This is a genomic window from Paenibacillus sp. LRG-1, assembly GCF_057220305.1.
The window spans coordinates 964,045-1,079,387 of the sequence record NZ_CM170126.1; the positions used below are offsets into that span (position 1 = coordinate 964,045).

Annotated in this window: 97 protein-coding genes, 1 pseudogene and 2 riboswitches (2 of these 100 only partly in view); of the genes and pseudogenes, 77 read left to right on the plus strand and 21 right to left on the minus strand. The window is 45.7% G+C overall.

Annotated elements, in window-relative coordinates:
• Positions 1-838: the start of a GH-E family nuclease gene (locus tag ACUUJN_RS04325; protein WP_484669301.1), read on the minus strand. The gene continues 2,111 nt to the left of window position 1, outside the view; 838 of the gene's 2,949 nt are visible here — the first part of the coding sequence; it begins with the start codon at positions 836-838; its stop codon lies beyond the left edge, outside the window.
• A 401-nt stretch (positions 839-1,239) separates the two neighbouring features.
• Between ACUUJN_RS04325 and ACUUJN_RS04330 the strand changes: the two are divergent.
• From ACUUJN_RS04330 to ACUUJN_RS04355, 6 genes and pseudogenes are all read left to right on the plus strand, one after another.
• Positions 1,240-1,533 (plus strand): annotated as a pseudogene (locus ACUUJN_RS04330) (N-6 DNA methylase); the annotation flags it as partial.
• 360 nt (positions 1,534-1,893) lie between these two features.
• A complete protein-coding gene (locus ACUUJN_RS04335) occupies positions 1,894-2,883 on the plus strand; it encodes a tRNA dihydrouridine synthase (protein WP_484669302.1) in 990 nt (329 codons plus the stop codon).
• 53 nt (positions 2,884-2,936) lie between these two features.
• The gene (locus ACUUJN_RS04340) at positions 2,937-3,506 is read left to right on the plus strand and encodes an SF0329 family protein (protein WP_484669303.1); all 570 of its coding nucleotides are present in this window, start codon (positions 2,937-2,939) and stop codon (positions 3,504-3,506) included.
• A 284-nt stretch (positions 3,507-3,790) separates the two neighbouring features.
• A complete protein-coding gene (locus tag ACUUJN_RS04345; protein ID WP_235322368.1) occupies positions 3,791-4,378 on the plus strand; it encodes a TetR/AcrR family transcriptional regulator in 588 nt (195 codons plus the stop codon).
• A 136-nt stretch (positions 4,379-4,514) separates the two neighbouring features.
• Positions 4,515-5,159, plus strand: coding sequence for an amidohydrolase family protein (locus tag ACUUJN_RS04350; RefSeq protein ID WP_254664395.1), 645 nt, complete (start codon positions 4,515-4,517; stop codon positions 5,157-5,159).
• 96 nt (positions 5,160-5,255) lie between these two features.
• Entirely contained in the window at positions 5,256-5,825 is a 570-nt protein-coding gene (locus ACUUJN_RS04355) for an amidohydrolase family protein (protein ID WP_484669304.1), read from the plus strand.
• 2 nt (positions 5,826-5,827) lie between these two features.
• Here ACUUJN_RS04355 and ACUUJN_RS04360 read toward each other — a convergent pair whose 3' ends face one another.
• On the minus strand, positions 5,828-6,769 hold the full coding sequence (locus ACUUJN_RS04360) for a helix-turn-helix domain-containing protein (protein ID WP_068938557.1): 942 nt from the start codon (positions 6,767-6,769) through the stop codon (positions 5,828-5,830).
• A 317-nt stretch (positions 6,770-7,086) separates the two neighbouring features.
• Here ACUUJN_RS04360 and ACUUJN_RS04365 point away from each other — a divergent pair, with 317 nt between their 5' ends.
• From ACUUJN_RS04365 to ACUUJN_RS04375, 3 genes are all read left to right on the plus strand, one after another.
• Positions 7,087-8,106, plus strand: coding sequence for a glycoside hydrolase family 88/105 protein (locus ACUUJN_RS04365; protein ID WP_338533254.1), 1,020 nt, complete (start codon positions 7,087-7,089; stop codon positions 8,104-8,106).
• A 12-nt stretch (positions 8,107-8,118) separates the two neighbouring features.
• Complete coding sequence (gnpA, locus tag ACUUJN_RS04370) at positions 8,119-10,293, plus strand: 1,3-beta-galactosyl-N-acetylhexosamine phosphorylase (protein ID WP_484669305.1); 2,175 nt, start codon at positions 8,119-8,121, stop codon at positions 10,291-10,293.
• Positions 10,294-10,452: 159 nt separating this feature from the next.
• A complete protein-coding gene (locus ACUUJN_RS04375) occupies positions 10,453-10,824 on the plus strand; it encodes a hypothetical protein (protein WP_226887842.1) in 372 nt (123 codons plus the stop codon).
• 132 nt (positions 10,825-10,956) lie between these two features.
• On the opposite strand, the gene ACUUJN_RS04380 is transcribed toward ACUUJN_RS04375, so the two are convergent.
• Positions 10,957-11,895 (minus strand): helix-turn-helix transcriptional regulator, encoded by a 939-nt coding sequence (locus tag ACUUJN_RS04380; RefSeq protein ID WP_484669306.1) that lies wholly within the window; start codon positions 11,893-11,895, stop codon positions 10,957-10,959.
• A gap of 112 nt (positions 11,896-12,007) precedes the next feature.
• Between ACUUJN_RS04380 and ACUUJN_RS04385 the strand changes: the two genes are divergently transcribed.
• Entirely contained in the window at positions 12,008-12,454 is a 447-nt protein-coding gene (locus ACUUJN_RS04385; RefSeq protein WP_484669307.1) for a VOC family protein, read from the plus strand.
• A 119-nt stretch (positions 12,455-12,573) separates the two neighbouring features.
• On the plus strand, positions 12,574-14,052 hold the full coding sequence (locus ACUUJN_RS04390; protein ID WP_484669308.1) for a protein adenylyltransferase SelO: 1,479 nt from the start codon (positions 12,574-12,576) through the stop codon (positions 14,050-14,052).
• A 104-nt stretch (positions 14,053-14,156) separates the two neighbouring features.
• Here the strand turns inward: ACUUJN_RS04390 and ACUUJN_RS04395 are convergent, their stop codons facing one another.
• From ACUUJN_RS04395 to ACUUJN_RS04420, 6 genes are all read right to left on the minus strand, one after another.
• Positions 14,157-14,573: a DUF4280 domain-containing protein gene (locus tag ACUUJN_RS04395; RefSeq protein ID WP_013308879.1), complete on the minus strand. Its 417-nt coding sequence runs from the start codon at positions 14,571-14,573 to the stop codon at positions 14,157-14,159.
• 5 nt (positions 14,574-14,578) lie between these two features.
• Positions 14,579-15,109 carry a hypothetical protein gene (locus tag ACUUJN_RS04400; RefSeq protein WP_028542019.1) on the minus strand — a complete coding sequence of 177 codons (531 nt, stop codon included), beginning with the start codon at positions 15,107-15,109 and terminating at the stop codon, positions 14,579-14,581.
• The gene (locus ACUUJN_RS04405; RefSeq protein WP_484669309.1) at positions 15,106-16,368 is read right to left on the minus strand and encodes a pentapeptide repeat-containing protein; all 1,263 of its coding nucleotides are present in this window, start codon (positions 16,366-16,368) and stop codon (positions 15,106-15,108) included. Before ACUUJN_RS04405 ends, ACUUJN_RS04400 begins: the two co-directional genes overlap by 4 nt.
• A 12-nt stretch (positions 16,369-16,380) precedes the next feature.
• Positions 16,381-17,796 (minus strand): phage baseplate assembly protein V, encoded by a 1,416-nt coding sequence (locus ACUUJN_RS04410; protein ID WP_484669310.1) that lies wholly within the window; start codon positions 17,794-17,796, stop codon positions 16,381-16,383.
• Entirely contained in the window at positions 17,793-18,473 is a 681-nt protein-coding gene (locus ACUUJN_RS04415; RefSeq protein ID WP_484669311.1) for a hypothetical protein, read from the minus strand. The genes ACUUJN_RS04410 and ACUUJN_RS04415 overlap by 4 nt, the downstream gene beginning before the upstream one ends.
• A gap of 166 nt (positions 18,474-18,639) precedes the next feature.
• On the minus strand, positions 18,640-19,515 hold the full coding sequence (locus ACUUJN_RS04420) for an SDR family NAD(P)-dependent oxidoreductase (protein WP_484669312.1): 876 nt from the start codon (positions 19,513-19,515) through the stop codon (positions 18,640-18,642).
• A gap of 197 nt (positions 19,516-19,712) precedes the next feature.
• On the opposite strand from ACUUJN_RS04420, the gene ACUUJN_RS04425 reads away from it, so the two are divergent.
• From ACUUJN_RS04425 to ACUUJN_RS04435, 3 genes are all read left to right on the plus strand, one after another.
• The gene (locus ACUUJN_RS04425; protein ID WP_023987112.1) at positions 19,713-20,180 is read left to right on the plus strand and encodes a MarR family winged helix-turn-helix transcriptional regulator; all 468 of its coding nucleotides are present in this window, start codon (positions 19,713-19,715) and stop codon (positions 20,178-20,180) included.
• 49 nt (positions 20,181-20,229) lie between these two features.
• On the plus strand, positions 20,230-20,676 hold the full coding sequence (locus ACUUJN_RS04430) for a GNAT family N-acetyltransferase (RefSeq protein WP_071559262.1): 447 nt from the start codon (positions 20,230-20,232) through the stop codon (positions 20,674-20,676).
• Between the two features lie 516 nt (positions 20,677-21,192).
• Complete coding sequence (locus ACUUJN_RS04435) at positions 21,193-22,572, plus strand: amino acid permease (RefSeq protein ID WP_028542026.1); 1,380 nt, start codon at positions 21,193-21,195, stop codon at positions 22,570-22,572.
• Positions 22,573-22,697: 125 nt separating this feature from the next.
• Here the strand turns inward: ACUUJN_RS04435 and ACUUJN_RS04440 are convergent, their stop codons facing one another.
• Complete coding sequence (locus ACUUJN_RS04440; protein ID WP_049828455.1) at positions 22,698-22,961, minus strand: DUF3953 domain-containing protein; 264 nt, start codon at positions 22,959-22,961, stop codon at positions 22,698-22,700.
• A gap of 193 nt (positions 22,962-23,154) precedes the next feature.
• Entirely contained in the window at positions 23,155-24,195 is a 1,041-nt protein-coding gene (locus ACUUJN_RS04445; protein ID WP_023987116.1) for an NAD(P)-dependent alcohol dehydrogenase, read from the minus strand.
• A 356-nt stretch (positions 24,196-24,551) separates the two neighbouring features.
• On the opposite strand from ACUUJN_RS04445, the gene ACUUJN_RS04450 reads away from it, so the two are divergent.
• The 4 genes from ACUUJN_RS04450 to ACUUJN_RS04465 all read left to right on the plus strand — a co-directional run bounded on the left by ACUUJN_RS04450 (position 24,552) and on the right by ACUUJN_RS04465 (position 30,615).
• Positions 24,552-24,968 (plus strand): MerR family transcriptional regulator, encoded by a 417-nt coding sequence (locus tag ACUUJN_RS04450; protein WP_023987117.1) that lies wholly within the window; start codon positions 24,552-24,554, stop codon positions 24,966-24,968.
• 389 nt (positions 24,969-25,357) lie between these two features.
• Positions 25,358-26,299 carry a hypothetical protein gene (locus ACUUJN_RS04455; RefSeq protein ID WP_484669313.1) on the plus strand — a complete coding sequence of 314 codons (942 nt, stop codon included), beginning with the start codon at positions 25,358-25,360 and terminating at the stop codon, positions 26,297-26,299.
• Positions 26,300-26,598: 299 nt separating this feature from the next.
• Entirely contained in the window at positions 26,599-27,321 is a 723-nt protein-coding gene (locus tag ACUUJN_RS04460) for a hypothetical protein (RefSeq protein WP_053324685.1), read from the plus strand.
• 381 nt (positions 27,322-27,702) lie between these two features.
• Positions 27,703-30,615: an S-layer homology domain-containing protein gene (locus ACUUJN_RS04465; protein ID WP_484669314.1), complete on the plus strand. Its 2,913-nt coding sequence runs from the start codon at positions 27,703-27,705 to the stop codon at positions 30,613-30,615.
• Positions 30,616-30,722: 107 nt separating this feature from the next.
• Here the strand turns inward: ACUUJN_RS04465 and ACUUJN_RS04470 are convergent, their stop codons facing one another.
• Positions 30,723-31,397, minus strand: a complete 675-nt coding sequence (locus tag ACUUJN_RS04470; protein ID WP_484669315.1) for an NAD(P)H-dependent oxidoreductase — start codon at positions 31,395-31,397, stop codon at positions 30,723-30,725.
• Between the two features lie 144 nt (positions 31,398-31,541).
• On the opposite strand from ACUUJN_RS04470, the gene ACUUJN_RS04475 reads away from it, so the two are divergent.
• Both ACUUJN_RS04475 and ACUUJN_RS04480 read left to right on the plus strand, forming a co-directional pair.
• On the plus strand, positions 31,542-31,934 hold the full coding sequence (locus tag ACUUJN_RS04475) for a winged helix-turn-helix transcriptional regulator (RefSeq protein WP_068938572.1): 393 nt from the start codon (positions 31,542-31,544) through the stop codon (positions 31,932-31,934).
• 192 nt (positions 31,935-32,126) lie between these two features.
• Complete coding sequence (locus ACUUJN_RS04480; protein ID WP_081326333.1) at positions 32,127-33,119, plus strand: ABC transporter substrate-binding protein; 993 nt, start codon at positions 32,127-32,129, stop codon at positions 33,117-33,119.
• 219 nt (positions 33,120-33,338) lie between these two features.
• Here ACUUJN_RS04480 and ACUUJN_RS04485 read toward each other — a convergent pair whose 3' ends face one another.
• A complete protein-coding gene (locus ACUUJN_RS04485) occupies positions 33,339-33,974 on the minus strand; it encodes a cyclodeaminase/cyclohydrolase family protein (RefSeq protein WP_484669316.1) in 636 nt (211 codons plus the stop codon).
• Positions 33,971-34,837 carry a bifunctional 5,10-methylenetetrahydrofolate dehydrogenase/5,10-methenyltetrahydrofolate cyclohydrolase gene (locus tag ACUUJN_RS04490; protein WP_023987125.1) on the minus strand — a complete coding sequence of 289 codons (867 nt, stop codon included), beginning with the start codon at positions 34,835-34,837 and terminating at the stop codon, positions 33,971-33,973. The genes ACUUJN_RS04485 and ACUUJN_RS04490 overlap by 4 nt, the downstream gene beginning before the upstream one ends.
• A gap of 111 nt (positions 34,838-34,948) precedes the next feature.
• Positions 34,949-35,033: riboswitch (ZMP/ZTP riboswitch) on the minus strand.
• Between the two features lie 213 nt (positions 35,034-35,246).
• Here ACUUJN_RS04490 and desA point away from each other — a divergent pair.
• From desA to ACUUJN_RS04565, 15 genes are all read left to right on the plus strand, one after another.
• Positions 35,247-36,308, plus strand: a complete 1,062-nt coding sequence (gene desA / locus ACUUJN_RS04495) for a Delta(5) desaturase DesA (protein ID WP_076295785.1) — start codon at positions 35,247-35,249, stop codon at positions 36,306-36,308.
• A gap of 284 nt (positions 36,309-36,592) precedes the next feature.
• On the plus strand, positions 36,593-37,138 hold the full coding sequence (locus tag ACUUJN_RS04500; protein ID WP_341057975.1) for a PadR family transcriptional regulator: 546 nt from the start codon (positions 36,593-36,595) through the stop codon (positions 37,136-37,138).
• Positions 37,116-37,613, plus strand: a complete 498-nt coding sequence (locus ACUUJN_RS04505; protein ID WP_028542035.1) for a hypothetical protein — start codon at positions 37,116-37,118, stop codon at positions 37,611-37,613. Before ACUUJN_RS04500 ends, ACUUJN_RS04505 begins: the two co-directional genes overlap by 23 nt.
• Before the next feature lie 3 nt (positions 37,614-37,616).
• Entirely contained in the window at positions 37,617-37,739 is a 123-nt protein-coding gene (locus ACUUJN_RS04510) for a hypothetical protein (protein WP_256026584.1), read from the plus strand.
• Positions 37,740-37,858: 119 nt separating this feature from the next.
• Complete coding sequence (locus ACUUJN_RS04515) at positions 37,859-38,992, plus strand: sensor histidine kinase (RefSeq protein ID WP_023987129.1); 1,134 nt, start codon at positions 37,859-37,861, stop codon at positions 38,990-38,992.
• Entirely contained in the window at positions 38,989-39,588 is a 600-nt protein-coding gene (locus ACUUJN_RS04520) for a response regulator transcription factor (protein ID WP_013308918.1), read from the plus strand. Before ACUUJN_RS04515 ends, ACUUJN_RS04520 begins: the two co-directional genes overlap by 4 nt.
• A gap of 146 nt (positions 39,589-39,734) precedes the next feature.
• Positions 39,735-40,355, plus strand: a complete 621-nt coding sequence (locus tag ACUUJN_RS04525) for a deoxynucleoside kinase (protein WP_023987130.1) — start codon at positions 39,735-39,737, stop codon at positions 40,353-40,355.
• Complete coding sequence (locus tag ACUUJN_RS04530) at positions 40,355-40,996, plus strand: deoxynucleoside kinase (protein WP_013308920.1); 642 nt, start codon at positions 40,355-40,357, stop codon at positions 40,994-40,996. Before ACUUJN_RS04525 ends, ACUUJN_RS04530 begins: the two co-directional genes overlap by 1 nt.
• Before the next feature lie 197 nt (positions 40,997-41,193).
• Positions 41,194-42,195, plus strand: coding sequence for a Gfo/Idh/MocA family protein (locus ACUUJN_RS04535; RefSeq protein WP_028542036.1), 1,002 nt, complete (start codon positions 41,194-41,196; stop codon positions 42,193-42,195).
• 324 nt (positions 42,196-42,519) lie between these two features.
• Entirely contained in the window at positions 42,520-43,545 is a 1,026-nt protein-coding gene (locus ACUUJN_RS04540) for a methionine ABC transporter ATP-binding protein (protein WP_310169076.1), read from the plus strand.
• Positions 43,535-44,197, plus strand: coding sequence for a methionine ABC transporter permease (locus tag ACUUJN_RS04545; RefSeq protein WP_023987133.1), 663 nt, complete (start codon positions 43,535-43,537; stop codon positions 44,195-44,197). The genes ACUUJN_RS04540 and ACUUJN_RS04545 overlap by 11 nt, the downstream gene beginning before the upstream one ends.
• 43 nt (positions 44,198-44,240) lie before the next feature.
• Positions 44,241-45,128, plus strand: a complete 888-nt coding sequence (locus ACUUJN_RS04550) for a MetQ/NlpA family ABC transporter substrate-binding protein (protein ID WP_023987134.1) — start codon at positions 44,241-44,243, stop codon at positions 45,126-45,128.
• A 64-nt stretch (positions 45,129-45,192) separates the two neighbouring features.
• The gene (locus ACUUJN_RS04555) at positions 45,193-46,401 is read left to right on the plus strand and encodes a M20 family metallopeptidase (RefSeq protein WP_484669317.1); all 1,209 of its coding nucleotides are present in this window, start codon (positions 45,193-45,195) and stop codon (positions 46,399-46,401) included.
• A 255-nt stretch (positions 46,402-46,656) separates the two neighbouring features.
• Positions 46,657-48,090 (plus strand): purple acid phosphatase family protein, encoded by a 1,434-nt coding sequence (locus tag ACUUJN_RS04560; RefSeq protein WP_279835207.1) that lies wholly within the window; start codon positions 46,657-46,659, stop codon positions 48,088-48,090.
• 211 nt (positions 48,091-48,301) lie between these two features.
• Positions 48,302-49,528 carry an RtcB family protein gene (locus ACUUJN_RS04565; protein ID WP_310169080.1) on the plus strand — a complete coding sequence of 409 codons (1,227 nt, stop codon included), beginning with the start codon at positions 48,302-48,304 and terminating at the stop codon, positions 49,526-49,528.
• Positions 49,529-49,644: 116 nt separating this feature from the next.
• On the opposite strand, the gene ACUUJN_RS04570 is transcribed toward ACUUJN_RS04565, so the two are convergent.
• Both ACUUJN_RS04570 and ACUUJN_RS04575 read right to left on the minus strand, forming a co-directional pair.
• Positions 49,645-50,535 carry a shikimate dehydrogenase gene (locus tag ACUUJN_RS04570; RefSeq protein WP_023987138.1) on the minus strand — a complete coding sequence of 297 codons (891 nt, stop codon included), beginning with the start codon at positions 50,533-50,535 and terminating at the stop codon, positions 49,645-49,647.
• 29 nt (positions 50,536-50,564) lie between these two features.
• Positions 50,565-51,755, minus strand: a complete 1,191-nt coding sequence (locus ACUUJN_RS04575) for an MFS transporter (protein ID WP_076160067.1) — start codon at positions 51,753-51,755, stop codon at positions 50,565-50,567.
• A 216-nt stretch (positions 51,756-51,971) separates the two neighbouring features.
• Here ACUUJN_RS04575 and ACUUJN_RS04580 point away from each other — a divergent pair, with 216 nt between their 5' ends.
• The 3 genes from ACUUJN_RS04580 (at position 51,972) to aroD (ending at position 55,144) form a co-directional block, all read left to right on the plus strand.
• Positions 51,972-52,883 carry a LysR family transcriptional regulator gene (locus ACUUJN_RS04580; protein ID WP_484669318.1) on the plus strand — a complete coding sequence of 304 codons (912 nt, stop codon included), beginning with the start codon at positions 51,972-51,974 and terminating at the stop codon, positions 52,881-52,883.
• 130 nt (positions 52,884-53,013) lie between these two features.
• Positions 53,014-54,276: an MFS transporter gene (locus tag ACUUJN_RS04585; RefSeq protein ID WP_484669319.1), complete on the plus strand. Its 1,263-nt coding sequence runs from the start codon at positions 53,014-53,016 to the stop codon at positions 54,274-54,276.
• Between the two features lie 103 nt (positions 54,277-54,379).
• A complete protein-coding gene (gene aroD / locus ACUUJN_RS04590) occupies positions 54,380-55,144 on the plus strand; it encodes a type I 3-dehydroquinate dehydratase (protein WP_484669320.1) in 765 nt (254 codons plus the stop codon).
• A 103-nt stretch (positions 55,145-55,247) separates the two neighbouring features.
• On the opposite strand, the gene ACUUJN_RS04595 is transcribed toward aroD, so the two are convergent.
• On the minus strand, positions 55,248-55,820 hold the full coding sequence (locus tag ACUUJN_RS04595; RefSeq protein ID WP_023987143.1) for a shikimate kinase: 573 nt from the start codon (positions 55,818-55,820) through the stop codon (positions 55,248-55,250).
• A 554-nt stretch (positions 55,821-56,374) separates the two neighbouring features.
• On the opposite strand from ACUUJN_RS04595, the gene ACUUJN_RS04600 reads away from it, so the two are divergent.
• From ACUUJN_RS04600 to ACUUJN_RS04610, 3 genes are all read left to right on the plus strand, one after another.
• Positions 56,375-57,067: a pectate lyase gene (locus ACUUJN_RS04600; protein ID WP_023987144.1), complete on the plus strand. Its 693-nt coding sequence runs from the start codon at positions 56,375-56,377 to the stop codon at positions 57,065-57,067.
• A gap of 136 nt (positions 57,068-57,203) precedes the next feature.
• Positions 57,204-58,241, plus strand: a complete 1,038-nt coding sequence (locus tag ACUUJN_RS04605) for an aminoglycoside phosphotransferase family protein (protein ID WP_484669321.1) — start codon at positions 57,204-57,206, stop codon at positions 58,239-58,241.
• A gap of 55 nt (positions 58,242-58,296) precedes the next feature.
• Positions 58,297-59,295 carry a glycosyltransferase gene (locus ACUUJN_RS04610; protein ID WP_484669322.1) on the plus strand — a complete coding sequence of 333 codons (999 nt, stop codon included), beginning with the start codon at positions 58,297-58,299 and terminating at the stop codon, positions 59,293-59,295.
• A gap of 120 nt (positions 59,296-59,415) precedes the next feature.
• Here the strand turns inward: ACUUJN_RS04610 and ACUUJN_RS04615 are convergent, their stop codons facing one another.
• Positions 59,416-59,901 carry a DUF1036 domain-containing protein gene (locus ACUUJN_RS04615; protein WP_158451748.1) on the minus strand — a complete coding sequence of 162 codons (486 nt, stop codon included), beginning with the start codon at positions 59,899-59,901 and terminating at the stop codon, positions 59,416-59,418.
• A 192-nt stretch (positions 59,902-60,093) separates the two neighbouring features.
• Positions 60,094-61,302, minus strand: a complete 1,209-nt coding sequence (locus tag ACUUJN_RS04620) for an MFS transporter (protein ID WP_023987147.1) — start codon at positions 61,300-61,302, stop codon at positions 60,094-60,096.
• 217 nt (positions 61,303-61,519) lie between these two features.
• On the opposite strand from ACUUJN_RS04620, the gene cysK reads away from it, so the two are divergent.
• Together cysK and ACUUJN_RS04630 are read left to right on the plus strand one after the other, a co-directional pair.
• Positions 61,520-62,443 carry a cysteine synthase A gene (gene cysK, locus ACUUJN_RS04625; protein ID WP_023987148.1) on the plus strand — a complete coding sequence of 308 codons (924 nt, stop codon included), beginning with the start codon at positions 61,520-61,522 and terminating at the stop codon, positions 62,441-62,443.
• Positions 62,444-62,575: 132 nt separating this feature from the next.
• Positions 62,576-63,553 (plus strand): aldo/keto reductase, encoded by a 978-nt coding sequence (locus tag ACUUJN_RS04630; protein ID WP_076295779.1) that lies wholly within the window; start codon positions 62,576-62,578, stop codon positions 63,551-63,553.
• Positions 63,554-63,710: 157 nt separating this feature from the next.
• On the opposite strand, the gene ACUUJN_RS04635 is transcribed toward ACUUJN_RS04630, so the two are convergent.
• Together ACUUJN_RS04635 and ACUUJN_RS04640 are read right to left on the minus strand one after the other, a co-directional pair.
• On the minus strand, positions 63,711-64,511 hold the full coding sequence (locus ACUUJN_RS04635; RefSeq protein ID WP_076295778.1) for a WYL domain-containing protein: 801 nt from the start codon (positions 64,509-64,511) through the stop codon (positions 63,711-63,713).
• The gene (locus ACUUJN_RS04640; RefSeq protein WP_076295777.1) at positions 64,486-65,811 is read right to left on the minus strand and encodes a helix-turn-helix transcriptional regulator; all 1,326 of its coding nucleotides are present in this window, start codon (positions 65,809-65,811) and stop codon (positions 64,486-64,488) included. Before ACUUJN_RS04640 ends, ACUUJN_RS04635 begins: the two co-directional genes overlap by 26 nt.
• A gap of 199 nt (positions 65,812-66,010) precedes the next feature.
• Here ACUUJN_RS04640 and ACUUJN_RS04645 point away from each other — a divergent pair, with 199 nt between their 5' ends.
• From ACUUJN_RS04645 to ACUUJN_RS04810, 34 genes are all read left to right on the plus strand, one after another.
• Entirely contained in the window at positions 66,011-66,421 is a 411-nt protein-coding gene (locus ACUUJN_RS04645; protein ID WP_484669323.1) for a hypothetical protein, read from the plus strand.
• A complete protein-coding gene (locus tag ACUUJN_RS04650; RefSeq protein WP_484669324.1) occupies positions 66,393-67,580 on the plus strand; it encodes a limonene hydroxylase in 1,188 nt (395 codons plus the stop codon). The genes ACUUJN_RS04645 and ACUUJN_RS04650 overlap by 29 nt, the downstream gene beginning before the upstream one ends.
• A 19-nt stretch (positions 67,581-67,599) precedes the next feature.
• Positions 67,600-68,418, plus strand: a complete 819-nt coding sequence (locus ACUUJN_RS04655) for a nucleotidyltransferase domain-containing protein (protein WP_076295775.1) — start codon at positions 67,600-67,602, stop codon at positions 68,416-68,418.
• Positions 68,419-68,439: 21 nt separating this feature from the next.
• Complete coding sequence (locus ACUUJN_RS04660) at positions 68,440-69,903, plus strand: 3' terminal RNA ribose 2'-O-methyltransferase Hen1 (RefSeq protein WP_076295774.1); 1,464 nt, start codon at positions 68,440-68,442, stop codon at positions 69,901-69,903.
• Positions 69,900-72,509: a polynucleotide kinase-phosphatase gene (locus ACUUJN_RS04665; RefSeq protein ID WP_076160082.1), complete on the plus strand. Its 2,610-nt coding sequence runs from the start codon at positions 69,900-69,902 to the stop codon at positions 72,507-72,509. The genes ACUUJN_RS04660 and ACUUJN_RS04665 overlap by 4 nt, the downstream gene beginning before the upstream one ends.
• 20 nt (positions 72,510-72,529) lie before the next feature.
• The gene (locus ACUUJN_RS04670) at positions 72,530-73,327 is read left to right on the plus strand and encodes a TatD family hydrolase (protein WP_076160086.1); all 798 of its coding nucleotides are present in this window, start codon (positions 72,530-72,532) and stop codon (positions 73,325-73,327) included.
• A gap of 44 nt (positions 73,328-73,371) precedes the next feature.
• Positions 73,372-73,481: riboswitch (TPP riboswitch) on the plus strand.
• Between the two features lie 249 nt (positions 73,482-73,730).
• A complete protein-coding gene (locus tag ACUUJN_RS04675; RefSeq protein WP_023987157.1) occupies positions 73,731-74,327 on the plus strand; it encodes an ECF transporter S component in 597 nt (198 codons plus the stop codon).
• Positions 74,327-75,790: an ABC transporter ATP-binding protein gene (locus tag ACUUJN_RS04680; protein ID WP_484669325.1), complete on the plus strand. Its 1,464-nt coding sequence runs from the start codon at positions 74,327-74,329 to the stop codon at positions 75,788-75,790. Before ACUUJN_RS04675 ends, ACUUJN_RS04680 begins: the two co-directional genes overlap by 1 nt.
• Positions 75,765-76,556, plus strand: coding sequence for an energy-coupling factor transporter transmembrane component T family protein (locus ACUUJN_RS04685; RefSeq protein WP_023987159.1), 792 nt, complete (start codon positions 75,765-75,767; stop codon positions 76,554-76,556). Before ACUUJN_RS04680 ends, ACUUJN_RS04685 begins: the two co-directional genes overlap by 26 nt.
• Positions 76,557-76,695: 139 nt before the next feature.
• On the plus strand, positions 76,696-77,421 hold the full coding sequence (locus tag ACUUJN_RS04690; protein ID WP_069081291.1) for a methionine ABC transporter ATP-binding protein: 726 nt from the start codon (positions 76,696-76,698) through the stop codon (positions 77,419-77,421).
• Positions 77,414-78,085 (plus strand): methionine ABC transporter permease, encoded by a 672-nt coding sequence (locus ACUUJN_RS04695; RefSeq protein WP_028542051.1) that lies wholly within the window; start codon positions 77,414-77,416, stop codon positions 78,083-78,085. The genes ACUUJN_RS04690 and ACUUJN_RS04695 overlap by 8 nt, the downstream gene beginning before the upstream one ends.
• 277 nt (positions 78,086-78,362) lie before the next feature.
• Positions 78,363-79,220, plus strand: a complete 858-nt coding sequence (locus tag ACUUJN_RS04700; protein ID WP_068938591.1) for a MetQ/NlpA family ABC transporter substrate-binding protein — start codon at positions 78,363-78,365, stop codon at positions 79,218-79,220.
• Positions 79,221-79,687: 467 nt separating this feature from the next.
• Positions 79,688-80,107 carry a hypothetical protein gene (locus ACUUJN_RS04705; RefSeq protein ID WP_028542053.1) on the plus strand — a complete coding sequence of 140 codons (420 nt, stop codon included), beginning with the start codon at positions 79,688-79,690 and terminating at the stop codon, positions 80,105-80,107.
• Positions 80,108-80,122: 15 nt separating this feature from the next.
• Positions 80,123-85,090 (plus strand): DUF5724 domain-containing protein, encoded by a 4,968-nt coding sequence (locus ACUUJN_RS04710; RefSeq protein ID WP_484669326.1) that lies wholly within the window; start codon positions 80,123-80,125, stop codon positions 85,088-85,090.
• Between the two features lie 230 nt (positions 85,091-85,320).
• A complete protein-coding gene (locus ACUUJN_RS04715) occupies positions 85,321-85,815 on the plus strand; it encodes a GNAT family N-acetyltransferase (RefSeq protein ID WP_484669327.1) in 495 nt (164 codons plus the stop codon).
• A 141-nt stretch (positions 85,816-85,956) separates the two neighbouring features.
• Positions 85,957-86,940, plus strand: coding sequence for a Gfo/Idh/MocA family protein (locus tag ACUUJN_RS04720; RefSeq protein WP_071559239.1), 984 nt, complete (start codon positions 85,957-85,959; stop codon positions 86,938-86,940).
• Between the two features lie 611 nt (positions 86,941-87,551).
• On the plus strand, positions 87,552-90,281 hold the full coding sequence (locus tag ACUUJN_RS04725) for a glycoside hydrolase family 3 C-terminal domain-containing protein (RefSeq protein ID WP_484669328.1): 2,730 nt from the start codon (positions 87,552-87,554) through the stop codon (positions 90,279-90,281).
• Positions 90,282-90,456: 175 nt separating this feature from the next.
• Positions 90,457-91,974: a glycoside hydrolase family 30 protein gene (locus tag ACUUJN_RS04730; protein ID WP_484669329.1), complete on the plus strand. Its 1,518-nt coding sequence runs from the start codon at positions 90,457-90,459 to the stop codon at positions 91,972-91,974.
• A gap of 195 nt (positions 91,975-92,169) precedes the next feature.
• Complete coding sequence (locus ACUUJN_RS04735; protein ID WP_484669330.1) at positions 92,170-95,088, plus strand: S-layer homology domain-containing protein; 2,919 nt, start codon at positions 92,170-92,172, stop codon at positions 95,086-95,088.
• 63 nt (positions 95,089-95,151) lie between these two features.
• The gene (locus ACUUJN_RS04740) at positions 95,152-99,204 is read left to right on the plus strand and encodes an S-layer homology domain-containing protein (protein ID WP_484669331.1); all 4,053 of its coding nucleotides are present in this window, start codon (positions 95,152-95,154) and stop codon (positions 99,202-99,204) included.
• A gap of 136 nt (positions 99,205-99,340) precedes the next feature.
• Positions 99,341-99,829, plus strand: coding sequence for a hypothetical protein (locus ACUUJN_RS04745; protein WP_023987171.1), 489 nt, complete (start codon positions 99,341-99,343; stop codon positions 99,827-99,829).
• A gap of 281 nt (positions 99,830-100,110) precedes the next feature.
• On the plus strand, positions 100,111-101,112 hold the full coding sequence (locus tag ACUUJN_RS04750) for an ABC transporter substrate-binding protein (RefSeq protein WP_028542061.1): 1,002 nt from the start codon (positions 100,111-100,113) through the stop codon (positions 101,110-101,112).
• A gap of 92 nt (positions 101,113-101,204) precedes the next feature.
• Positions 101,205-102,218, plus strand: coding sequence for a FecCD family ABC transporter permease (locus ACUUJN_RS04755; protein WP_023987173.1), 1,014 nt, complete (start codon positions 101,205-101,207; stop codon positions 102,216-102,218).
• Positions 102,215-103,258: a FecCD family ABC transporter permease gene (locus tag ACUUJN_RS04760; RefSeq protein WP_023987174.1), complete on the plus strand. Its 1,044-nt coding sequence runs from the start codon at positions 102,215-102,217 to the stop codon at positions 103,256-103,258. Before ACUUJN_RS04755 ends, ACUUJN_RS04760 begins: the two co-directional genes overlap by 4 nt.
• A 13-nt stretch (positions 103,259-103,271) precedes the next feature.
• Positions 103,272-104,093: an ABC transporter ATP-binding protein gene (locus tag ACUUJN_RS04765; RefSeq protein ID WP_484669332.1), complete on the plus strand. Its 822-nt coding sequence runs from the start codon at positions 103,272-103,274 to the stop codon at positions 104,091-104,093.
• The gene (locus ACUUJN_RS04770) at positions 104,062-104,844 is read left to right on the plus strand and encodes an IucA/IucC family C-terminal-domain containing protein (RefSeq protein ID WP_484669333.1); all 783 of its coding nucleotides are present in this window, start codon (positions 104,062-104,064) and stop codon (positions 104,842-104,844) included. Before ACUUJN_RS04765 ends, ACUUJN_RS04770 begins: the two co-directional genes overlap by 32 nt.
• A gap of 332 nt (positions 104,845-105,176) precedes the next feature.
• On the plus strand, positions 105,177-106,202 hold the full coding sequence (locus ACUUJN_RS04775) for an ATP-grasp domain-containing protein (RefSeq protein ID WP_484669334.1): 1,026 nt from the start codon (positions 105,177-105,179) through the stop codon (positions 106,200-106,202).
• A gap of 320 nt (positions 106,203-106,522) precedes the next feature.
• Positions 106,523-108,238 carry an IucA/IucC family protein gene (locus tag ACUUJN_RS04780; RefSeq protein ID WP_484669734.1) on the plus strand — a complete coding sequence of 572 codons (1,716 nt, stop codon included), beginning with the start codon at positions 106,523-106,525 and terminating at the stop codon, positions 108,236-108,238.
• Positions 108,226-110,010, plus strand: coding sequence for an IucA/IucC family protein (locus ACUUJN_RS04785; protein WP_068938601.1), 1,785 nt, complete (start codon positions 108,226-108,228; stop codon positions 110,008-110,010). Before ACUUJN_RS04780 ends, ACUUJN_RS04785 begins: the two co-directional genes overlap by 13 nt.
• Positions 110,007-110,783 (plus strand): HpcH/HpaI aldolase family protein, encoded by a 777-nt coding sequence (locus tag ACUUJN_RS04790; protein ID WP_068938602.1) that lies wholly within the window; start codon positions 110,007-110,009, stop codon positions 110,781-110,783. Before ACUUJN_RS04785 ends, ACUUJN_RS04790 begins: the two co-directional genes overlap by 4 nt.
• A complete protein-coding gene (locus ACUUJN_RS04795) occupies positions 110,780-112,033 on the plus strand; it encodes a type III PLP-dependent enzyme (protein ID WP_068938603.1) in 1,254 nt (417 codons plus the stop codon). The genes ACUUJN_RS04790 and ACUUJN_RS04795 overlap by 4 nt, the downstream gene beginning before the upstream one ends.
• On the plus strand, positions 111,993-113,915 hold the full coding sequence (locus ACUUJN_RS04800; protein WP_484669335.1) for an IucA/IucC family protein: 1,923 nt from the start codon (positions 111,993-111,995) through the stop codon (positions 113,913-113,915). Before ACUUJN_RS04795 ends, ACUUJN_RS04800 begins: the two co-directional genes overlap by 41 nt.
• 217 nt (positions 113,916-114,132) lie before the next feature.
• Positions 114,133-114,474, plus strand: coding sequence for an iron-sulfur cluster biosynthesis family protein (locus ACUUJN_RS04805; RefSeq protein WP_028542067.1), 342 nt, complete (start codon positions 114,133-114,135; stop codon positions 114,472-114,474).
• A 416-nt stretch (positions 114,475-114,890) separates the two neighbouring features.
• Positions 114,891-115,343 carry the 5' portion of an SLOG family protein gene (locus ACUUJN_RS04810; RefSeq protein ID WP_023987185.1) on the plus strand. It continues 105 nt past the right edge of the window, so the window shows 453 of its 558 coding nt (coding positions 1-453); its start codon is at positions 114,891-114,893; its stop codon lies beyond the right edge, outside the window.

Genomic DNA, 115,343 nt, shown 5'->3' on the forward strand with positions numbered 1-115,343 from the left:
GGATATCCTGTTCGGCTTGAAGATCGTAACGGGTGCGCAGTAGGCCATCCGCTAGCGTAGTCACTGCATGAACCACGACCAGTTCTTTGCCTTGTCCAATAGGTAACGTGATGAGGTCGCCCAGTGCATAAAATTGCAGGCTTTCGATCATATAGGTGACATACGAGCCAGCACGTTCTCCTGGCTTTTCCGCATCCAGCTCATGAAACGTTTTTCGTACTCGATAAAATACATCCCGCTCCACCTTATGCTGCTTGCCTTCGGGCATCCCGAAGAAAACCTTGGGCGAGGCTGCGGTTACCTCTGGCACAAGTACGGAACCAAAGCGAGAAGCGAGACGTTTTAAAAACGCCCAATCGGTCTCCTCATTTTGTAAAACAAATGTCTCTAGTTTGGCATAGTGGCTCACCGTATCAATGGCATCTCCGTACTGATATTTTCGAACCATTGCAGTGACCAGATCATCATAGGTACGGTGAAAATCTTGATAGGAGCGCCTTTTACGCTTAATATCCATCTGGTACGAATGGGAAGCGGCCTCTAGTTCAAACGTATACACGCCTCGCACGCAGTGTACGGACATACGTGTAACAATCCCATGGAACAGCCTTCTCAACGATTGTCCCTGATCATTTAACTGACGAATCACAATGGGCTCTTGCTCCATATCCTGTCCGATGCATACAGCTCCTTGTTCTTCGGAGAGCATGCCACTGATATGTAAAAAGGCATGATCATTAAAGGTGCGTGTTATTTGAAGTTGTTCGATGTGTAGTGGCTGAAAGGGACCATAAAAGCGTAGGCTTTCATATCCGATCCCATCTGATAATACGCTCAAGTGAGTTCATAACTCCTTTCTAGTTGCGATGGGTATTTCCAAGTGAAGCACGTCATCTTGAATGCGCTTCTGATTAAAGAAGCCGCAGATGGGTGTATCTGTCAGTCAAGATAGATATGTATTACAAGGTTTGTACGTTATAAAGGGACGAGAGGTGATATTTAATAAACAACCCAGCATATGTATTTATCGGTTAAAAGAGAGATTTAGTTTACAGAATGACCCATTGGTTGGGGGATTTACTATGTGTATTTTTGGAAGTAGGTGATATGAGAGAGGAATGTAAATTATAAAAAGCATATAATTAGAAGGTAAGAGGAAATATATCCTATCCATCGTCTCGACACATGTGGAGTGTTGTTCACTATTGGTCAGAAAAGATTAATAGTTGAGGTGTATTGGCGTTTGAAAAAGGTAAAAATCAAAACAAACTTACTGATAAAAACATCAATAAGATTATCGAAACGTACCGAAATCGTATAGATGTTGATAAATATGCTCACGTGGCATCACTTGAAGAAATCAAAGAAAATGAGTTTAACTTAAATATTCCTCGCTACGTGGATACGTTTGAAGAAGAGCAAGTTATTGACCTTGATGAAGTAAATAAGCTACTAGAGCAAGATAAACAAGAAATCGCTGAACTTGAAGCTAAGATCAATGAACAGTTGAAAATTTTGGGTATTCATGTGTAGAAATTGACGAAAAGGGTCAAGGATATTATTCCTCGGCTCTTTTTTTAAGCCATTCGCATGGGAACGACGTAGGCTGGGGGAAGTTATGCCGTGCAGTATTTCTATGAACTGCGACGCAGTACGTTATAGAAGATGGCAAGGAGGGGCGGCACTCTTCCTTTTTTTGCGAGTCTTTTGGGGAGTCTGCTCCTCTCTTGGGTATGATATACTCATTTAGATGTCTATGCTTAACATATACTGCCGTTTGAACTACGTTGCTTAAACATGTTATATGTGAAGAAGAAGCAAGGACATGAACAGGTTAGCTTTACCATTTTGGGACCAAAGATTTGTCCTGGTATTTATAGAGGAGTTTTTGATATGACGAATAATTTTTGGCGTGATTTGCCACGACCTTTTTTTATACTGGCACCGATGGAAGATGTGACGGATGTTGTGTTTCGCCATGTCGTAAGTGAAGCAGCCAGACCGGATGTGTTTTTTACGGAGTTTGCGAATACAGAGAGTTATTGTCACCCGGAGGGGAACAAAAGTGTACGCGGGCGTTTGACTTTTACAGAGGATGAACAGCCCATGGTGGCCCATATCTGGGGAGATAAGCCGGAATATTTCCGTGAAATGAGCATCGGTATGGCGAAAGAAGGCTTCAAAGGCATCGATATTAATATGGGATGTCCCGTAGCGAATGTAGCCCAGAATGGGAAGGGAAGCGGCCTGATCTGCCGTCCCGAAATCGCAGCGGATATCATTCAGGCCGCCAAAGCCGGGGGACTGCCCGTCAGTGTAAAAACAAGGCTCGGTTTCACTACCGTAGACGAATGGCGCGACTGGTTGACCCATATTTTGAAACAAGACATTGTGAATTTGTCCATTCATCTGCGGACAAGAGAGGAAATGAGCAAAGTAGACGCTCACTGGGAACTGATTCCGGAGATTAAGAAACTTCGTGATGAGGTGGCACCAGACACACTGCTGACCATTAACGGAGATATTCCGGACCGTCAGACCGGCTTGAAGCTCGCTGAGCAATATGGAGTGGATGGCATTATGATTGGGCGTGGTATTTTCCAGAATCCATTTGCGTTTGAGAAGGAGCCGAAGGAACACAGCAGTGAGGAATTGCTTGAACTGCTGCGGCTTCATCTAGATCTCCATGATCATTATTCAGCGCAGGAGCCACGTTCGTTCAGCCCTCTCGCTCGCTTCTTCAAAATATATGTCCGTGGATTCCGAGGGGCAAGTGAACTCAGAAACAGCTTAATGAACGCCAAATCAACAAGTGAAGTGCGTACATTGCTTGATGAGTTTGGAAGCAAGGATCATGATGAGGTAGAGGAACGCGGAAATTAAATTACCAAGTTGGGGATGGGCTGTTAGTAGACATTGAAAACATAGGAGGATATATGTCCTGGAGTAAATTGAAGCAACAACTGGAGAGCTTCCTCTGTCCTGCGTTAGACGGAAGGGTCGAATACCGAGCGACCAGTTACCGTTATTTGCTTGATAAACCTGGAATTTGTTATATAACTGTAGATAAGAAGAACATACTCAATATGAATGATATCATTAGTCCAATCAAATGGTATCAGTCGGAGCAGGAAATTAAGAATGATCCAGATATCCAAGTTCATATCAGCAATGAAGAAATTGAAGCGGTCAGAAAAGATACTAATGGGAATGTTCCGGAGGCTCGTCTACAAGTAATTGCAAGAGGTAGAAAAATATCAGAGCATGCAAAGGAGCTTTTGTCAGCACAGGCCTCATTAAGCAAGTCTAATTTTAATGTTGTAGCTAATAAGTTTTTAACTACTTCTATAGAGGAAAGCTTAGAGAGTAATGATATCTTATTGAATATTCTAGCTTTAGTGGACAGACGAGTAGGAAAAAAGCGAATTTTAAACATGACCGGGAAGATGAAGTTAAAGCATCCCATTGTGCAGTATTTTTATGAACTACGGCGTAGCACTCTATGAAAATAAATAACTTTCATTGATGGGGGCACGTCATATCAGGGTTGTCCTCACTGAAGCCATGATAGAGACTTGAAAAAAATCGGGGAAAAGGTTGAATGGAGAACGGGGCAAACCCGCTTCCGTCATGTCTTTTCCCTGTTTTTTTATATCGTCTATATTTTGAAAATAATAATGTCGTTGTTTTGCTCGGGTTTGACAAATCAAAACCACTAAACTACACTAAAAATGAATGGTTTATTCATTATTGATCGAGGGTGTTTATTATACAGGCGAAAAAAGATGAAGTGAAAAAAGAAATTGAATCAGCCGCTTTAAAGGTGTTTTTTCGAAAAGGCTTTGTAGATGCCAAAATGAGCGATATTGCGGATGAAATCCAAATTTCAGTCGGAAATATTTATACTTATTTTAAAAATAAAAAGGAGTTATTTTATTCGGTTGTTCCGCCGTCTTTAGTGGAATATTTGAAGAATGTGTTAGTGGAAAGCATTCATATCGATAACCAAACTTTTTTTGAAGAAACCAATAACGAAAAAAAATCTGCCATTGTTCAGGAACAAATCAACCTATTAACTCAATATAGCATGCAGATCGTCATTATTTTCGAAAAAAATAAAGGGACGATTTACAGCGATGCAAAAAAAGAACTGATCGATCTGATGATCGAAACCAAGAAGCCTTATTTGAAAAAAAATTATAAAAGATATGAAATCGGAACTGATGAAAATATGATTTTGCTGAACATCATTGCCAATAATGTCATCCATATGACTTTGGATTTATTGAAGAGGGATATGAGCGCCGATAGCCGGAAACGGGTTTTTGAGGCACTTAGCCTATACAGGCTGCATGGACTAAAAAGCTTGAATGAATAATGTCGACAAGTAGGCGGATATTTGCGGGACGGTCCATCATTTTTCTGGCATCAAGACAGTCCCTATATTTTTTTATCCCAAAAATGAATAGATAATTCATTATTAAACACCATGAGCGCAGCAGGAGGGAGAAACGATGGGAACAGGTTATACATTTAAGAACTGCAATGTGATTTATGGAGACGCAAAAAAAGACGTTGAAAAAATGATGACGATTTTAATTCACGAAGACGGGCTGATTCAGGAGATCGGGAAGACAAGCGATTTGGTTATTCCCAGCCATTATCAAACGATCGATGTAGCGGGGAAATATGTGATGCCTGGCCTCATTAATGCGCACGTCCATCTTTTTGCAGATGGAAAGCCATTTACGCTGTCTGCAAGCGAAGGGCTGCTGAATTTTACATTCCGTCATATTTTGGATACGAGGCTGGGCCGAAGCGTGTTAAAAAAACGGGTCAAGAAAAATGCTCTAACGGCACTGCATTCCGGTGTAACCACGATGCGCAGCGTCGGTGAATTTTTTTATACTGATGTACAGCTTCGAGATGAAATTAATGCAAACCGGTTTGTTGGCCCCAATCTTTTGGTGTCCGGGTATTTCCTGAGCGTAACGGGTGGTCATGGGGCACCCTATTTGGCTTTGATCGGCGATTCGCCATGGGAAGCGAGAAAAAATGTAAGACTCAATGTGAAAAACGGAGTAGATCTAATCAAAATATGCGTGACTGGCGGGGTACCGATGCCAACATGGTCGGCGAAGCAGGCCGCTTGCAAATGACGGAGGAAGAGGTAGCCGCCATCTGCGAGGAAGCCCATAAAATCGGTATGCGTGTAGCGGCCCATGTGGAAAGTACCGAAGGCGTAAAAGGGTGGGGTGGATACCATTGAACACGGTGCGGAGATGGATGAGGAGATCATAAGTCTGTACAAAAACAATCCTAGGGCATTAAAGGGCTATACCGCCTTGATTCCTACGATGCAGGCTGCGTATCCCACTGCAAAATTGGACACGGGCCTAACGAAGGTGAATGAAACGGTTAAGGAAAATTCCCAGCTTGTGTACGACTCGATGTTGAAGGGACTGCGACAGGCAATGGAACATCATATCAAAATTGGGGTTGGAACGGATGCCGCAATGTCCTACGTCACCCACTATGATATTTGGCGGGAACTGGACCACTTTATGAGACAAACGAAACTGAACGCGAGTCAGGTCATCGAACGGGTAACAAAATCTAATGCGGAAATCTTAGGCATTGATCACCTTACAGGGAGCATTGATATCGGAAAACAGGCGGATTTAATCGTGATGGAGCAAAACCCTTTGGACAACATAAAAGCTTTGTCGGATGTAGCTATGGTCCTGGTCAAAGGCAATCTTATACAAACACCATCGGTGACCAGAATTCGAGAAGTGGACGAGCTGCTTGATTCCGTTTGGTAAAATCAAATCCACCCCGTAAACTCCAGTATAGACGCTTTCGCGGATTGCGCTTCGGATTGCGCCCCTTTACGCCATTCTTTGGGCGGCTTTCCCATAAGCCTGGAGAAGCAACGGTTGAAGCTGGAAATGGAGTGAAAACCGACTTGTTCAGAGATCGAAAGAATAGAATCCTCCGTGCTTTTTAACTGCTTGCAGGCCTCTTCGATTCGAGTGCTGTTTAGGAAATCGAGAGGCGACGTCCCCATAATTTCATGGAATTTTCTTCGAAAATGAGTTGTACTTAAATGGCACAGGTCGGCCAAAAAATCCATAGTAATGGGGTTCATATAGTTTTTCGTGATGTACTCCAGAACCGGAGAAATGACAAAATCGCTTTTCAGACTATGCTCTGTTTCTTGATCTGCCAACAGTTCATTCCTGGAATGAATTCTAAGGAGTTCTATATAAAGGGATAGCAATAAGCCGTAGGCACTTTCCTGATAGTAAGGATTCTGCTGTTTTAATTCCTCTACGATTGAAGTCGCAAGTGTATAAACCTTGGGATGTTGCTCCTTATTCAATATACAGTTCATACCCTTCACTACCCACAAATTCGGCTCGAAGTTGCTATAAGCACTTTTAAATGAATGTTGAAAGAGGTCCTCTGGCGAAAAAAAGATATAAGACCAAAGACTGGCTGTATTTGGCGAACTGTACGTGGTATGAGGAAGATACCTGGGGATGAAGGTCACATCACCGGCTTTGAAGGGGACAGATTCTCCTTTGATCTCCATGAAGCCGCCATCCGAATAGCAAATACCAATCTCCAAATGGTTATGGAAATGGAGATGCTCACTTTTAATATCTGAAATTTTCCAACGCTCACCGCTTAATAGCAAGACAGGGAAATTTATAGGCAAGCTGTAGTGCCGATATTCTATAACGGGCTTCTTTTTTCTGGGCATATTCAATACCCCCATGACTTTGATTTTAACCAGCCTATATACATCAGGATTTTGCAAAATTCGATTCCAATCGCTCCAAGGTGCAATATATAGACGAACTAGACCATTTCGATCTATATACTGTTTATTGGAAGTCGCTTATTGGATTTTTGCAAAATCATCACATAAATGATTGGAATTGCACAGTTTTGTTGCGAATATGCTTAGATGGAGACTATTTTACTGCGTACAATGGAATAAGTAAAGCGTTTTCAAAATGGCGACAAACAGCTCTCAAGCGCCTTTGGGGGCGTGTGCGCTAGGAGAGGGGAATAAAGATGCTTCAATTGAATTGTGACAAGGAAGAGATATTAAAAGTTATCGACAAAGTCGTCAGAAAAACAATGGCGATGGATTTGACGTGGGACTGGCCTTGCGGTGTGGCTTATTATGGTGTATCCACGGCCTATACAAAAACAGGAAATAAAGACTATTTGAATATGCTTAAGCAGTGGGCGGATGAATATATCGAGCTGGGTCTGCCGCACTGGACGGTAAACACATGTGCTATGGGCCATATGCTGATCACATTGTATGAAGAAACAGGGGACCAGAAATATTGGGATATTGTGATGAGCAAGGTGGATTATATTCGGAACCATGCTCTCAGGTTCGGAGACCATGTTTTGCAGCATACGGTATCCGTTGCTAATGATTTTCCAGAACAGGCATGGGCGGATACGTTGTTTATGGCGGCATTTTTTCTGCTCCGTGTAGGAACCAAATTAAAGGATGAGGAAATGATCCAGGACGCCTTAAACCAATATTACTGGCATATCAAATACCTGCAAGACCCTAGTAGCGGTTTCTGGTACCATGGCTACAATAATGTCAAGCAGGACCATATGTCCGGATTTTTCTGGGGGAGAGCGAATGCTTGGGGAGCCTATACCATGTCGCAAGTTAAAATTCATTTGAAGGACTGGTATTTATATCCGCAGTGCATGGACGTGGAGTGTTCGCTTCGGGATCAACTGGCGGCACTAAAGGGTGTTCAAACGGAGAACGGCCTATGGCGGACGGTACTGGATGACGAGGAGTCCTACGAGGAGGTGTCTGCATCTTGCGGAATCGCGGCAGCCATGATCAATAACGGCAATCCGCTGCATACCAAATACGTGCAAAAGGCATTGGACGGCATCTTGAACCATATTAGCGAGGACGGACGGGTACTAGGTGTGTCGGGCGGCACAGCGGTTATGAAAGATCGGGATGGGTATCGCAATATTCCAAAAGACTGGATTCAGGGCTGGGGACAAGGCTTGGCGTTGGCTTTTCTATCCGATATGTTGAATTAGGAGGGATCGAAGTTGTCTAAACAAACAACGGGGGCCTTTACACTACCGGGAGAATCTGGTTATGAGGCGCTGACCCTAAAATTAGCTGAACGGTGGGGTGCCGATGTCATTCGTGATAGTGACGGCACGCAATTGTCCGACGAGATTATTAACGCTGGGTACGGCATATATTCGACAATCTGTATCATCAGAGATCATAACGAGTGGGCGTCCCACAATCTTGACAAGCTGCAGCAGTGTTTTTTAATTACAAATCCGAAGGTAGCTGTACAAGATTATATATCCATCTATCTGATGGAGGATTTTTTTGCTGAACAATTCAGAGTTAATGATTCCAAAGAGGCGTTTAACTATTGGCAGGTTTTTGACAGAACGACTGGGGAGGAAGTTCCAAGAGAACAGTGGAATTATGAAAGGGAATCTGGAAATGTGGTGATTACCGGAATTGTTCCTTGGCATAAATACACCGTAAGCTTCATGGCCTACCGGATCTGGGAAGAGATTTCCATGTACAATCACACAACGAATCATTGGGACAAAGAGCATTTGATGCAGATAGATCCTATCTATGTAGAAACGCAAAAGTATCTGCTGGATTGGATGGAGGATTGGTGTCTCCAGCATAAGGAAACCACGGTTGTTCGGTTTACCTCCTTATTTTATAATTTCGCCTGGATTTGGGGCAGCAATGAGCGCAATCGCCATCTGTTCTCTGACTGGGGATCATACGATTTTACGGTAAGCTCAAGAGCGCTTGATCTGTTTGCCAAGAAATACGGGTATTCGATGACTGCCGAGGATTTTGTGAATGGCGGGAAATACCGCGTCAGTCATATCCCGGCTGAGCAGCGCAAGCTGGATTGGATGGCATTTATCAATGATTTTGTAATCGAATTTGGCAAGAAATTAATTGACATTGTGCATAGGCACGACAAGCTGGCCTATGTTTTCTATGATGACAGTTGGGTTGGTATGGAGCCTTACAATGACCGTTTTCAAGAGTTTGGATTTGACGGGTTGATTAAATGTGTGTTCTCAGGTTACGAGGCGAGACTTTGCTCAGGTGTAAAAGTGAATACACATGAGATTCGGCTGCATCCATACTTATTTCCGGTTGGTTTAGGCGGGCTTCCTACCTTTATGGAAGGGGGGAACCCCACGCTGGATGCCAAAAAGTATTGGATTAATATTCGGCGCGCCTTGCTGCGGGAGCCTATTGACCGAATTGGACTGGGCGGATATTTGCACCTTGTAGAGCCTTACCCGGATTTTTGCGATTACATCGAAAAGATTGCCAATGAGTTCAGAGAAATTAAGGAACTGCACCATGAAGGCAAGCCCTATCACATGAAGACGAAGGTAGCTATTCTGCATAGTTGGGGAAAATTGAGATCGTGGACATTGTCCGGACATTTCCATGAAACGTATATGCATGATTTGATTCATGTCAATGAGGCTTTATCCGGATTGCCGATTGAAGTGCAATTCATTGATTTTGAAGATATCCGTCAGGGAATTCTACAGGATTGTGATGTAGTGATCAATGCCGGCTCTGCTGGTTCAGCATGGAGTGGTGGGGAGTACTGGAATGACAACAAGTGTGTGGACTTACTGACGAAATGGGTCTATGAGGGTGGTACCTTTATTGGCATCAACCAGCCTTCTGCGGTTGAAGGTCACGACAGCTTTTTCAGAATGGCACATGTTCTTGGACTGGATGAGGATACAGGCTCCAGAGTAGGTCATGGAAGATGGACTTATGAGGTTAGGGATGAGCATGGATTGGTGCCTGAAGGAGCCAGTATAGCGCCAAAGAATAGCATTTATCTTACTGATGGGTCAGCTGCGGTAGTGGAAGAAACGAGTGGTATGATAACACTGTCTACTCATGCCTTTGGTAAAGGAAAGGGGATATACCTTCCTTCTTTCGAATTCAGCTGGGAAAACACAAGGTTGCTGCTGAATTTGATTCGCTTTGCAGGCAATGAGTTACATGAAACGAAGTACATTACGGATAACCTATATACAGAGTGTGCTTATTATCCAGAAAGTAAAATATTGGTTGTTATTAACAATAGCGATCAACTTCAAAGAACGACGATTGATACGGAATATGGCAAACAAACCATGGAATTAGAACCGTATGACACCATGATCACCCATATCGGCTTAACAAAATCGGTATAGGAACGGAAAATATGAGAAGTAGCAGTATCAAGCCCTCCTTTATTTTAAGGAAGGGCTTTTTGTTTCCGCACCTCCAGAAAATCAAGCCAATTTACCGGGGATTTTGTCCATTCAAAAGTATCTACTCCATCATTAACTATAAGTAAAACAATTAAGGAGATGATTTCTTTGAGAAAGGCAACCTTAATGAAAATTAAAAAAACAGAAGCAAAGTTGGGAAAAAAACTGAAAAAAAATAGTCACGTGATTATGAATCTTAAAAAAGCCATTCGTGTAACTCAACTTGGAGATGGGTTCGCACGATTCACTTTCGCACCGATCACTATTTCTCCTAATAGCTTTAGAAGCACTACGATTAACGGTAACGCCTACAATCTGATTAGCGGTGCATGGACTTTCTCTGGAAATGAACAAGGGTTTCTTCTCAATAATTATTCCGCGGCCGAAGACAGATGGGTATTTACTGCATGGAATCCAACTGGATTCACAAGAACGGTATCCTATGCTGTTATTGCCAAACGGAAGCCATGATTCAAATGTCATAGCTAGTAAAGAAAAGGAGCTTGCAGGTTCCTTTTCTTTACTAGAATGTAAATGAAATAGACCAAAGATCTCCTAAAGGGTGTGAAGTTTTCTGGATTCTGCCTTAAAAGCCTTTTTACCTTATAATTTTTGATAGTGATGTAAGAGATTCTCTACTTTATCTTGGATCATTTGTCTTAAAGATTCAGGCTTCACTGATCGTACATAATGACCATATCTCATCAAATAATGAGCTATAAACTCCTCTTCTCCAGGATTATAAAATCCCTTAATGACTGTCTTATCACCATTTTCTATTTTCATAGAAGGATAATGTTCTTTATAAAAAATATCCTTGGCTTGTTCTACAATCTCTACTTCAAAGTCAATGCTCTTCTCAGCTTGATACATTTCTAATGAACGACTAAGAAGTTCATCTATAGAAAAGCGAGAATTGCTCTCCTCTTCTTCTATAAAGGTTATTCGATCGCATCTGAAAACTCTATATTTATTCGTATGTAACTCTATTCCAGTAGCATACCATTGACCAAACTTAGCGGAAATTTTGAAAAATTGAATATAGTAACTTTTTTTCTGATTATTTTTTACATATTTAACTTTACAGGTACTCTCATTAAGAATACTTGTTAGAATTTTATCTAAATAACGACTAACATGATTATGCTGATATATTTCAAATTGTAGAACCTTTTTCATTTTATGAATCTGGTTTATTTGTATTTTAGAAAGACAGTGTTCAAACTTTTCATTGAGTTGATTAACACTTAAGTGAAAGGGGGTGGATTGATAAGCTTCTAACGTCAACATTGCAAAGTACAGAGCATATACCTCATCCATTGTAAAAATAATGGGGGATAACAATCTATTTTTTAAGATACCATATCGTCCATGTCTGCCATGTTCCGAAAAAATAGGCATACCTAATTGTTCTAATGAATTAATATCACGTAGAGCTGTACTTTTTGAAATATGGTATTTATCCATTAGGTCATTTAAATTAAAAAACTCTCGACTGTTTAAGTATCTGATCATGTCATTTAATCTTTCCGATTTCTTCATCTAAATCTCCTTATAAAGGTGTCATGTTTTGATACCTTTTTATATGATAATAAGTTCAAGGGAATATATCAAATTCATAAGATATCTACACATATAAAAGGAGATTGATACCATGAGTACAACACTGGAAGTAGCTATTTTCTTATCCATGAACGGAAAGGCAAAAGAAGCTATACATTTTTACAAAAAACACTTCAACGCAAAGGAATTGTTTCTGGTTACCTATCAAGACATGGCCGAACGTGACAGCTCCATACAGCTTACGGATGAAAATAAAAATTATATTTCTCATTCAGTCTTAGCAATCGGAAAAACAAAGGTAATGATAGCAGAAGATACTATGAATCCCAGTGAAAAATATACAGTTGGTAATAACACTTCATTATGTATTCAAAGTGCTGACTTAGAAGAAATTAAACGTTTTTATGATAGCTTAATTACAGATGATCGAGTGAAAATTATTGTACCTTTATCTAATAATGTGTTTAGCCAAGCCTACGGTATTATTGAAGACCCGTTTAGTATTCAAATACAATTAATGTTTGATAATCGATTATAATAAAAAAGCATGTTAAAAGCTGAAAGGCACAATAGCATGGTGAAAAGTGGATAATAAATGGGCAGAAGTAAAAACTAAAATGGGAAAATCCAAGATACCGCAGCAGAAAAGGAGACAGTATGACGGAGAAAAAAGAAATAGCAGATAAAATAGGGTGGAACTTCGACAACAGTTACTCTCGTTTGCCGGAATCATTGTTTACAAAGCTCAACCTAACTCCTGTCCGCTCACCAAAGCTGATCATTCTTAATCATCCGTTGGCAGCATCACTGGGGTTGAACGGCACGGCGCTGCAAGGGAATGATGGCGTAGCGGAGCTGGCCGGTAACCAGGTTCCTGAAGGGGCTATGCCTCTTGCTCAAGCTTACGCAGGGCATCAATTCGGGCATTTTAACATGTTAGGAGACGGACGTGCTCTGCTGCTTGGCGAACAGATCAATCCCTTGGGTGAACGGGTTGATATTCAGCTCAAGGGCTCAGGCAGAACGCCATACTCCCGTGGTGGTGACGGCCGTGCGGCACTTGGTCCGATGCTTCGCGAATACATCATCAGTGAGGCGATGCATGCGCTGGATATTGCTACGACCCGCAGCTTGGCGGTGGTATCCACGGGTGAGTCGATCATCCGGGAAACCGAGCAGCTCGGAGCCATTCTGACCCGTGTGGCTGGCAGTCATCTTCGCGTCGGCACCTTTCAATACGTCTCAGCATGGGGCACGTCCCAAGATCTCCGTGCTCTGGCTGATTATACATTGGAAAGACACTACCCGGAAGTTGCCAATGACGAAAACCGTTACCTTTCACTGCTTCAGGAAGTGATTAAGCGTCAGGCCGAGCTGATTGCCAAATGGCAGCTGGTTGGTTTTATTCATGGGGTGATGAACACCGACAATATGACCCTTAGCGGAGAAACCATTGATTATGGTCCTTGCGCCTTCATGGATACCTATAATCCTGAGACGGTGTTCAGTTCCATCGATAGGCAGGGCCGCTATGCTTATGCCAATCAGCCGCATATTGCTGCGTGGAATCTCGCGAGATTTGCTGAGACGCTCTTGCCACTGCTGCATGACAACAGGGAGCAGGCTGTCACACTGGCTGAGGATGCAATTTCAGATTTTGTAAAAATGTTTCACCATCATTGGCTTGCAGGAATGCGGGCGAAGCTAGGGATCTTTAACGAAGAGCAGGAGGATGAATCTCTTATTGAGGAGCTTCTGAGTATCATGCAGAAGCATCGTGCCGACTACACCAATACCTTCCGTGCCCTAACTTTGAACAAGCTGGAGGATACGGTTCTGTTCAGCACTGCGGAATTCACCCAGTGGCACGAGCAGTGGCAGGCGAGGCTGGGCAGACAGCAGGAATCACAAGCCTCCTCGTATCAGCTGATGCGCAGCAGCAATCCTGCAATCATTCCACGCAACCACCGGGTAGAAGAAGCACTGGAAGCTGCGGTGGAACGAGAAGACTACCGTGTGATGGAGAAGCTTCTTGAAGTTCTTTCGAACCCTTATGCCTACTCTACCGAACAGGAAATTTACTCTACATTGCCTGAGGAATCCACCTGTCCTTACCGAACCTTTTGCGGTACCTGATGTGGAGCGAACTATTTGAAGATAACCTATATTATGCGTTGGTGGAGAAGATAGCCAATCTCTCACCAACGCATTTTGTTTTTATAGTGGTAGGTTGCGACTGATTAATCCAGTTCCTGACCGTCATTTTCGATCTGTATGTGTCCGCAATAAAGACATTGATGCGTACAGTTCTGCGTAAGAGCAGGCTGGCCTTCGATGCGCATGTCGCTTTTTCCGTTCAGCCAAGGCATCGTAAGGACAGGAATACACGGTGCCTTTTTCACCCCATAAATATCGACCATCTCACTGGCTTGCACAGCCGGATTCAGCGGACTGGAGCAATTCCCAAAAGATTTTATGTTCACTCCGGGCACATAATCTCCAATATTCATCTGAGCTTTATTTTTGACATACACCCCATGGCTAAAAGGGCGCTTCAAACGCGTGGGCTGTGTACCGTAACTACAGCTTAAAATCGCACCTGCCACGACATAGCTTTTTTTCGCACCTGTTCCAGGCTGCACACTTGCTTCTTCCATACGGATTATTCCTCCTTTGTGGCCATCTCTACTTTTTGCACACGAACACCTGTAAATGGACGACGCAGCAGACTTTCCGCTACCGCGAGATTGATATAGATACGTGCTTCCAACAAGCCGGCAATCCGAAATATAGAGGATTCGATTTTCCCGTGTTTAAGTACCAATTGCTTCAAGGTGTGGTCGGGATACCACTCGGTTTGTGAGGAAAGACAATCCACCACAGGTGGACGCAGTACCCAGTACACATCCTGCCTGGCTTTCTGAAAATCGGTAAGTATAGCGGCCTTCCATTCCAGCTCCGGCATATATTTTTCCAACAGGGCTTTCATGGAGTCTGAAACCAGTGGCAAAGGGAACTCCAGAAAATCCGGATATACGGTTCGTGGATCTGTATGTACTGCTAGAAACAGGGGAGTATCCTCCGCCTGAAGGGTATGACCCGAAAGGATATCCTCCACCTGCAAGGGAGACAGGGGCGCAGTCTCCACCCGATGCTTTACGCGCTCGTCCACCATGAGTCGGTAATACCTCATGACATCCACTCCCCTTTACTCACTGCATCTGTTATCTGTGTAGCCAGGGGCGCTTCTATAGCAGCAAGGCCAATGGCTTCGCTTAGTTGGTCATCTGTAAAGCTTACCCGGTGTAGTTTTGCTCCTGTAAAATTAGCGTTTACTAAACATGCACCTATAAACGAAGCGTCAGTAACATCGGCTCCTACAAAGCAGGCACCTGTTAGATCCGCGCTGTTAAATAAAGCTCTTTGCAGCGCGGCATCTTGGAAAGTAGCTCCTTGAAGCTGTGCATGTTGAAAACTAGCTCCCTGTAAATTAGCTCTTGTAAAATTCACTCCATCCAATCCTAACGGTTCCCAATCCAGCCAAGCATCCGATCCATATTCGCTATTGCTTATTACTTCGTCCAGTACAGCCTCTTGCAGGGAACAGCCACTGAAATCGGCTCCGTGAAGCAGGCTGTGTGAAAGGTCGGTTCCATCTAGCTGAGCTTCTTGCCATACCGTGCCTACGAGGATACAGTGATGCAATCGACTTTGTTGCATCCCGATCTGGCGAAAGACTGTATAGCGAAAATCCAAGGAACTGTAATCTCCATCCGACAGTTGAACTTGAGACAGTGCTTGGTAGCTGTAGGCCGATTCTTCTTTTTCCTCCAGCCAAGACTTTATTATGTTTGCATCCATGGGTCTCCGATCTTCCCGATACACGGAGACACTATGATCCATATACTCTCCGACGCGAATCTCAAAAGCTTCTTCACGATCCAACGCCTCAAACTCTGGTAGGTGGACTGCTTGCTTCATAGCCTGACGAACTAGACTAACGATCATCGTATGAAGATATCCCGCTGCTTCCAGCATGATCTGTTCCAATTCAAGTTCGGAAAGGGAGACTTGTTGCTTCAAAGTTTCAGCCCCAAGTTGTTCACGTAATTGAGTCCAATAGAGAAAAATCCAACTTGCATCGTACTCCAACTGAACGGGCTCAGCATCAAGCATCCATAAGGCATCCGTAGCTTCAACAAGATAAACGGGCTTCTGTTCAAGCCATGTGGTGCGCAGCATAGAGTAGGTGATGTAACCGATATGACCTTTACGGCCTGTAAATTGTTTTTGCCGAACCAGCTCACAAAAGGCGCGAAAATGTTCTACTATATGCTGTAATCTTTGTGTTTGTGTTGATTTACATGTCAACGCCCATTCTTTGCGAATGAAAGACCAAGCCTGATGAAGAGCCGCTTGTTGTTGATCTAACACATCTGTTTGCTTTTCCATGTCTAATCATCCTTAATTCGACTTCACTTCGCTGCCTTTCATATCCGCCGATCCGCTTAATTCAATATGACTACCATTACAATCCATACGGAGCTGACTACCTGCGGACAGACTCATCGTCTTTCCCGCAGACAGGCTGAGATTGCCTCCCGCCGTAATATTCACCTGTTTGCTGCTCGCAATATGAATGCCTTCTTTATCGTCCAGTTTGATATAAATAGCGCCGTCCTTACCTGTAACGACCAGTTCATCCGGTCCCAGTCGAATTTCCTTGCCATGCGGGGTACGCCATATTTTCATTTGCGGATTGGAAAAATGGTTATGCGTACTCTTGCGATCTGCCCTTCTCACGGCACTACCTGCAACGCCGTCTTCTTCCCGACTACCGGGGAAATAGAGGGAAACTGAATCGCCTTTTTCTGGCATGACGTACCAGCCGGTATGGCCACCGCCACTGTACACAGTAGAATAGTTGAACCAGTGTGCTTGGTTTGTGTCCTGTTGTTCATCACAATCCAGATGAATGCGCACCTGATCCTGACGTACGTCCAGCACAATACCGCTTAATGAGGCCCCTGCCAGCTTATCCTGGTAGTAGCTTTTTTGCCGAAATCCTTGGTAAGAACCCAGCACATACTGATGCCGCAGCAGTCCTTGACTCATGGCGGTGTAGGCTTCCATCACATACAGGTTATGCCCCTGAAAATTCAACTGAGCGCCCAAGTCGAGTACCTCATCCGTTTCCACCTCATAAAAAATAAAATCGTGTTCACTCAGTTGGGTTTGCTCATTCTCCTGAAAATAACGAAAAGGAAGCAATTGCTTACGTACGGTATAACGGGTATGATCCAGTATCGCCTGTGCAGGGCTGTCCTCAATACCAAAATAAAATTTGGGACTGTCAAAACGGGCTACAGGCATCAGACTCGTATGATAACGGGAGGCTATGCGTCTTAAAAACGCCCAGTCTGTCTCTTGATACTGAATGGCAAGCCGTCCGATGGCTTCTCCGCCGGTAGCCCCGTCGATCACATCCAGTCCTTCATAGTCCTTACCTATGTGCTCCAGCATTTGAGGAATCGTCATTTTCGTATACTGAAAAGAACGAGTACGCTGCTTCATGTCCATCCGGTACGTATGGGAAATGGCTTCCACCTCCAGATAGTACACACCTCGCACGACTTTTACCTCGACCGAGAGGGCAATCCCACTAAATAGCGGCTTGCTTGCTCCAGATTCATCTTGTTGACTGACTTCAATGATGGTATTTTTTTCTGTCGTTTCTACGTAACTGTCTTGCAAGTCATCGGGGATAATACCTGTAAAATAAAGCCGAGTATGCTCGTTAATTTTTTTCGTTAAGGTAAGCTCCTCCAGATCAATTTGTTCATAAGGGTGAATTTGAATTTGATCGTATCCCAGACTCATGGTGTAGTCATTCCTTTCTCATTTGTAGAATAGATGGAGGGTGGAAGGACAGAAAGGGATTGAACCCAGTATTCTGCTACAGGTAACCATACTTCGAGATCTACCTCCAGACAGCTAAAGGAACCTATGACAACTCGTCCATTGTGGATGAAGAGCAGCATTTCGTTGTATAGATTACCGTCGATCCCCGCCGCCACAAAACGAATCTGCCCAACTGAAAGTCCAGAACAGTTGGTGACCATTTCGGTACCTAACCAGTTGCGAATCGGTTGTACAGACCGTAAAATATCCGCCATTTGCTCTACAAAATCGGGCAACTCTTCCGCTTCCAGAGCGGTATCTGTAGGATTAAAAGTGATATTGATGGTCTCCTCAAATGAGGTATAAATAACCTTTGGTCGATGCTCTGAAGGATATTTGATTATAGCTTGCTCCATTGGCATAGGAGTAAAGGACTTGGGGATGTAGAAACCAATCTCTCCGTCTAGTATTGTAATGGGCTCCAATGTGAGATAATCATTTTCAATATGAAGTAGCTTTGTTTCTTCAAACATGGAACCGTCCAGTTCCGATTTCTGGGTTTGAGCTGGGATGGATTTCACATTATCGTTATTAGCTGTCTTCTGATCCACCATTTTAGCTTTGAGGCTAAGTATATGCTCGTCTAGATAGTTCATAGAAAGCCCCCTTTTAGGAAAAATACACGTTTGTACTTGAATATGTAAAGATGGGAGGAGATATTTAAGTACAGAACCAACATATGTATTTATCGGTTAAAAGAGAGATTTAGTTTACAAAATGAACCATTCGTTGGGGGGACATTGTTCGATTTTAGATTCTATTTCATTCCATAACGCCTTTTTGCCGTAATAATTCGGTTGTAGTACTCCAAAGTAGGCGTTGCATCTTGATATCCCCACCAGGATATGCCGGCACAATCAGCTTACCAGTACCAACATTAAAATATCCGCCTGTCACTTCTTGATATTGGGATTCTGTTGCTAAACGAATAATAATTTCTGCTCCTCTCCGTGGGTCTCCGATATGCAAAGCGTTCAATATTTTTGCAAGTACCGAAGAAAATCCTAACTCACGGCCAAGGCCAGTAACGTTAAATCCTGGATTAAGTGCGTTAACTGTGATCCCAGTTCCATCCAACTGACGTCCAAGTTCTTCTGTAAACATGATATTAAGAAGTTTAGTCTTTCCGTATATCTTAGATGAACCTCTTGCGGTAAATGCAGATGTATCTATTAAATCCTCCGGTAATTTTAATTCACCATGGTTGCGTGACGCTTCAGAAGCTACATTGACGATCCTAGCATTTGTGGATTCCATTAGTGAATTGAGTAGTGTATGCGTTAACAGCCACGGGGCAAGATAGTTTACTGCTATCATTTCTGCCAAACCCTCTGAGGTTATTCGCTGTTCAAATCCATGTAATCCAGCATTGTTCACTAATACATCAATCTTTGGATAATTAGCTTTAATTTCATCCCCAATACGTTTGACATCTTTCATAAGAGACAGGTCCCCGAAAAAAAAGTCTACCTTTGTACTTGGCGCCAAGTCTCTCAGAATATTTCTAGTCGTTTCAGCACGCTTTTCATTTCTGGCTGTTAAGACTAGATGTGCTCCGCGTTGGGCTAATTCAATTGCTACCCATTGTCCAAGACCGTTAGTAGCACCAGTGATTACAATAATCGGGTATGTCGACATATACATCATCCTCCAAATTCTCGATCTAATTACATTCTTATTCATGTCTACGCTTTACGGTTGTGGATGCTTTATACTGTAGATCTTCTGCTTGACACTTACCAAAGTTGAAAATATGATTGACATATATCAAGTATATGTATTTTGATTGATATATGTCAAATATATTCATACTAATTTAAATAAGGTGGAGACATATGGATAATAAAACTCAACATCCAAATTCTACAAGAGAGAAATTAGAACTGAATCTTGGTGAACAACTTAATGCACTTATAAGCGCGTCACATGCACTCAATGTAAAAACTGCGGCACTTTTCGATCCATCATTACAACCTGCGGCTTTTCTGATCGTACGCTGTCTTCTTTCGTACGGTCCGGCAAGCGCTACATTTTTGGCAGAATCCACCGCTATGGATCGAAGCTCTGTCAGCCGTCTTGTTACTCAGCTTAAGCAATTGGAATATGTAAAAAGTGAAACTCATCCTGAGGATCGCCGGGGGGTGTTGATATCCCTGACAGCTAATGGTCGTGGAAAAGCCTTGGAAGCTTTAAAAGAAAAAGAAAATGAGTTTTATCAACGTATTTCAACATGGGAGGATTCCAAACTTGAAGCATTTATTGGGATGCTGAATTGTTTTAACGGTCAAGATTGCGAGGATTAATGAGTTTAGACATAAAGCATCGTATGATGAAAATAGGGGGTATTCAAAAGTGAAAGAAAAAAATGTTAGGGAAATTAGGGTATCTGATTATCATGACATTTATTTGTTGAACCAAGATTTTAACCCCAATCTATATCTATTTCCTGAAGAAAAAGTAAAAGAGAAGATTGAATTGATTACAAAGGAATCAAAAGATATGATCTTTGTTTATGAAGAAAATAACGAGGTATTAGGATATATTCATGGAAGCCCATATGAATTACTTTTTTCCGAATCTTTGGTAAATATATTAGGATTTGTCGTTAAAGAAAAGTATAGAAATCAAGGTGTAGGTAGCATGTTGATTGAGCGTCTTGAACAGTGGGGAAAGTCCCATGGATTTTCTGGGATCAAACTATTATCTCACCCAAGTCGGATACAGGCTCACAGGTTCTATGAACGACGTGGCTATATGTTTACCAAGGATCAGAAAAATTTTATAAAAAATCTCAAATAAATACATATTCATTCATCATTGAATAAGTGGGTTCAAAAGCCTGATCTTTAGCTAGGCTTTGAACCCTTCAATTTTATAGATGAGATCCGCCACTTGCATCAATCCATTGACCAGTTATATCTTCATCTCGGATTTCAAATAGACTTAATATCGTGATATTTATCATTGAAGAAATATGTTTGTTTAGCACTCTAATGCATTACATTAAATTGACCATTGTTCAGAAAATATGAATAGCCTTCCTTTCCATTTCATGCATAAAAATGTCTGCTAATTAGCAGTTGTATTTAGGCGTTTTTTGTCATACAATGCATCTAATGCTACGGACTCGGTCTTAGAAACAGTAAGGTTTGGACGGTAAATAGGACGTGGTTTTCTGGTATATTTACGAATCGTGGAACTACTTTGTTGTCGTTCACTCACGACCACGTCAGTCTGAAAAGTTAATAATGTTTGGGGACAGTTTTCCGGATCATTAGCGTTTGATGATGAACATATACGAAGGGGAGCGTTCTTTTGGAATCGAAACAATTAACGAGAGGGCTAAAGCCACGGCACGTTGAGTTGATTGCGCTTGGAGGTACGATTGGCGTCGGTTTGTTTATGGGATCGGCAAGTACGATAAAATGGGCAGGTCCCTCAGTGCTGCTGGCTTATCTCTTAGCTGGGATTATTATGTTTTTTGTCATGCGGATCATGGGGGAAATGCTGATTCTTGAACCGGTGACAGGCTCATTCGCTACATTTGCTCATAAATATATCAGCCCTTTAGCCGGTTTCTTGACCGCCTGGAGCTATTGGTTTTTATGGGTTACCGTAGGGATGGCGGAAGTTACTGCGATTGGGGTATATGTGGGCTACTGGTTTCCAGATATCCCGCAATGGTTGCCGGCTTTGGCAGGTGTAATTATTATTGCATTGGCCAATTTGGCGGCTGTGAAATTTTATGGGGAATTTGAGTTTTGGTTTGCGATGATTAAAATTGTCGCCATTATCTTCATGTTAGTAGTTGGTACGGGGATGATCTTCTTTGGACTCGGTAACGGTGGACAACCGATAGGTCTATCCAATCTGTACAGCCAGGGAGGCTTCTTTGCAGGTGGTTTGAAAGGGTTTCTGTTTGCACTCTGTATTGTAACAGCGGCTTACCAAGGGATAGAGATGGTAGGTATTACGGCAGGTGAAGCTGAAAATCCGAAGATGACACTGCGAAAAGCCATTAAAAACATCATCTGGCGTATTCTGATTTTCTACGTGGGTGCAATCTTTGTCATTGTTACGATTTATCCTTGGAACCAAATAGGCGAGATCGGTAGCCCATTTGTTCTGACTTTTGCCAAGGTAGGAATTGTGGCTGCTGCGGGTATCATTAACTTTGTTGTACTTACAGCTGCGATGTCTGGTTGTAACAGTGGTATTTACAGTGCGGGAAGAATGTTATACACGTTGGCTAAGAACGGACAAGCTCCCAAGTTTTTCGGGAAAGTTTCTCCAAGCGGCGTCCCTAGAAATAGTATAATAACGACCATTTCCTTGCTGCTGGTAGGGGTGTTATTTAACTATTTAATGCCTGATTCCAAACTGTTTCTGTATATTTACAGCGCCAGTGTTCTTCCAGGCATGGTACCGTGGTTTGCATTAGCCATCAGTCAATTTAAATTCAGGAAAAAGTGGAAAGACGAAATGAAGGATCACACCTTTAAATCTCGTTTTTTTCCGATCAGTAATTACATTACCATTATCTTTTTGTTGCTTGTGATCGTTGGAATGTGGTTTAATCCAGACACACGCTTGTCGTTGATTGTCGGGGCATCATTCATGGCGATCGTCATTGTTGGATATTTTGTCTTTGGCATAGGAAAGCGGCAGAGAATTGAAGAATTAGAGGAAAACTAAAAGATTGCTAAATACGTAACATTTGCCGAGCGCAATTCAGATGATCCTGAGTTCGCTCGGCTTTTCTTTTACATGACGAGGGAGGAGCTACGGAAGGGTTGTTACTGAGGTATAGAACCGTGTGGTTATCCTGTTCGCACTACAAGTGTAAATATAGAGACAAAAAAAGTGAGAAGGGAAACTGAGAAGTTGATAATTGCAATACTCTTACGGTTAGCCTTAAACTCTGTAATTCCAGAAAATAAAAATATAAACCCTAGAAAAAATTGCGCGATTTTGTATGAGTCCCTATAGGTGTCTGGGTATGCGAGTGATAAAGAGGAAGAGATCATAACAACTACAGCAAATATTAAAGTGAGGATTCTGTAAATATCCATTTTCTTGAACATAGATAAGTTCCCCCTTCCTATTTATTCCTAATGTATTATATTCTAAGGGTAGAATCTTTGAATTACAAATAAATACAAAAAAGAGGAAATAGACAATAGGATGGTACACAGAATAAAGTGAAGGTGTCCCAAGTAATACTTTGGGGACACCTTCAAAATTAAAATTACTTGTACAACTTATGATTTACATAGCTTACATTGTGCTAATGTCAATCACGAATCTATACTTCACATCAGAAGCTAACACTCGTTTGTAGGCTTCGTCAATCTGGTCGGCCGATATCACTTCAATTTTAGGAACAATATTGTGTTTTGCACAAAAATCCAACATTTCCTGTGTCTCACGGATGCCTCCTATCATTGAACCAGCAAATGAACGGCGATGTCCGATAAGGGACATCACATTTAGTGACAACGGCTCCCCAGGGGCACCGACATTCACCAAAGTTCCATCTAGATTGAGTAGTGCAAAATAAGCATCCATATCGATGGCAGCACTTACCGTGTTAATAATCAAATCAAAGTGCCCAGCAAGCTTTTCAAATGTTTCTGGTTCGCTTGTAGCATAATAGTGATCCGCACCAAATTGCAAGCCATCATCCTTTTTCTTTAATGTTTGTGATAGAACGGTTACCTCAGCACCCATAGCATGTGCAATCTTGATAGCCATATGGCCAAGGCCTCCCATTCCCACAACGGCCACTTTCTTATCTGGACCAGCACCCCAGCGGTTCAACGGCGAATAAGTCGTAATACCTGCACAAAGTAATGGAGCAGCTACGTCAAGCTCAATGTTATCTGGAATTTTCACTACAAAATCCTCAGTTACGACAATGTGGGTAGAATATCCGCCTTGTGTAGGCTCGCCGTATTTGTCAACACCAGCATAGGTAGGGACATTTCCTTTAAGGCAGTATTGTTCCTCTCCTTTACGACAGTTCTCACATTCGCCACAGGAATCAACCATACAGCCAACCCCTACCCGGTCACCAACTCTGTACTTTGTAACCTTAGATCCTACCTCCGTGACAATCCCTGCAATTTCATGTCCAGGTACGAGAGGGTAGTTCACTGGTCCCCATTCACCGTGAGCAGTGTGGATGTCAGAATGGCATATTCCGGCATATTTAATTTCAATCAGAACATCGTATGAATCAAGATCCCGTCGTTTAATTTCAGCCGATCGAAACGGTTTGTCTGGGCCATCGACAGCGCGTGCTTTAGCAGTTATCATAAATAGCCTCCTATTATTTGTATTTTTCAAGAGAATGCAGTTATATCGGTATAAATTGAAAACTAGCTGAAGTCGGTTGAAGTTACCCTTCATTCATTTCCATTTATACTTTTTCTCTTGCAAATCAATGTTAATCCTTATAGTTAACTCTAAGTCAAGCGCAAGTTTATATTCCTTTTGGGAATTTCTGCTCGTACAGGTTCAGGTTCATTACAGCTAATTATATTTCGTTAGATAGCATCTGATTCTACTTTTCCTATAAGGGGACTTTGACATTCTACAAATAACTTGATAGAATCCCCCTTATATCATAGAGTTAACTCGAAGTCTATGTCATTAAGAATAGGAGATACATGATGAAGACATATTCTATCAGCGAAGTTGCAAAAGAATTGAATCTTACAGCATACGCTTTGCGTTACTACGACAAGGAGGGACTTATGCCTTTTGTAGAACGGACATCTAGCGGAACAAGATTATTTAAAGAATCCGATATCGACGCTTTAAAAATAATTGAATGTCTAAAATCCACCGGGATGCCGATCAAAGAAATTAAAAATTTCATTGATTGGTGTTCTGGTGGGGATTCCACACTACAACAAAGATATGACATGTTTATGGAACGAAAAGCTACTGTAGAAGCACAAATGGAAGAACTTAAAAAAACAATGGAAGTTATTGAACATAAATGCTCATATTACAAAACTGCATTGGAAGCCGGAACGGAAAATATTCATAAAAATAATAAAATAGGGAGTCTCATTACTAACTAATAGAAAAGCACCTGTAATTCATCCATTTCTATATGAATTACAGGTGCTTTCGTTTGTAATATTCGATTTACACAACCTACTGATTTAAAACAGCACGATCTGCTTTAGAAAACTAGGAACCAACTATAATGTAACTTGAACAGGCAGGAGTAGTACCGAGGATCAAGTATTCCGAAAGTCAACGGGCAATTTGCCCATTATATAGGTTGAGAGCCACGACTTTAGTTCAGAAAACAACGAATTACTATAGAATCATCGAAGATAATCAGGAGTATGGTCCAGTATTCCCTCATTTTTATTTTTGATAAGATTAATTCCATATTATTGAAGGCTACAATCAGACCGCAAAGGTATAAAGAATGATACATAAGGAAATGAGGAAGGTACTAATGAAGGCAAAAGCGTATATTATTTTGTTGACTGCTGTAATAAGTTTAGCTGCTTTGCTGACTGCATGCGGTGACTCCAAGAAGCAAATTGAAGGTGAATCTACGACTGGAGCAGCAACGGCAACGACTACGACTACACAGAATGCCAAGGTGGACAATGCGGAACAGGCTGGTGTGGATGGTGTTGTGAGCAATACTACAGACCAAGCTACAAAAGGTAATGGGAAGACGTATTCCGACGTGGCTAAAGAAGCAACGAAGCCCGATCGGCCAGCAGGACAAATAGGGTTAAATACGACGCAGGAGCAGCTTCTTACCTTTGCAGATCGTTATGGGCTGGTACGAGTACAGGATCATCCGATTCGGCGGGTTTCCGATCCAACCGGGAAACAGGTAAACATTGCAAATTACAGTGATTCTGTCGTGAATTTATATACAGAAGAGCCCATCCACCTGAATACAGATGAATTTATTCATGAAGCTTATAATTTTTTTACAGAGGGAGTTGCTCCAGGTAAATCCTACAAGAAGTGGGAGGAAACCTCTAATACAGAAAGAGGACTCGTCAAAATGCTTTATTTGTCACGCGAGGGACTTCATATTTTAGAAGAAGCGATGAGGACGCATGATTATTCTAGTCCATCGGTCCAAAATACGCTGGGATTTTTTAAGGTTGCCTCGAAATTTGAGTCTATGATGCCTGTTGCCCAGACACCTACAGACATCAGCTTGTACGATATGTACGATCAACGCGTTAAGCCCGAGTGGAAGAAACTAAGTGACATTAAAAACCCTGCCGCGAATGAAAAAGTCTTCACTGCTGCCTATCGAAAAGCAAGAGATGAGACAAATAATCTCATGGGTCTGTTAAACATTATGGTGTCTACGGAAAAGGAAAAACGTCTCAAAGCAGCAACCGATCAGCAGAATACAGGGAAATAGCTTATTCAATGCATGTTTTAACTTGATACCAATACGTATAAATTTCCGAAAATCCTAGCTTGGAAGAAAGCCGTTATAGACCCCAGTATTCTCTCTCCATAATGCCTTTATTATGTTCTGCTACCCATCCATCATAAAGTAAAGTGGACAGGGGCTGCCAGTTGTTCAAGGAAATTTTGTAGCTCATAGGTGACAAAAATCATCCACACTTTTTTCTAATATTTAACTGTTAATAGAACTGTTGAAAAGCTATAATGCTAATAATGATTTGAGTGTACTTTGAGAAAGAGGTTGAGGGTATGGTGTTGAAAAAATGGCCATTATTATTGATGATAGGTATTCTCATGGTGGCATCTGTGAGCTGGAACAGTGGAGTATCTTATGCAGCTACAGAATATACTTGGGATAAGTACAAGGGCACTGAGGTCAAGACATATAGATTGACTGCGGTACCTGGAAGAGTCGAATATATGGATCAGGAAAGGTTTTTTGCAGCTTTAAGTCAAACCCCAAATGTGTATGGAGATTTCAGTGGCTATAAAACAGGGAAAACAACTGGAGTTGTAACCGAGAGTATAACGGATGATGTGTACAAATTTACAGTTACTGATTTTCTTCGCGATCAAGAGCCTGAGGTTGTAGAGTATATAAATCCCAGAGGCGGAATTCCTCATAGATGGAATGGAACTAGTGATATTCAAATTTTTATGAGAGGGTCAGAAGCGGCTTCTTTGTCTGAGCTGTTTTATGAGGGGACACCCAGTGAAGGACGCTTTCAATTTAATGCTAACGATATATATTTAGTTACATTCTGGTCCAGTACCGTAAGACTTATCAGTGGGATGTCTGCTGAGGCGCTAATAGAGGAAGGTCCTCACACGTTTAACAATCAGGAGCTTGTAGGTCAAGTAACCAGCGAAGATCCTGCAGCTTATCCGCAAGATGGGATTTCAGAAGGTTATTATTATGTTTTTAAGGGTGCTGGCAACAAAGAGTCAACAGCTGATGGAGATAGCCAATAAAAACAAAAGAAGAGATAACATTGTGTATGGTGCTTTATACATGATGTTATCTTTTTTATTGTGATGCTCGCATTAGAAAATTTAGTAATGAAAAAATGCTGGAAATTTAATTCCCAATGAAAACCATTTTAAAAGATCGGGATATATGCCTTTAAAATAATGACAATTTTACGGATGGAACCGTAATCTATAACTACTTTTTTTGCTGTCTTTATTCAATCCTAGGGATATTATTCCGATAATTCAAGTATATACAGTTTGGTGTTAATTGAAATGAAATCCGTTTGAAAACAAAAGAGATAATTTTCAGAGTTGAAACAGAAGTGCAGGTGGAAGTGACCTGATGCTATATCGTAAAGGAGGTGCAAGGATCCAAATAATATGAAATGTGAAAAAAAGTTAAAACAAATTAGGCAGTACATCGCTGCTTTACTGGCTGTTTGGTTGTTCTGTATACATACTGTGCCTGTTTTTGCAGACAGGGTCTTTAACGATATCGAACATTCCTACGCAGCTGATGCAATTGAAGCCATGGCTGCTCAAGGGTATGTTACGGGTTATCAGGATGGTAGTTTTCGACCTGTGCATTTTATTTCGAGGCAGGAATGGGCGAGCATTTTCGTTAAAACCTTAAAACGAACTTCGGTTAACAAAAGCGTTGCTTCTTTTAGTGATGTGTCACCGTGGGCTCTACCCTATGTGCAGACCTTGCAAGCAGAGAACATTACCAAGGGAATTAGTGATCAGTTATTCGGTGCAAAGCATAATATGACCCGTCAGGATATGGCGGTGTGGTATGCCAGGTATTTCGGCGTTCCTGAAGATACCCGCGCTTCCGATAGATCTAGTTTTGTGGATCAGACTGATATATCAGACTATGCACAAACGAGCGTATGGCTGATGGAACGGTTGGAGCTGATCGAGGGAGATACGAATCATTATTTCCATCCCAAAGAGTCTGTGAGACGGCAGGATGCTACACTGGTAGCATATCGGATATGGCTAGGCGGTGACGGTCTGAGAGAACGTGCTAAGCGTTTGCTGGAATCATTAGGAAATGGAACTGCAATGACGAATCAGCCAGCCAGTCCAACGGAATCGAGGAAGATCGTGGTCGACCTGGCGCCGGAAATCAGTCACCAGCGTGCGAATCCGGAGATCGAAGAGCCTAAAAGCCATAGTCCAAGACCCGATCCACCGGTATCTCCGGTAACACCAACAGAGCCGAAGCCGGAACCGCCAATTATACGACCAGAACCTAGTCCCAAACCACCGGTGATACCACCAGTGACACCGCCAGTGATACCACCAATCATACCGCCAGTGACTCCGTCAGAACCACCGGATCATTCGTCGGATTTCGTGGTGGATGAGGTAGTAATCAAGGCGCCCGAGTTGGTCAATCAACCGGAAACGTATCCTTCGTATCAGCTGTCCTTTGATCTCTACAATAAAGGGCACTTGGTAAGCATTCCCGCTGTTAGCGTCACAAGTGTCACCTACACATTTAGTGATACATTAGGTGTATTTGATGAACATGGGAAAATTGCGCATTCCGAAAATATACCTGCTGCTGATGGTTATATTCCTGTAGAGATGGAAGTCACCATTGCTAAACCTTATCGGGTACTTAAAGCACAGACCAAGCTGATTGTGAGAGGGAAGACTCCTCCGGTAGAGGACCCGACTGTAATCAGGTCCGTATACTTGGCGACGTACACCATTTCACAGGCCACTACTCTAGACCCTACAGCCTGGAGCATGCCCTATGTATTTCAAAATGCAAAGGGAGAGGTCATACCGTCCGGTCTATTGCCGTCAGACTTGAAGCTTCGTATAGAGGATTCCAGAGGGATATTTGACGAGGATGGACATATTGCCAACCTGCATCTGATTCCTGCATTGAACTCTGTCATTCCATTCAAGATTGAGGTTGAATCACCCTCTCAGGGAATTCACTTCATATCCGATGCCGAGTTAACTGTAGTACCAGGAGCACGCAAAAAGCAATATTTTGCTATCTCCATGATGCTACAGGGAAAAGATGCGGGCAGTACGACCACGGTAGAGCAAATTGAGCAGTCGCGTCAATTGCTGATGGATCACTTTGGTACCAACTTAAAAGTGACGTGGGCCATGGAAAATAGATTTATTTTTGTGGAATCAAATCGTCCGCAGCTTAAAAAGGTTTTGGAATACGTGGATCAGTATGGCGATGAAGTCGGGATTTTGGATGGGTATCCGAATAATCTGTTTGATCTTCCTGAATGGGAAGCACAGATGAACGAGTGGTTGTATATGTATCGTTATAATGCCCTCAATGAGCTGCACCAATCTGGTTCGTTGGGATCACCTTCGGTGTTTGAAAGTATGGATACAGACCAATATCGGAAGTATCTGCCTAAATCATTGACCGGCTTTACGGTGAATCCTGAGCAGGCCCAATGGCTTAAGGATCATTTTAAGATTACCTCAGCGATGGGGTGGTCGGCTACACAGTATAATGTGAACAACATGTATGGTGAGGGTTCACCTTTGATGCCTTACTGGTCCCATAAGGATAATCCGATTGTTCCGGCACAGGGGCTTACAAATAATAGCGGTATCGTATTTATGAATTCGATTTCGATTGATCCCATCGGGTCGCGTTATACCAAAGATTCTTCACGCTGGACTCTCCATCCAGGTGATCCATATGTGACGGAAACGGATGCGGCACCACAACTGTATATAGCACAGCAATATTTAGATAACCCGTATCAACGTTTGAATACAGTAAACTACATGTCCATTATTTTGGATGTCAACTGGCTTGCCAAAAACCATAACATGTCTCAAATATGGGAAAACTTTGTGAAGCACTTCCCTGTTGACCGTGAGGTTGAGATTGTGGGCGTGGACGGGCTGAAACAGATTTATGAATCGATAGCTGGATTGAGTAATGATCATACGGAGTTTTCACTCATGTTTAGAGGCTCAGGTTTTAAGGCGGTTATGGACTCCAATAATTCACCAGCCAATCTGCGTTACTTGTGGACTGAAAACGCCTCACAGCGGATTATTTTATCCAAGGAGGATGGAGATGCGGCATGGTCCATTATTGACTTTACTGACTATACCCGAAATCCGGTTCCGAAGATGGCCTACAATCTGGGTAAGAACACAGATGTAAGCTATGTCACTGGAAGGAACTTTAAGCTGCATCCTACAGCTCCGTTAACAGCAGATGAAATTCAGCGCGTAAAGGATCGTTTAAAGGAAATCTATTTCGCGGAAGAAGTAACTTATAAGTAAGGGTTTGGAATGACAGAATTTTTAAGACTTGAGGTTTTATGAAAAGGGGGTGTCCCAACAGCCATGGAAATGGTTGTGGGACGCCCCTTTGTTTTAGAAAAAAGGTTTTACACCCATTCAATAACCTGATCTACAGATCGCCGAGTTTTGCCACGCGGTTCGTTGAGACGGTATCCAAATGCCACCATACAAGAAATACCGAAATGCTCGGCATCCATAATGCCTTCCTCGGAGAGGATGCGTTCGATTTCCTGTTTATTAAAACCTTCGATAGGGCAGGAATCAATGCCGATTTGAGCTGCGGCAGTCATCATGTTGCCCAGTGCGATGTAGGTTTGTCGGCAGCCCCACTCGAACAAGGCTCTTTTATTTTCCTCCAGCGCAAAATCTGATTTAAGGAAGGCATCATATACTTTCTCTTTGCCTTGCATCACTTCAGCGGGTAATTGCTGCACGTTCTCCATCATACTCTTGATATAATCGGAGGAGGCTACCATATCTTCAGGAAGTCTAGAGAGGATGAGTACAAAATGGCTGGCTGTTGGCAGTTGTTTTTGGGCCCCCCAAGAGTAAGGCAGCAGCTTCTCACGCATAGCGTTACTCTGAACGACAACAAATTTCCAGGGTTCAAAGCCAAACGAACTCGGGGATAAACGGCCTGTTTCAAGAATAAAATCGAAGTCAGAATCGCTAATTTTCTTATGGCTATCAAATTCCTTCGTTGCATGTCTGAACTCGTATGCAGATAAGATTTGATCTTTAGTAGTAGTTAAGGTTTCCATCGTTATTCCACTCCTTATGGATGTTGATTAAAATTGACGCTTACCAAGTGACATGCTTAATATTAGAATATACATGACCGTTTTTGAAGTACGCACATTAATGTGCTGTAGTATATAAAATGATACTAAGGAGGAGAAAAGCCTATGCGTAATCGGAAAGGCGGCTTTGGGGAATGTACCGCTGGAAATGATCAGGCGTGTCCAGTTGAGTTCACGCTGGACGTGATTGGGGGCAAATGGAAAGGGATTATTTTATATCATCTCATGTATGGGACTAAGCGATTTAGTGATTTTCGGCGGATCTGTCCGGGAATTACTCAGCGTATGCTGACACTCCAATTGCGTGAGCTGGAAGAGGACGGAGTCGTTCACCGTGAAGTCTACCAACAGGTTCCTCCTAAGGTCGAATACTCTCTCACCGAATTCGGAAAAACGCTCATCCCGATTATTAACCTGATGAAGGATTGGGGAGAAGAATATAAAACAAAACAGCGATCACCAGAAAGCAGCCTTCAGCAACCTAGCCCCAATGTGTAGGTTTTGAGACGGCTCCACAAAGAAGACCTGGCCATCATTTTGGCAGGTCTTTTCATTTTTAAAGTGAAATGATGCAAAGTTCGTTTTTCAGTTGACAGTAAGGACGACGCTTGATATATTTCTTACGATATTGATAATCATTATCATGTGTATCGGGAAGATCATCTTCACAATATATAGGGGGCTAATCAGTTGAAAAGAAAATCGTATTTTATGATGACAGCTATGTTACTTGTATTGTCTGTACTCATCAGCGCTTGCGGCGGAAATAATAATGGAAGTAATCCGGCTTCATCTTCAGGAGATAAGCAAGAGTCGGCTACTACTGGAGAGACTAGAAGCTTTAAAACGGTTAAGGGGGATATTCAAATTCCTGCTAAGCCCCAGCGTATTGTAACGGATTTTTACGGCGGAGAATTGCTGTCCGTGGGTGCTAACGTGGTGGGTGTAGAGCCGACTGCGTTTCAAAATCCTTTTCTGACCGATTTGCTGAAGGAAAAAAGAACCAAAGAGGTGGGTGATCCGACCAATTTGGAAAAGACGCTGGAACTCAAACCTGATCTGATCGTGGTTATGAAGGATACGAATTATGAGGCTTTGTCTAAAATCGCACCTACCCTGTACATTCCGTACGGCACGACGACTAATATCTATGACACGGTCAAGCTGTTCGGCGATATCACCGGGGAAAAGGAGAAGGCTGAGCAATTTATTGCTGCATTTGATAAAAAGGCCGCTGAAGGTCGCGCACGTCTTAAAGGTGTGATTGACGAAAAGGCAACTTTCGGTTTGTATGAGCTGACGGACAAGCACGCACTTTGGATCTTTGGCGACAATGCGGGTCGCGGCGGCCAAGCTGTATACAATGCGCTTAAACTGAACATGCCAAAGAAAACAGTGAACTCCAAGGAACAAACGGTGCAGCTTTCGATGGAGGTATTGCCACAGTATGACGCAGATTATATGTTCCTGACTACGTATGACCCCGAGAAAAAGGGTGACGCGCTCAAGCAACTAAAGTCGTCCGCTGTGTGGGGGAATCTTCCTGCGGTGAAGAACAATAGAGTGTTCTTTAACGATTTTGATACGTATTATCGCTATGATCCAATCGCTATTACCGGGCAAATTGATATGATCGTAGATATGCTGGTCGAAAGAGAAAAAGAGAATAAAGCTAAACAATAGGTGTGAGATTCTGCGTTGTAATGAATTGCCCAAAACGACTAAGAGATCGCATAATACACGCAGTATCTAGCAATAAAAACCAGTCCAACATGAATCATGTTTGGACTGGTTTTTTATTTACTATTTCGTCGTAATTTCGATAGTATCTTCTTTTTGTATCCAATCAGTTATTTTTTTGAAGAAATGTTTTAGAACAGGTTAAACACGGTTATGAGCAGACTAATTCGCTATTCGACTGCGTACCATCAACAAGGTTTGTTCTTTGATTTGTCCGATTTCACGGATGAGTGCGGCTGTCTTGGTCTCATAGGAGTATTTGACATCCAAGTCTTTCAGCGAAGCAAGGTTAATGTCGATGGTAAGCAGGGCAGATTGAGCTGCTGCTTCGAACAGGATCGCGCCGATGCCAAGATCTGAAATCACATTTTTATTGGACATTTCCACAATGTTGTAGGCTTGCGACAATCCGTCCCGGCATACTTCCAGCAGGCGCATGGGTACCTCAATGGCAGCGATCACCGCTGTCTGTAGGGAATGGGTACGATAGCGCTTTTCTTCGTCTGTTTCCTTGGGCAAACGCAGCGCGGTCATGTACTGTTCAAAGGATTGGATGTCTGCGACCATTAGTTCCTCACAATGTGTAGACAATCTTTCCATGCTACTAATGACATCCGTGATTTGTTCATGGATGTGCGCATATTTTTCTCCTTGTGAAAGGTTGGCGGTCATGGAGGTCATAGCCGCGCCTAGTGCCGCAGCCAATGCGGATACACTTCCTCCGCCGGGGGTAGGCGCTGCACTTGCAGCCTCTTTCAGAAAATGTCCGATGGAATTGTTCCACGACAGTTCACTCATGAATAGACCACCTCTCTGGAGTAGTGTTGCAGATGTATCGCTTTGAGCAGATTTTTGTACAAAATCGCAGTCGTTAAGGTGCCAACACCGCCGGGAACCGGAGAAATGGCATGTACCTTTTCACCCACGTTTGAAGCAGCGTCACCCACGATTTTTCCTTCCAGTGTCTCGTTAATTCCTGCATCCACGAGAATCAGACCGGGATGGACCATATCCTGCGTAATCACATCAGGGCATCCGACTGCGACGAAGGCAATGTCTGCATGGCTCAGATGCTCTGCAATATCACGCGTACCTGCATGACAGGCGGTAACGGTGGCATTTTCTCTTTGCAACATGTGGAAAAGGGGAAGTCCCACTGTCTGCCCGATGCCCACGAGCGTGACATTTTTGCCTGCCAAGGTGTGACCGTAATGCTTGAGCAGCTCGATACAGGCTTGAGGTGTTGCGGGATATAGTCCGGCGTCACCTGTTACGGTAGCCAGCTTGTTATCAGGTGTTATTCCATCAATATCCTTGTAGGGGGCGATGGATTGTTTAATAACGGAGGCAGAAAGATGTTGGGGAAGCGGCAGTTCCAGCATAATGCCATGTACATGGGATGCATCGTTCAGACTGCCGATCAGGTGCAGTAGCTCGGCTTCGCTAACATGACGGTCAAAAGTATGGAGATGAAATGAGATTCCCAGCTTCTCCGCTATTTTTTGCTTGGTCCGTGCATAGTATGCAGATGCCGGATCGCCTTCTACCAATAGGGTCGCCAGATGGGGACGGTGTCCTTGCTGCTTCATTTTTTCTACCTGTGAACGGATCGTTGCATATACTTGCTCAGCTGCTTCTTTGGATTTCATGATTATAGCCATAGTCCGTGCCTCCTCTGAATTTATCGCATGATTTATCAACAGGGTGTCATGGTCTTAAAACGAAAAAAAAGTATTTGCACAAGGTCGTCAAGACAGACGAATCCTCTGCAAATACTTCTCCCAGGCGAACGGTACGCTTTTTTTGTATGCTCCCTCGTGGTTCATTCCACTGACTTCGCCAGTCACATACAGCGTTATTATACCTTATATTTTAACAAATAATCATCAGAAAAGAAACCCGCGAACATTTGGAAAACGGGTTGTGTTACTTGTCTATATGACAAATGTCATATACCCGAGCTGACGTTTATGACTACAGCGCCTAGAGGCTTTACCTTATACTGAGATTAGATCAACATGTACGCCTAACAGGATCAAGGTATAGGCGTCATTTTAAAGGAGGATCATAATGAGTATGACACAACTCCCATTAGCCCAATTGAAAAAAAATATGGCTCCCTACGAGAAAATAAACACAAAATCCAGCGTTCTGCAACTCATCAATACCTTGGGTCCACTGATCCTATTGTGGTATGCTGCTTATCTTAGTCTGTCGGTTTCGTACTGGCTGACACTTCCAATTGCCATTGTTGCATCGGGGTTTGTGGTACGGACATTTATTATTTTTCATGATTGTGGTCATCAATCCTTCTTCAAAAGCCGCAAGCTGAACGACATTGTGGGAACGATTACAGGTATTATTACGCTCTGTCCTTATCACCAATGGAAAAATAGTCACGCAATCCACCATGCAACCAGCAGTAATCTGGATAAAAGAGGCACAGGTGACATGTGGGTGCTTACGGTAGAAGAGTACACAGAGGCTTCCACATGGACACGGCTGGCCTATCGCATATATCGAAATCCTTGGGTTATGTTTGGACTAGGTCCGATCTATACTTTTTTGATTTCCTATCGGTTTAATATCAAGACAGCCAAACGCAAGGAAAAAATGAACACCTATGTGACGAATATATCCATCGTTGTATTGTACGCACTGTTGTCATGGGCTATTGGATGGCAGGCCTTCCTTCTGGTACAGGCACCTATCTTTTTTGTATCTGGTATGTTGGGAATCTGGCTGTTCTATGTACAACACCAATTTGAGGATTCGTATTTTGAGCACGATGAAGAGTGGAGCTATATTAATGCGGCCGTAGAAGGCAGTTCTTACTACAAGCTTCCTAAAGTATTGCAATGGATTACGGGCAATATCGGATTTCATCACGTTCATCACTTGAGTCCTAAAGTGCCAAATTACAATTTGGAGAAAGCACATGAAGCGACACCGTTACTTCAAAAGGCGACCACGATCACAGTAAGTAGCAGTCTGCAATCTTTGAAGTTCCGACTTTGGGATGAAAATACGAAAACCTTTTTGACCTTTAAACAAGTGAGGCCGCTCCTCAGCAAACGTGTTGCAGTTACGAAACCCATCCCTACACCTGTTGTAAGCACAGAAAGAAAATAACTTTGTACAAAACTTTTCTGAAGAGATGTTGAAAAATTGCAGTTTACTTTGAGAAATCTAAAGGGATAACATCCTTTTAGATTTTTTTGTTTATATTGAAAATGCAGTACTTTCATTCTTTGTTTTAGCAAGCGCTATTGACAAATCGATCGTCAACCTTTACATTCTATATATCGAAACGATATATATCGATTGTATATAAATTAGCTACATGTAAACAGAGATAAGTTCCCTTTGATTTCAGAAGGATAATTCACTATGCCAGGAAAGAAGGAATAGATTTTATGTTGATTTATGTAATACTTGGGTTCCTCTGCGAAAAGGATATGACAGGATATGAAATCAAGCAGAAGATGACGATAAGCACTTCCAACTTTATTGATGCCAGCTTCGGAAGCATATATCCTATGCTGAAAAAAATGGAAAAGGGGGAGCTTATCAAGTATGAAGAAGTGGTAGAGGAAGGCAGATTCAAAAAATCATATGGTATTACGGAAAAAGGGAAGAGTGAATTTATAGAATGGTTAAAAACACCATGTACTTTTTCCCCTTTTAATTATGAGTATTTGAGTAAGCTTTTCTTCTATAAATATCTTGACGACATTGAGGTTGTTCGTTTGATTGCCAGCTTTCAAACTACTGTCGCCAGTGAATATAACAAGCTTGCCTTGATAGAAGAGAAGCACGTTCATGAGATGGGCGTATATGAGCACGCGACGTTGATGTTTGGCAAAGAATATTTTCAAATGATTATGAATTGGCACGATGAACTCACAAGAAAAATTACAGGAAAGAAGGATAATGAAGATGAGAATGACAAAGAAATTTAAATTGCAGATTGCAGCTAAAAATGTGGATTTGTACAAATGGGTAACTGAGATGACTCCAGCTGAATATGAATCATTTTCAAAAGCTCACAAGGCAATGGGCAGTTATTTTGAAGATGGTGAATTCTATATGGTTAATGTGGAAAATATGGGGAATGAGATGATTGTTCAGCACTATCAATTAAAAGAGCACACAAAGGATCATTTGCGTTTCTACTCTGACAAGACAGAAGCATATATATGGCGATGGATACCCGCCATCGTTGGAGTTCCATGGGAAATGAAGATCACGCCTGTTGATAACAACTCTTGCGAATTTAGTTGTACGATTGGAGCGGACTTTCCATCTCGGCTACTGGCTTTTGCAGCATGGATAAATGGTTTTGGTGGATTCTTTATGAGAAAACATTTAGCCGATGAGGGCGGAAAATTTGCTAAAGATATAGAAAAGAAATTTAATAACGTTAGGTATGTATAATTCATGAACGAGCTGATCAGAAATATAGACCAGTCCCATTTCAAAGCACGATCTGGTGCAGTGGGTGGAGTGTACAGCGAATGGCTTAAGTTTGAGATCAGTTCCCGCAAAATGGACGGCTTCTAATCAAAGTGTTCATTTGCGGTTCACAGGAAAGGCTTTACCTTTGGTGCTTTCGAGCAGACGAAACAGTGGTATGATAAGATAAGGGATATAAGTCATGTGAAGTAGAAGAGGGTGGCAGAATGCAAAAGTGGTATCAGATTTTCCAAAGAAATACAGGGCTTAGTCCTTATGTGTGGGTCGTCTTTTATATCCTGCCCTTTTACTACTTTAGCTCTTCATCTACAAGTCATATTATTCTGGGTACTGCTATTATTTTGGTATTCTTTGCATGTTATGTACTGGCTTTTGTCTCAAAAGGCTGGCTCATATACTTTTGGACCAGTGTACAGATTGCCATATCGATTACCATGACACTGCTGTTTAGCTATATGTATTTTTCCATATTTATCGCCTATCTGATCGGTAATATTAAAAGTAAGGCGGCATTTACGACGCTGTATATCATTTTAATGGTTATTACGATTGGATTGATCAATTACGGTTTTGTATCTCAGAATCCCGTTTTTATTAAACAGATTCCTTTTATCCTGCTCAATCTGATCGGTGTGATTCTCCTTCCGATTACGAATTTTAATCGCAACAAAAGCGATCGGCTCCAAGTCCAATTAGAGGATGCCAATAAGAAAATATCGGAATTGATTAAGCTGGAGGAACGGCAAAGAATTGCGCGCGACCTGCACGATACCTTAGGTCAGAAGCTGTCACTCATCGGGCTGAAGAGCGATTTGGCGGGCAAACTGATGGATCAGTACCCGGAGCGTGCTCATGCTGAAATTAACGATGTTCGTCTCACGGCGAGAAGCGCGTTAAAAGAGGTGCGGGAAATGGTTACTCAAATGCGAGGTATGCGACTAGAGGATGAGCTGTTACGTATTCGGCAGATCTTAAAGGCTGCTCACATTGAATTGACCTTGGAGGGCGACCCGAAGCTGGAGCATACATCATTAATGAATGAAAATGTACTTAGTATGTGTATGAAGGAAGCAGTGACAAATGTGGTTAAGCACAGTGGAGCCACCGCTTGCTCCATCACTATTGAGCCGTCTCGTAAGGAACTAACTCTTCGGATTCAGGATAATGGAGTCGGTGCTACGAGAGAAAATGGAACCCTTCGTGGAAATGGCCTGCAAGGAATGAAGGAAAGGCTCGAATTCGTGAACGGATGTATGGAGCTGCGCTCAGATCAGGGAACGACCTTGGTCATTAAAGTGCCCAATATCCCTGAAAAGCCGAATGAGGAGGTGGGGCCATGATTCGAATTGTTATTGCAGAAGACCAGCGTATGCTGCTGGGTGCTCTAGCCTCCCTGCTAGACTTGGAAGAGGACATGAAAGTAGTCGGAAAAGCAAGCAACGGGGAAGAAGCTATAGAACTGGTGAAGCTGCACCAGCCGGATATATGCATTATGGACATCGAAATGCCGATTAAGAGCGGATTGGATGCGGCTGAGGAACTCAAAGCCTTGAACTGCAAGGTACTGATTTTAACTACGTTTGCTCGCCCCGGGTATTTTGAACGAGCGATCAAGGCGGGGACACACGGTTATCTGCTCAAGGACAGTCCCAGTGAAGAGCTGGCTTCCTCCATTCGAAGTATTATGGCAGGTCGACGTATTTACGCTCCAGAACTGGTCGATGATGCTTATGCCGAAGTCAACCCGCTAACAGAGCGTGAAAAGACCGTTTTGGCGCTTATTGCTGACGGAAAGAATACAAAAGAGATTGCTGGTGAACTGTATTTAACGACAGGGACGGTGCGCAATTATATTTCAGTCATTCTCGATAAGCTGGGTGTCAGTAACCGGATCGAGGCGATTACACGTTTTAATGAAAAAGGTTGGTTTAAGTGAGAAACAGGGACGCTATGAAGCAAAATGTAGCGCTCTGTTTTTTTTGTTTTATCCATAGATTTGGTATGCCTTTAGCGTACTACCTTGTGATACAATAGGATAGTTGTCCACAGGATGGACTGGAGTACAAGGAGGAGCAGAACTGCATGAAACAAGCCCCATTTATAGCCGTTGAAGGGCCAATCGGAGCAGGTAAAACGACGTTGGCTTCGATGCTTTCAACCGAGCTACATTTGCCGATAATCAAAGAGATTGTCGAGGAGAACCCATTTCTCGATAAATTTTATCAAAATATAGATGAGTGGAGTTTTCAGCTGGAAATGTTCTTTCTCTGCAATCGGTATAAGCAGCTGGAGGATACTGGTCTGCAATATATCGAGAAAGCTCAGCCCGTTATTTCTGATTATCATATCTACAAGAATTTGATTTTTGCTGAACGTACGCTTAAGGGTGTGAAGCTCGAAAAATATCGTCAAATCTATCATCTGCTCACGGATGATATGCCTAAGCCAGACATTATCATTTATATTAAAGCAGATTTGGATACCTTGCTGGGGAGAATTCGCAAGCGTGCACGCTCTTTTGAACAGGAGATGGACCCCGCTTATCTGGAGCAATTAATAATAGATTATGATAAAGGCATTCAGTTTCTCGCTGAACAGTCCCCTTCCCCTCGTATATTGACCGTGAACGGGAATGAAATTGATTTTGTAGAAAACCAGGCACAATTTAAACAAATTGTTTCCGATGTAAAGGAGCTTATATAGTGAATAATTACAACATTCCTGCGAATGCCCTGATTACGGTAGCGGGTACAGTGGGTGTAGGTAAATCCACGCTGACTGGTGCTTTGGCCGGACGCCTTGGTTTTAAAACCTCTTTGGAGCAGGTCGATCATAATCCCTATCTGGAGAAATTTTATCACGATTTCGAAAGATGGAGCTTTCATTTGCAAATTTATTTTCTCGCGGAACGCTTCAAGGAACAAAAGAATATTTTCTTGTCTGGTGGAGGTTTTGTGCAGGATCGTTCTATTTATGAGGACACAGGCATTTTTGCGAAAATGCATGCCGATCAGGGAACGATGAACCCTACCGATTATGAAACGTATACTAGCCTGTTTGAGGCGATGGTGATGACACCGTTTTTCCCGCACCCTGATGTGTTGATCTATTTGGAAGGCAGCTTGCCCTCCATACTGAGTCGGATTGAGGAGCGCGGTCGCGAGATGGAGATCCAGACCGAGCGTTCTTATTGGGAGCAAATGCATCGCAGATATTCCAATTGGATCAACGAATTTGATGCCTGTCCTGTACTGCGTCTGAACATTGATGAATATGATGTACACGACCCAGCTTCCATGGATGCCATTTTGGAAGAAGTAGGAAAAGTAATATCAAAAAAATAGAGATATAACCCCAAATAAATAACAGGGACTGTGGTACAATCAGTATAAATTATGCTGATAGACTACAGTCTTTTTTTGTCGAATGAACATGTTAAAGCATGAGATATGACTAACGGTATAGTGGACAAGTTTAGGCTGGAATGCGAGAATAGGTACATATGAATTGTAATGACTCACGGGAAGGATGGGATACTGTGATGCGTTTTGGTATTGTTGGAACCAACTGGATAACAGAGAGGTTTATTCAAGCTGCGATGGAGACGGACGAATTTTCCCTGACGGCGGTGTACTCACGCACAGAGGATAAGGGCAAAGCTTTTGCTGACAAATATAACAGCCAGCCGGAGGTTTTTACAGACCTGGCGCAAATGGCCGCAAGTGATCAGGTCGATGCCGTATATATTGCCAGCCCCAATTCCTTACATGCGGAGCAGGCGATCTTATGTATGAATCACGGAAAGCACGTGTTGTGTGAGAAACCTTTTGCGTCTAATACAGCAGAGGTGAAGAGCATGATCGAAGCCGCGCGCAACAACGATGTTCTGCTGATGGAGGCCGTTAAATCCACACTTATGCCTAACTTTAAAATAATAAAGGATCATATGTATAAAATAGGCCGGGTTCGGCGTTATTTTGCAAGCTACTGTCAATACTCCTCACGCTTTGATGCTTTTAAGCAAGGTAAGGTATTGAATGCGTTTAATCCGGCCTTTTCCAATGGTTCCTTGATGGACCTTGGAGTGTATTGTTTGTATCCTATGGTGACTTTGTTCGGCAAACCTGAGGAGGTTCGGGCGGTTGGTGTACTTTTATCCTCTGGTGTCGATGGCGAGGGCAGTATCGTGATGAAGTATCCTGATATGGATGCTACGGTCATGTATTCCAAAATTACAGATTCCTATCTGCCTGCTGAAATTCAGGGTGAGAATGGAACGATGGTGATCGACAAAATCAGTCAGCCCTATGAGGTGAAAATTCATTATCGGGACGGCACGATTGAAGATCTGACCAAAGCTCAGACGCGTGAGCCAATGTATTATGAAATTCAGGAATTTATTGATTTGATCAAGAGTGGTGAACGCAACAGTTCCATTAACTCCTTGGAGTGTTCACTTACAGTCGCTGAAGTGATGGAGGAGGCAAGACAACAATTCGGCCTTCGTTATGAAGCAGATTTGAAAAATACTTCTACACATTAGTCAGTGGAATGATCGAGATTACAATGCACAAAGGGCTGCCGATTTTGCAAACTTTGCAAATATACGGTTAGCCTTATTTGGCTTTGTAGCCCTAAAAGTGTAAGCAATTGTGATGACAGGAGTCAGAAGGCTATATTCATTTTTTATTGACAGATTCTCCTTCTTGTCTTAAGGTGTTAACAATGCAATATACAGTTAAATAATCCCACCTTCGTTCAAACGAAGATTAGGGAATTTTTTTAGGGTGTAAATCCGATTAAATCCACCGGATTACTAAAATAGGATGGAGGAATACATACATTGTAGACGTAAGGAGGAAGCAGTTTGATAAAGTTTGAACAAGTTAGCAAAATATTTACCTTACCCAATCGTAAGGTAAATGCACTCGAAAAGGTTTCGTTATCGGTTAAAAAAGGAGAAATTTTCGGCGTGATTGGCTTTAGCGGTGCAGGTAAAAGTACGCTACTGCGGCTTGTCAATCTACTGGAACGCCCCTCAGAGGGACGAATTGTCGTTAATGATCAGGATGTTACTCAGATACGTCCTAAGGAACTAAGGAATTTAAGAAGACGGATCGGGATGGTATTCCAAACCTTTAATTTGTTTAACTCTCGTACTGTATATGGGAATCTGGCTTATCCTCTAAAACTGGCTAAACTGCCCAAGGCACAGATAGATGCTCGTGTTAAGGAACTGCTGCAATTTGTTGGATTGGAGGATAAAGCGGATTCCTATCCGGAGCAGTTATCTGGCGGGCAAAAGCAACGGGTCGGCATTGCCAGAGCACTGGCGAATTCGCCCGATATTCTCATCTGTGATGAAGCGACCTCGGCCCTCGATCCGGAAACGACAGAAGATATATTGAGGCTGCTGAAAAAAGTAAATGAAGAGTACCAGATTACGATCTTGCTCATTACCCATGAAATGAATGTGATTCGCAGTATTTGTGATCGTGTGGCGGTGATGGAGAATGGTAGGGTGATTGAGCAGGGCAGTGTGTTCGATGTATTTGCCAATCCACAGACGAAGACGACGAAAAATTTTATTCGCTCTGTACTGAATGATCAGCTTTCACCCAAACTGCTGAGCAAGATTCGGGAGCATCACGCTGGCCGATTGTACAGACTTGTTTTTCGGGGTGGGGCGACCAGTGAACCGGTGCTTTCTAGAGCGACACGGAAGCATAATCTGGATTATAACATTGTATATGGAAGTATTAATGAGCTACAGGGAGCGCTGTTCGGAAGCTTAATTGTCGAGTTAATCGGTGCAGACGATGAAGTTAACAAGGTCGTGGAGGAACTACGAACGACGGTGGAAGTCAGGGAGGTCGTCGATCATGAGAGTTAATTGGGATACATTTTGGCTCAAGGTAGTGGAGGCTACAGGGGAAACGCTTTTGATGGTTGTTGTCACGCTGATTTTTGCCAGTATTCTGGGGCTTATGATTGGTTTAGTACTGTATGTGACACGTAAAGGGAGCTTGTTTGAAAACAAATTTGTGTTTATGTTTCTGAATTTGCTGATTAATATCATTCGCCCGATTCCGTTTATCATTTTTTTAGTGGCGATTAGCCCGTTTACGCGTTTAATCATGGGAACCACGATTGGAACCTCGGCGGCTATTTTCCCAATGACTATTGTAGCGGCCTTTGCTGTAGCGAGAATTGTGGAAAATAATCTGGTCTCCATTGATCCGGGCATGATAGAAGCAGCCAAGGCACTGGGTGCGACTCCATTTCAGATCATCACGGGTGTGTTGATTCGGGAAGCGCTGGGACCTTTGATTCTAGGGTTGACGTTTATTACCGTGGCCTTGATTGATTTCTCTGCCATGGCTGGTACGGTGGGCGGAGGAGGCCTTGGGAACCTGGCAATGACCTATGGTTATCAACGATTCGATACTTCGGTCATGATTGTCACGATTGTTTTGCTGATCCTTTTTGTACAGGTCGCCCAATATGCAGGGAACTACTTGTCTCGTAAATTTCTACGGCGCTGATGGGAACAGAGTATTATACATAACGATTAAAGGGGAAATGAAAATGAAAAAAATATTTCGCTTGGGTTTACTGGCTATTCTTAGTGTAGCGGTTCTATCTGCTTGCTCAGCTAACGGTTCGGGCTCAAATGCAAATGAAAAAGTACATGTTAAAATCGGGGTTTCAGGATCTGAGGACACGTATTGGGATGTGCTCAAGAAGAAAGCAGAGGCCAAAAATATTGAAATTGAGCTGATCAGTTTCTCGGATTATACATTACCCAATAAGGCGCTCGCCAATAAAGAGGTAGATTTGAACTCCTTTCAACATTTGGCCTTTCTCAGTCAGTTTAATGTAGAAAATGATGTGAATATCGTCCCTATTGGTGCAACGATTATCGCTCCGATGGCACTGTACTCTGAAAAATTCAAAAACGTATCGGATATTCCTGACGGCTCCAAAATTGCTATACCGGATGATCCCTCCAATCAGGGACGGGCTTTAAAACTTCTCCAGTCTGCAGGGCTGATTAAGTTGAAGCAGGATGCGGGCCTGTATCCGACCACGGATGAAATCGAAGGGAATCCTAAAAAGCTGGAGATTGTCCCAGTTGTCGCCCAGCAGACGCCGCGCGTCTTGTCTGATGTAGCCGCTTCAGCTGTGAACAGCGGTGTTGCTACAGATGCCGGGCTCAAGCTGGATGGAGCCATCTACAAGGATGATGCAAGCAGCGAAGAAGCGAAGCCATATGTGAACGTGTTTGCTGCCCGTGCGGAGGATAAGGATAATGCGACTTACAAAACGATTGTGGATTTGTACCATGATGCTGATGTAGCCGAGGCGGTAAAACAGGATTCCAAAGGAGCTAACGTCGTGGTAGACCAGTCTGCCGAAGAGCTACAGGCCACATTGGATAAGCTGGTAGCAGATGTTAAAGCGCAAAAGAAATAAGAATGTTGAACAGAAGTAGGGTTGGAAGCATACTAATCTATTTTCGAAACGAGGAGAGATTGCGATGAGTACAACGAACACGGTCGATACACATAGACAGCGGATTATTGAGGAAATTGAGGATTCTCGTCAGCTTTACACGGAAACGAGCCGGTTTATTCATGCTAATCCCGAAATCGGCAATCAAGAATTTCAGGCTTCCCAGGCACTGACGGGCATTTTGGAGCAAGCGGGGTTTGAGGTAACTCGGAATGTAGCGGGACACGAAACCGGATTTGTTGCCCGTAAGGCTTCTGCTAGACCAGGTCCGAAAATCGGATACTTGGCTGAATATGATGCATTGCCCGGTCTGGGCCATGCTTGTGGCCACAATATTATCGGAACCGCAAGCACGGCAGCAGCCATCGCCTTGGCGCAGGTGATCGACGAAACGGGAGGTGAGGTGTATGTGTTCGGTACACCAGCGGAAGAAGGCGGTCCTAATGGCAGTGCAAAAGGCAGCTTCGTGAAGCACGGGCTGTTCGAAGGGATTGATGCTGCACTGATGGTTCATCCATCTGGTGTGACCCGGCTGACCTCACCAAGTCTGGCAGTTGATCCGCTAGATTTTCATTTTTACGGCAAAGCGGCTCACGCCGCAGGATCACCAGAGCAGGGAATCAATGCGCTCGATGCGGTGCTGCAGTTGTTCAGCGGTATCAATGCTTTGCGTCAGCAACTGCCGACCGATGTGCGTATTCATGGCATCATTACGCATGGAGGAGACGCGCCCAATATCATTCCGGACTATGCGTCGGCACGCTTTTTCATTCGGGCAAGTACTTGGCAGCGCACAGAGGAGGTTTCCACGAAAGTTCGCCATATCGCAGATGCTGCTGCTTTGGCAACAGGAGCCACTGTGAAAATCGAACGTTTTCAAAATGAAGTGCGTGATTTCATTCTGAACGATACCCTGGATGAGGTAGTAGGTCGTGAACTGGAAGCGCTGGGAGAACAGCTGGATCGTGGCCCTCGTGCCGGACTGGGTTCGACGGATGCGGGAAATGTAAGCCATGTTATCCCGACTGTACATGCTTACATTAAGATCGGTCCGGATGATCTCATCGCTCATACGGTAGAATTCAGGGAAGCGGCTGGCTCTGAGAAGGGTGAGGAAGCCTTAGTGATTGGAGCCAAGGCGTTAGCCTTGTCAGGCTTGGAGCTACTGGTGAATGAAACACTGCTGGTTGCGGTGAAGGAAGATTTTAAGCGTACGCATTCAGCGGCACAGTAAGCCAAGTCCACACATGGCATAGCAGAGCCGTCTAATATGAGTGTTATAGTTGAAGAGGATATCCTACAGTCTGTTTGGCTGCATGGATATCCTTTTTCATTTTCTTATAAGCTGCTATCATTGCTCCTCAATCGCTAGGTCACTTATAACCTCATTTTTACAAAGTACTATATTTCCAAAAACAACGTATTAACATTTGATTGTTATGATTATAGTTATAACTTTTACATATTAACTGCAAAGAGGAGTGTACACATGTTTAAGAAGTTTCAAAAGTGGTCAGCAACATCTATGTCTGTTGCTCTTGCACTAGGTTTGATTACTGGCATGTCAGCCTTACCTGTCTATGCTGAGTCACCAGGGAGCACAGATCAAGGGATTAGTAAAGTTACAGCTACATTTTATGGAGACACAAAAGTCTCCAAAGGATTTACTTGGTATACTTCAAAACTTTTCACGAAGAGCACTGTTCAAGTAATCAAGAAAACGGCTTCTGAAGCTGATTTTACGAGTGCTCTTACATTTGAAGGCACTTCCTCTCCATCGACCAATTCTGCAGAAGAGCTTGTCCATAAAGCTGTAGCTACAGGTCTTCAAGCGGACACAGCTTATTATTATCGTGTGGGTGATGCAGCGCGCGGGATATGGAGCGAAACAGGTACGTTTCAAACGGCTCCTAAGAGCGGTGAATTTACCTTCATTGATCTAGCTGATACACAAGCAAAAAGCGAAGATGAAGCCATATTGTCTTCACAGACGCTCGAAAAAGCACTTCAAACTGTAGGTAATGCTCAGTTTGTAGTCCACAACGGAGATATCGTAGATACGGGTACCAAAGAAGAGCAGTGGAACTGGCTGCTGGGGCATTCACAAAAAAGCCTTTTGAATACAACCATTGTTCCTTCAGCAGGTAATCACGAGGATGAGAACTACGCTTTTTATGATCACTTTAATATTAACGAACCTTCTGGTTCCGCTACTAAAACAGGAGCGTACTACTCTTATGATTACAGCAATGCTCACTTTATCGTACTGAACTCCAATGAGGACTCAGAGAAATATGCCAATTTTTCTGAAGCTCAAGTCGAATGGTTAAAGAAAGATGCTGCGGTAGCCAAAAGGGCAGGTGCAAAGTGGATCATTGTTAACATTCATAAAGGTCCTTACACTACCTCTAATCATGCAACAGATTCTGACATCATGGATAAGAATGGAGTTCGTAACCAAATCGCTCCACTAATGGCCGAACTTGATATCGACTTTGTCGTGCAAGGGCACGATCATATTTACGCTCGTACGAAACCAATCAACCAAGAGGGTAAAGCAACAACGCCAACAAAATTAAAAGATACATTAAATGATAAGACGATTGAATATAGTGTGAATCCAGATGGAAGTATCTATGTCATCCCAGCAACCGCTGGCCCCAAAGTCTACTACAAAAACCCAAGTGAAAAACTTGGAGATAAGTACTATAATCTCTTTGAACTAGCTGAAGAGAATCATGCGGCAGTATATGGCCCAGATCCGAGTGACAATCGTAGACCTACACGAGGACAGGTACAGAATTTTGTTGGCATCACCATAGACGGAAACAAACTTACAGCCGTAACGTATGAAATTGATCAAAACAAAAATGATGCCAAGCCTTTTATTGTGGATCAATTCGGAATCATCAAAAAAGATTAGTATAATTGATTTAATAGTTTCTAAATGATCATAAAAGGATATCCTACAGTCTGGTTGGCTGCATGGGTATCCTTTTTCATTTTCTTAGGGGATATCTACTATTGTACTTGTAATACTTACGCCCTGTTCGGAAGCTGGTAAAACGTACATAATGCAATTAACGACTTTACAAGTTTAAACATGGAGTGACTTACAGGAGGATGAAACGACGATGGCTTATCAAGAAATCAATGGAGTACGAGTATGGGGATCACCTGATCCAGGGGCATTATCTCAAGCTCGTACATGTGCCGAAAACGGTAATGTAATTCAAGCGCTGCTGATGGCAGATCATCATAAAGGCTACAGTCAGCCGATTGGAGGTGTGATGGTGTATGACGGACAAATTTCGCCTTCAGGTGTCGGGTATGATATTGGTTGCGGAAATAAGGCGGTAAGAACCAAGCTGTTTGCAGCAGATATTATGCCGCGTATTTCAGCCGTGATGGATGAGGTTGCATGTCATATTTCGTTTGGCGTAGGTCGTGTGAATGCAATTCAGATAGACCATGAGCTGTTCGATGACCCGGATTGGGCAGTATATGCGGCGATTGGGAAACAAGAACATGACAAACTGAAGTCCTTGGCGAGAGAACAGCTGGGTACAGTAGGGAGTGGTAATCATTTTGTTGATGTATTCGTCGAGGAAGCGACAGGACAGGTCTGGATTGCCAATCATTTCGGCAGCCGGGGCTTTGGACACAAAACAGCAAGTGGGTTTCTAAATTTGGCCGCTGGACGAGAGTTTCTCGGAAAGGCGCCGGGAGAGCATATGGATCAGCCGCCTGTGTTGCTGGATATGAACAGTGAGTTGGGGGATATGTACTACCGTGCGATGCGTCTTGCCGGACGCTATGCGTATGCGGGACGTGACTATGTGATTGAACAAGTGCTTGGTATTATGGGGACCGAAGCGGACTTTACTGTGCATAACCACCATAATTACGCATGGAAAGAACAGCATGATGGGCGTGACACCATTGTGGTCCGTAAAGGCGCTACTCCCTCGGCACCTGGCCAGATGGGCTTTATTGGAGGAAGCATGGGCGATATTTCGGTGATTGTACGCGGAAAAGATTCGGTAGAAAATCGGGATTCCTACTATAGTACAGTTCATGGGGCAGGTCGTATTATGAGTCGTACCCAGGCAGCTGGTAAAATGAATTGGAAAACCCGCACACGGAGTGGTGGACAAATCACGGACGTACAGATGAAGGAGGCCGTTCGGAACTATAGTGTCGAGCTGCGCGGAGCCGGTACAGATGAAAGCCCGTTCGTCTACCGTAAACTGCGCGAGGTACTGGATGCTCATTCCGAGACCGTGGAAGTTATGCATGAACTGAAGCCCATTGGGGTATGCATGGCTGGGGCTAATGAATTTGACCCTTATAAGGATTAATAAAAAGACTATGCCAGGCAGAAGTGTTCATTCGCCGAGCATAGTCTTTTGAGTACATAAATGAGTATATAATAGAAGGAATTCATTGCTTGATGCGTTTGTTAGTAGCTCTATGTTTACAGCTTGTCAGCAAAAAGCTGTTCTTTAATATAAGCGACTGGCATTTCTTGGCCTGTCCACAGTTCGAACGCCAATGCACCCTGCCACAGCATCATGCCCAGACCGTTAATGGCAGTTGCACCTACGGATTCGGCTTGTTCCATCAGCTTGGATTTAGCTGGGCTGTACACTACATCGGTTACGATCAGATCGGAACGAAGCATGGACACATCTTCAATCACACTTTTGCCTTCTAACGGTTTCATACCAACCCCTGTACCGTTAGCGAGAATATGACTTGTGCGGATCTCTTCACGTAGCTGTTCTTGATTTTCCAATGGATAGATATTCGCCTTAACTTGGGTGTGTTTCATATCTTCATTAATAATACGGACATTCTCTTCTGCACGAGCAAAGAACTGATCGTTACGGGCAAAGATTGAAATTTCAGCCAGACCTGCTTGAGCCGCTTCAATAGCAATCGGTGTAGCTGCGCCGCCAGAGCCCACAAGTGTCATTTTCTTGCCTTTCAGGTCAATGCCGTGTTCACGCAAGTTACGAACATAACCAGATCCATCTGTACTGTAGCCTTTCAGTTTACCATCTGTGTTCACGACGGTGTTGACGGCACCTGTAAATTTAGCGCTGTCGTCCAGCTCGTCAAGATACTGTAGAATAGCTGTTTTATTAGGCATAGACACGTTATAACCGCGTATGTTCAGAGCGCGCATCCCCCGTACCACTTCTTCAAGTTGTTCATTTCCTACTTCAAAGGCCATATACGCATTATTCAGGCCCAGCTTTTCAAACGCAAGATTATGCATAGCCGGGGACAAAGAGTGTCCGATTGGTGTAGCAAGCAGTCCGATTAGTTGTGTTCTTCCGTCAATACGTCCAGCATTTTTCATGATATAAGCCTCCAAGTAATCTGTGTAGTTTAATGAAATACTTTTTTATATCGATAAGCAACAAACACGGCCAGCAAAATACTGACTACAGCAATCGCAATATCCAGAATGAATACCGAGGTAATTCCCAAACTTTTGGACATGCCCCCGGTAGCCAAAGGCATCAGGATGAACGAAAGACTGGCTGCTATGTTCACGAGAGAAGTCGTAGTGCCTTTGTTCTTGCGGAAAAATTCCGTCATAACCGTGAGGGCAATTTGGAATATGCCTGCGGTAGACAAGCCGATCAAGAATGAACTGATCAAAGTAGCGACAGGATTGTGCCATGTAATTAAAGCCAACAAAGAAAGTAGGGCAATAAGCGGATATACAATCATGACAGTAATCGGTTTAATGAATTTACCAAGTACCACTGCTAACAAAATAACGGAAACCAATGAACCTATACTATAGTAGCTCAGCAGTTTAATGGCACTGGCTTTGTCCATGCCCAGGGCCTCTTGTCCAAAGGTAGGAAGCCATAGCTGCACGATCATGAACAATACAGTAGAAGTAAAACCGATAATAATCAGAGATAAACCTTCTTGCCAAAACTTAGGCTCGCTGCGGAAAGTATCTGTGGATTGAGCAGCCTCGGTTGGAGCCTTTTGTTCCTCAGCTTTGTGGTTGGGGAAAGCTGTCATCGATAAGAAGATACCGTTCAGCAGATAAATCCCTGCTGGAATAAAGAAGGAATATCCATAGAACATATCGTGATTAATAAAGAATGCAATCATGAACGGAATCACAATAGCACCGATAGAGATGGATGCTTTGACCAGTACAGTTGCAGATCCAGCTTTTTTTCCAAAGCCTTCAATTAATGCAGGATACGTTCCTGAATCCATCATAGAGTTGCAAAGCCCTGCGATAATGGCAAACACGAATGCCAGCGAATAGTTAGGTGCAAGCGGAATGCCAATCAGAAAGATTAAATAAGCAAATGATGCAATAACAATGAGTGGTTTTCTTCCGTATTTGTCTGACATTTTTCCGGCTACCCCGAGAGCGAGCAGCTTACCGATCCCAATCGCGGACACCAGATAGCCGATGGCTGCTTTATCCGTGTTCAATTGGACGGTCAGGAAGCTCATATTCGACGAGAGAATAACATTGATCATACCCAGAAGAAAATAGTTGATGTAAAGCCCTGCTGCCATTCTGATATAAGGATTTTTCATAAGTGTAACTCCCAACTTAAATTTTAGATCAATGGCCTAGGTAGGCATCGTCCAGCGGTATTGCATTACGCCTACAAATAAGTGAAATTATTCACATTCTTTCTATGTCATTATTATATAAGGAGTGTTATTATAAATCCAATGCATATTTCTATCGTTTTTCATAGTTTGGGTCTATAATTTAAAATATGAATTAAAGAAGGAGATTACATAATTATGAACCTGAAGCACTTACAATATTTTCGTGTACTTGCTGAGATGGAGCATTTTACCCAGGCAGCTATGCGACTATGTATTACTCAGCCCAGTTTAAGTCATGCGATTTCAGAATTAGAAAAAGATTTGGGAGTTCATCTGTTCGAGAAGCAGGGGAGAAATATTCGGTTAAACAAATACGGACGATTTTTCCTGAAGTATGTGGAGCACGCGATGGATGAATTAGAAAAGGGAGAACACAATTTACGGGAGCTAGTGAGTCCAAGCCATGGAAATATAGATTTGGCGTTCATTTACACGTTAGGCTCACACTTCATTCCAGCGATCATTCAGGCCTTTTCAGCTCTAGATGCCCGTAAAGATATCTCCTTTTCGTTTCACCAAGGGAATACGAACGATATTATCAAGGGGCTGAAGCAGGAACATTATGATGTGGCGTTCTGCTCTCACATGGAAAATGAACCGGATGTGGAGTTTATTCCGTTGGCTCAGCAGGAGCTGGTTGTCATTGTTTCGCCTGATCATCCACTGGCGACTCTAGACCAAATTGATCTCAAGGATACAGCGGATTATCCGGTGATCTTCTTCAACAAAAAGAGTGGGGTTCGGCCCATTATTGAAAACCTGTTCTCCAAAGCGGGCGTTACGCCACAGATTATTTGCGAGATTGAAGAGGATACAGCAATGGCAGGGCTGGTGTCTGTCAATTACGGAATTGGGGTTATGCCTCGAATTTCATCGTTAGATTATTTTAACGTCAAAACATTGCCTATTGTAAATCCAGAATACGAGCGTTTTATCTACCTGGCCAGCATCAAAAATAGATATTTATCCCCGGCAGTAGTGGACTTTCGGAACTTTGCACTAAGCTACGGCAAGGAGTTTTATCTGAAAACGCATCAGCGCGTCTAGGTTGGGGTCCCGCAATATTTAAACTTGATAAATCTTAAAATGTGTTCTATACTTCATCATCGACACAGGTAATGTGAAATGATTCACATTTTTAATACTACAAGACTTACTTACAAAAGCAGGTGAATTCATGATGAAACGTTCTTCTTTTCCAGTGGCGACAGGCCTTTATGTAAACTATCTTTTGTTCGGCATGTTTAATATTATGCTGGCGTCCCACATGTCCTTTTTAACAGAGCATTTGCATACAGATCAGGCGGGCATCAGTCTCTTGGTTTCTGCGATGGGATTTGGCAGGCTGTTTACCCTGTACATATCCGGGGTGCTCTCCGACCGTTATGGTCGTAAGCCGTTTATTGTGGTAGCAGGGCTACTAATGGCTGTATTCTTGGTCGGTATACCGCTGAGTCCCAGCTTTGAGATGGCGATCGTACTGGCAGTGCTGGCAGGTGTAGCGAATTCTTTTCTTGATTCAGGTACTTATCCAGCGCTGATCGAAGCTTTCCCCCAATCCTCTGGTTCGGCTACAGTGTTGGTGAGAGGCTTTATATCCATCGGGGCGGCATTTTTACCGTTAATGATTATCTTTTTTATGAATCACGACATTTTCTACGGATTCTCTTTCTTTTTACCAGCCCTCATATTTACTTTGAATGCAATCTACTTGTTCAGAATGAAGTTTCCAGACATGCGGGTTCAGTCACCCAAGGAGCCAGTTGGTGATACTTCTGTATCGAGCGTTGAGCAAACGGGAAAATTGGAGGCAAATGATCGGAGTAAGCCGCGGTTTTGGCAGGAAGGGGTATGCCTTATCTTGCTCGGATTTACCGGACCGACTTTGCTTTATATTGTGCAGTTATGGCTGCCTACTTTTGGACAACAGTTTATCGGTATGACCCAATCAGAGTCTCTCAGATTATTAGTTTATTACAATGTCGGTTCACTGATTTCCGTGTTTGTATTGGTAATTGTGTTAAGAAAATGGGTTAAACCTGTTCACATTATTCTTATTTATCCATGTATTTCCCTGTTGGCTTTTGGAGCGCTTCTCTTATTCAAGTCAGGGGCTGCGGCCATTATTTGTGCGAGCGTCATTGGGTTTTCAATATCAGGTGTACTTCAGCTGACATTAACCGTAATGAGTGAATTTTTTAGTCAACGAAAAGGACAGATTACCGGGTTTGTGTATACAGCAACCTCGCTGTCATACACGGTCATTCCCGTGTTTACAGGCTTTCTTTTGAAACATTCTCAGATATCGAGTGTTTTTATGCTAGCTATTATTGTGAATGTGCTAGGGATCGTACTGGCGGTGTTTGTTAATTTTCGGTACAGTTTAGTTTTTCCAGCAAGTCGCAAATTGTCCCCTAAAATCGTACTTGATACCAAATAAATGACGACTGGACCTAATCATCTGCATGCTTATTCAGAATGCGTTATACTATGAATTATTGTACATGTTCGACTTGAAACTGTAATTTGGGAGTGAGATAGAGATGGCTAAAATCGTAAAGGTGAAAGATGTTCTGATCGGTGAAGGAGCGCCAAAAATTTGTGTGCCCATGGTGGGAGAAACGTTGGAGCAGTTGAAGGAAGAGGCCACTTATTTACGTACGCTCGACCTGGATATCGTGGAGTGGAGAGTCGATTTTTTCGAGCATGTGGAGGATCTGGAAAAGGTTAAAGCTGCCTTACAAGAAATTCGGTCTATTTTAGCAAATGTTCCGCTCGTATTTACGTTCCGTAGCGCTCGGGAAGGCGGAGAAAAGGAAATCAGTGCAGCGAGTTATGTGGAATTGAACCGTACAGTAGCCGAAACGGGGCAAGTCGAACTTATTGATGTAGAGCTTTTTAATGAGGAAGCTGATGTGAAGACGCTGGTAGAAGCAGCACATAAGCATAACGTATATGTGATTATATCTAATCATGATTTTCATAAGACGCCGTCGAAGGAGGAGATTGTGTCCCGGTTACGTAAGGCGCAGGAATTGGGAGGCGATCTGCCTAAGATAGCAGTGATGCCAACCAGTACAGCCGATGTGCTCACTTTGCTGGATGCCACGCGTACCATGGCAGAAGAGCATGCAGATCGGCCGATTATTACGATGTCGATGGCGGGGAAAGGTGTCGTGAGCCGCCTGACCGGAGAACTGTTTGGTTCGGCTCTGACCTTTGGTGCTGCTAAGAAAGCTTCCGCACCGGGGCAGATTCCTGTCACTGAACTGAGAGAGATATTGACAGTGCTGCATAGCCATTCTTAAAAGATGGATAGGCATTACTCGCTAGTCAGTAATATATCCGCAGTGAACCAAAAAGGAAGGCCCCCATGCGGTAAGCATGCGAGCCCTCCTTTTTGTGTAACTCTTAATTCAATCCCCGAGTAGGTTCATACAACTCCCAACCTAGATTCAGCGTTTGAATAATATAGTCTGCGACTTCTTCCGCATCCAACTGATCCGTATCGATCTTGGAGTGATTCACCGCGTAAATGTCCTGTCTGGAACGGAAGAGATCCTCAATTTCCCCTAAAGTCTTGTTTTGTAGATTGGGACGGGTGTCAATCAGCATCTTGAGCCGATCTTTCCAGGAATCCCAATTTAAATCCAAGAAGAAAACAATCGATGAAGCCAAACAAGCTTGCTTCACCTCTTCCTGTAAAAATGCACCACCGCCAACGGAAATGATTTTGAGGCGTGTGTTGCTGCATAGCTTCAAAATATGCTCTTTTTCAATCTCACGGAAACGCTTCTCTCCATAAGTTTTGAAAATCTCTGTTGTTGGCATGTTGTATTCTCGTTCAATCTCCTGGTCAATATCCACGAAATCGCGATACAGCTTGCGTGCTAGATGGGAACCGATCGTTGTTTTGCCTACACCCATAAAGCCGATGAGCACAATATTTTGTTCTTTTAATGGAATCTCACTATTGTTTTGCACGATAACCACTCTTTTCTCACCAGTAATGTTGAGATGTGACGCTTCAAAGCACTAAATACATTATACGTTCATCAAACGTGTCATTCAATAGTATAGACTACATCAAAAATGAGGTATAGAACGAAATAAGGTTCTGATTACCATTGTAGTGACATAGAGCACGCATTAGAGACTAGATACTCAGTAATTTGATGCGTAAATTGTCAAAAAATAAACTTACACAAGTATAAAAGAGGCAATATTGTGTACTTAATTGAAAAAAAGGACATATTTTGGCGGAAAATATATTGAAATTACTGGAAGTATGATTATAATAGAGTTATGCAAATTGTAAATGTAATCGCTCTATTTACAATTTGTGCTTTATATTAATTAGGAGACAAAATTGCTTTGAACCAAAAACCAAGTATACATATGCAAATAGTTAAATAACGCCTTTTAGACGTGTATCGGTCAATGGGTTCATTGTACGAAGGTGGTGATACGGTCTACGCGCTCTAGTCAACGAAGAATTGACAAGAATAAAAAAATATCTACGAGAGGGATGAATTGAAATGAAAACAAACACAGCTAAAGTATTGAAAAAGGGAATCAGTATCGCTTTATCAGGAATGTTGGTCGCTTTATTTGTCGGCAATTATTCTGCACATGCAGCTCCAGAAGTCGTTCATAAGACCATACTTGTTAAAGCTGGAGAAGTATACGATGGTAAAGGCAAGACTGTAGTGGCTGATCCCGATACCTTGGGAGACGGAAGCCAGAAAGAGGCTCAAAAGCCTATTTTCAAGCTTGAAAATAATGCAACTTTGAAAAATGTGATCATCGCTGCCCCTGCTGCGGATGGTGTACATGTGTATGGCAACGGAACTATTTCCAACGTAACGTGGGAGGATGTAGGTGAAGATGCCTTGACGCTTAAAGAGCCAGGCACGGTAAACATTACGGGCGGTGGAGCGTTCCATGCGTACGATAAAGTGTTCCAAATTAATGCCGAAGGCACGATTAACATAAAAAACTTTAGAGCCGATGATATCGGAAAGCTGGTTCGCCAACTTGGGGGCTCTACCTTCAGAGTGAATATGACTTTGGATAACTCGGATATTTCCAACGTTAAGGATTCAATTCTGAGATCGGACGGTCCTAACAGCAAAGCTAAAATTACGAACACTCGTTATCACAATGTGAAACAATTGTTCAAAGGCTTTAAATCCAGTAATACGAGCGAGTCCGGCAATACTCAATATTAATCGGAGTAAGATAGGAGTAGAGATATGATAAGGGGCTGTCCAACAGGTCGTGTGGATCTGATTGGACAAGCCCCTTTTTTGGTACGGCGAGTTACCCCAAGATGATCTGGACTTCGTTCGGAACGAGGACTGTGATATGATCGTGCTATTACATTTTATACAAAAAAGTTGGGTGGCTATGAATCCTTTTCATCAATATGTGAATGTTGACGGCACCTTGAATGATACGCTGGTGCGGAATCGTGAAATTTTATATACAGGTACGAATGGTCGGCATGTGGAACGTTTTTACGTGTCTTCCTCTGAAAGTTATATATTCAAACCGCTAACCAACGATGATCAGGAGGGGCGGGAGAGATGGGTGTATGCGCATGTGCTTCCTGCGTTATCACCGATCTATCCCCGATTGCTAGCCTGGTCTGATACAGGTGCGGATGGCGGAGGAGAATGGATGGTTTTTGAGGACCTTGGTCCGTTACATCATCTACACGCAGAAGAAACTCTATTGCGAGCTGTTGGACTTGTTGCATGGTGGCATGCTTTGCCGACGGATCGTTTTGCTGGGATGCCGCTGCGGGGACCGAAGCCACTCATTCAGGAGATGGTTTCCGAGCTATACACGCGCAAGCCGGATGTGTTAAAGCTTTGCAGCTCACTGGGATTATCTAAGCAACAGATGCAGCGTATGTATGTACAGCTGGAGCATTTATCTTTTTCACAGCAGCTAGTACTGTCTCATGGTGATCTTCATCCGGGGAACTATGCGCTGAGCGGGGAACGGCTTATGGTACTGGATTGGGAGCATGCTCATCTGAACACACCGCTGTGGGATGTATATCACCTGATCGACATGTCCCATCCGTTGTTTCCCCGACGGATGACGTCCGAATTGCGTATTCGTATGCTGGACACATACGTGGAGCAGCTGGAGCTGTTGGGGATAAGTGTGGATCGAACGGCATTTATGCTGGAATATGGCATGTTTGCGGTGGTATTTTCGCTCTGGATGCTGTTGTTAATCACAAGTGATTTGCAAAGGATTCGAACGAACCTGCATAGAAACGGCGACAAGTGGTCAAAAGAGCAATTAGAGTCCCAGTTGGATGAAACGTTAGCCTGTTTGAACCAATGTGCAGCAATGATGGATTGGGGACAAGCCCAACAATGTAGATAGTAGCTTAAGACATAGACTGTATTTAGTTAGTAAAAGAAGGTGGGGAAATAAATTCATGAAAAAAGTCGGTTTGGTCATGAGAAAAATACAATTTGCAGAAGCACAGGGTCCTCGTATTTTTGCAGAACGTCTGAAGCAGATCGGGTTGGAATTGGGGGTGGAAATCGTATTTGTATCACCAGAGCGCCATGTGAGCAGCCATGACTGGCTTCCGGGCTATGAGCACGAAAAGGGCGACTTGGTCAACTATGACGTCGTACTGGACCAACTCCATGAGCAGCAGATTGAGCACGTTATTTATACGGTATCTGGCTTTACCTATTTGAACATGTTTTTTAAAAACAGCGTGCTTTTTCCGCATAGTTTTCCTGATCCGGCACTTACAGGCTACGAGATGATGAAGCCTTTTTATCAGATCGTGGACAAGGCTATTGTACAGACTGCCTTTCTCAAGCAGGAGATGGCTTCGAAGTTTGGCGTAACCGACGTGACAGTCATCCCGATCGGATTTAATGAGCGGCTGGTGGAAAAGCATTTTGATCCCTCGCAAGTGGTAGAGAACCGGGTGATGTGGATTGGTAGAGATGAGGAGAACCGACGTCCGGATTTGGTGCTGGAGTATGCGAGGCATAATCCTGACAAGGATGTCTATATGGTATTTGGCGGTGAACGCTACAAGGAAAGTATGAAGAAGTACGATATCCCGGACAATGTTAAACTTCAATTTGCGTTGACGCAAGATGAGGTGTTTGCACTGATGAACACGGCAAAGGTGTATTGGAGCTGCTCCAAATTCGATACGTTCGCGATGCCACTGACCGAAGCGCTGGCTATGGGTAAAATCGTCGTTAAGCCAGAGCATCCTTGCTATGGACATATCAGCTCTACGCATTCTTTTTCAGGGAATGAGAAAAACTGGTTCGAGCTGGTCAATATGGCTGCCGCCTCACCGCGCCGGGTTTCTACAGAAAATCAGGCATACGCTATGGAAAAGTTTTCAAGTCAGGTGATGAAGCAGGGCTATCGGGACTTTTTTGATCATTGGTTAAGCTGAACGGCGAGGCAAAACACTGTGGTTGCAACAAGCGTCTGAATGTCCAGAGTGAAATAAAAATAACCCGCAAGGTGGTCACTTTTTTTCAAATATCCATCATGCGGGTTACGGTTCTTTGACTTATCGTTTGGACTTTACTGGAACCGGGGTTCCTTTTTTAAAGCGAGCCGGTCTTCTCGGAATTCTGCGAATGCCGGAGTCCTCCGATTTAGAAGGTAATGCTTTATGAGTTGTCTTTGTTGACAGTTGGCTGGTTCTGCCGAACTCGACAGTGTAACTGTCTACAGATGAGTCAATGGAAAGTCTACGCATCCCCACTCGTCTGGATGATCCGCTGCTATAGTTCCAACACCAATGAAAATCACTGCTAGTGCTTCTCGGAAGCCGTGTGCGGTACGTACCACGCCACGAATTGGAGTGATCTTCAGCATAATAATAGAATGTGGTTCCCCCGACAGAACCGCTCCATACTTCTCTCGTATCACCAGGTTCTATCCGATACCAGCCCATTTTAGAATAATTGGTGGGATGACAGTCGGAACTAGGATAAGCATAGGCGGCATAGATGGTATTACTCGTGTTGTTTGTAAAAAAAAGGCTCATCATACACACTTCTTTCCTCATAAATTTGTATTACAATGTCATACTATGAGGAATTTAGAAGAAGAGAGTGGACAATATCTCTCAATCTATGAAAAATGAACCATTCGTTTACTTCCAACCTGCTGTTTTTAGAGATTTGCCGCCATTCATTGCTCTCCGGTTAATAGCTGACACTGTCCAACAAACTGAACGATTCTATGACTGTATCTCAGCTATCGCTTCAGTATGAGCCGTCTTGCGATCCTCAATGTAGCTAACTATCATGAGTAGCAGACCGCCGACAGTGATTAGCGATGCAACCCATGGAATAGCGGCTAGCCCCATTTGATTAATAACAACTCCCCCGATAAAAGCACCGCCTGCGTTGCCCAGATTTAATGCGGAATGGCTGGAGGTAGAGGCAAGTAAAGGAGCCTCATAGGCCAGATTCATGATGCGAACCTGAATACCCGGCATGATGCCGAACGCAGCAATGCCCCAGATAAAGACCGTGATGACGGCCAATACCTTGCTTTGAAGCGTAAATGTCAGAATGGCCAAAATAATAGCCAGCACAGCATAGTTTGCGATCAGGGATGGAAGTAGTTTCCAATCTGCGAGCTTGCCGCCAACGATGTTGCCGATCGTTACCCCTAGGCCAAACAGGACGAGAATCCAGGTAATGCTATGCTCGGCAAAGCCACTAATATCCGTAAGCAAAGGCGTAATGTACGTAAAGACAGTGAACAGGCTACCACAACCGACTGCACCTGTGAGCAGCATCAGTAGCACTTTTGGATTAAACAGGCTTTTGACTTCTTGTTTGAGACTGGAAGGCTTGTCCTGATGAATCACCGGAATGTAGCGAATGATACCAAAGAGAGAAATCAAGCCGATGACCACAATGGCTCCAAAGGAAGCACGCCAGCCGAGCTGTTGTCCGATAAAGGTACCAAAGGGCACGCCAATAATGTTCGCCACGGTCAAACCGGTCAGCACCATAGAAATAGCACCCGCGCGCTTGTCAGGACGAACCAGTCTGGCAGCGATCAGGGAACCGGCTCCCAAAAAGGTTCCGTGCGATAATGCAGTAGCCATACGGGCCGCAATCAGAAGTTCGTAATTGGGAGCAATGACGGAAAAAAGATTGCCTAAAATGAATATGGTCATTAGGAGGCATAGCAGCTTTTTCTGCGGTACCTTATGGGTTAATACGGTAAGCACAGGTGCGCCAATGGCCACACCAAGCGCGTAACTGGTGATTAACTGCCCGGCTTGCGGAATCGTAACATGAAGATCATGGGCTACATTGGGCAGAAGTCCCATAATGACGAATTCGGTCATGCCGATGGCGAAGGCACCAAGGGTCAACCATAGCAAGGAGGGGGGGAAGCGATTTGCTGTCATATTTTCTTGATTACTCATAAGTGTCTTGTATCCTCCTGAAAAAATAGTAATGCGAGTATATCATTACAGGCGATATCTGGCGACCCATTTTGCAAGAATTTTACATACTAAGTTGATAAGTTTTATGTAATTTACAAAAGCGACAGGTAGGAAGGAGCCAAGTATGTTATTTTGGTAGTATGATATTAAGATCGTAAAATGACGCTGTAAGGAACGATCCAAGGAGGATATAACAATGGCACCTAAAGTGGTACATAGTATTACAGATTTAATAGGAGATACACCTTGTGTAAGACTCCAACGGCTCACACGGCCGCAGGATGCGGAAGTGTATGTGAAGCTGGAGTATTTTAATCCAAGCGGCAGTGTTAAAGATCGGGCGGCGGGCAACCTGATTGCCGAGGCGGAAAAGGCAGGACATCTAAAGCCGGGAGGCACCATTATTGAGCCGACGAGTGGCAACACGGGAATTGGTCTTGCGATGAATGCGGCAGCCCGAGGTTACCGTGCAATTTTGGTGATGCCTTCGAATATGACGAAGGAACGGATCAATATTTTGAAAGCCTACGGGGCTGAGGTCGTACTGACACCAGCGGAAGAACGGATGCCAGGAGCGATTCGCAAGGCACTCGAACTGGGGGCTGAAATTGAAGGGAGTTTTATCCCGCATCAATTTGAAAATGAGGCAAATCCGGATATCCACCGTACGACGACGGCACTTGAGATTTTGGAACAGACAGAAGGGAAGCTGGATGTGTTCGTCGCTTCTTCGGGAACGGGCGGTACCATTACGGGAACAGGTGAAGTGCTGCGTCAGCATTTGCCGGATCTGCGGATTGTTGTAGTTGAGCCTAAGGGCTCGCCAGTGCTATCTGGAGGAAAACCCGGTCCACATAAGCTGGTTGGCACCAGTCCAGGCTTTGTTCCCACCGTGCTGAATACGGAAGTGTATGACGAAATCGTGCAGGTTTCCGATGAGGATGCGATTGCAATGACACGGGCGATTGCTGCCCAGGAAGGGATTCTGGTTGGCCCCTCTAGCGGAGCTACGATATGGACGGCGATTCAGGAAGCTCGGCGTTTGGGAGCAGGCAAACGGGTACTTTGCATTGCCCCGGATACCGGAGAGCGTTATCTGAGCATGGGGATATTCGGATAAAAAGATGTGGATTGGGGCCAAAGTGATACACGACCGTAAGTAAGTGGTAAAATAGGTGTGTGATAGCGGTCCCACGAACTATTCATATGTGGATGAAGCAGGGAATATTTTGAGGGTTGAAGGAGGAGCAGCATGAAGATTATGCCTTTACAGAAACGTGGAATCTCCGATAGTCGGCTGGCGCTCGGTTGTATGCCTTTTGGTGGAGAATGGAGCCATGCACCGTTTACGCAGGCGCATGTCGTTGAAGCGGAAAGAGCTGTAGAAGCTGCACAATCCATTGGGATTACGATGTTCGATCATGCGGATATCTATCGTATGGGGAAAGCGGAAGAAATTTTCGGTCGGGTTTTAAAGGGACAGCCGGGCTTGCGTGAACAAATCGTAATTCAGTCCAAATGCGGCATTTTTCTGCCGGATGGTACGCTCCCGGGTCGTTTTGATTTCTCATATGCTCATATTATGGAGTCCGTGGATGGTATTCTGAAGCGCTTGGGTACGGAATATTTGGACATCCTGCTGCTGCATCGCCCCGATCCACTGGTAGAGCCGGAAGAAGTAGCGAAGGCGTTCAGCGAGCTTAAGACATCTGGCAAAGTACGGCATTTTGGCGTCTCCAATATGAATGTAAGCCAAATTCGGTTTCTGGAGCGGAGCCTAACGGAGCCGCTGATCGCTAATCAGCTGGAAATGAGCCTGGCGCATCTGCATTTTGTAGATCAGACAGTACATGTGAACCAGCAGGCGGGGACGAATGTACATTTTGGCGAAGGTTTGCTGGAATATTGCCAAACCGAGGATATTCAGCTCCAAGCCTGGGGACCGCTGGCGCAGGGACGTTTTAGCGGAGGTTCTTTGAAAGGGGAGCCTGAGCGTGTCGTTAAGACGGCAGAGCTGGTGCAGAAGCTGGCTTCTGAAAAGGAAACGACACGTGAAGCGATCGTCCTTGGCTGGCTTATGAAACATCCGGCACGGATTCAGCCTGTCATTGGCAGCGCCAATCCTGAACGAATCAAGGCATGTCAGGATGCGGAACGCCAGAGTGAGCTGATGACCCGTGAGGAATGGTACGAATTGTACGTCAGTGCGCGCGGACAAGCCTTGCCATAAACTCGTACTGCGGACCAGCTTGTTACAACAGGCGTATGTGGATGTAAGTGTATGACTTCGTTTATACGAACCGTAGTTTAATAGGCCCTCCCTTCGTCTCATTAACAGACGGAGGGAGGGCCTATTTACATGGATGCATCTCATATTGCCTGAGTAGCTATTCCTCTTCGTATCGTGCAAGGGCCTTGGCCGTTGTTTCCTTCATTCGTGAAATCAGCCGGGAGCCTTGGACGACCTTGACACGTTTGCCAAGGAAACGGATTTTGGATAGTACATATTCACATTCGTCTGCCTGGAAAGTGAGCGTAATACGATAGGTATCTGCTTCCTGAACATATTCGACCTCTTTTTCAAAGCAGGAAAAAGCATATAAAATACGTGACATTTCCCCGTTGTATACAGGAATAATTTCGATGATGCCCTGTTCTTTTCGCGACTCCAGTATACCGAGTATACGTTGGGTGAATTTTTCGGCCTCTTCAGGCAGAAGCTCATCTTCCGTGACGTTCACGATATTAGACAGCTTGGTAGACATGAGCGCGCGGTGTCTGCGGTTATACCACAGCAGGCTCCATTCTTTTTTGACCATGGAGAACTCCAGCTTATATGGAAAACCGGACATTCGCTCATGCATGTGTCCGTTGCGCAGTTTGTAGGTCATACAGATGCCAGAACGGGATCGCAGAATGGGACGCAATTCACGCAGGAGTGGATGATAGACCGAGGCAGCAGGAATACCTGCTTTTTCCCGCAAACTGCCATCGGCCTCCAGAGGCTCGTCGTCTGCGAGCATCTGCCGAAGCTTATCAAGCGTAGACGGGGTGAAAGCCTCTATTGCTGCCGAGTCTGTCAGCATAGATTGGAGCCAGACTCTTTCCTGCGATGTGGTGGCAAAAGCGCCCGATTCATCCAGCCGAGAGACGATCTGATAGTTAAATATTTTCTCGAACAGGCTCATAATAGGCTTGCAGCTCCTTCCATTCCTGTCTGAATTCCTTACGCAGCCGCTGAGGCTCCAATACCTCACAGCTTGATCCGAAGCTGCGAATCCACGGTTTAATCTCGGTGATTCCATTCACTGTGATTTCATAGATAAAGGATTCACTTTCTTCCTCCGCGATCGTACCCCATTGTCCCTGTGACAGTACACGTTCCCGAATAAAGTTGCGCTTCGCGCCCTCAGGATTAAAAAAACGTACCCGTACCTTCACAGGACGACCGGTATCAACAAGCCAGCTGTACCGCATTTTTTCTTCCAACACCGCTAGCAGGTCGGCATGAAACTGCTCTGGTACAGGCTTGCCCTCCACCAATTGAGTCATGCCCTCCATACGAAACTTCATGATTCCTTTACCGCCTACATGACCCAGAACATACCAACGTCCATATTGATGATCATAGATGACTTGCAGGGGCAGAATGGTATGTTCACGGCCCTCCGTCTCTTTTTCAAACAGCGGGTTTGTGTTCTGTGACCCGTACATGCTTCGTTTGGACGTCGAAAAATATAAAAAAGTTACACAGCGACGTTGCCGAATGGCGTGTAGAAGCGGATGAATATGGGCTTCGTCCAGAATGCGTGAATAATAGTGGTATTTATATAAAAAAGGTTCAGCCAAATCCCGATCTCCGGCCTGACGGCGCATGGCTTTTTTTAGATGATCTCGCAACAGATATCCCTGAACAGAGGGAAGCTGGGTGTTGGCCATAATGTCTACAAAATCATATAAGTCCAGTAATTCCTCGTCCGTCAGTCCTGTCACCAGATCGTTGCGGACAGCATAGCGATAAGGTCTGCCGCCGGGTTCCTTGCGAACCACGCCGACTTCGACCAGATATTTCAGATCGGAACGAATCGTTTTCTCATCCGGCAGCGAACTGTCGGAAGGCAGCCCGTTGCAGCAAGCATCCAGCAATTCCATAGTGGTCAGAGGCTGTGACTGTAGCGCTGTCAGCAGAAGAGATAAGCGGACGCTTTCTGATTCCTTGAGCGATTTGGCCCGAAACAAGAATAGTAGTAATGGATCAGCGGATTCATAATAATTAAAGCGCAGCATTTCATTAAAATCATGTCCCTGGTCCTCAGGCAACTGCTGTTGTACGGATTGGACGATTTCCTTGAGACGCCGGATTGTTTTATCAAAGGTATGCACTGAAATGCCCAGTCTGTCTGCAAATTGCTGCCGATTATAAGCGCCGCTGGTCAGTGTGAGCATGCGCAGGAATTGAATTTCTTTATCAAAACTCTCTCTCGCCATGATGCATTCCCCGTTTCTGTTGCCGTTCTCCGAAAGCAATTATCCCTTTATTCTAACAGGGAAGGGATGCTGGAAAAAGGGAAATTATTCTTCTTTGTAATACTTTCACCATGTTCACGATTTCCAAAATAAAGCATCATAGAAATATAAGATAGCACGATGAAATAAGAAGCAATACATAACAGAAGGGTGATGCAACATGTTTGGACGACGCAAAAATGAAGTGTTATATCCATGGGTAGGCAAGCTTTCGATTTATGAAACGATTATGCAGGGAATGGATACTCAGGGCAGGCTTACTGATGATCAATTACCGGATGATGAAGAATATTGGGCAGGTCACACGATGCGTTGGGTGGCAGGAGGATTAGATGGAGCATTTGGGCATCATGGTGCTGGCGAGCATGTAGCCGATAAAATCAAGGATCTGGTGCAGCTGTTGTCCAGACAATGTCGTAAGCCAGGAATGAAGACGAGACGTGAGACGTATGTACGCTTGATGGAGGAACATGCGCTCAGTCTGATTGATCCGTTGCTGGATGCGGTGCGCCAGCATCCAGCAATTCAGCCGGATCGATTGTATGAGGAAGCGCGTTGGTTGGCTGGCTGAACACGGAGCACACCGCAATGTGGTGAAGATTGGTATTGCGTTGCTTGGATTGCTGGAGACAGAGCAGCATCACGAGCTTATTTTAACGCTGGCAAAGCATGATGAATTCACGCTATATGCCGCTGTAGCTATCTGTAATATTTCGGAGCAAGCCAACGAACAGTTGTATACGTTAGCCCGCCAGGTACATGGCTGGGGACGTATTCACGTAGTGGAACGGCTGGAACCTACGCGTCAGGAAATACGTGATTGGCTACTGCGGGAAGGATTCCGCAATAATGTCATGTATGAATATCTTGCTTATGAGTGCGCTCATAAAGGCGAGCTGCATACAGCCATCGCCGTTCCGCAGATTGATCAGGAGTTGTTTGACGGGGCAGGCGAAATTCTGTCGGCTTTGCTGGCAGCAGGCGGACCTGCGGAAAGTATAGACGATTATGAGCATGCTGCTATGGTTATAGGTAACTACCTTCGTAATGCCAAGGCCATGTGCACGACGGTGCAACATTTTACGATCATCATGGATATTGCAGACTTTCTGGATGAAGAGGACGATTCATGGGAGACACGTTATGAGCATGAATGGACACCGGAATTGCGTAGACGTTACGCGTCGCTGTGCCAGCAGATGATGGACGATCCGCAGTGGGTGCAGCTGGTGGAGCAGGAGCTGCAGCATGCAGATTCACCGCATCTCCACTGTGCCATTCGCGCAGCTCAAATGCTAACACTAGATGTATGGCCCGTGCTATTTGATCAATTAAGCAGATACCCAGTCAAGCCTAATCTGTACTTTGAACTCATCAAGACAGAGGATGAACAGCGAGTGCGCAAGTTGGTGGCTTTTGCAGAACAGCACTTGCCCTTGGGAGAGATTGCTTCCGGCCCTGCTAATCTACCTGGGTATGGACTGGAGTATGAAGCGCATCAATGTCTGGGTATGCTGTTGCAACTATTGTCTTCTCACGAAGGAATGGGACAAGAGCTAGTTGCTGCCGGGCTTTGGAGTCCGGTGACCTCCAATCGCTGTGCAGCGCTTCATGTACTCAAGGTATGGTCTTCTGAGATGTGGGGAGAGAAAACGACAGAGCGCCTTCGCCACTTATCGGTAGCTGAAACGGAGGAGTCGATTAGAGAACAGATTCGGGAAATACTTTAATGATAAGGGAGGGAACAACATGACAGATGTGAAGCATGGGCAGGGTTTCATTCAACCGGAAATGTGCGAGACGATTTTGCGTGAGCTGCGCGCATTGGAGCAGGCGGAGCAGGTGCGCATTGTGTACGCCTGTGAATCAGGCAGTCGGGCATGGGGGTTTCCTTCACAGGACAGTGACTATGATGTACGATTTATCTATGTAAGACCCGTAGAATGGTATTTATCTATCTTTGATAAGCGGGATGTGATTGAGCGACCCATCAGCAATTTGCTGGATATGAACGGCTGGGATTTGAAAAAGGCACTCCATTTGTTTCGCAAGTCCAATCCGCCTTTGCTGGAATGGCTGCAATCTCCGATTCCCTATTTGGAGCAGTATTCAGTGGCTGACCAGATTCGTGCAATATCGCCGTTAACTTTCTCTCCGAAGTCCTGTGTGTACCATTACCTGAATATGGCGCGGGGGAACTATCGGGATTATTTGCAAGGAGAACAGGTGAAGATTAAAAAGTATTTTTATGTACTGCGCCCACTGCTGGCCTGTGGCTGGATTGAACGTTACAACATCATGCCTCCGATGGAATTCGTAGACTTGCTAGAGGAATTAATTCCGGCCGATACAGAACTTTATCAGGTGATCGGGCATTTGCTGCAACGTAAAAAAGCGGGCGAGGAACTGGATATGGAGCCACGGCTTTCGGTGGTGAATGATTTTATCCAGCAGCAAATTGCTTATTTTGAACAAAAGGCACCCTTGCTTCAGCATATGGAGAGTGGACTTGATCAGCAGTTGGATGATTTGTTCCGCGCTGCGGTGAATGAAGTATGGAAAGCATAAGCTGGGAAGGAGAAGTGGAGTATGCACATCACGCTAAAAGCAACCGGAACCCATGCAGGGATGATTTCGCATTTGCTTGCTAAGAATCCTTACAATACGTATGATCGCACAGAAAAAGGCGCACGTGTACGCATGGTGTACACTGTTTTTACCGAGGAAGAGGCTGAGATCGTCATTCAGGCTTCGCCAGATTCGATTGATTTGGTCAAAAACAGTCCAGACAGCTATGATATTACACAATATATAAATGATCGGGAGTTTGTAACCAGCAGCTTATTTTGCACCTATATTCGTGGCTCGCTTGGCACAGCCCTGAACGGCAAACCCAAGGAAGATTATGCAGGATGGGTGACGCACCCTTTTGCGCTGGAGTTATCGTTTGGGCCTGTTGCTTCGGATTTGCCGGATTCTGTGGTGGAGGGACTATTTGCTCCGCTGGGCTATCAAGTGGCCATAGAACGAGGGGAAGCAGATTATTCTTTTCAGCTGAAAAATCGAAGCACCGTCAGATATGTCACGTTAAGTGGCCACCAGACGGTGCAGTATGCGCTGCGTCAGTTATTGCTGTTGATTCCGGTGCTGGATAATTATAAGCATTACTATATTAGTGAAGAAGAGTTTGACAAGCTGAGACGTTACGGTGAAGGCTGGCTGCCAGAGCATCCGCTACGCGAGCTCATCATTCGACGCACGCTTCGTTTTACCAATCTGATTGAGCAATTTGAGCAATCTGATTCTGCTGAAACAGGTACTCAAAAACATATTGAAAAACATACTCAAAAACATATTGTCCAAGCTGAAAAGCATAAGCACGAACAGGTTCAACAGCCAGAACAGTCACAGGAGGAAGGGAAGAAAAAGCCTACTGTACGGCTGAATGAGCTGCGATATCAAGCTATTATGGACGTGATTCGCAAGCTGCCTCGAAGACAGAAAATCGTAGATTTTGGTTCAGGAGAAGGGAAGCTTTCGGCTCGGATGGCCCGAATGACGGGCATTGAAGAAATTTGGGCGGTGGAGCCGTCTGCGTATGCACAGGTGAGAGCCATGGAGCGTTTTGCCAAGCTGGAAAGGCATACCGACGCGATCATTCCTACACCCATGATGGGCTCACTCTTTTATTATGATGAACAATTGCGGGGCAAAGATGTGATGATCCTATGTGAGGTCATTGAGCACGTGGACGAGCATCGTCTGAACCGGGTGATGAAGACGATTGTGACGGAGTATCAGCCGGGTGTGCTGATCGTGACGACTCCCAATCGTGAATATAATGAGGTATATCGTATGAACCAGCAAGAGCTGCGGCATGGCGATCACCGTTTTGAATGGAATAGAAGCGAGTTTCAGGAACAATGTGAGCAGTGGATTGAGGAAGCTCCTTATTCGGTAGCGCTGAAGGGGATCGGAGAAGAGATCGAAGGCTTTGGACAACCGACCCAAATGGCTATATTTACGCGCAGAAAGGAGCAGAAGGAAGCATGAGCAATTCATCCAAACGTACGATTCATTTACCGCATGCTGGACTGGTTGTGTTGGTGGGGGCCTCCAACAGTGGCAAAACCACATTATTGGACAGGCTGGTGTGCGAAGGGATTCTACTGGAGACAGAAGTGGTATCCTCGGATCATTTTCGCAAGCTGGTCGGAGATACGGAATTTATAGACTGGAGTGGACTTCCAAGGCTGGAATCGGACGTACTGTTCTATGAGTATCAGCAAATGTCAGCCAAGGCGTTTGAGGCGATGGATACGATTCTGGCTATGCGCTGTCGCTTGAATAAGCTAACGGTTGTGGATGCCACTCATTTGTACGCTGAGGATCGCCAGAAATATGTACAGCTGGCAGCCAAGGCGCACGTTCCTGTTATGGCCTTGGTACTGGATGTACCCGAATCTGTGCTGCTGGAACGTGATTTAGGCAGGGAGCATCCGCGTGGCCGCCAACGGGTCAAGCAGCAGGCACAGCTGTTAAAGCGGAACCTGCGTGGTATCCGTGAGGAAGGCTTTAACGCTTGCTATGTTCTTAAGGATGTAGAAGAAATGAACTTTGTTCGCCGTGTGCAGCCACTGTTTCATGAGATTGGCTCAGGTATTGACATCATTGGTGATATCCATGGGTGCTACCGTGAGATGCTGGAAGTGATAGAGCGGCTAGGATATACGGAAGATACGAAAGGACTATACCATCATCCAGATGGTAGAAGACTAGTATCTGTCGGGGATGTGATGAGCCGTGGCCCAGAATCGTTACAAGCGGTGCAGTTCTGGAAAAAGCACGTGGATGCCGGACTAGCGTATATGATTGACAGCAATCATGGCTGGAAAATCGGCCGTTACCTCGATGGGAGAAAGGTGACTCTCAGTCATGGCGATGAACGATTTGCAGAGGAACTGGCCCAATATGAACAAAAAGCGGGCAAGACAGCGGCGGAACAGCTTAGAAGCGAGTTGAGAGATTTTCTGCTACATGCACCCTCTCATCTTATTTTTGGCAGAAATGGATTGCGACACGTGGTCGTGGCTCATGCCGGGATTAAGGATCATTTTATTGGCAAACAGTCGGCACGTATTTCTGATTATTGCCGCTATGGAGATACGGAAGGACAGGATGCGAACGGAACACCGATCCGCAAGGATTGGTTCGTAGACCATGAATCGGGAGAAATAGTAGTATGGGGACATGATCCGAGACCGCAGCCTACCCTTGTGAACCAGACGGTGAATATTGATCAGGGTGTGGTATTTGGCGGTATGCTGACCGCTTATCGTTATCCGGAAAAGGAATTTGTCAGCGTTCCGGCACATGAGAATTATGCGAATGATCCCGATAGCCCACTTGTCCGGTGGCAGAGAAAACGGTTTTCCCCGCCGAATTTACGCAAGCTAATCGCTGGTTACAGTGTGCTGACGGAATCGTATGGCGAAGTGCGCGTACAAGGAGAATGGATCAAATCCGCTATAGATACCGTGTCACATGTGACGGTACCCATGGAGGAGCTGGTGTATATTCCACCGACGATGAGCCCTGCTCCAGCGGTGTCTGCAGAGGAAGGATATCTGGAGCATCCACGTGAGGCGCTGGCTTATTATCGCGGGCAAGGAGTACAAACGATGGTGGCCGAGAAAAAACATATGGGTAGCCGGGCTATTTTGCTATTATTCAAAAACGAACAGGCCGCTGTTCAATATGTAGGCTACCCGACATTGGGCACGATCTATAGTCGGAGTGGGAGAGCTTTCTTTGAACAAAGCCTTGGGAAGCAAGTGATGGAGAAGCTGAATGTGGATTTACGGACTGCTGGATATTTTGAACGGAACCAGACGGATTTTGTATTGCTGGATGCGGAAATTGTACCGTGGAATCTCAAGGCTCGGGAACTGATTGCTGCACAGTATGCGCATGTGGGGGAGGCAGCTCTGTTGGATCGCAGTAAGCTGGTAGACAAGCTGAAGCAGGCGAAGGTTGCAGGTCGAGAGGTTGGAGACTGGTTGGAGGAAATGGAACAGAAGTACGCGAATGCCGTAACGTTTCAAGAGGCTTTTCAAAAATATTGCTGGGATGTGGACGGTCTGGATGAAATTCGTATTGCACCGTTCCATACGCTGGCACACAGCGGAAAGACTTTTTTCGACCATTCTCATATTTGGCATATGGAGCAAAACCGGGAGCTGGCTGGGCTGTCTTCCCTGTTTATGGAGACAGAGTATCGCGTTATCACGGACGAAGCAAGCGAGGAAGAGGTCATTCGCTGGTGGAACGAGATGACAGAGGATGGTCATGAGGGGATTGTGATCAAGCCGGAACGCTTTTTGATGAAAAATCGGGACAAGATGATTCAGCCTGCAATCAAGGTGAGAGGCCGGAAGTATTTGCACATCATTTACGGTATGGATTATCTTGCCCCTGAGAATTTAAAGCGTCTGAAGCAGCGTCGAACGAACAAAAAGGAGCGTCATGCCCTGATGGAAGGAGCGCTTGGTATGGAAGGCGTGGAACGTTTTGTCCGCAAGGATACGGTAGATCGTATTCATGAATGCGTCCTTGCCGCGCTATCTCTGGAATCGGAGCCGATTGATCCGAGATTGTAGTTTGCGAAGGAGGGATTGAGATGGAAAGGGGTACACCGTTAATTGATATTGGCGTGAACTTGATGCACCGTTCGTTTCATGCGGATCGGGAACAGGTGGTAGAGAGAGCCGCAGCTGTAGGGATTTCACCCCTGATTATTACCGGGACCAGTGTCCGTAGCAGTCGAGAGGCTTCTCAGTATGCAGCACGTTATCCGGGCAAGCTGTATGCGACAGCTGGCGTGCATCCCCATGATGCCAAAGACTGCAGCGCAGATACGATCCAGCAGCTCCGCCAGCTGGCGAGTCAGCCGCAGGTCGTATCCATAGGGGAATGCGGATTGGACTATAACCGTGATTTTTCGCCGCGTGATGTGCAGCGCCGATGGTTTGAGGAGCAAATCCAACTGGCGGGTGAGCTTAATATGCCGTTATTTCTTCATGAACGAGATGCACATGAGGATTTTGTTGCTATGCTGCGGGAGTATCAAGGGCTTGTCGATAAAGCAGTGGTGCATTGTTTTACAGGCACGGAACAAGAATTGCATACGTATGTAGAGATGGGACTGTATATCGGGATCACCGGCTGGATTTGCGACGAACGGCGTGGCAAACATCTGCGTGAACTGGTCAGAGATATTCCCTTGGACCGTCTGATGATTGAAACGGATGCACCATTTTTGACCCCGCGTAATTTGCCCGTGAAGCCTAAAGAAGGGCGTAATGAGCCCATGTATCTCGCTCACATTGCTGCTACGGTTGCCGAATGTACAGGCCGAAGCATGATGGAGATCGAAATCGCCACGACGGAGACAGCCAAACGTTTCTTCGGATTATAGGATTGTCAAAGCCATAGATGTGGTATATATTATAGTGAATTAAAAAAGCATTGTCGGGAGCTTGAGAAAGTCAGGCTGAGAGGGTGGCCCTTGCCACTGACCGTGAAATCTGATCTGGGTAATGCCAGCGTAGAGAAACCAAGAACACTATACAGGAATGCCGCTTGTTTCGCGGTTGTCGATAGATACAATGTATGTCCTAGCATTTTACCTTGACCCTGACTTTGGCTTGGTATCAGTGTAGTAGCTTAGACTACTGGTTATATAAGGCATATCGACGAATGATGTTTTGTATGGTGCTTCACCTTTTACTGCGCATAAAGCTTGCCTGGAGATTCAGCTCCAGACAAGCTTTTTTTTATGGCCAAGAGGCCAATTATAAGGATAAGGGGAGCACGCAATAATGAATACTGCTGTAAGAGCGTCCAAAGGGTTGAAGCTGACTGATATTTTGGTCACGATTGTGATCGCTGTTGTGTTCGGGTTAGTCTACAAAATATGGGGACCTGCCTATGATTTGATGAAACCATTCGGTTTACACGCCGAGCAACTGATGTATGGCATGTGGTTTATGGCAGGCACGTTTGCTTATCTCATCATTCGCAAGCCGGGTGTTGCAATTTTGGCAGAGGTGGCAGCGGCAACGGTCAGTGCTTTTTTGGGAAGCGAATGGGGGATGTCCACTTTGTACTATGGCCTGCTGCAAGGCTTGGGAGCGGAGCTATTTTTTGCGGCTTTTCTGTATCGGAACGCAAACCTGTGGGTTGCTTCGCTAGCTGCGGCCGGGGCGGCTGTCGCTTCTCTGATTTTAGACTTCAGCTACGGGTATATTGATCAGCTTTCGACCTGGAACTATGTTTTGTATATCGGTTTTCGCATGATTGGCAGCATTGTGATTGCCGGGGTATTCGCGTTCTATCTGGCTAGGGCATTGGAGGTAACCGGAGTCACGCGAAGTTTGAGACCCGCAACGGAACAAGATTATAAGGGGCTGGATTGATGAGCCAGGCAACCGAAGATGTGGTGGCTTCGATCACCCGTCTTCGGTTGAAATTCCCCGGTGAGCAGGAGCTGCTTTTTCACAATATGTCTTTGTCTGTCCGCAAGGGGGAAAAGCTGCTGTTGCTGGGACCGAGTGGATGCGGTAAATCAACGCTGCTCCAAGTGTTAAGCGGTCTGATTCCACGCACGATAGAAGTGCCTATGAAATGCGATGCTGCTGTAATCCCAAGTGTCTCAGGTATTGTATTTCAAGATCCTGATACGCAGTTTTGTATGTCATATGCAGACGAGGAACTGGCTTTTGTGTTGGAAAATAATCAGGTTCCTCGTGAGCAGATGCGATCCCGTATTCGCGAGCTGCTGATACAGGTTGGTCTATCAACGGATGATATACACATGCCCATTGGCAGCATGTCACAGGGAATGAAACAGCGGCTGGCGATTGCGTCTGTGCTGGCTATGGAGCCAGAAGTGCTTTTTCTGGATGAGCCCACGGCTTTGTTGGACGAGGAAGGCACTACACAGGTGTGGGATACCATTCGAAACATTTCGGTAGACCAGACACTGGTGATCGTGGAGCATAAAATTAATGAAATTGTCCATGATGTGGACCGGATTGTGGTGCTTTCTGCTCAAGGGGAGATCGTTGCGGATGGAAGGGCGGAAGAAGTATTTCATGGGCAGCGGCAGGCATTGTCCGAGTATGGCGTGTGGTACCCGGGAGTATGGAGTGAATCGTCTTCGCCGCGTTGGAGTGAATCAGTGACACAGCAGAATGGTACGGGGAATGGTACAGGGATTGATTTGCTGGAGCTGGAACATTTTAGTGGCCTCCGCGGTTTAAGTTCAGTGATTTATGTGGAGCATGCGCAGGTGAAGCCTGGCGACTGGATTGGCGTGGTCGGTGAAAACGGGGCTGGCAAAAGCTCACTGCTGCTCTCCATGATGCGCTTACTTCGCACACAGGGACGTTATAGCGTGCGCGGAATTGAGGCAGGCAGTACGGAACAACTGGCAGAGCGTATCGGGTTCGCGTTTCAAAATCCCGAGCTGCAATTCGTAGCACACACCGTACGAAAGGAACTAGAGTATTCGTTACCCAAGAGCTTGTTCACCGTTGAACAGTGCCGGGAACGGGTCGATCGGATGCTCGTACAGTTCGGACTGGAGCGGCTGGACGAGCGTCATCCGTATCAGCTTTCATTGGGCCAAAAAAGGCGGTTGAGTATTGCTACGGCTATGATCCGTGAGCCGGAAGTGCTGCTGCTGGATGAACCGACTTTTGGGCAGGATGCGCGTAATACCTTTGTCATGCTGGATATGTTGGAGCAGCTGAGAGCGGCAGGCACGGCCATTGTGATGGTCACGCATGACCCGGAAATTGTCCGTCGATATTGTACCAATATATGGCGGATTCAGAAAGGGGAACTCCAGTATGAACCTATCCTTTCCCCATCATAAAACATGGCTGCATCGCGTGAATCCGGGCCTAAAGCTTGTTATGTTTTCCATACTGTTTGTGGTCGTTATAGTCATCCATGATCCGAATGTCATGTTTAATGTTGCGTGTGCTATGCTGCTGCTGCTTGTCTGGTCAGGCCATCCATGGAAGCGGCTGCTGCTGTATGGATCTCCCTTTATATTGGTGTTTATTTCAACCTCAACGGGCATGATGATGTTCGGCAAAGGGGTGACGACCTGGTGGACATGGGGCCTGATCCATATTACGCAGGAAAGCTTTTATCGGGGTATACATCTGGGCTTTCGTGCGCTGAGTATGGCGGCGGTAGGGTTGCTGTTTGGTTTAACGACTCGTCCAGTGAACCTTTTTTATTCACTGATGCAGCAATGGAGGCTCTCTCCGAAGTATGCGTATAGCTTTTTGGCAGCCATGCGGTTGATGCCCATGATGGTGGAGGAATTCCAGGCATTGAGACAAGCCCATCGTATTCGAGGTTTACATCAGCATGTGTCCAAATGGAATATGTATGCCACGCTTCGCAGGTATGCAATTCCGCTGCTCGCTCAAAGTATCCGGCGTGCACAGCGAATTGCTATTGCCATGGAAGCCAAGGGTTTTACCAATGAAACCAAACGCACGTATTATTATGCGATTGGCTATTCGGCTGTAGATATTGTGTTCATATTCTATTTTGTCATCATGCTTACGCTGGCTTGGGGACTCGGTATCTGCTTTCCTTACGTGGGGGTGTGGGATGTGCGTTAATTGTTGTCAAAAGGCTTTGCCCGTTTTCTGCTCTGTGGTATATTAATGCAATGGGAATTGACGGCTCGTACAGACCCGCCTGGGCTGGCGGGCTTATTACATTTTCCCTGAGAAATGGATCATCAGGAGGCCAGGTTTCATGATTACGCTGCATCAGGTAAGCAAGCATTATACCACCTCAAGCGGCCAATTTCATGCGGTTCAATCCGTGTCCCTTCAAGTGGAGGAGGGGGAAATTCACGGTATCATAGGTGCCAGCGGTGCCGGTAAGTCTACGTTGCTCCGGTTGATGAATGTATTGGAAAGGCCGGATGAGGGAAACGTGGTTGTAAACGGGGAAGATTTGACTCGCATGCCGGAAAAACGTCTCCGTGAAGCGCGGCGATCGATAGGGATGATTTTTCAGCATTATCATCTTGTTCACAATCGGACGGTCAGTGGAAATGTGGCAATGTCGTTGGAGCTGGCAGGTGTCGCGAAAAAAGAGAGAGCGGAACGTGTGCGCGAATGCCTGCAATTCGTCGGTTTAGCTGATAAAGCAGAACAGTATCCGGCACAACTGAGCGGAGGCCAAAAGCAACGTGTGGCGATAGCCAGAGCGCTGGCGAATCGACCTGCGGTGCTGCTGTGTGATGAGCCGACCTCGGCGCTTGATCCGCAGACGACCGCGGATATTCTGGGCGTGTTACGGGAGATCAACCGGGAACTGGGAGTTACCATTGTAATCGTAACGCACGATATGGACGTGGTACGCAATATTTGTACCCGTGTATCAGAAATGCGGGATGGGCAGCTGCTTTCAACGCAACGTGTAGTTGACGCTGCGGTAGGTTCAACAGCGGAAGCAGGTGAAGCTGATGAATGAAATGCTGAGCATCATTGTGCAATACCAGTCAGAGATATGGAAAGCCATCGGGGAGACGTTTATCATGGTGGGGATTTCTATCGCAGCAGCTGTACTGTTAGGGCTTCCGGCAGGAACGATTTTGTATTTGTGCGGCAAAGGGCAAAAATATGAAAATCGACTGCTGTTCACCTTATTGAACAGTGTGGTCAATGTCATCCGCTCGTTCCCGTTTTTGCTGCTCGTCGTGTTTATGATTCCATTTACACGTCTGGTCGTAGGGACGGCGCTGGGCACGATGGCTGCAACGGTTCCCTTGTCAGTGGTGGCCATCGCCTATTATTCGAGGCTGGTGGAGCAATCATTGCTTGAGGTGCCCAAGGGTGTAATTGAAGCCGCTACTTCTATGGGGGCATCCACCCTCCAGCTTATTTTTAAATTTCTGTACGTGGAAGCTCGTTCCGGGCTTGTACTGGGTTTGACCACGTCCACCATTAGCTTCATCTCCTACTCCACGGTGATGGGCATTGTGGGCGGCGGCGGGGTAGGCGATTTTGCCATCCGCTACGGTTACCAGCGTTTTGAAACAGGCTTGATGGCGTTCACCATCGTCGTCATGATTATTTTCGTACAAACGATCCAGTTCACCGGAAGCACCATATCCCGCCGGATCGACAAGCGGTAAGAGGTTAATGAATCTCTTCATTAACAATTGCACCACCTACTATGGGAAGTGAAAATGACTTTACAGTGTCTCAAAAGCGGAGCGGGCAGAATTGTTCTGGAGAAGCGTCAGCGTTCGCCTTTGAAATGGGATTCTAACCTATAAATTGTGTTACAAATCAGAGAGAATCCCATTTCAACAGCGATCAGAAGAACAATCTGCACGTGAAGCGGCTGCGGCTGTACTGTAACTCATTTTTATCTTCCCAATCACAATTTACTTGGAGGTTCCTCATCAAATGAGTCGGAAAAACAACATGAAAACGAACTTGAAACTACTCACACTATTTGCTGTCGTTATGCTACTGGTTGCCGGATGCGGTGGTCAAAAGCAGGCTGCTTCAGAAACACAGTCTAAAGAAGCAACTCCACAAAAAGAAGTGACCTTGAAAGTAGCAACGCTAATCCCACCGATGACAGATGTGCTGGATATCGTGAAGCCGCTGCTTAAACAGGACGGAGTCAATCTGGAAATCGTCGTGCTTTCAGATAATATCCAACCGAATAACGCATTGGCAAGCCATGAAGTGGATGCTAACTTCTTTCAGCATGCTCCTTTTATGCAACAATATAATGAAAGCAACAAGTCCGATTTGGTAGCGGTAAAACCAATTTACAATGCCATTTATGGCGCGTACTCCAAAAAATACAAGAACATTAAAGACCTGCCCGAAGGTGCGACCATTGCTATTGCCAATGACCCGGCCAATACCGGACGCTCTTTAGTAATGATGGAGCAAAACGGTTTGATCAAGCTTAAAGAAGGCGTAGGCTATAATGCTACACAGGCTGATATTATTGAGAATAAGAAAAAATTCGTGTTTAAAGAAGTGGATTTGTTGATGCTGGCGCGGTCACTGGATGATGTGGACATGGCTGCCATGTATCCCGCATATGCCAAGCCGCTCGGTCTGACACCGAAGAAGGACGCGCTGATTACCGAAAAAGACGATACGCATTTTGCCATTAATCTGGTAGCGCGTAAGGATAATGTAGATTCCGATGCTATTCAAAAGCTGGCAAAGCGAATGACTGGACCGGAAGTACGTAAATTTTTTGAGGATAATTACAAGGACAGCGTTGTTCCAGCATTTTAAATAAATGAGGATTTTGCAAAAATCCAATAAGCGACTTCCAATGAATAAGATATAGATCGAAATGGTTTAGTTCGTCTATATCTTGCACGTTGGAGCGACTGGAATCGAATTTTGCAAAATCCTGAAATAAGTATGTTGAAACATCGTTTTATGATGAAATACGACCTGTATAATGGAAGGAAGTCTGTGAAGAGCAGATGGTCTCCCTTGTGCAGGTCTTTTTTTCATCCTTAATATGGAAAGGAATGATCGAAAACAGGGTATAAAGTCTTATTTTTTAAGATTTCAGGGTGTTACACCGCTGCGAATTTTGGTCATAAAGGGCGATGGAGTAATGATAAGGAACATATTAAAATAAATATACGAACAAACATTCGTTTTCGATTTCGTTAACGGTGTTTTTATATGGGTCAAAAAATTCAGCTGACAACGGGCCAAAAGCGTGAATAAAAAGGAAGGGGAACGACATGAAGCTGTTTGTAACTGTAAAAAGTTTGGGAAAGCGCAAACCCGCACTCGCACGACAGGAATTAGAACTGAGTCCTGCTCCAGAAACATTGCGAGATTTGATTACTGCAACCGTTGCTCTGAATGTTCAAAAGCTACGGGAAAAGCAGGAGAGTGTCGCGCTGATTCCGTTTCTCACGGGAGAGGAAGTTCAGGCACAAGGCGAGATAGGCAAAGTAGGATTCGGTTCCATATATAATGAGGGTGTCCCGGATATTAAGGATGCTGTGAACACGGCGATGCAGGCTTTTGAAGATGGTTTATACAGAGTTTTTGTATGTGACGAGGAAACTATTGAACTGGATGCTCCTTTGTCACTGAAGGATGGGAATGAGATTGTATTTATACGCTTCACAATGCTGGCTGGAGGCCTATGGTAGAGGGGGAAACGAAATATGCATCAAGAGAACAATGAGCAAGAATATTTCACCACACTGAAGGAGCGCGCGGCGCAACTGGATGGACAACAACAGGAGTTGGCTCAGTATGTTGTGGAACTGGGTAAGCTTCATTACATACAGGAGAACGAGGAGCCATTTAACGAATGTCAGCGAATATTAAAAGAACGGGCGACAGAAAGCGGAGAACCGCTGTTTAAACCACTGACAGAGGTATTACGTGCTCTAATTGGACAAACAGCGGGCGATGTATTCGCCCATCTAACAGAGCATGTGACTGAATATCCATACAGCACAGGGTATGCGCGAAAACCGTTTCGCACTTCGGATATTACGGCCCATACTTCCCGGATTTATAAAAGAATGGTGCAGTTGATCCGAATGGACTGTATCGGGTTCTCTGTAATGGATTATTTAACAAAAAAGGATTATGAACCAGGCAGGGATTACCGGATTCAGGAAACGATTGGTGACTGGATTGCTTATGAGCTGGATAACGGTAATTCGCAGGTGCTTGAGGCGTTAAAAGCTATTATTTATGGGGATAATCAGGCTGCGTTACTTACGCGCAATATGATTAAAGGCATGCTCCTGAGTCATCAGGAGGAGAATTATCGCATGATTGGAGAGCTCTTGGCAGCCGCCAAGCTCCAGGAGGGATTGCGCCAAAGTATCGTGGAACAAATGGATGAAGGAACCCCGGAGGCTCTAATATATCTGTTAAAGGTGATCATCGACCAAGGCTTCATTCGTTACAGCTCGGTAGTGCGGGCGCTTGCAGTTTGGACGGGAATGGGTTTGGAATCCGCTAATCAGCGGGTCGTTCGCCAACTGATCGAGCAGGCATATGAAGCATTGACTCGTAGTGAACTGCGCCAAGAATGGCTGACCAGCTCAAATGCTAATGAAGTATATATGAGTTTGTGGGCTACCGCAGTACATGAGGAACGTGATTTGTATGGACAGGTTCAGAAACTCATGGAGCAGGGAGCACCTTACCAGAAGATCGTAGCGCTTTATGTACTGTCTAACAGTGAAAACAAGGATGTGCGCCTCGGAATTGCGAGAGAATATCTGGATGAAACGAACCCGGAACTTCAATATTGGATACTGACGAACTATACAAGCAATTATTTTTATGAATGGATAGAAGGCGGGACGGTCGCGGATCGGATTGTTAAAGTGGTGCGCACTCCTTTGCTGGAGAGCAAAGAGGAGCGGCGTAAAGATTTTGAACGACTTCATAACCTGTTTGTACATATGAAAAAGGGTGAGTCCACCGAGCCTTCCAAGGTGCTGGATTTTGTTAATCTGTATCACCGCTCAGATGCACCTATTCAAAAAATGCTGTATCTCGCTGGTTATGATATGGACGCTTCCTGGATTGGGGAAATCATAGCCTTAAAGGAACAGATTAGCCCTAATCTGCGTGGCGAACTGTTGAACCATTTTGTGCAAAACCCTGAGGATACGGTACAGCGTGATTTTATTTTTTCCAGTTTGTCTGACAAAAGTATGAGTATCCGTGAGTTCGCTGTGGCCAAGGCGCGTAAGCTGACGCTGTCGGAACCAGAAATGCAACAAATGGAAGCCTTATTAAAGCTCAAGACGGGATCGTTGCGACAAAGTGTCATTGGTGTGTTGCTCTCACAATCGGAAGGGCCGCTGGCTGGCTCATTGGAACGCTTGCTTCGTGCTAAGGCGGAGCTGCAACGATTGGGTGGACTGGAAGTATTGACGAAGATATATGCAGACCCGGATCGTGCCGAACAGTATGAAAGCCTGCGGGCTTTGGCGGATATCATTCAGCAACCCACAGCCAAAGAGGAGCAACTGCTGTCCAAGCTGGGACAGGAGGATGCTTATACAGGGGCTAACGGTTTTGGCCTGTACGATCCGAATGTCAAGGAAGCTTGGTTGGAAGAGAAAGTTGATCTGGGTGATTTTCGATTGTCCGATGTTTTTGTTAGTCCATTGGAGAAGCTCAAGCAGTTCTTGAGCGGACTGGATGAGCTTGTTCATCATCATCGTGATGTGGAATATACTGCGGAGTATTATTCGGGCTACAAAGATACATTGCTTATTGGGACGAACCTTCGTCCTCTACGGCTGGTTCAGGTCGATGAAGAAGTAGATTCTAGACTGTCTTTATATCCTCTCTATGAGGAGTGGGACCGTTATTTGCAGGAAAGCGGCATGGAAGCGCGTGAACTGCTGGAGCTTGTTTTTTATGACCGATTGGAGCCTATGGACCGAACGCTGGATCGCTACTATCGATACTTTTCTTTTAACATGAATTATTCAGAACAAAGCAAGCACAAGCTGCTGGAAGGATGGCGTAAAGACTTCGCTGAGCAAATGTATCCTTTGGATCGGATTAACGAGGTTCAGAAGTGGATGGCAGAGCTGACCTATTCCGATCAGGTAAGTACATTAGTTAATGCTTATTTTATGGACACATCCGGTGACCAAACATTTGACGTAATTGACCTTGCTTTAAATTCACTAATGCAGGGCGTGCCTAAGGACAGACCTGCTGAGGATATGGGAATGCTCCATCTATTGTCCGGCCCGTGGGTGGCACTGGAGAAGGGGCAGGTTCATGATGGTGAGTCCTTTAAGCGCTTTTTCCATACCTTTGTGAACTACGCAGAACTGCCAGGAGCGGAAAATCGTTTTTATTCTCCGCTGGATCTGGAGGATTATTTCAAAGCATATGAAAAAGGGTTGATCGGTGTAGGGGAAGTCTATCGGGAACTGCTGGCCGGTAGGGAAAGCAGAAGACATATGAGTTCCTTAACCAATGCCCGCAATACATGGATTTCTAGCAAACATGAATTTTTGGAAATACGTCGTACGGTTATTGATCGACTGTTAGAGGTTGAATTGGTTCGAGGCGATTTGCCTACCGAGGCTACGCCAAAGGTTATGGGATTGAGCCAATTTGAAGGTATGGATTATTTCATCCGTATTTTGGAGGGTCTCGACAAGGAAACGTTTGTGCGTGGTTATGTGTACGGCTACGGTGATCGTATTACCAAAAAAGAATCGTTCAGCCACTTGCTCAAAGCATGTTATCCGAGTGATGGCGAGAATGCCACGTTGCTCAAGGAAAAGCTGAAAAACACTAAAATTACGGATAAACGTCTGCTGGAGGCTGCTATGTATGCTCCACAGTGGATTGAGATTGTAGCAGACTATCTCGGTTGGGAAGGGCTTCGCAGTGCCGCATGGTATTTCCATGCACATATCAATGAAGGTTTTTCGGCCGAGAAGGAAACGATTGTAGCCCATTATTCGCCGATTGCTCCGCAAGATTTTAATGATGGTGCCTTCGATATTCACTGGTTCCATGAGGCCTATGAGACGTTGGGCGAGGAACGATTTGATCTGCTGTACGATTGTGCCAAGTATATTTCAGCTGGAGCCAATCATCGTCGATCCCAGTTGTTTGCAGATGCGACGCTAGGCAAGCTGAAACGAAGTGACATGGAAAAATCAGTGGAAGACAAGCGAAACAAAGACCATTTGCTGACCTACAGTCTGATTCCACTTGCTCAGCCGCCTGAACCAGATGTACGCGAACGTTATGATTTTATCCAGAGGTTTCTGGAACAAAGCAAAAAATTCGGAGCACAGCGTAAGGCCAGTGAGGCACTCGTTTCACGGATTGCACTCGGGAATTTGGCACGTAACGCAGGTTATGATGATGTAACCCGTCTCGTATGGGACATGGAAGCTCGTAAGCTGGATGATCTCCGGTCTTATTTTGAGCCACATGCTTTGGACGAGGCTACAACGGTGCAGCTCGTCATTGATGCTGAAGGAGCGGCAGATATTGAAATTGTCAGCAAAGGCAAGACGCTGAAATCCATTCCGGCTCGTTTCAAGAAGGATGAGTATGTTACGTCGCTGAAGGAGCTTAAAGGAGATCTAGTGGATCAGTACCGCAGAGCTCGCAAAGAATTGGAACGCTCTATGGAGTCTGGTACGACCTTTATGGTGAAGGAATTAAGAGGACTGCTGGGTAATCCTGTGCTTGCTCCGTTGGTGCGAACACTGGTTTTCAAGGCCGATGATCACCTCGGATATTTTAATGAGGAAACGTTGGTATTGACGGCTCCTTTTGCTGAACAGCATACTATAGGAGAAGAAGACAAGCTGATTATCGCTCATCCCCTTCATTTGTTCGAAAGTGGTCGTTGGAGCGACTTCCAGAAGGACTTATTCGACCGCCAGATACGCCAGCCATTTAAGCAGGTGTTCCGTGAGCTGTACTTGCTGAATGCTGATGAACGTGCAAACGCGACAGTTTCCCGTCGATATGCGGGACACCAGGTACAGCCGAATAAAACGGTATCCCTATTGAAAGGTCGCCAATGGACAGTCAGCTATGAGGACGGACTCCAGAAGGTGTACTATGCCGAGAATCTGATTGCGAACCTGTATGCCATGGCAGACTGGTTCTCACCAGCGGATACTGAGGCTCCTACGCTGGAGACAGTACAGTTCTTTGATCGGACAACGTATAAGAGCGTACCGTTGGACGAAGTTCCTCCTGTTCTGTTCTCCGAAGTTATGCGGGACGTGGATCTGGTCGTCAGTGTTGCCCATATAGGCGGCGTTGATCCAGAGGCCAGTCTGACGACCATTGAAATGCGTAGGGTGATTGTGCAGGAATCACTTCGCCTGCTGAAAATTAGCAATGTACGCTTGGATGGGAATTATGCACGTGTAGATGGGACCCTTGGCGAATATGCTGTGCATCTGGGAAGCGGGGGGGTCTATAAGCAAGCGAAGGGAGCACTGCATATTATTCCGGTGCATTCGCAGCATCGTGGACGCATCTTCCTGCCGTTTCTGGACGAAGACCCAAGAACAGCGGAGATTCTATCCAAAATTGTGTTGTTGGCCGAGGACCAAAAGATCAAGGACCCGCAAATTCTTACACAGCTTCAAGCGTAGAATAGAATTCTGATATATAGAGATTCATAATTAACTCAACGTTCGCACCTAGACAATGGTTTCAAATCCTCGACTGTGTAGGTGGAAACTTAGTTTAGTTGCGGAGGTTGAGTTATTTAATATTGAGCGTGTATCAAGCGCCAATAAGGAGATATGGGTAATATTTTAGATTCTGTGGTTTGATGAGAATCTAACAGTATAACAATTGACGATAATAGGAGAACACAACGATGATTAATAGTATCTTTCTAAAAGAGTACTCAACCGAGTATCAATCACAAGTTGTCGATTTAATTTTACATATTCAAAAAGATGAATATAATATCGCCATAACCAAAGAAGATCAGCCAGATTTGCTTGATATTGAAAACTTTTATCAGCGTGGTAACGGCAACTTCTGGGTAGCTCTTAGTGAAGAAACCGTAGTAGGGACTATAGCTTTGTTAGATATTGGGAACCGTAAGACAGCACTCAGAAAAATGTTTGTAAAACAAAACTATAGAGGTAAAACATTCAATGTTTCGAATCAATTATTGCATCATGCCATAGGATGGGCCAGGGTAAGGTCTATTGAAGAAATCTATCTTGGAACAACACCACAATTCGTAGCAGCTCATCGTTTCTATGAGAAGAACGGCTTTGTTAGTATAGCTCCAGAAGAATTGCCGATTGGTTTTCCAGTCATGAAAGTGGATAAAAAGTTTTACAGATACGTCATTCAATAATGGGTATAAATGAAGATGCTGCTGGGTCACAAAAGAAACTGTCGTCTAGCAAATGTTTCTTTTGTTTAGGACAGGCGTTTGCTAGAATAAAAGGGTATGTTGTAAGTCAACGTTAACCAAATTGCTGGGAGGGACACAAGTATGAGCAAAAAGATCAAATGGGGAATTGTCGGCACAGGCTGGATCTCAGATCAATTTGTGGCGGATTTGGCGCATGTTTCGAATGGAGAAGGGTATGCTGTTGGATCACGCACTATTGAAAGCGCTACCGAATTTGCAGCTAAGCATCAAATATCAAGGGCTTACGGGAGCTATGAGGAATTAGCACAAGATCCCGAGGTAGATGCTATTTACGTAGGGACTCCCCATCCTTTTCATAAAGAAAATGTTCTGACGGCTCTTCGGGCGGGCAAAGCAGTCTTGTGTGAGAAACCCTTCACCGTCAATAGCAAAGAATTGGAGGAAATGATCGGCTTTGCACGTGAGCGTAAGCTATTCCTGATGGAAGCAATGTGGACACGTTTTTTGCCTCCGATTCGCCAAGTGCGGGAGTGGATACATGCGGGACACATTGGCGAGGTAAAGCTGGTTAAGGCGGAATTTGGTTTTCGAATAGATTGGAACCCGGAGGGGCGGCTTTTGAACCCTGAGCTGGGCGGAGGTGCTCTATTAGATGCAGGAATTTATCCGGTTTCTTTTGCTTCAATGGTCTTCGGTCCTGAACCTGAGCATGTATGGAGCACTGCTCATATCGGGGAGACAGGCGTTGACGAGACATTTTCGATCTTGCTGGATTATGGAAAAGGACGCACGGCTATGCTTAACGGGGCAGTCCGTCTCGGATTGACGAATGAGGCATACATCCATGGAACAAAGGGCTATATCCACATTCCGTCATTCCTGAACAGCACATCTGCTACTTTAGTTGTGGACGGTGAAGAGGCACAAAACTTTCAGGATGACCGATCCTCTACAGGCTATGCCTTTGAAGCAGAAGAAGTCGGGCGTTGCTTGAACGAAGGTTTGCTCGAAAGTTCTACTATTTCTTTAGATGAATCGTTAGGAATTATGAAACTGATGGATCAGATTCGTTCACAATGGGGGCTTCGGTATCCGTTTGAATAATCACATTAATTCCAGGGACCTTTCAGGTTCTCTGGAATTTTTTTGTTTATGAGCGTTATTTTTCATACCAGGATTTTGCGAAATTCGATTCCAGTCACTCCGAAGTGCAAGATATAGACGAATTAACATTGCGATCTATATCTTGTTCATTGGAAGTCGATTATTGGATTTTTGAAAAAAAATTCTTATACATAAGTATTTCCAATTCCCAAATAGCGACTTTGGTCGCACGCTAGGTAACGCCATATGAGTAAGTCAAGAGTGGGACATATGAATCATTTTTATGGATTAAAATTAGTTAAAAAACCGTCATTAAATAGTTACAAAAGTGTAATTTTATTATCGGTTAACTGAATTGTTAACGCTCTCTTTTCATGAAAAAGAATGAAGGTCCTAGTGTTGTACTTCCAAAAACTTTCAATGAAATTTTCGGAAATGTACGGTAGGGTGGTAAACGTGTCACTTGAGCCATTGCGGCTTTTGCTGACTTGCTTGCTTATCCCGTGGCTCTGGATTCTTGTCGGAGCTCGCAGGATCGAGAGCCTTTGCAAGCCTGTGAGAGTTGAATAGGCATTCACCTCATGACCTAACATCAAGGAGGAATTACAAACGTGAAAGTGAAATCAACATGGTTGTTCCGTATGGTGATGATGACAGTTATCGCGGCTGTTGTGATCGGACCTATGAATATTGCAGGAGCGGCAGGAAGCCAGACAGATCGGCCTTGGATGAACACGGCCCTGTCGGCTGAGAAACGGACAGCGTTGCTGCTGCAGGAAATGACGCTGGAAGAAAAAATAGATTTGGTGACTGGCAAGGTCAACAATTACTATGGATTCTATAATAATTCGATGGAGCGGTTGGGCATTCCGGCGCTGGCGATGGCAGATGGACCAGCGGGTGTGCGTATCGCTAATCCAGATGTGCAGGACAAGCAATCTACTGCGTTGCCTGCTCCAATTGCGTTGGCTGCAACGTGGGATACCCAAGCTGCCAAACAGTATGGTGATTTGATTGGAGACGAGGCTTTTAATACAACTCATAATGTTGCGCTTGGACCGGGGATGGATATTGCCCGTATTCCATGGGGATCGCGAAACTTTGAATCTATGGGTGAGGACCCGCTACTGCAATCGCAAATGGCGACCGCTTATGTCAAAGGTATACAAAGCCACCCTGTTTTGGCGACTGCGAAACATTATCTTATGAATAATCAGGAAACAGAGCGCTTCACGACGAATGTCAAAGTCAGTGACCGTGCGTTGCATGAGATTTACCTACGCCCGTTCCAAGAAGTCATCGCCAAGGCAGATTTGGGAGGGGCAATGTGCTCCTTTAACAAGGTCAACGGCGAGTCTGCTTGTGAGAACAAAACTCTTTTGACCGACCTCTTGAAGAAGGAACTGCAATTCAAGGGCTTCGTGATGAGTGATTACGGTGCGAACCTGAGTACAGTCGAATCGGCAAATAGCGGATTGGACCTGGAAACACCGGGGACCCCTTATGGTAAATGGGGAGATCAGCTGCTGGCGGCTATTAAGAATGGTAAGGTAAGTGAAAAAACGATTGATGATAAGGCTGGGCGCATTTTGGTGCAAATGTTCAGCAAAGGTTTATTCGATCACCCGGCTCAAAATAATCAAATTGATGCCCGTGACCATGGCAAGACAGCCCGTCAATTGGCTGAGGAAAGTATGGTACTGCTTCAAAATAAAAACAATGCATTACCGTTGTCTAAAGATAAACTCAAGTCCATTGCTGTGATTGGCCCCGATGCAGATAACGGCACTGTGGCAGGCGGAGGCAGTTCGTTGGTGAACCCGACGTATACCGTGAGTCCGTTAGAGGGCATCCGCAATCGTGTCGGCAAAGGTGTTACCGTCCAATATGCACCGGGTACAGACCCGATCTCTGCAGGAGACATTATGCCTGGCCCATCGGCTGTTCCGTCTTCACTGTTGACTACATCTGATCAGAAAGAGGATATCAGTGTTGGATATGCGACTTATGGAGATGGCGAACAGGGGCTTCGAGGCGAATACTGGAAGAATAACAAGATGGAAGGAAATCCGATTCTTGTACGCAATGATGACCAAGTCAATATGAACCTTGGATTTTATAATTATCAGGGCTTCAATGCGAAGTCCCCTAAAGTTCCAAATACACCAACGACACTGAACGGCTTGATATCTGCACGCTGGACAGGGGCAATTGCAGCTCCCAAGGATGGTGACTATGCATTGTCATTAACCAGTTTGGGATCAAGCAAGCTGTATCTCGACGATAAGCTTTTCGTGGACAATCAAGGTGAAAAGCTGGGCACTACGAAGAAAAGCATCTCCCTTAAAGCGGGTGAAAAGCACAAGATACGTATTGAATACCGCGCTGATTATCCGACAAATGGTCGTGATTCCGGTGGTATGGTTCGTCTGGGCTGGGAACCTCCGGCAGATACGTCAGATAAGTTGATTGACAACGCTGTGAAATTGGCGAAAAAATCGGATGTTGCGATTGTTGTTACGCGTACGTATGAGAGCGAAGGATATGTTGAGCGTTTCGATATGGAACTGCCGAACAATCAGGATCGGCTAATCCGTGCGGTTGCGGCTGCAAATCCGAAAACTATTGTCGTACAAATGAGCGGCAGAGCCGTGCAAATGGATACCTGGCAGGACAAAGTCCCTTCCATCGTACAAGCATGGTTTGCTGGACAAGAGCAAGGGAATGCTATAGCACGCGTCTTATTCGGGGATGTGAATCCTTCGGGTAAGTTGCCGGTAACCTTCCCGGTTAACGAGCAGTCTACACCCGTGTCCTCACCAGAGAAGTTTCCGGGTGTGAACGGTATAGGTGACTATTCAGATGGTATTTTTGTAGGCTATCGTGGGTATGAGAAATCGGGTATTCAACCGGCGTTCTCCTTTGGACACGGTTTATCCTATACGACATTCGGATATAGCGATCTGAAAACAAAACAGCATGCGAGTGGAAAAAAATCTGATCGTACGAGTTCCGTCGAAGTTTCGCTAAAATTGAAGAACACGGGTAAAACAGCCGGAGCTGAGGTTGTACAGGTGTACAACGGTAAGCTTCCGACAAACGTAGAGACTCCATCCCGTCAACTGGCAGGCTGGTCCAAGGTAGAGTTAAAGCCGGGTCAAGAGAAGAAGGTTCGCATTGAGCTCGACCCGAAAGCTTTCTCATATTGGGATGAAAAGTCCAAAGCATGGGTTATGCCAGCGGGTGAAGTGCCCATTTATGTGGGCAGTTCCTCTCAGGATTTACGACTGACGGGAAGTGTTACGATTCCGGCAACCTCTACAGAAAAGGCAAAAAAGTAATCCCGTTACATTTGTTTTAAAATGGTTATATTCAAGAGAGCGCGGGCACAAGCACCGGCTCTCTTTTTGCTATTGGTATGTAAACGTCCAACAGGTATGCAAAGGGAAACCCAAGTGAAAGCTGAAATAGTAGGGAGGATGGGGACAGGATAATGATGGGGAGAGGAGGATATAGATGAAAAAACTCCAAAAGCAACGACGTACTGACATCTGGCTGCTTATAGCTGCAGTAGCCATTTTGATCTGTGCGGTCCTGGCCAGTATGGCTATACGGAATGTTCCGGGGCCGAAAGCAGAAAATAACGTCAACATGTGGCTAACAACACCCGATCCGGCGAATCGCCTAACCCAACAAACCCCGATCCGTTGGGATAGGGATCACAGTAAAGAAAATGCAGCGAATGCGGATACACTGACGATTGAGATTAAGCCAGATATTCGTTACCAGACGATGGAAGGGTTTGGAGCAGCGGTGTCCGGTTCGTCCGCATACCTGATGAATTATGGCATGTCTGCCAATCAGCGTGATCAGCTGCTAAATGATTTGTTTACAGCCAGTGGCATTCAACTGAGTTATATTCGCCATACCATTGGAGCCTCAGATTATTCCGTAGATGGACAGGGGCAGCCTGGCAGCTATACCTATGACGATGTGGCAACAGGTAAGGACTATGAGCTGAATCATTTCTCCATCGCCAAGGATCGGGATGTGATCGATGTGCTGAAGCAAATCTTGAGAAGAAACCAGGATTTAAAGATTATGGGAACCCCATGGACAGCTCCGCCCTGGATGAAATATGGGGAGCAGATTTATAACGGCTGGTATTTGGACTATACCAATCCGCGCGTCTACCAGGCGTATGCTGACTATTTTGTTCGTTATCTACAGGCTTATGCGAACGAGGGAATTCCGATTCAGGCGATTTCCATTCAAAATGAGCCAGAATTCACGACGTCCAAGTATCCCAGTATGAGCATGGGAGCAGCAGAACAGGCGAATTTTATTAAACAATACCTGGGCCCGACCCTAAATCGAAACCATTTATCTACTCACATTATTGCCTTTGACCATAACTGGGATACAGGGAGCGAATATGCCAAGACTGTGTTAGGAGATGAACAGGCTCGAAACTATACGCACGGAACAGCCTTTCATTGCTACAAAGGAGAGCCCACAGCGATGACAGATGTGCATAATGCTTTCCCTGATAAGCCTGTATATATGACAGAATGTAGTGGGGGGGCGTGGAGTCCGGGCTTTGGAGATGATTTGAGCTGGGATATGTCCAAGCTGATCATTGGTGCACCCCGAAACTGGTCGCAAAATGTCCTCTTTTGGAATATCGCACTTGACCCGTCCGGGGGTCCGACCAATGGGGGTTGCGCCAACTGTAGAGGTGTAGTGACCATCGACCCGTTAAGCGGTGCAGTTACGAAAAATGTGGAGTACTATGCGATTGGGCACGCCAGCAAATTTGTCCGTCCAGGTGCAGTACGTATTGATTCTACACATTATAGTGGAAGTATCGAAACGGTCGCCTACCGCAACCCCGACGGTACGCTTGTCCTGATTGCCGCCAATACGGGAGAGAACACAAAGACATTTAAGGTTCGGCAGGGAAATAAGGTTTTCAAATCTACCCTTCCCTCCAAGTCCGCAGCTACCTTTCAATGGAATCCTACGGTTTCCTGATATGGCATGTACATCAACGTTTTATAGAAGTTTTAGAGCGCTTAGCCCATCTGGCTGAGCGCTCTTTTTTCATTTGCTACAAAGTCCAGACTGTGAAAAAGATAAAATTTTAATATTGTTCAGAATTGGTTCAGAGGCGGATGATAAGATCTTTTCACTAATAACAAGAATGAACCGTTCACGGGGGAGAGTCTGATGAATCAAGAAACAAATAAAGAATGGCAAAAAGTGCTGATGGTGACGTTGCTGGCAGGTATGGCATGGGGGCCCCAGCTTGTTCATGCGGAAACGAAAGGGGAGACGTCAGCGATTGTGACTAAAGCCAGTACAGTATCTTTTACACATCAGTCCACTATGTCATCCCAGGCATTACAGGCGGTACAGGAGGCTGTGAAGCAAGGACTGATCACGGGTTATCCAGATGGTTCTTTCCGTCCAGATCAACCGTTAACGCGTAAGGAAATGGCAGCTTTGCTGGCTAATGCACTTAAGCTTGACGCAACGGAGAAAGCAGTAACTTTTAAGGATACGCAGGGGAGTTGGGCAGCTTCTTATATAGAAGCTGTGCGTGCGGCAGGTCTAATGACCGGAGATGAATCAGGTGCTTTCCGCCCGGATGCTGCAGTGAGTCGTGAGGAATTGGCAGCCATTCTGGTGAGAGCGATTGGAGGAACCCATGTTCAAGGCGGAGATGTTCAGGACATTTCTGATGGGGATCAGGTGAGCGCATGGGCCAAAAGCAACGTAGAGGCAGCTCTCAAACTGGGATTAATGGATACGCCGGATAATCGGTTTGACTCTAAAGTACAGGTAAAACGTCAGGATATCGCAGCCTTTTTGGTGAATGTATTCCAATCGGGTGAACGGACGGGAATCCTATCTCGTATCGACGGGGATATCGCCTATATGGATGGAAAGCCCTATTTGATCGGCCAGCAATTGAAGCAACTGTTCGGAGCAGACAATGTGCCGGCGCTTCAAGGGGCTACCCTAACCTATCAGACATCGAACCGAAACGTAGCTGATCTGTCAGCACTTCAAATTGTGCAAAGTGGTACAGCCCAACAACCGGTGACTTTGTATAGCAAAGGGACAGAATTTAAAGGCAAGTTAGCTATTGCAGCGGATTATGTGCGTATTCAAGGTGATACGTTACCTCAGGTAACCTTGATGCAGGGTGCCAAAAATGTAGAGATTCATGCAGACGTAAACGAAATGATCGTGGATACGCATGAGCCTATTCAGATTCAGGGAAGTGGTGTATGGCAGCAGCTTAAACTGAATTTTGCCGATACACAGGTACGTCTCGCCAATGGGATACAGACTGTACAGACCCGTCTTGCGGAGCGGGGAACAGAGACTCAAATTATACGTGATACCACGTTGGGTGCATCTTCGGATACATCCTCAACAAGCACTAAAAAAAGTTCATCTGGTGGTGGCGGTGGCAGTTCTACAACAAATCCAACGCCAACATCTAATCATGTACCTGTCTCAGCTATCGTTCCTGCCGATCAGTATGCCATTTTGGGTTCTGGAGATACGCTAGTGGATTTGAAAAATGTGTTTTACGATGCCGATCAGGATGAACTGTCGTACCATGCGGTCACTTCGGATGTATACGTAGCAGAAGCAGAAGTGGCAAATCAACAGCTTACACTAAAACCTAAATCAGTAGGAAGCACGCAGGTATTTGTTACGGCAGAGGATGGAAAAGGCGGTAAAGCGAGCGTGTTTTTCAGCTATACAGTGACCAGCTCTACTTATGAGGAGGACATTAATCACAGTCCTGTCGCGAGCAACAGCCTAAATGACATTCCTTTGCTCTTAAATGAAGGTGGCAAGCAGATTAGCCTGTCTGACTTGTTTAACGATGAGGATGGCGATGCACTGACCTACACGGTGGAATCGGCTTCGCCAGAAGTGGCCACAGGAGAAGTAACAGGCGATCAGCTTATGCTTACGCCGCTTCAAGCCGGCATTAGTCTAATGACGATAACAGCCCATGACGGCAAGGGAGGTACAGCCTCACTTCAGTTTGCTGCTATGGTGAATGCGCCTTTGCCTGATCCGCAGCCTGAGAATCACATACCTGTGGCTTTACCTCATTTACCTATCGTAGTTGCTAATGTGTTGCAGGACAAGCTGATGCTGTATCCGGGCTCGTTATTTATGGATCAGGATGGCGACACCTTGACGTATACCATAACTTCCTCCAACCCCCTAGTAGGCAGTGTGGCGGAGAATGGAGAAGATTCATTTGTAACACTGCATAATGCTGGTATTACGATGATTGGAATTACGGCGAATGATGGACGTGGGGGCGTTTCTTTCACTTCATTTATGCTGCAAGTTGAAGCTCCTCAACCAGTAAATCATCGTCCGGTAGTGACCCGTGTGCCTGAACCTCAATATTTGGACCCGGGAGATGGTCAGCAAATATTGCAGCTGAATGATATGTTCTCTGATGAGGATGGAGACACGCTGACCTATACTGTGGTGTCTTCTGATCCATTGGTGGCAGGGGGGCAGGTAGAAGGGAATGCGCTTTTCATACAACCTTTGCGTAATGGTATGACGTTCCTTACGATTACAGCAAATGATAATCGTGGTGAAACGACATCTTTTACAATTCCAGTGATTGTTGAGAAAAGAGACTTGTTCATTTCCGAAGTCGTGTGGCAAGGCGAACCGGATTATCTGGACCAGGCGATTGAATTGTATAACCCTACCAACAGACCGTTGGAGAAAAGTAGAATATGGATTGAGCGATCCGACCAACCAGACCCGATTATTATAAATGCCAATGACGGAGATGTAATTATGCCTGGGCACACATTTGTTATTGCGAATGATTTGAGTTCGTTCGTATCGGAGGAGTGGTATTTTACCTTCCTGCAGTTACAAAATAACAATTCGGAACCTGTTACGCTTAAGCTGTATTACAACAACACGCTTATAGATATCGCAGTTATTGGTCAAGGGCAGGCTTTGGGACGGAATAGCGGTACGGTCATTGGTAATACAGATCCATATCAAGCTGGTGAATGGAATGTGGAAGGGACGAACTACCCTGTTAATTTAGGAGACTTTATCGGTCGTCCTCGGCCGTAAAACATACGTATCCTAAGATTTTGAATACATGATTACATTTATCGGTGGGGAGAGAATTGCACCATGAAAAATAAGAAGTTAACCGCTCAGCTGGCAGCTGCTTTGCTGCTGCTGACCCCCTCGTTTCCTGCCGGAGCAGAGCAAGCTACCGTGATAGATACGGCTTCCGTATCCAAGGGGTCCACAGGGAACAATACTGCTGCCTGGACGGATGTACAGAAGCTTACAGCACAGCAATTGGAACAACTACAAAAAGCCCGTGAACTCGGGATCATCCAAGGCGATCCCGCCGGAACGCTCAGACCTGAGCAGAAGCTCACACGTCAGGAGCTAGCCGTGCTGCTGGTCAAAGCGTTGCAGCTTCCGACGGGCAACTTGGACGGCGCTGCCTCCTTCACGGACGTGCCCGTTGATAGTTGGGGGCGCCCGGCTATAGAGGCAGCCCGTAAGGCCGGGCTGATGCAAGGCGACGCCAACGGACACTTCCGTCCGAATGACCTGATCAGCGCCCAAGAACTGGTCGCGCTGTTGGTCAGGTCCGCTGGGACGGGTACGTCTGCGGGCACGCCCGCCAGCACAACCGACTCGCCGTCGGCGCAGACGCTGCCGACGGCGTGGAAGGACGCCAGCCCGTGGGCGACCCCGATGATTCGGGCGGCGCTGAATGACGGGCTGATGAGTGAATTTGGCGGAAATCTACACGCCAAAGACTCGGTAAGCCGCGTAGATGCGGCCAGCCTGCTCGTATCTGCTTTGTTTCCACAGGAGCGTGCTTCGCAGCTCCAGGAAATGGACGGCAAGCAGATATGGATCAATGGCATCGCTTATGACGTTGCAGAGCCGCTGCGCGGCATTTTTCACGCGGATAATCAGGCCGCGCTGCGCAACGCAGGCATCCGTTTCCATGCCACAGGCCGGACGGTGGACAAGGTTACTTGGCTGGAGCTTCGTAGCAGTGGGACTTCGGCTCGTGACGGCGAAGCGGAGTTCAGCGGCAACGTTGTGCTGGATGGACACGGCTCTACGCTGAACGGAGATTTGGTGATCGCCGGGGATTTTACATCCGTACTGCATTTGAAAGTGGAACAGCAGTTAACGGTGGATGCCCGAGTACAGCAGGATTTTTATGCACAGGATGTACAGGTGCAGGGACAGACGCATATCAACGGCGGAGATAACAATACAGTCGTATTTGATAGCTCAACGTTGACGCAAATGGATGTCACAAAACCGGACGTTCACGTTGTACTCAGTGGTACCGCAAGCGCGACAGTCATGAACGTGCAATCCAGCGCAAGCATTGAGGTTAGCGCGGATGCTTCCTTGCCGCAGTTGAATGTTAATGAAGGGGCGGAAAATGTCAATCTTCAGGGAACGGTTCAGACCGTTCAGGTAACTGGCAGCCAATCCGTCGAGATGACAGGTAATAGCACAATCCAGCAGCTGACCGTCACCGGGACGGGTGCTTTGGAATTGAAAACTACAGGTAGTATTGAAAATATTCAAGTCAGCAACCCGGCAGCTAGAGTAAATGTGAGTGGAAATGTACAGGTATCTGCGGTCACACTGGGTACCGGAGTAGCTTCCAACGCTGTTACGGGCCTAGCTGTGGCAAGTGTAACAGGCACGTCCTCATCTTCTGGAAGCTCATCTGGTTCATCCAGCAGTGCTAACCGTTCACCGGAAGTAGTGAATGCTTCTGTAGAGCGTGTAATTACAGAAGGCGCTGGTGAACAATTGTACGATTTACGCCAATTCTTTACCGATCCTGATGGGGATATCTTGACCTTCTCGGCAGCTTCTCTTCAATCCGGCATCGTACGGGCGTCTGTATCGGGCAATACATTAAAGCTTACGCCAGTCAGTGTCGGAAAAGCATCCATCAGTGTATCGGCTAATGATGGACGGGGAAAAAGGGTGTCGTCTACCTTCAAAATTATCGTGAATGGCAATCCTGTATCTGCAGGTATATCAGATCAGGCGCTTACTGTGGGACAGTCCGACTCGGTACTGCATTTGAACGACTATGTTCAGGACCCGGAAAATGCTAGCTTAACGTATCAGGTTACTGTTGATAATCCTGCTGTAGCGTCGGTGGTGCTTACAGGAGATGAATTGCGTTTGAGTCCGCTTCGCGCGGGCAGTACGATCGTTCATGTCACTGCCAATGACGGACAGCAAGGAGAAGATGGCAGCACAGGCCAAAAGCAGATTGAATTCAAGCTAACGGTTCAGGGCACTCCTAACCATGCTCCGCATGGACAAGACCCTCAACCGCTAACCGTCACATTGGGTCAGCCGAATACGACGCTGGATCTTTCCACGATATTTACGGATGTAGATGGTGACCCGCTGGTGTTCACAGCGACCAGTTCGGATGCTTCTATCGTGCAGACTGCCATAACGAGAGATCAGCTATCTTTGCAGTCGCTGCAAGCGGGGAGTGTAAGTATTACCCTGACGGCAGACGACAGCAAGGGTGGAACAGATACAGTTACCTTGATTGTAACGGTTTTGCCTATACCGAACAGTAGCCCGGTGGTAACCCGTGTACCAGACGCGGTACATCTGATTTTAGGCAAGGCTGACGGAACCGTGGATCTGTCCACTATCTTTGCCGACCCGGATCATGATCCGATTCGTTATGAAATCAGTTCGTCTGATCCAGCCGTGGCAGATGCTACAGTTCAAAATGATCAGCTTGTCATTCATGGACTGACTAGCGGCAATACCGTGATTACCATCACGGCTAAAGACGATAGAGGCGGAGAGATTAGCACAGACCTACAGGTTCATCTATTGGAAAATGCAGTTATTACAGCAATTCCTGAGCAGTTGCTTCAATTGGGAGATGCTGCATCAGAACTGGATCTCTCACCGTTCCTGTTGAACTGGGATCTAGCATCCCTGTCAGTGACAGCAGACACGTATGATCCAGGAATTGCTACGGCCCATATGAATGGTCAGAAACTACAGCTAAACCCAGTGAGTGTAGGGACCACAAGTGTAACACTCAGTGTGTATGATCAGTACGGACGTGCAGAGGGAGCGACGTTCCCGGTTACCGTCAGCATGCCTCAGCTCAATCATGCTCCTCAAGTCATTTCGGCTATAAACGAGCAGGTATTGACCCCCGGAGTTACACAACAAAGGGATTATGATCTGCAACAACTGTTCAACGACGAGGATGGGGATGAGCTTCGGTTTACAGTCAGCTCCAGTGATCCGACGTTGGTGAGTGCATCGCTTAATGGCAGCATTTTAACACTGGCTTCGGGTACAGGCAGCGGCCTTGCTGAAATTACTATTACGGCTGCGGATGATCGGGGTGGCTCAGTTCAATACACGTTGAATACACGCAACGCGGAGCTGGTTTCCGGCGGTATCACTCCGATTGGGGTTAAATATGGCTTGCCGCACAGAACCGTGGATCTATCCAGTTATTTCCCAGGACAATCTAAATTCCTGGTATATAGAGGAACGCCATCATCGACATTCCTCGGTCCTGTAGAACTCATGGGCACCTCTATCCCCCTTTCTCCCGAACCTTTACTGGTATGGGTAGTAGGAGCAGATGGAAGGGCTGCTGTATTTCAGGTCCAACAGGAACCACAGCAAGCGCCTGCTGTATATTTCTCGCAATATGTGGATGGCGGGGATGGAAGAATTGTTTTGCAATTGCATTATAACGGGAATGGAGATCCTTCCCATCGGGCAGACGGTTACTCACTTGAGTTTCATCAATGGATGAAGAAAACAAACCAAATGAAAGTTACCACTTTACCGATTAATCCGCTTTATCCTGCCATGCCATATATAATCATCGACAGTATCTTTTATGATTTCATGGATATTACGAATGCTTGGTATTTCAATGATGAGGGCGATTTCTACAACCCGAGCGAATTTAATACCGTTGCATATGTTTTAAAATACCAAGGACAAGTGGTAGATGTATTAGGAAATCCAAATTCGCATGAGCAATTTGCACCGCAAGGAGGAACGTTCGTCCGCAAGCCAGGAATATCCTACGGATCGTCTGCCTATAATCAGCCAGATGAGTGGAATGCGTTTCCGAAAGGGACCTATCAATATGTCGGCACTCATACACCATAAACGGTATGCTTTGCAGCACCAAGGAGACTCCTGTCCCCTCGAGAATTTTTTAAGAGTCCAGCTTAAGTAGGTCGTAGGAGTTGCTGGCAGAGCGACTATATTTCAGGTTCATCAGGAACCACAGGAGGCATTTCTTTTGTTTTTTTCACAATATGTCGATGGTGGAGACGGTCGCATCGTGCTGCAATTGTTTTACAACCGAGAATGTGACTTCTCTCATAAAATAGAAGGATATGAGCTGGAGGTTCACCAATTCATGAAAAACACGAACCGCATGAACGTATCCAGCATAGCGCTATATCCGGTTAATCCAGTAATTCCGTATCTGATCATAAACAGCATCTTTTACGATTTCATGGATGTCACGAATGTTGCCTATTTTAATCAAGAGGGTCATTTCTACAACCCAAGTGAATTTAATACGGTCGCATATGTACTGAAGTATCATGAAACTGTGGTAGATGTGATTGGAGAGCCTCATTCGCAGAATCAATTGTTTCCTCAAGGGGGGACATTTGTTCGTAGACAAGGTATATCATGTGGCTCACCCGTTTTTAATCAGCAGGATGAGTGGATTGTATACCCGAAAGGTACTTATCAATATGTAGGCAGGCATACACCTTAATCGGTATGTTTGTCCGCGATCGCTGTCTTTTGAAGACAGGTCATAAATTCTTATAAAGGTGTAACCCAACAACTATGGAGGGTTACACCTTTTTGTATACTGAGCATTTTGTATTCATCCAAGCCTTTACTGTACAAGGAGATTTTCAACATGAAACTAGAGGCACGGGGAGTTCTTCCACAGCAGTATCAATATGCTTGAACAATGTACTCAACTGAATTACAATACAATTGATAATGATTTTTAATATCAATTAGGATGAGAAGGGGGAGTTGAACTACATGTTTGGATTGACAAAAAAGCTACATATTTATATAGCACTTATTCTGATGATATCGGTGCTGGCTGGTTGTGCCTCGGGTGGAACTACAGGGACAACTGACCCTTCAAGCAAGTCTGCAAGTGGTAATAAGAGCAATACAGTAGGCAGTGGTGCGGACGAGCAGACCAGAGTTATCAAACATGCCATGGGTGAAACGACAATTAAGGGAACTCCGAAGAGGATTGTAACCTTGTTTCAGGGTGCCAATGATGTTGTTGTTGCACTTGGTGTGAAGCCAACGGGTGTTGTGGAATCCTGGGTTCAGCAACCCGTATATAAATATTTGAAAGCGGATCTGGATGGCGTGACGCAGGTAGGTCAGGAATCACAGCCGAATCTGGAAGAGATCAACAAGTTGAAGCCGGATCTAATCATTGCCACCAAAACAAGACATGAGGATATCTATGATCAACTGTCCCAGATTGCTCCAACGGTAGTTACCGAGACGTTGTTTGACTGGAAAGAGACGGTAAAGACGGCTGGTGAAGCGATGAATATGAAGGAACAGTCGGACAAGTTGCTTGCCGATTGGGATGCAAGGGTAGCGGATTTCAAAGGCAAAATGGGTGACCGTCTTCCCATTGAAGCGACTATTACGAATTTCAGAGCCGATCAGGTTCGCATTTTCTATATGGGATACGCCGGGAAAATTTTGAAAGAGCTTGGATTTACCAGACCGCCTGGACATGATGAAGACACCTGGGGTGTGGAGTTGACTTCGAAAGAGAACATCCCGGATATGAACGCAGATATGATCTTCAACTTCAATTCAGGTACGGAAACAGAAGCTATTGAGAAAAATTATAAGGATTGGACCAGCAGTCCGCTCTGGAAAAATCTCGATGCGGTAAAGAATAACCAGCTGGTACAGGTTGATGAAGTGGCCTGGAACATGGGAGGCGGATACACATCGGCCAACATGATGCTGGACGACCTATACAAGCAGTTCAATCTGAATTAATGGGAGCAAGACCTGCCATGCACCAGGACATCGTATACGAAGTGTATGGGCAGGCAGGTCTTTTTGCATTTCACGAATGAAAGAGTGAGAATATGTTTCCCCTTTTTACGAAGGCAAGTACGAAGATGTATGGACTATCCGGCTTATTCATTTTACTATTACTCGCCTGTGTAGCCAGCATGATACTGGGACGCACACACATAACATTTCAAATAGCAGTGGATGCACTACAACACTATGACGAAAGCTCAGTGGAGCATGTCGTACTTCTGACAGAACGTTTACCACGCACAATTATTGCCGCTGTTGTTGGTGCAAGTTTGGCGGTGGCGGGAGGACTCATGCAAGCGCTAACTCGTAATCCGCTCGCTTCACCAAGTGTGTTTGGGATCAATGCGGGCGCCATCTTTTTTATCGTTATTGCCATCGTGGTGCTGTCGGTGTCCTCGCTCAGTACGATGATGTGGTTTGGTTTTGCTGGGGCAACCATTGCAACAGTGATTGTGTACGCGCTTGGGTCCATCGGTCGTGATGGTCTGACTCCCATCAAGATTGTGCTGGCGGGTACCGCCATCTCTGCACTTTTTGCTTCGTTCACGCAGGCAATCCTGGTGCTGGATGGAACGGGATTACAGGACGTGTTGTTCTGGCTTGCAGGTTCAGTGAGCGGTCGGACACTCGACATGCTGTATCCTGTACTGCCATATATGACGGTTGCCATTGTGGTATCCCTGTTTATGGGCCGGGCGATCAATCTGCTCCTGACCGGTGATGATATCGCCAAAGGCATGGGACAGAACGTGCTACTGGTTAAGCTACTTATGGGAGTCGTTACGGTATTGCTAGCCGGTGGTTCTGTTGCGGTGGCCGGTTCGATTGGTCTGGTAGGATTAGTTGTACCGCATATCATGCGGGCGTTTGTTGGCAACGACTACCGCTGGCTTGTTCCCTACTGCATTCTGGGCGGCGCCATTTTGTTATTGGCGGCGGATGTTGTTGCACGGCTGATCATCATGCCGCAGGAGGTTCCGCTTGGCGTTATGACAGCGCTCATTGGTGGTCCCTTCTTCGTCTATATTGCCCGCAAGGGGGGGACGAAGATATGAGGAAGATGATTACTTTTCGCAATAAGAAAGATACGTTATCCTTGCAAATGGAGCGCAAATCGCTGTTCATCATCGGAATCTGTATGGTTTTGGTATTGATTGCATCCATTCTAGGAACTAGTGTGGGTAATGATTTCATATCTCCGCTGAATGTGCTGCAGACGATTTTCGGTCTGGGCGCAGGCGATCATGACTTTGTCGTGTTGACGCTAAGGCTGCCGCGTGTGCTGTTATCGTTGCTTGTTGGTGCAGCACTAGGCATGTCCGGTGCCCTATTGCAGGGGATTATTCGTAATCCGCTCGCTTCACCGGATGTGATCGGGATAACGGGAGGAGCTGCCGTTGCCGCTGTAGGTTTTGTCACCCTGCTGGGTGGAACCATCAGTATCAAGCTGTTGCCGCTGTTTGCCATTATGGGCGCGATGATTACCACAATCATCATATATCTTCTTGCCTGGAAAAAAGGAGTAAGCCCGATTCGACTGGTGTTGATCGGAATCGGAGTGTCAGCCATTACGGGGGCCGGGACGACCTTCATGCTGATTCTTAGTCCATTCTATACGGCTGGTCAGGCGTATATCTGGCTGACGGGGAGTGTGTATGGCGCATCGTGGACCGATGTCAGAACGATCATCCCGGTGATTGTAATCGTGCTTCCGTTGGCGATCTGGTTTGCCCGTAGTCTGAACGCACAGGAATTCGGGGATGATCTAGCCACCGGGCTGGGGGTCACTGTACAGCGTCATCGTTCAGCACTGCTACTGTGCAGTGTACTGCTGGCCGGGGGTGCTGTAGCTGTCGCGGGGACGATTGGTTTTGTCGGTCTGATTGCGCCGCATATTGCCCGGAAGCTGGTAGGGCGTATGTTTGGCAGCATGCTCATCGTTTCGGGACTGGTCGGTGCCCTGCTTGTATTTGCTGCTGATCTGATTGCCCGTACAGTATTTCTGCCGCTCGATGTTCCGGCAGGGGTATTTACCGCCGGGGTAGGAGCACCGTTTTTCCTGTATCTGTTGTTCAAGAATCGAAATCAGTTTTGAGGAGGAGAATGCTGTGAGTATTCTGGAAGCCAAGGACCTTACGATCGCCTATGGCGCAGAGCCTATTATTGAGAATCTGAACCTGACTATTCCCAAGGGGAAAACTACTGTCCTGATTGGCAGCAACGGTTGCGGAAAGTCCACCTTGCTGCGAACGATGGCGCGACTGCTGAAGTCCAGTTCAGGCTCGGTGCTGCTGGATGGCGAGGAGATTGCGAAGTTGCCTACCAAGGAAATTTCAAGACGTATGTCCATTCTGCCGCAAGGCCCTTCTGCTCCAGAGGGACTGACAGTGAACCAACTAGTTCGGCAAGGACGGTACCCACACCAGACCTGGCTGAAACAGTGGTCAGGTGTGGACGAACGCATGGTCAGGCTCGCGCTGGAATCCACACATCTGACTGCTCTGGCTGATCGGCCCGTGGACGCATTATCCGGCGGACAACGCCAGCGTGCCTGGATTGCGATGACACTCGCACAGGGAACAGAGACCTTGCTGCTGGATGAACCAACGACTTATCTGGATATGACCCATCAGATTGATATTCTGGATCTGCTGTTCGATTTGAATGAACGGGAGGGGCGCACCATAGTGATGGTTCTTCATGATCTGAATCTTGCGTGTCGCTATGCTCACCATATCGTGGCTGTCCACAACAAGTCCATCTACGCGGAAGGAAAACCGGAAGACATTGTTACGCAGGACATGGTCCGCGCGGTCTTCCAGATGGAGTGCGACATTGCGGTTGATCCGCTGTTTGGCACACCAATGTGCATTCCGCACGGGAAGGGAAGGAAGTTAAATGAAACCACACGCTACAGCCACTTGGCTTGACGATCAAGAGATGCAGGCCTTGGCTGCCGAATACCGTTTGACCTGGGAGCCTTCGACAGATCGTACATTTTCGATGCCATTTACGGACTTGCTGGACCCGTCCAAAAGCCTGAACTATTTGCAAGGGGTGAGTAGCATCTTTGAGACGGATTCTGAAACGGCTACTGTATCTCTCTTTGCTAAACGGTATGCTTACTTGATTTTGGCTTCGGGTCTCTATGCCATGTCACGCTTCAACAAAGGCCTAAATTATGAGATTACCAACGGCACGATCGAATCCAGTTATCAGGGGGAGGCATGGCTCCCCAAGGCTCGTCTGACTAATTGGCAGACGACCTCACCGGAGGCGGATCAGCGTGGCGTATGGAGAGATCAGGTGATTGAACAGATGTTCGCCGGTAATCTGGCCAAGGTGTGGCAATCGCTGTCCAAGGCAACGCGGGTTTCACGTTCAGTCCTGTGGGAGAACACGGCCATTTACGTATACTGGCTCTATGAGAACAAGTTTGCTGAAGGAGCCACGCCTGAAGAAAAGCAGCGTGTCGAAGAGGACTTCCATTATCTAATTCGTGATGCACCTGCACATCTCTTTGGTGAATCCCGTAATCCGCTCAAGCAGTTTAACACGCCCAAGCGGGCAACAGCTGTCTCAGATACACCCATTCGTGTGCGCAAAACCTGTTGTTTCTATTATCTCGCTGCAGATGATCCAGAAGATTACTGCCCAACCTGCCCCAAATTAAAGCATTAATGCCGATGATCATCATCCACATCCCCAGCCTATACTTCATTGCATCTCAATACAGCGAATAGCACAGGCAAGCTTATGACATAACGAAATTCAGAGCTTGCCTTATTTGTTGTGCCCATTGTTCCATGAACACTCCTTCATTTGGGGATTCTCCCCCTGCAAAAACCATCTTATTTTTCCTAAAAAGCTTATTATTGACAAGGTGACTGAAATTGCCATAAAATAGATTTTGTTTGAAACTGATAATCATTATCAATATTATTTCCATCAAATCAATCCGATGAAAGCACAACCAGGAGCGAACGCCTTCATTCGGTCGGGGAGGATTTTCATTGTTTCCGAAAGGAATTCATAATCTGCAAAACCGACTCATCATAAGCAAAGCAAGAGAAATGGGAATGACCTGCGAGCCACTTCTCGCAGAATGTGAAGATTTTTTGGAATTATCCTATGGGGATAAGCGCAGAGTCATTAATAAAACCAGATCGCATCGTCTACCCTTGATCGCTGGACTGCTCGCCAAGAACAAGCAGGTTTGTAATATGCTACTGCATGAGCGGGGAATGCCTGTGCCGCCGTTTATCGTTATCGAGGCAATGGGTGACAAGGCAACGCAGTTTCTGAAACTGCATCGTTCCGTTGTAGTGAAGCCGCTGGACGCAAGCGGCAGTGCAGGTGTGACACTGGACGTTCGAACAAACGAGGAACTGGAAGCGGCTATTGCCCGGGCGGGTACCCATAGTAACAGCATCATGCTGCAGCAATTCGTAACGGGTGTGGATTACAGGGTACTGGTCATTAACGGGGAAGTGGCGGCAGTAAATGAGTATCGACCTGTCTATGTAGAAGGGGACGGCACCTCAACCATACGGGCGTTGATTCGAATGTTGAATCAGCAGCGAATCCAGCATACCAGTATAGGGAAGTTCGAGGCCTTTCCCAAGATTGATGAAGACGCAGAGCCTTTGCGAAAGGTTCTGCTTGGACAGGGAATCACGCTGGAGGAGGTACCTGCGGCAGGAAGAGAGATCGAGCTATATGATCTTCGCAATTCGGCCGCCGGGAACATCAGTGAATTTTATATGGACTGTACGGAAGCGATTCTTCCTGACAATGCACAAATGGCAATTGAGGCCGCAGGAGTCCTCCGGATTGATGTGGCTGGCATTGATATCCGTTGTGAGGATATCCGCCAGCCGCTGACAAGAGATCAGGGAGGCATTCTGGAAGTCAACGCATTGCCGGACCTGACCCACCATGTCTTTCCTTTTGGGGGGACCACACGTGATGTCGTCCGGTTGTACCTGGAGTATCTTTTTCAGATGGAACATCATTTCGAAAAGTCGATTGCAGAATAAGGGCAAATCATTGCTTGTTCTGGCTGAAAGGCCCGCTTGCGTTTTGCGTTGTTCTTGCTCCTATGGTGTGATCGGTATATTCGAATGTACGTGCCTGCCCGCCGCAAGCGGTGGCATCCATCCAGCATTCCGCTGCTGGTCAGCAGTGTAGGTACTCTAGATGGATTGGTCTGCTAATGGTTCAACGGGTCAGAACACCAGCAGATACGGCCAGATGGGCGGCACTGAAAGAGATTAGTATGGGTCTCGGCTGTGCCATCCTGTGACCTTGTCCCTTGTTTTATTTATAACCCGAAAGAAGGTTGGCAACATTGTTCGAGATGGAAAACAGGCTCAGGTCTGAAGCAGAGCAGCAGGCGAATATACACTCTTGCAAGCTGCTGCTAAATTGTTATATCCGAGAGCTTTCGGTCGAGAAGGAGGGCGACATTCAGATTGATCCGAATGCGATGACGTACGCAGTTGCTTTTCAGGCCAGCGGGGTGACGATAACCGGACAATTAGCGTATTACTCGGCTATGGGAGAGCATGAGTACCGAAGCGTACAACAGCGCGGGCAAGCAGTGCATTATCAGGACCTGGTTCGCTGGATCACACGGGAGTTGAGTGAAGACACGGCGTATGGAAACAGCCGGCATGAGCAAGGCAGGTTGACCCATGCGGCTGATGTGCGTGATTTTGCGGAAAAGGTAGATAACAGCGTGAATAATCTTGCGCTGTATATCGAGCAGGCTGCTGGACTTGGCATATATGATTACTGTACTTCTGAACAGTCTCTGGTATATGGTCATCCCTTTCACCCGTTTCCGAAAAACTCCAAAGGCTTCACCGAACACGACGTACGGATGTACAGCCCAGAACTGCGTACCTCGTTCCAACTCTGTTACGTTGCTGTGAGGAAGGATGTGTACATGCAGGAATGGGTGGATGATTACACTAGGATCAATCTGCATGCCAGCCTGCACGGGCATGTGGAACAAGCTTGGGAAGCAGAGTGGGGTGAGCATGGGGATGAGTATGAACTACTGCCTATCCATCCCTGGCAGTATGCGTACGTGTTGGGCTTGTCCGAGGTCCAGCAGTATATTCTGGATAAGAAACTCATTCCGATGGGCAGCGGCGGGCCGAAGGCCTACCCGACCTCCTCGGTACGCACCGTCTATATTCCAGAGCTGAATTGCAATATCAAGCTGTCGCTAAACATGCAGATTACCAACATGATTCGCACCAATAGTGCGGAGCAGATGCGAAGGACGCTGGACGCCTCCAGGTACGTCAGGCAGCAGAATTGCTTCGGTGCAGATCAGCATACGCAGATTGCCTATGAGACAGGTGTAGCTACTTGTGACTTTCAGGAGGGAGAATTAACGAGTCTGTTTACCGTCGCATACAGACCGATTGAGTTTGACCCGGAATGTACATATGTCCTGTCGAGTCTGGTAGAAGCCCCCTTGCCGGGAATGCAATCACGACTTATGACGATGCTGGGTGGCGTACGTGCTGAAGCCGAGCGCTGGTTTGCACGTTATCTGACCTTGTCTTTGCTGCCCATTGTACGAGCGGCCGGAGAGCGAGGCATTCACTTTGAAGCTCATTTGCAAAATACTCTCGTGACGCTAAGAGACGGAATGCCTGAGGCATTTATCGTGCGTGACTTGGAAGGAGTCAGTGTCGATGAGGAGCTGATCCATGAGGTGGATACCGCTCCCTCTAGATTGTTGTTTTATCCACGGGACAAGGCTTGGGCGAGGACATCCTATTACTTTATTATCAATCATCTGGGTTCCCTCATTCATGCGATGGCAAGGGATGTGAACGTATCGGAGGAGCATTTCTGGGCAAAGGTCCGCGAAGTGCTTGTGAAGGAACTGGATCGAACTGGAAACGTGTATGTGCAGCATTTGCTGACCGCGGACAGTTTTCTGGCGAAACAAAATCTGGTGAGCTGTCTCAGGGGGATCAGTCAGACCCCGGCGTATGTGCCGGTGAGCAATATAATGAACCGAATAGGGAGTGAAGTGGCGTGGGGTTCATAGGGTACAGGGCTGAGAAAGGTCACAAGACGGCAGTATACACGGATGTACAGGAACGGATCATGCGGCAGGCGCTGGAAGCCATGTGGTTCGAGGGTATCCTTGACTGTAAGGTGGGGGAAAACGAATGGTGTACTGTGGGGCGGAGTACGTCAGGGCAGGCTGTGACATACAGCTGTGAGGCTGAGCGAAAATTTTCATTTGGCCGAGTGAAGGTGGCGAAGGGCTCGATTCGAAGAGAGGGCGTTCCCTGCACCGATCTGGATCTGTTTCTGGAGGAAATGGTACTGAACCTTCTGGAGGGTGCGAATGTGACGGCCTTCATTCAGGAATTGCTGGAGACGATGGCGAAGGACAGTCAGTGCCGGGCTTTGCTGCCTGAGAAGATTCCGGATGAAGACCTGCACTATGATGCCCTCGAAAGCCATATGAGCGATGGTCATCTCTACCATCCAAGCTACAAGTCGAGGCTTGGCTTCACCCTAAAAGACAATCTTGCTTACGGTCCAGAGTTTAACTCGGATGTGACCGTATACTGGATTGCCGTGAAAGAAGGACTTGTGCAAACGTCTCTTTCCACAGGCTACACGTCAGAACAGTTGGTGAGACAACATCTCACAGAGGAGGATATCAGCCGATTTAATCGGATACTTCAGTCGGAAGACACGGAGGGTAACCGCTATATATTCATTCCTGTTCATCCGTGGCAGTGGGAACACCAGCTGGAATCGGTGTTTGCCCGGCAACGAATGGACAGAGATATCGTTTTTCTCGGCCCTTCGGACTCAACCTATCGCGCCCAGCAGTCCATTCGTTCCCTGTCGAACCGGATGAATTCGAAGGCACCGTATCTCAAGCTGTCGCTGAGTATTACCAATACATCGAGCATACGCATTTTGGCACAGCACACGACCCAGAATGCACCGCTAATCAGCGACTGGCTGGAAGCACTCATTCGAGAGGATGAGTTGTTGCAACGGGAAGAGTTTTCCATTCTGAAAGAGATCATGGGACTCTCGCTCCGGTACGAGAATTTGCCTGCAATCCAGTATGGACGGGCGTATGGCACAATAGGGGCGATCTGGCGTGAAAATGTATCTGTTCATCTGCAAGAAGGCGAGACTGCCTGGCCCTTAAATGCACTTATGCTGGTACAGTCGAACGGGGTACCGTTTATCCAGGGTGCAGTTGAGCATCATGGCATTCAGAAGTGGAGTGAAGCGCTCGTTAGAACGGTATCGCTGCCTATTATTCATCTGCTCTATGCACACGGCATCGCGCTGGAATCGCATGCCCAGAATATCATTTTGGTGCTGGAAAATGATCTGCCGAAACGGATCATCATCAAGGACCTTCATGATGGTGTCCGCTATGTACCCGAGAAGCTGCTGAATCCAGAACGAGCCCCGAAGCTGCACCCCGAACCGGAGACCCACCGCAAGTTCAATCGGTATTCCTTTATCTACGCGGGTGACGTGTCGGAAGTCCGGGACTATACGTATGATGCGTTCTTTTTTATTTGCATGACGGATATTGCGCTGACGCTGGAGAATTTCGGTCTGACGGAAGAAGCGTTCTGGCAGCTGTGCGCGGCCACGATTGTGGACTATCAGCGAGAGCACCCGGAGTACGAGGAACGGTTCGAGTGGTTTGATCTTTTTGCCGAGGATGCGCTGATTGAAGAGATGACCAAGCGCCGCCTGTATGGGGATGGGGAACTGTATTTCCGTAAGGCCAGCAATCCGCTGAAGTTGGCGAAGGACGTTCTCGGATGAGAACCAACACGCTGAAGGAGAAAATTGAACGTAAACAGCCGGTGTTTGGCCTCTTTGTCTCTATCCCACATCCGGTCATCATTGAGATGATTGGACATGCGGAGTATGATTTTGTAATTATCGACCTGGAACATGCCGCAACGAATATGGAATCGGTGGAAGAGCTGGTTCGTGCTGCGGAGCTGGCAGGAATGACCCCGCTGGTACGCATCTCGAAGGTAGAGCGAACAGAGATTCTAAAGGTATTGGACTGCGGCGCACAAGGCATTGTCATACCTCATGTGGAACAGCGGGAGCAGGTGGAGGAAGCGGTTCGTCATGCGTATTATCATCCGCTTGGCATGCGGAGTCTGAACAGTGGGCGTCCGGGGGTATTCGGCAAGTATCCACTCACCGGGTATATTCAGGAAGCGAATGAACAGGTGATGGTTGTACCGATGATCGAAAGTGTGGAGGGCGTCCGGCAAAGTGCGAGCATTCTGTCTCATCCCCAGGTGAGCTGGGTACTAGAGGGGGCGGCAGACCTGTCGCAATCACTTGGTGTACCGTGGCAGACGGAACATCCAGACGTGCAGCGTGCGCTAGGCGCATTATACGAAGCCGCGAAGCAGTGCCAGGTACCGTATGCAACGGTGGCCAGAAGCCAGGAAGGCATGGCGTTGTGGGCCGAACGAGGGGTATACATATACGTGTTGGGCGATGACCGGAATACGGCTTTTCGGGCATACGAACAGAAACGGAATGACTATGGAAATGCGGGTGGACTGATATGAAATCAAGCGTATGGAATATGATCCATGAACTGCAAAGGGATAGTGAAGACCCGGTATGTGCTTATGTCTACGATCTGGCTGGTATTCAGGAGCAGGTCCGTCACATGCTGCACACGCTGCCCAGAGGCACACGGCTGTTCTATGCCATAAAGGCCAATCCGGATTCCCGAATTATTGAGGCTTTGCTGCCCTGGGTTCACGGGTTCGAGGTAGCTTCCATTGGCGAGTTGCTCAAGGTGAGGAGCGTAAGTAGCGAGGTTCCAATCCTGTTTGGCGGTCCAGGGAAAAAGGAGAATGAGTTGAAGCAGGCTATCGAGCATCAGGTGAGTTTCATTCATGTGGAGAGCCTGCTGGAACTGCGGCGTGTCATCGCCATTGCTACAAGGCGAGGAGAGGAAGTCCGCATTCTGCTGCGGATCAATCTGAGAAGCAGCACATTGCCACGGACCCGGATTGTAATGGGCGGTGGTCCGAGTCCATTTGGCATGGATGAGGAGAGCGTGGAGGAAGCAATCCGGGTCATTCGTGAGGAAGGCGCGGGTTCGGTGCGTTTATGCGGATTTCATTTTCACTCGTTATCGAACAATGTAGACGCAAGACTGCATGCCGAGATGATCGAGCTGTATTTGCAAAAGGTGGAGATGTGGCAGCAGGCATATGACCTGCATCTTGAAGTAATTAACGCTGGAGGCGGGTTTGGTGTCACATATGATGGTAGCCCCGGGTTCGACTGGTCCCTGTTCACATCCCTGATTGAGCGAAGTGAGGCCAGAGGGCGCCTTGCTTCACGCGGCATACAGTTGTATTTTGAGCCGGGTCGCATGCTTGTCGCTGACCACGGTTATTATGCGGCAGAGGTTACGGATATCAAAACATCGCATGGTCAGCATTTTGCCGTGTTAAGAGGAGGTACACATCATAATCGTTTGCCCGCATCATGGGGACACAACCATCCGTTTCACATTATGTCTACGGACCGTTGGGGGCATTCGTTTGCAAGACCAGAGGTACGGGACAACAAAGTTCACGTGGTCGGAGAACTGTGCACACCCAAGGATCGTATGCATTCAGATGCGGAAGTAGAGCGGCTGCGGGTAGGCGATATTGTTGTATTCGAGAAGTCGGGAGCCTATTGCTGGACCATTTCGCATCATGATTTTCTGGGCCATCCGCACCCGGCATTCCATTATTTGACGGAGGACAACAACCATGTCAACAGTGATGAAGCGTGCCAGTCTGCAAGACGCTGAGCGCCGGATTATGGAGGATCTGATCAATGCATTTCTGGCCGAGCAATTACTTCCGCTGGAAGGGCATCCGTTCATTGAACTCTCTACTTCACCAGAACCGTTCCGCCGAATGTTTCTGGGGGATGGTAATGGAGGTCCTTCGCAGAGCAGATGGGGAACGGGGAACGGAACCGACGGCAATGTCGCAGGTAAGGATAAGCAGGATGAGAATGGGGCAGGTAGACATAGTGGACAGCTTATGCTGCATCAGAAAGGGATTTTGTTTCTGGTGAAAGCAGGCAAAAGGCAGGGATATCAATGGGTACAAGGTTCACCCGTCTATGGAGAGACACCGGATGGAGGCTGGAAGCTTCTTGAATCTCCGGCAGTCGTAGGACAGGCTGTGCTTCGGATGACGCTTTCGGATGAAGCATACGCGCATCCCGGGGTTACGGAATTCTTGGCAGGCGTGAAAATAGCCACCGAGCAATTGGCACTGGGACTCCAGCAGGTACAACGTCTGAGAGAACAAGTTCCGTTCAATGCCTACGATTGGTTTATCAAGGGAGAGCAGGTTGCAGCGCTGCGAGATCGTCCATTTCACCCCACCTCCAAGGCCAAGGTGGGGTTCACAGAAGCGGATGTGACCCGGTATGCAGCGGAATTCAGGAAGGAGATCCCGCTGCGATGGGTGGCGGTGCGTTGGGATGCCGTACAACAGGGATGTAAGGAAGGATTGTCCACACTGGATGTACTGGATGAAGAACAGCGGAGCAGGCTGGAAGCAGAATTGGCCCGGAAGGGCCTGAATCTGCAAGAATACATGCCCATGCCAGTACATCCATGGCAGATGGAACATATCATCTTGCCACGTTTCAACGGAGAGATCGGGGACGGTACCATCGTTGTACTGGATATTGAATTGGGAGAGGTTCAGGCGACATCGTCCCTGCGCTCGATGGCCCCGATGGAAGAATCCACACAGATGCTCAAGCTTCCGGTCAGTGTGTTGTCTCTCGGGGCCGCCCGCTATCTCCCGGTGGTGAAGCTGCTGAATGGTCTGGCTGGGGAGAAGATGTTACGACAGGCGGTGGCCTGCGATGAATCGCTCACAGGTAAAGTGTGGCTCTGCGAGGAACGGAACTGGTGGGGATACATGCCGGAATCCATGGGATTGTTCGATGATCATCCTCGCCATCTGGCCGCCCAGATTCGCATCTATCCGCCAAAGTTGCTGGAAGAAGGTGTGCAGGTCATTCCCATGGCTGCACTTGGGGTGACGCTGGAAGGTCGCCATATGTTATCTGACCTGCTGGGCAGAGAGTTAACCAGTGAAGAGGTCATAGGATTCTACACCGATCTGACGGCGTTATTCTATGATGTGGTAATGCGGCTGTTCAAGGTAGGCGTTGTACCCGAAATTCACGGTCAGAACTGCTGCGTGGTCCTGCAGGACGGACAGGTGAACGGTCTGTTATTCCGTGACCACGACTCCGTTCGTTTGCATCAGCCATATCTGGACAAACACGGCATTGCAGACCCGGGTTATCATATCCGGCCAGGATACTCGAACAGCTTGTATAATGAGACGATCCGCAAGCTGATCTTCTATGTGCAGTCGCTGGGCACGCAGGTGAACCTGGCTGCGATTATGGAAGCGCTAAGCGAGGTGTATCCTATCCCGGAAGCGAAATTATGGGATATCACCGAGCAGGCGTGGAAGGAAGCGCTTCGGGTGGTGCCGCTTCCCGAAGCTGACCGGGCTGAGCTGTTCCAAGCGGTATTCGAGAGCAGGGAATGGCCGGTGAAGCTCATTGTCCGTCCGCTGCTTGAAGCGGACGGGGTGCCTGGGGCGATGCCATCGGGCAAAGGCACAGGTCATAATCCTTTTTACAAAGGATAGAAGTTGTGACTAGAATGTTGGTTTAGATAGATGAGAGATGACGGAGGTGACCCGGTGTAATCGGGTTGCCTTTTTATGTAAGAGTTCATTGATAGCAGTGAGTGCAGTCACATAGACACATACGAAAACATGACTATAATGAACACATAGTTAAAATTTAGTCTTTATGGAGCTGACGGCTCCAAACATCTCATTTACAAAGGAGAGAATTCATCTCATGAGCATACATTTAGAATTGGATTCCTTGTCCGTTGAAAGACTAGAATTGGCCCTTTCAGGACGACCAGGAATGTTCAAGTTGTTTTATGACACCGAGGATTGTGGATGCAATGGCGTACTCGTCATCTTGGTTGTCACTACACCGAATACAACTGATAAAGTAGTTCAGTCTGAGTCTTATTCTTTTTGGGTAGATCAGCAGCAGGAGCAGCAGTTCGATAGCAGAATGCGGCTTGAGGCAGACCCTAGTTACCCGTCATTCAAGCTAAGTAGTGATGCCGGTATATTTAGTAGCAACATTAGAATTAAAGATGTCCGCATAAAATCGTCTGAGGAGTGATAGGGAATGGAAAAAAATAATCTTACCCAATTTCAATAATATCAGGAGAACAAATTCACCAAACGCATTATTCATAAGGAAGCGTCGGTAGTCAAAGGGGATATCATTCATATCACCGGAGACGAGCATTTTGCTTATCGCAACGGCGCAGATACTACGTCCAGCCTGTATGTCGTTTTAATGAAAATACCAAGTGAGGATTATGCTCAGAATAGATAATAGGAATTCATTAGGCACCCAAAAAGCAGTTCTGAATGAACACCAAACTCCAAAAGACGATCCTGATCCAGCCCAATTGGAAGAGGTTCGTCTTTTGCGTTATATTCAATTCGTTCCTCCAAAAAACGAAGTGTTTAGTGGTCTGCTCTGAAGTGGTACAATAACCTTTATGATAATCGGAGAAGGACGTTGAGAAGATGAAAAACTTGCTTGTTTCGGGCTATCGTGCCCATGAGCTGAATATTTTCAGTCAGAAGCACGAAGGCATTCCATATATTAAAAAGGCGATTGCAGGCAGGCTTATTCCCCTGGTCGAAGAAGGGTTGGAATGGGTGATTACCCCCGGCCAATACGGGGTGGACTTGTGGGCCTGTGAGGTCGTTACTGCACTAAAACAGCAATATCCCCACCTCAAATGCTCTATTATGATGGCTTATCAAAATATGGAAGAAAAATGGAAAGAGGACAAAAAGGAATATTTTCAGCAGATTTGTGCCGAAGTTGACTATGTGGGAGTAGTCAGCCGCCAGCCTTATCAGGGAATATGGCAACTTAAGGCACGGGATGAACTCCTTTTCCGCAAAACAGACGGTTTATTGCTTGTTTACGATGAGGATGCGGGAGAGGGCAGCCCACGTTTTATGAAGGAA

Bases quoted from the DNA above. Each gene is read 5' to 3' on its own strand.
- ACUUJN_RS04335 (WP_484669302.1), top strand. From the start codon at position 1,894: ATGACGAATAATTTTTGGCGTGATTTGCCACGACCTTTTTTTATACTG.
- ACUUJN_RS04340 (WP_484669303.1), top strand. From the start codon at position 2,937: ATGTCCTGGAGTAAATTGAAGCAACAACTGGAGAGCTTCCTCTGTCCT.
- ACUUJN_RS04350 (WP_254664395.1), top strand. From the start codon at position 4,515: ATGGGAACAGGTTATACATTTAAGAACTGCAATGTGATTTATGGAGAC.
- ACUUJN_RS04360 (WP_068938557.1), bottom strand. From the start codon at position 6,769: ATGCCCAGAAAAAAGAAGCCCGTTATAGAATATCGGCACTACAGCTTG.
- ACUUJN_RS04365 (WP_338533254.1), top strand. From the start codon at position 7,087: ATGCTTCAATTGAATTGTGACAAGGAAGAGATATTAAAAGTTATCGAC.
- ACUUJN_RS04375 (WP_226887842.1), top strand. From the start codon at position 10,453: ATGATTTCTTTGAGAAAGGCAACCTTAATGAAAATTAAAAAAACAGAA.
- ACUUJN_RS04380 (WP_484669306.1), bottom strand. From the start codon at position 11,895: ATGAAGAAATCGGAAAGATTAAATGACATGATCAGATACTTAAACAGT.
- ACUUJN_RS04385 (WP_484669307.1), top strand. From the start codon at position 12,008: ATGAGTACAACACTGGAAGTAGCTATTTTCTTATCCATGAACGGAAAG.
- ACUUJN_RS04390 (WP_484669308.1), top strand. From the start codon at position 12,574: ATGACGGAGAAAAAAGAAATAGCAGATAAAATAGGGTGGAACTTCGAC.
- ACUUJN_RS04395 (WP_013308879.1), bottom strand. From the start codon at position 14,573: ATGGAAGAAGCAAGTGTGCAGCCTGGAACAGGTGCGAAAAAAAGCTAT.
- ACUUJN_RS04400 (WP_028542019.1), bottom strand. From the start codon at position 15,109: ATGAGGTATTACCGACTCATGGTGGACGAGCGCGTAAAGCATCGGGTG.
- ACUUJN_RS04405 (WP_484669309.1), bottom strand. From the start codon at position 16,368: ATGGAAAAGCAAACAGATGTGTTAGATCAACAACAAGCGGCTCTTCAT.
- ACUUJN_RS04410 (WP_484669310.1), bottom strand. From the start codon at position 17,796: ATGAGTCTGGGATACGATCAAATTCAAATTCACCCTTATGAACAAATT.
- ACUUJN_RS04415 (WP_484669311.1), bottom strand. From the start codon at position 18,473: ATGAACTATCTAGACGAGCATATACTTAGCCTCAAAGCTAAAATGGTG.
- ACUUJN_RS04420 (WP_484669312.1), bottom strand. From the start codon at position 19,515: ATGTCGACATACCCGATTATTGTAATCACTGGTGCTACTAACGGTCTT.
- ACUUJN_RS04425 (WP_023987112.1), top strand. From the start codon at position 19,713: ATGGATAATAAAACTCAACATCCAAATTCTACAAGAGAGAAATTAGAA.
- ACUUJN_RS04440 (WP_049828455.1), bottom strand. From the start codon at position 22,961: ATGTTCAAGAAAATGGATATTTACAGAATCCTCACTTTAATATTTGCT.
- ACUUJN_RS04445 (WP_023987116.1), bottom strand. From the start codon at position 24,195: ATGATAACTGCTAAAGCACGCGCTGTCGATGGCCCAGACAAACCGTTT.
- ACUUJN_RS04450 (WP_023987117.1), top strand. From the start codon at position 24,552: ATGAAGACATATTCTATCAGCGAAGTTGCAAAAGAATTGAATCTTACA.
- ACUUJN_RS04455 (WP_484669313.1), top strand. From the start codon at position 25,358: ATGAAGGCAAAAGCGTATATTATTTTGTTGACTGCTGTAATAAGTTTA.
- ACUUJN_RS04460 (WP_053324685.1), top strand. From the start codon at position 26,599: ATGGTGTTGAAAAAATGGCCATTATTATTGATGATAGGTATTCTCATG.
- ACUUJN_RS04465 (WP_484669314.1), top strand. From the start codon at position 27,703: ATGAAATGTGAAAAAAAGTTAAAACAAATTAGGCAGTACATCGCTGCT.
- ACUUJN_RS04470 (WP_484669315.1), bottom strand. From the start codon at position 31,397: ATGGAAACCTTAACTACTACTAAAGATCAAATCTTATCTGCATACGAG.
- ACUUJN_RS04475 (WP_068938572.1), top strand. From the start codon at position 31,542: ATGCGTAATCGGAAAGGCGGCTTTGGGGAATGTACCGCTGGAAATGAT.
- ACUUJN_RS04485 (WP_484669316.1), bottom strand. From the start codon at position 33,974: ATGAGTGAACTGTCGTGGAACAATTCCATCGGACATTTTCTGAAAGAG.
- ACUUJN_RS04490 (WP_023987125.1), bottom strand. From the start codon at position 34,837: ATGGCTATAATCATGAAATCCAAAGAAGCAGCTGAGCAAGTATATGCA.
- desA (WP_076295785.1), top strand. From the start codon at position 35,247: ATGAGTATGACACAACTCCCATTAGCCCAATTGAAAAAAAATATGGCT.
- ACUUJN_RS04500 (WP_341057975.1), top strand. From the start codon at position 36,593: ATGTTGATTTATGTAATACTTGGGTTCCTCTGCGAAAAGGATATGACA.
- ACUUJN_RS04505 (WP_028542035.1), top strand. From the start codon at position 37,116: ATGAGAATGACAAAGAAATTTAAATTGCAGATTGCAGCTAAAAATGTG.
- ACUUJN_RS04510 (WP_256026584.1), top strand. From the start codon at position 37,617: ATGAACGAGCTGATCAGAAATATAGACCAGTCCCATTTCAAAGCACGA.
- ACUUJN_RS04515 (WP_023987129.1), top strand. From the start codon at position 37,859: ATGCAAAAGTGGTATCAGATTTTCCAAAGAAATACAGGGCTTAGTCCT.
- ACUUJN_RS04520 (WP_013308918.1), top strand. From the start codon at position 38,989: ATGATTCGAATTGTTATTGCAGAAGACCAGCGTATGCTGCTGGGTGCT.
- ACUUJN_RS04525 (WP_023987130.1), top strand. From the start codon at position 39,735: ATGAAACAAGCCCCATTTATAGCCGTTGAAGGGCCAATCGGAGCAGGT.
- ACUUJN_RS04535 (WP_028542036.1), top strand. From the start codon at position 41,194: ATGCGTTTTGGTATTGTTGGAACCAACTGGATAACAGAGAGGTTTATT.
- ACUUJN_RS04545 (WP_023987133.1), top strand. From the start codon at position 43,535: ATGAGAGTTAATTGGGATACATTTTGGCTCAAGGTAGTGGAGGCTACA.
- ACUUJN_RS04550 (WP_023987134.1), top strand. From the start codon at position 44,241: ATGAAAAAAATATTTCGCTTGGGTTTACTGGCTATTCTTAGTGTAGCG.
- ACUUJN_RS04555 (WP_484669317.1), top strand. From the start codon at position 45,193: ATGAGTACAACGAACACGGTCGATACACATAGACAGCGGATTATTGAG.
- ACUUJN_RS04560 (WP_279835207.1), top strand. From the start codon at position 46,657: ATGTTTAAGAAGTTTCAAAAGTGGTCAGCAACATCTATGTCTGTTGCT.
- ACUUJN_RS04565 (WP_310169080.1), top strand. From the start codon at position 48,302: ATGGCTTATCAAGAAATCAATGGAGTACGAGTATGGGGATCACCTGAT.
- ACUUJN_RS04570 (WP_023987138.1), bottom strand. From the start codon at position 50,535: ATGAAAAATGCTGGACGTATTGACGGAAGAACACAACTAATCGGACTG.
- ACUUJN_RS04575 (WP_076160067.1), bottom strand. From the start codon at position 51,755: ATGAAAAATCCTTATATCAGAATGGCAGCAGGGCTTTACATCAACTAT.
- ACUUJN_RS04580 (WP_484669318.1), top strand. From the start codon at position 51,972: ATGAACCTGAAGCACTTACAATATTTTCGTGTACTTGCTGAGATGGAG.
- ACUUJN_RS04585 (WP_484669319.1), top strand. From the start codon at position 53,014: ATGATGAAACGTTCTTCTTTTCCAGTGGCGACAGGCCTTTATGTAAAC.
- aroD (WP_484669320.1), top strand. From the start codon at position 54,380: ATGGCTAAAATCGTAAAGGTGAAAGATGTTCTGATCGGTGAAGGAGCG.
- ACUUJN_RS04600 (WP_023987144.1), top strand. From the start codon at position 56,375: ATGAAAACAAACACAGCTAAAGTATTGAAAAAGGGAATCAGTATCGCT.
- ACUUJN_RS04605 (WP_484669321.1), top strand. From the start codon at position 57,204: ATGATCGTGCTATTACATTTTATACAAAAAAGTTGGGTGGCTATGAAT.
- ACUUJN_RS04610 (WP_484669322.1), top strand. From the start codon at position 58,297: ATGAAAAAAGTCGGTTTGGTCATGAGAAAAATACAATTTGCAGAAGCA.
- ACUUJN_RS04615 (WP_158451748.1), bottom strand. From the start codon at position 59,901: ATGATGAGCCTTTTTTTTACAAACAACACGAGTAATACCATCTATGCC.
- ACUUJN_RS04620 (WP_023987147.1), bottom strand. From the start codon at position 61,302: ATGAGTAATCAAGAAAATATGACAGCAAATCGCTTCCCCCCCTCCTTG.
- cysK (WP_023987148.1), top strand. From the start codon at position 61,520: ATGGCACCTAAAGTGGTACATAGTATTACAGATTTAATAGGAGATACA.
- ACUUJN_RS04630 (WP_076295779.1), top strand. From the start codon at position 62,576: ATGAAGATTATGCCTTTACAGAAACGTGGAATCTCCGATAGTCGGCTG.
- ACUUJN_RS04635 (WP_076295778.1), bottom strand. From the start codon at position 64,511: ATGAGCCTGTTCGAGAAAATATTTAACTATCAGATCGTCTCTCGGCTG.
- ACUUJN_RS04640 (WP_076295777.1), bottom strand. From the start codon at position 65,811: ATGGCGAGAGAGAGTTTTGATAAAGAAATTCAATTCCTGCGCATGCTC.
- ACUUJN_RS04645 (WP_484669323.1), top strand. From the start codon at position 66,011: ATGTTTGGACGACGCAAAAATGAAGTGTTATATCCATGGGTAGGCAAG.
- ACUUJN_RS04650 (WP_484669324.1), top strand. From the start codon at position 66,393: ATGAGGAAGCGCGTTGGTTGGCTGGCTGAACACGGAGCACACCGCAAT.
- ACUUJN_RS04655 (WP_076295775.1), top strand. From the start codon at position 67,600: ATGACAGATGTGAAGCATGGGCAGGGTTTCATTCAACCGGAAATGTGC.
- ACUUJN_RS04660 (WP_076295774.1), top strand. From the start codon at position 68,440: ATGCACATCACGCTAAAAGCAACCGGAACCCATGCAGGGATGATTTCG.
- ACUUJN_RS04665 (WP_076160082.1), top strand. From the start codon at position 69,900: ATGAGCAATTCATCCAAACGTACGATTCATTTACCGCATGCTGGACTG.
- ACUUJN_RS04670 (WP_076160086.1), top strand. From the start codon at position 72,530: ATGGAAAGGGGTACACCGTTAATTGATATTGGCGTGAACTTGATGCAC.
- ACUUJN_RS04675 (WP_023987157.1), top strand. From the start codon at position 73,731: ATGAATACTGCTGTAAGAGCGTCCAAAGGGTTGAAGCTGACTGATATT.
- ACUUJN_RS04680 (WP_484669325.1), top strand. From the start codon at position 74,327: ATGAGCCAGGCAACCGAAGATGTGGTGGCTTCGATCACCCGTCTTCGG.
- ACUUJN_RS04685 (WP_023987159.1), top strand. From the start codon at position 75,765: ATGAACCTATCCTTTCCCCATCATAAAACATGGCTGCATCGCGTGAAT.
- ACUUJN_RS04690 (WP_069081291.1), top strand. From the start codon at position 76,696: ATGATTACGCTGCATCAGGTAAGCAAGCATTATACCACCTCAAGCGGC.
- ACUUJN_RS04695 (WP_028542051.1), top strand. From the start codon at position 77,414: ATGAATGAAATGCTGAGCATCATTGTGCAATACCAGTCAGAGATATGG.
- ACUUJN_RS04700 (WP_068938591.1), top strand. From the start codon at position 78,363: ATGAGTCGGAAAAACAACATGAAAACGAACTTGAAACTACTCACACTA.
- ACUUJN_RS04705 (WP_028542053.1), top strand. From the start codon at position 79,688: ATGAAGCTGTTTGTAACTGTAAAAAGTTTGGGAAAGCGCAAACCCGCA.
- ACUUJN_RS04710 (WP_484669326.1), top strand. From the start codon at position 80,123: ATGCATCAAGAGAACAATGAGCAAGAATATTTCACCACACTGAAGGAG.
- ACUUJN_RS04715 (WP_484669327.1), top strand. From the start codon at position 85,321: ATGATTAATAGTATCTTTCTAAAAGAGTACTCAACCGAGTATCAATCA.
- ACUUJN_RS04720 (WP_071559239.1), top strand. From the start codon at position 85,957: ATGAGCAAAAAGATCAAATGGGGAATTGTCGGCACAGGCTGGATCTCA.
- ACUUJN_RS04730 (WP_484669329.1), top strand. From the start codon at position 90,457: ATGAAAAAACTCCAAAAGCAACGACGTACTGACATCTGGCTGCTTATA.
- ACUUJN_RS04735 (WP_484669330.1), top strand. From the start codon at position 92,170: ATGAATCAAGAAACAAATAAAGAATGGCAAAAAGTGCTGATGGTGACG.
- ACUUJN_RS04740 (WP_484669331.1), top strand. From the start codon at position 95,152: ATGAAAAATAAGAAGTTAACCGCTCAGCTGGCAGCTGCTTTGCTGCTG.
- ACUUJN_RS04750 (WP_028542061.1), top strand. From the start codon at position 100,111: ATGTTTGGATTGACAAAAAAGCTACATATTTATATAGCACTTATTCTG.
- ACUUJN_RS04755 (WP_023987173.1), top strand. From the start codon at position 101,205: ATGTTTCCCCTTTTTACGAAGGCAAGTACGAAGATGTATGGACTATCC.
- ACUUJN_RS04760 (WP_023987174.1), top strand. From the start codon at position 102,215: ATGAGGAAGATGATTACTTTTCGCAATAAGAAAGATACGTTATCCTTG.
- ACUUJN_RS04770 (WP_484669333.1), top strand. From the start codon at position 104,062: ATGAAACCACACGCTACAGCCACTTGGCTTGACGATCAAGAGATGCAG.
- ACUUJN_RS04780 (WP_484669734.1), top strand. From the start codon at position 106,523: ATGGAAAACAGGCTCAGGTCTGAAGCAGAGCAGCAGGCGAATATACAC.
- ACUUJN_RS04790 (WP_068938602.1), top strand. From the start codon at position 110,007: ATGAGAACCAACACGCTGAAGGAGAAAATTGAACGTAAACAGCCGGTG.
- ACUUJN_RS04795 (WP_068938603.1), top strand. From the start codon at position 110,780: ATGAAATCAAGCGTATGGAATATGATCCATGAACTGCAAAGGGATAGT.
- ACUUJN_RS04800 (WP_484669335.1), top strand. From the start codon at position 111,993: ATGTCAACAGTGATGAAGCGTGCCAGTCTGCAAGACGCTGAGCGCCGG.
- ACUUJN_RS04805 (WP_028542067.1), top strand. From the start codon at position 114,133: ATGAGCATACATTTAGAATTGGATTCCTTGTCCGTTGAAAGACTAGAA.